Source organism: Bordetella sp. BOR01, assembly GCF_019218885.1.
Lineage (GTDB): Bacteria > Pseudomonadota > Gammaproteobacteria > Burkholderiales > Burkholderiaceae_B > Bordetella_A.
The window spans coordinates 1-113461 of sequence record NZ_JAHUWT010000003.1 but is presented as its reverse complement, the minus strand read 5'-3'; the positions used below and the strand labels follow the sequence as shown (position 1 = coordinate 113461).

The following is a 113461-nucleotide window of genomic DNA, read 5'->3' as shown; positions in this document are numbered from 1 at the left end:
CGCGCCCCGGGGCAGGATGCGCCGGATGGGGTCGAGCATGGGCGCGGTCAGGGTCTGCAGCAGCGCCATCAGCGGCGACATGGGGTTGATCCACGACAGCACCGCCTGCAGCAGTGTCAGCCACACGATCAGGTTCAGGGCCCATTTCACTACCATCAGCAGCGAAGAAGCCAGCGCCTTGGGCAGCATCGCGGCCGGAATCAGCGACCCCACGGCCAACAGCCAGATCAGCACCAGGTAGAGCAGCGCAACCAGCCAGGCGGCCAGCAGGCTGGTCCAGTCGACCGAGTGGCCGGCCGGCACCAGCTTGCGCAGCGGCAGCACCAGCCAGTTGGTGACTTGATAGATGCCGCGGGCCAGCGGGTTGAATGGATGCAGGCGCACCGCGTGGGTCCAGGCGCGCGCGATCAGGGCGGCCCCGAACAGCGTGAAGGTGATTTCGAGCAGGAAGCGGAGGATATCGCCGAACATAGGGACGGTCTGCCAAAAAATAACGGCTGTTATTGTCGCATGACCCTATGGCAATGCGTGGGGCAACGAACTACAAGCCCCCACGCTGCGCCTTCGGCTTGCCCGGCGGCAACATAAAAGCCGCCTGGCCGAAGCCAGGCGGCTGAGGGTACCGCTAAAGAACGGTTCCGTCCGTATTACGGACGGCCGCCCGTCGGGAAGGGCCACGACGCGGCAGGGTTCAGCGCGGTTTTTGCACCCGGGGCAGCAGCCGTGGACGGCGGCGTGGCGGGCTTCTTGGGCGCGGCCTTCTTGGCAGCAGGCTTTTTGGCGGCAGGCTTCTTGGCAGCGGCCTTCTTGGCAGCAGCCTTCTTCGCCGGCGCCTTCCTGGCCGCTTTCTTGGCAGGCGCTTTCTTAGCCGCCTTCTTGGCAGGCGCCTTCTTGGCCGCTTTCTTGACGGCCTTCTTGGCTACGGCCTTTTTGGCGGCTTTCTTGGCCGGGGCCTTTTTGACCGCTTTCTTCACGGCCTTCTTGGCAGCGACCTTCTTTACCGCCTTTTTGGCAACCGCTTTCTTCACCGCCTTCTTGGCAGCGGCTTTCTTCACGGTCTTCTTGGCGGCGGTCTTCTTCACTGCCGGTTTCTTGGCCGCCGTCTTCCTCACGGCGGGTTTCTTGGCCGCAACTTTCTTCACGGCGACTTTCTTCACGGCCTTCTTGGCCGGGGATTTCTTGGCCGCGGCCTTCTTGGCGGCGGGTTTCTTCACCGCTTTCTTGGCGGCTTTCTTGGCTGTTGCCATGGTTATGCTCCTTAGGTTCAGGGGTCCCAGAACTTAAACCCGTGCCACTATCCGTCGAAAAACGGATCGCGCCCGGGCTATTCATCGGCGCATGCCGCTGCCCCATGCGGGCGACAGCTACTACGGTTTGCGCTAATGAATTCGGCACAGCCATTTGATATGGCCCCCGCGTCTTGCGCGAGCCATCTCAAATGGCGCCGGCAGGTGCCCGACATCGGGCAACCTACCGCTTGGTACTGCGTATTCGAATACCCAGGCCGACGGAGCCGGCATCAGGTCGTCGCGCAAAGTCATTGCGCGCGGCGGCCGATGCACATCATTCCCAGCTCAGCGTCCCGCCAGTCTGGTATTCGATCACGCGTGTTTCGAAAAAGTTGCGTTCCTTCTTAAGATCGATCATTTCCGCCATCCACGGGAAGGGGTTTTCTTCCTGCGGATACAGCGGTTCTATCCCAATTTGCTGGCAACGGCGATTGGCGATGAAGCGCAGGTACGACTTGAACATGGGGGCGTTCAAGCCCAGCACGCCGCGCGGCATCGTGTCTTCGGCGTAAGCGTATTCGAGTTCTACCGCTTTCTGGAACAGCTCGCGGATTTCCTCGCGGAATTCCGGCGTCCACAGATGGGGGTTTTCCAGCTTGATGGTGTTGATCAGGTCGATGCCGAAATTGCAGTGCATGGATTCATCGCGCAGGATGTACATGTACTGCTCGGCGGCGCCGGTCATCTTGTTCTGGCGGCCCAGCGCCAGGATTTGCGTGAACCCCACGTAGAAGAACAGGCCTTCCATCAGGCATGCGAACACGATCAGCGACTTCAGCAGCGTCTGGTCGGCTTCGGGAGTGCCCGTATTGAAGTTGGGGTCGGCGATCGCGTCGATGAACGGGATCAGGAATTCGTCTTTGGCTCGAATGGACGGAACTTCGTTATAAGCGTTGAAGATCTCGGCTTCGTCCAGGTCGAGGCTTTCGACGATGTACTGATAAGCGTGCGTGTGAATGGCTTCTTCGAACGCCTGGCGCAGCAGGAACTGGCGGCATTCGGGCGCCGTGATGTGGCGGTAGGTGCCCAGCACGATGTTGTTCGCGGCCAGCGAGTCGGCCGTGACGAAGAAACCCAGGTTGCGCTTGACGATACGGCGCTCGTCTTCGGTGAGCCCGTTGGGGTTCTTCCAGAGGGAGATGTCGCGCGACATGTTGATTTCCTGCGGCATCCAGTGGTTGGCGCAGGTGGCCAGGTATTTTTCCCAGGCCCACTTGTATTTGAACGGAACCAGCTGATTGACGTCGGTCTTGCCGTTGATGATGCGCTTGTCGGCGACCCTGACGCGTTGCGCGGCGGCGTCATCGCCGCTTTGCAGGTTGGCTGAATGCTGGGGCGCGGCCGGGGTGGGCAGCGCCGAATCGCCGAACACGCCGGTGGCGGCGCGGGCTGGCTGGACCGCAGGCGCAGCCGGCTGCCCGCCCGCCGCGGGGGCGGGCGATTGCGCCGGTTTGACTGCGAGGTTGTCTTCTTCCCAATTAAGCATGAATGAATTCTCCGGGGGCGGTGGTGATTACTGGCAGGCTTCGCACTCTTCGAAGCCGGGATCGCCCGGCCGCATGGTGCAAACCGCCCCGAGAACTTCGGGTTCCGGCAAAGCAGGGGTGGCCGCCACGACCGCAGTGGCGGCGTGGCCGGCGGCGTTGACGGCGTTCAATTCGCCGCCGCGGCCCGTGGACTTTTCAGCGCTGGTGGCGCCCAGCGTACGCAGGTAGTAGGTGGTCTTCAGGCCACGCTGCCATGCCAGCTTGTAGGTGTCGTCGAGTTTCTTGCCCGAAGCGCCCGCCATGTAGATGTTGAGCGATTGAGCCTGGTCGATCCATTTTTGGCGGCGCGACGCGCACTCGACCAGCCAGCGCGGTTCGACTTCGAACGCAGTGGCGTAGAGTTCGCGAAGTTCGGAAGGTACGCGATCGATACGGGACAGGCTGCCGTCGAAGTACTTGAGGTCGGCGACCATGACTTCGTCCCAGAGACCGAGTTTCTTCAGGTCACGCACGAGATAATCGTTTACGACCGTGAACTCGCCGGAGAGATTCGATTTGACGTACAAGTTCTGGAAAGTAGGTTCGATGCACGCAGATACACCAATGATATTGGAAATTGTCGCAGTTGGGGCAATTGCGATGCAGTTCGAGTTGCGCATGCCATGTTCTTTGATGCGTGCACGCAACGCATTCCAATCAAGCGTGCTCGATTCATCGACTTCGACATGGCCACCGCGTTCTTCACGCAGCATCGCCAACGTGTCTTGCGGCAAGATGCCACGCGACCACAGCGAACCTTCGTACGACGGATAACGGCCGCGTTCTTGCGCCAGTTCGCTGGATGCCGAGTAAGCGTGATAGCACACGGCTTCCATTGAACGATCGGCGAATTCGACAGCCGCTTGCGAGGCATACGGCACGCGCATCATCTGCAGGCAGTCCTGGAAGCCCATGATACCCATGCCCACCGGGCGATGGCGCTCGTTGGAGTCTTTGGCCTTCTTGACTGCGTAGTAGTTGATGTCGATCACGTTATCGAGCATGCGCATGGCAATGCCGACCGTGTGCTCGAGCTTGTCGTGGTCGAGCTCGAAACCGCCGGCGGCAGCGGGCTTCATGTGCGCGACCAGGTTCACCGAACCCAGGTTGCACACCGCGATTTCCGACTCGTTGGTGTTCAGGGTGATCTCGGTGCACAGGTTCGAGCTGTGCACCACGCCCACGTGCTGCTGCGGCGAGCGGATGTTGCACGGGTCCTTGAACGTGATCCAGGGATGGCCGGTTTCGAACAGCATCGACAGCATCTTGCGCCACAGCGACAGCGCCGGCATTTTCTTGAACAGCTTCAGTTCGCCGCTGGCGACGCGGGCTTCGTAGCCCAGGTAGGCTTGTTCGAAGGCCTTGCCGTACTTGTCGTGCAGGTCGGGGCAATCGGACGGCGAGAACAGCGTCCATTCGCCGCCTTCCATGACACGCTTCATGAACAGGTCGGGGATCCAGTTGGCCGTGTTCATGTCGTGGGTGCGGCGGCGTTCGTCGCCCGTGTTCTTGCGCAGCTCGAGGAATTCCTCGATGTCCAGGTGCCACGTTTCCAGGTACGTGCACACCGCGCCCTTGCGCTTGCCGCCCTGGTTCACTGCCACGGCGGTGTCGTTGACGACCTTCAGGAACGGCACCACGCCCTGGCTTTCGCCATTGGTGCCCTTGATGTGGCTGCGCAGCGCGCGCACCGGGGTCCAGTCGTTGCCCAGGCCGCCGGCGTACTTGGCCAGCAGCGCGTTTTCCTTGATGGCGTCGTAGATGCCTTCCAGGTCGTCGGACACGGTGGTCAGGTAGCACGACGACAGTTGCGAGTGCAGCGTGCCCGAGTTGAACAGCGTGGGGGTCGAGCTCATGAAGTCGAACGACGACAGGATCTCGTAGAACTCGATGGCGCGCGCTTCGCGGTCGGCTTCGCGCAGCGCCAGGCCCATGGCCACACGCATGAAGAACACCTGCGGCAATTCGATGCGGGTGCCGCGGATGTGCAGGAAGTAGCGGTCGTACAGCGTTTGCAGGCCCAGGTAGCCGAACTGCAGGTCGCGGCGGGCGTCCAGCGCCGCGGCCACGCGCGCCAGGTCATAGCTGGCCAGCTTGGGATCGAGCAGGCCGCCTTCGATGCCACGCTGGATGAAGGTGGGGAAGTATTCGGCGTAGCGGGTAAGCATGCCGGATTGCGACACTTCTTCGCCCAGCACTTCCTTGCGGATCGTGTGCAGCAGCAGGCGCGCCGTGACCTGGCTGTAGGCTGGGTCTTTCTCGACCAGCGCGCGCGCCGACAGGATGGCGGACTTGAACACTTCGTCGACAGGGATGCCGTCGTACAGGTTCTTGACCGTTTCCTTCAGGATGGCTTCGGTGTCGATGAATTCGCTCAGGCCTTCGCCGGCGGCCTCGATGGTGGCGCGCAGTGCGGCCAGGTCGAGCGGGCGGCGCTCGCCGTTGTCCACCACGTTCAGGTGGCTTTCCTGGGTGGCGGCCGGTGCGGTTTTTTCCAGCACTTCGGCGGCGGCGGCGCGTTCCTGCGCGCGCTTTTCGCGATACAGCACGTAGGCGCGGGCCACATCGTGCTCGCCCGAGCGCATCAGGGCCAGTTCGACCTGGTCCTGGATGTCTTCAATATGGAAGGTACCGCCAGCCGGGCGGTTGCGCACCAGGGCGGTGACGGCTTGCGAGGCCAGTGTCTCGACCAGCTCGCGCACGCGCGCCGAGGCGGCGCCCTGGCCGCCGTTGACGGCCAGGAATGCCTTGGTCATGGCGATGGCGATCTTGCTGGGTTCGAAACCCACCACTGAGCCATTGCGCCGGATGACGTTGTAACTGGCCCATTGTCCGCCGTTGGCATCGGCGGGGGCATCTGTTTGGGAGGGCGGCACGGCGGAAGGCCGGGTCACAGAGGCGATCGTAGTCTGCATGGAAGCTCCTGTGGAATAGCGTAGATAAGGGCATGAGGCGTGCCCATGCCGGCTGCTGAATATCTGGGGAGGGGGTCGTGCTGCGCCGGAACGAACGCCCGGCTGCGCCAGGCGGAGTGAATCCGACAATTCTGACGACCACTACATATAGTGTAGCACCCCTCGCATGACACTAATTCTAGTGACGAGGGGGGGAGGGAACAAGAAGAACTATTACTCAGTTCCCCAATTAATTGTAACAAAATACGACGACCTCACGGGCAAGGCGCGTACGGCGTAGTGCTTGCTCTCAGGGCATCGCTTCATGCGCTCTTGCGCCAGGAAACGCCTGGAGAGGCAGGCGGGCCGTAGTGTTGCAGCATCTGCTGCAAAGCCTTGCGATAGTTTGCCACACTGGCCGCCTTGACATGCCCGAATCCGCGCACTTTATCGGGCAGGGCGGCAATACTCGCGGCCTGCGCCAGGTTGGTGGGCGACAGGTGATCCAGCAGGACTTGCACCGTATCCCGGTATTCATCGATCAGTTGGCGTTCCATACGCCGCTCGGCGCCATGGCCGAACGGGTCCAGCCAGGTGCCGCGCAGACCCTTGAACCGTGCCAGCACCCGCATGGCGCCCAGGGTGGCCGGCCCCAGCGCGATCTTGCGGGGAACCCCGGTATGCGGGTCTTTGCGGGCCAGCAGCGGCGGTGCCATGTGGAAGCGCAGCGTGTAGTCGCCCTCGAATTGCTCGCGCAATTGTTGCTGGAAGCCGCCATCGGTGTATAGCCGCGCGACTTCGTACTCGTCTTTGTAGGCCATCAGCTTGTACAGGCTGCGCGCCACCGCCATCGCCAGCCGGGGCGTTCGCGCAGAAGGCGCCAGTTCGCGTTCGCGTTGCGCCACGTGCTCGACCAGTTGCTGGTACCGGTGCGCATAGGCGGCGTTCTGGTAGGCGGCCAGGTCGCGCACGCGGCGTGCCACCACGTGCTCGAACGATTCCGGCACGTGCAGTTGCACGACCTGGGCCGCCGGGCGCAGTGCGCTGTCCAGCGCCTGGGGCCGGTACGCCGCCAGGCGGCCGGCCTCGAAGGCGTCGCGGTTGGCCTGCACCGCCACGCCATTGAGTTCGATGGCGCGCACCAGCGCGCCATGCGACAGTGGCACGGCGCCGCGCTGCCAGGCGTAGCCCAGCATGAACATGTTCGACAGGATGCTGTCGCCAAACAGTGCCAGTGCCGCCTGGTGCGCATCCAGCGCGGCCGTATTGGCCTCGCCCGCCGCATGGCGGATCTTGGCCAGCAGCGCCTCGGGCCGCAGGGCCGCGTCCGGATCGCGGGTGAAGTCCGACACCGGGGCCACATAGGTGTTGACCATGACCTGCGTGTGCCCGTGGCGCAGCGCGCCCAGCGAATCGGGCGCCACCGCCGCCACCGGGTCGCACAGGATGGCGGCATCGGCTTGCTGCCAATCGAGCCGCACCGGGCCGTTGGGCGCATGGGCCGGTGCCAGCCGTATGTGGCTGACCACGGTGCCGCCTTTCTGGGCCAGGCCGGTCAGGTCCAGCACCGAGGCCGACAGGCCTTGCAGGTGCGCGGCCATGGAGACGATGGCACCGATGGTGATCACGCCGGTGCCGCCCATGCCGGCCACCAGCATGCGATAAGGTTGCTCGGGGGCATGGGACGGCGGCAGGGGCAAGGCAGCCAGATGCTGCCGCCAGGCCGGTTCGCCGGATGATGGCGCGGCCTGCTTGCGCAGCTTGCCTCCCATTACGGACACGAAACTGGGGCAGAAGCCTTCGGCGCAGGAATAGTCTTTATTGCAGCTGGATTGGTCGATGGCGCGCTTGCGGCCGTAAGGGGTTTCCAGCGGCACGATGGACAGGCAGTTCGACTGCACGCCGCAATCGCCGCAGCCTTCGCACACCGCGCTGTTGATCAGCAGGCGGCGCGCCGGGTCGGGAAACTGCTGCTTCTTGCGGCGCCGCCGCTTTTCGGCCGCGCAGGTCTGGTCGTGGATCAATACCGTGACGCCTGCGGTTTCGCGCAGTTCGCGCTGCAGGGCATCCAGTTCGCGCCGATGGTGCACGGTGGTGCCGGCCGGCAGTTCGGTGCCATGGTATTTCTCGGGCTCGTCGGTGGTGACCACGATGCGCGCCACGTTTTCGCCACGCAATTGCTGGCAGATCTGGGGCACCGAGATCGGGCCGTCCACCGGCTGGCCGCCGGTCATGGCGACCGCGTCATTGAACAGGATCTTGTAGGTGATGTTGGCGCGCGCCGCCACCGCCTGCCGGATCGCCAGGTAGCCGGAATGGTAATACGTGCCTTCGCCCATGTTCTGGAACACGTGCGGCGTATCTATATAGCGAGACAGGCCGATCCAGTCGGCGCCTTCGCCGCCCATCTGGGTCAGGCCTCCGGTATCGCGGTCCATCCAGGCCGCCATGTAGTGGCAGCCCACGCCGGCCAGCGCCTGGCTGCCTTCAGGCACTTTGGTCGAGCTATTGTGCGGACAGCCCGAGCAGAAATAGGGGCGCCGGCGCATGCCGTCGGCATCGTTGGACAGCGGCGCGGGACAGGCGAACGCCGCCGGGTCGGCGCTGCTGCGCAGGCCGGCGTTGCGCGCCAGCCAGGCCGACAGCGGACCGGCCAGCAGCGATGGCCGCAACTGTCCGGCCGACGGCACCAGCGGCTCGCCGTCCAGGCCGGTCTTGCCGGCGACGCTGGGGCGTTCGGGGCGGTTGTACAGCAAGTCCTTGATCTGGCTTTCGACCACCGCGCCTTTCTCTTCGATCACCAGAATGTGCGACAGGCCGTGGGCGAACGCATGCAGGCGTTGGGCGTCCAGCGGCCAGGTCAGGCCGGGCTTGTAGATGCGCACCGGGGTATCGGCGGCGTGTGGGTCGATGCCCAGGCGGGACAGGGCTTCCAGCGTGTCCAGGTGGGCCTTGCCCACGGTCACCAGCCCCACGGTCGCGCCGGGCGCCGGGCAAACCAGCTTGTCGATCGAGTGGCGCCGCGCAAAGGCGCGTACGGCTTGCAGCCGCGTCTGCATGCGGGCTTCCACGGCCAGCGACAGGAAGTCGCGCGCCGTATATTCCAGGGCTTCGGGCGGCAGTTCCGGGTTGGCCGGCATGTCATAGCAGGCGGGGGGGGCCGGCGTGTACGCCTGGCCGCTTTCCACGGTTTCGGATATGGCCTTGAACGCCACCCAGGTGCCGCTGTGGCGCGACAGCGCCCAGCCCCAGAGCGCGAAGGTCTCGTATTCGTCGATCGAGGCCGGATGCACGATGGGCATCTGCCAACCGATCAGGGATGCCTCGCTGGCATGCGGGATCGACGACGATACGGCCGTGTGGTCGTCGCCCACCACGACCAGCACGCCGCCATGGCGCGAGGCGCCGGCGGCATTGCCATGATGCAGGGCATCGCCCGCGCGGTCCACGCCGGGGCCCTTGCCGTACCACAGGGCAAACACGCCATCGACCTTGCGGTCGTCGCGCACGCCCGCCTGCTGCGTGCCCATGACGGCGGTGGCGGCCATGTCTTCATTGATGCCGGGCAGGAACGTGACCTGGTGGGCATCGAGGATAGCCTTGGCCTTCCACATCGCCATGTCCACGCCAGCCAGCGGCGAACCGCGATAACCCGATACGAAGCCGGCGGTGTTCAAGCCGCGTTCGCGGTCCAGGCGGCGCTGCGCCAGCAGCAGGCGCACCATCATTTGCGTGCCGGTCAGAAAGACCCGGCCGCGCGTGCGGGTCAGGTTGTCTTGCAGCTGGTAGTCCAGGTCCAGAGCCGGTTCGGCCGCCGGGGTTCCATCCATGATGGGGCGCTCCTATTTGTTCTTACCATGATAGGTGCGCTCAACCAGCGATTTATTGCGTTATTGGATCGTGAAATCCCTATAATTTGAAATGAACATTTCGTTTTGGCTTGATAAGGGGGCAGTATGGACAAAACCGACATCGGCATTCTGCGGGCCCTGCAGGAAGACGGCCGCGCCTCGGCGCAGCAATTGTCCGACCAGGTGGGCCTGTCGACCGCCCCGGTGTGGCGGCGCGTGAAAGCCCTGGAGGCGGCCGGCGTCATCACGGGCTACACCGCGCAGGTGGATCGCTCGAAGGTCGGGCTGCAGGGCTGCATGTTCGCGCAGATCAGCCTGGAACGGCATTCGGCCAGCACGGTCGAGAACTTCGAGCGCTCGGTGCGCGATGCGCCCGAGATCCTCGAGTGCTATGCCGTGACGGGCGATTCGGACTTCCTGCTGAAAATACTGGTGGAAAGCCCGGAAGCCTACGACCGGTTCCTGCACCGGTTCCTGTTCAACTTGCCGGGTATCCGGCAGACCCGCACGATCGTGGCACTGCGCGAGATCAAGCACGAGGTGCGCTTGCCGCTCAGCGCGGCTTGATGCCCGCGATATCCACCCATTCTTTCCAGTGTGCGGTGTCTGCCTTGACGAAGGCATCGAAGGCCGCCACGTCCATCGATTCCGGCTGCAGGCCCAGGTCGCGGAATTTGCCCGCCGTCTGGGCATCGGCCAGGGCCTCGCGCATGTATTGATTCATTTTCTGCACGATCGGCGCGGGCGTGCCGGCCGGTGCCGACAGGCCCAGCCAGCCGGCCACGGCGTAGCCTGGGTAATACGTGGCCATGGTGGGCACATCGGGCCAGGCGGGGTTGGGTGTGGCCGCGCTGACGGCGATCGGGCGCAGCCCCTTGCCCTGGATCTGCCCCATGGCAGTCAGGTAGTCGACGAAGGCAAAGCCGATCTGCTTGCCGCGCAGGTCGGTGATGATTTGCGTGATGTTCTTGTAGGCCGCGCCGCTCACCTCGATCTTGGCTCGTGCCTTGAACAGCTCGGCCGGCACTTGCGACGACGAACTGTAGTAGCCGAAGAAGACTTCGCCAGGATGCTTGCGCGCATAGTCCACCAGCTCGGGCACCGTGCGATAGGGCGCGTCGGGCGCCACGATGCCCACCGAGCCGAACGTGCCGAACAGCCCCACCTGCGCGAAGTCCCGCTGCGCGTCGTAAGGCACCGACTTGTACAGGAACTGGTTGGCGCTGTGTGTCGAATTGGTTGACAGCAAATAGGTATAGCCATCGGCTGCGGCCTTGCTGGCGGCCTGCGTGCCCACGATGCCGCCGGCGCCGGGGCGGTCTTCGACCACCACGGTCTGGCCGGTGCGCTGGCCGAGGTACTGGGCGAAGGTGCGTGCCGTCAGGTCGGCCGCGCCGCCAGGGGCCGAGGGCACGATGATAGTGACGGTCTGCGCGGGCCACTTGGCGGCATCGGCGGCCAAGGCGGGGCCGGCGGCAATGGCCAGCGACAGGGCCAGCAATGCTGGCGCGGCGCGGAAGAAGGCGGGAGCGGGCATGGTGTCTCCTTGGGTGACTCGGGTCGTGGTTATAGGTGTAGTGTCCAGTCCAGGATGGCCTGGGCGCTTTGCTGCCAGCCGCGCGCATACATCATGCAGTGCGGCTGCCCGGGCAGCAGCAAGTAATCGAATCCGAACAGCGCGGCCACCGCGCGGTCCTGGCCGGGCGGATGGCGCTCGGGCGTGTCCTGCCCGGCTTCCAGGCACAACCCCGGCGCCTGGATACGGGCCGGATCCACCGGCACGCGCAGTCGATAGCGGTCGTTGATGACCTCGGGGCTTTCCGCGCACAGGCGGCGCGCCACCCGCGCGGCCTCATCCGGCATGCCGGGTTCGGCAAGGAAGCGCAGGCCGATTTCCAGCAGGTTGGGGGGCGCCACCGGAAGGCCGGCCGGTACCGCGGGCAATGCCCGCGCGCCAGCCAGGTTGGCGGGGGGCGATGGCGCCATCAGCACCACTCCGGCAACCGGCCGGCCGGCCGCGCACAGCAAGGCGGGCAGGGCGCCCATGCTATGTCCGGCCACGATCACTGGCCCGCAAAGGCGATCGCAGGCCGCCATCACGCAGGCCGCCAGGTCGGCCACCGTCGTGCGCGCGAAATCGGCCGTTTGCGGCAGGCCGCCATGGCCGGGCAGGTCCAGCGCGGCACAGGCAACGCCCCGCGCCGCGAAGAAACGCAGGTAATGCGCATAGCACCATGCACCATGAAAAGCGCCCGGCACCCACAGCAGCGTCGGGCGGCCCGGTGTGCCGGCCAGCCCGGTCACCATGCGGCCGCCGGCGACGGGTTGCGCGGACAGCGTATCGACGAAGTCAAAATCCAGGTGATGCAAGGCGTGGTCGGGCGACATGCGGATATCTTAGGCTGGCTTTTTTCATCAGAAAATTTTATTTTTCATATCAAAAAATAAGTTTGCCAAATCATCTGCCTGCCCCGATGCCCAACCTTCCCGACCTGTCCGTGCAGCACTACCGCCATTTCCTGCTGGTGGCTGAATTACGCAGTTTCCGCGCCGCCGCGGCGCGCGCGTGCCGCTCGCAGCCGGCCCTGTCGTTGTCGATCAAGGAAATGGAGCATCGCCTGGGCCAGCCGCTGTTCGAGCGCGGCAGCCGGGTGGTGTTGACGCGCTTCGGCCAGGAATGCCTGCCGCTGGCGCGCGAACTGGTCGAGCATCACAATCGCGTGGCCGGCGCGATGGGCGGGCTGGCCCGCAACGAGGCCGGCTTGCTGGCGCTGGCCTCGGTGGCAACGGTGGCCACGCATTGGCTGCCCGAATTGATGGCCACCTACCGCCAGCAATATCCCGGCGTGGCCTTGCGCATCTTCGACGACAACTCCGAGGGCGTCGAACGCATGGTGCTGGCCGGCGAAGTCGAACTGGGCGTATGCAGTCCCGTCACGCGCGATCGCCGGCTCGAGTTCGAACCGCTGCTGCGCGATGCGTTCGGCCTGGTTTGCCACAAAGGGCATCCCCTGGCGCAGCGCAAGTCCGTCACCTGGCGCGAGATTGCACCGCTGCCGCTGGTGGGCACGGTGGCGCACCGCCAACTGGCGGGCTATCCGCAGGCCGCATTCATGATGGACCGGCAGGTTTTCGTCTCGAACATGATGTCGCTGCTGGCCATGCTGGAACGCGGCGTCGGCGTCACGGTACTGGCCCGCCTGGGGGTGCCGCCGGACTCGCCGGGCCTGGTCTTCGTGCCGCTTGCCCGCCCGCGCATCGAACGGCAACTGGGCATCATGCGGCTGGCGGGGCGGGCCTTGTCGCCGGCCGCGGCCAGCATGCAGGCGCTGCTGCGCAAGAAAGCGGCGGGGTAGGCCGGCCCATTATCGGCGGACTTGCGCCCCTTGAGACTGTTGCGCTTACACACCACCTGCAAGCTGGCGTCATTGCATCTGCGGTCCACCCTCATTAGAGTCCCACCTGCAAGTGCGCGCGTCCAGGCCGGCTTATTGCCGCCCCGGTGACGCGCGTAGTTTCGAGGACGTCATGAAAAGTCTGTTGTGGTACCGCCATATCGGCGCCGTGGGCGCCGCGTTGATCCTGGCCGGCTGCGCGGCCCGCAAGACCGAGCAAGCCCCGGTGCCCGTGGCACCTGCCGCCCCGCCGCCGCCCGTGGCCTGCGCGCCCGCCGACCCGGGCAGCCGCCTGGTGGGCACCTGGCAGTCGAACACCCGGCCGCGCGGCGTGGCGGGCGACTTCCGCGCACTGATCGTGCTGTCCGCCGATGGCTCCATGCACTACGATACCCAGCTCAAGATCGGCAAGCGCATCCGTCCCGGCCTGCGTGAATCCGGTTGCTGGAAGCAGGCCGATGGCATTGTCGTGCTGCAGACCACCAAGTCCAATGGCGAACTCGTCGACACCGACGATCCCATCTACCAGAACCGCTATCGCATCGAGAAGGCCGACGCGGCGCGGCTGGCGCTGCGCGAACTGCGCTCGGGCGGGCAAGTGATCGCGGCCCGTCGCATGCCGACGGGCTATCGCCTGCCCGACTGACGTGCTGTCGATGCCGCCCGTCACTTCCCAGAACCGGGCCATCGCGTTGCTGGCGCTGGCCGCTTTCGTCAGCGCCTGTGCGTTCCGTATCTGCGATCCCATGCTGCCCCGGTTGGCGGCCGATTTCGGTGCGTCGACCGGGCAGGCCGCGGCCACTGTCACGGCCTTCGCGATTGCGTACGGACTGCTGCAGATGTTCTTCGGGCCAGTGGGCGACCGTTATGGCAAATACCGCGTCGTGGCCGTGGCCACCTTTGCCTGCGCGATTGGCAGCGCGGGTGCGGTGCTGGCAACGTCGCTCGACATGCTGGTGCTGTGCCGCGCCTTGTCCGGCGCGGCTGGGGCCGGCATCGTGCCGCTGTCGATGGCATGGATCGGCGACAACGTGCCCTACGAACGGCGCCAGGCCACCTTGGCGCGCTTTCTCACCGGCACCATCATGGGCATGGCCGCGGGCCAGTTGGCCGGCGGCTGGTTCGCCGATACGGTCGGCTGGCGCTGGGCATTTGGCGCGTTGGTGGCGGGCTACCTGATCGTGGGCATATTGCTGTGGCGCGAAGTCGCCAGGCAGGCGGCGGCGCCTGCCGCGGCCGTGCCGCCGCGCCAGGGCTTCGCCGCCCAGGTGCGGGTGGTGCTGGGCGTGCCCTGGGCGCGTATCGTGCTGGCCACGGTTTTCGTGGAAGGCCTGCTGGTGTTCGGTGCCCTGGCGTTCGCGCCGGCCTACTTGCACGCGCGCTTCGGGTTGTCGCTGACCGCGGCAGGGGCGGCGGTGGCGGTCTATGCCCTGGGCGGCCTGCTGTACACGCTGGTGGCCGGGCCGATATTGCGGCGCCTGGGCGAACGTGGCCTGGTGCGCATCGGCGGGCTGGTGCTATGCGTGGCGTTCCTGACGTATTTGCTGGGCCCGGCATGGGGCTGGGCCTTGGTGGCCAGCATGCTGGCCGGGTTCGGCTATTACCTGTTGCACGCCACCCTGCAAACCCACGCCACCCAGATGGTGCCCAGCGCACGCGGCACCGCGGTGGCCTGGTTTGCGTCGTGCCTGTTCCTGGGCCAGGCGGTAGGGGTGGCGCTGGCCGGACTGGTGGTCGACGCGGCCGGCGCCGCCGCGCTGTTCGGCACGGCGGCCGCCTTGCTGCCGCTGCTGGGCGGCGGCTTTGCGTGGGCGCTGCGCCGGCGCGTGGTGGCCGCAGCCTAGCGCAAGGCGGGCCTGGGCCCCGCTGGCATTACAGTGCGCCCAGGCGCTGCAACACGACGTCTTTGCCGATCAGGGCCAGCACGGCATCGACCGCCGGCGTCTGCGTCTGGCCCACCACGGCCACGCGCAGCGGAATCGCCAACTGCGGCATTTTCAGGCCACGGTCGGCCAGTACCGCCTTGATCAGCGCGGAAATCGCTTCGCGGGTCCAGTCGGTGCCGGCGGCGCGTTGCGAGAAATCGGCCAGCGCTTCGCGCGCGGCCGGCGTCAGGTGCTGCTCGGCCAGTTCGGCCGAGGCCGGCTGGAACGGCTTGCAGAACAGCAGCGCGGCCTCGGCCAGTTGTTCCAGGGTTTCGGCACGGTCTTTCAACAGGCCGATGGCCGCCACCAGGTCGACTGCGCCAGGGTTGCCGCCGCGCCGCTCGATGCGCGGCGCCACGCGCGCCGCCAGTTCGGCGTTGTCCATTTGCTTGATGTACTGCGCGTTCACCCAGTTCAGCTTCTTGGGGTCCCATTGCGAGGCCGATTTGGACAAATGCCGCGTGTCGAACCATTGCACCAATTGTTCGCGGGTGAACAGTTCGTCGTCGCCGTGGCTCCAGCCCAGCCGCGCCAGGTAATTGACCATGGCTTCGGGCAGGTAGCCTTGTGCGTCGTATTCCATGACATTGACGGCGCCATGGCGCTTGGACAGCTTTTCGCCATCGGGCCCCAGGATCATCGGCACGTGGCCGTATTCGGGCAGGGTGGCGCCCAGCGCGCGCAGGATGTTGATCTGGCGCGGCGTATTGTTGACGTGGTCGTCGCCCCGCAGCACGTGGGTAATGCCCATGTCCCAGTCATCGACCACCACGCAGAAGTTGTACGTGGGGGTGCCGTCCGGCCGGGCGATGATCAGGTCGTCGAGCTCGGTGTTGTCGAAGGCGATGGGCCCCTTGACCATGTCGTTCCAGCCGGTGGCGCCGTCTTGCGGATTCTTGAAGCGCACCACCGGCTTGCGCCCGGGGGGCACCGGCGGCAGCGTCTTGCCGGGCTCGGGGCGCCAGGTGCCGTCGTAGCGCGGCTTCAGGCCCTGGGCGCGCGCGGCCTCGCGCATGGCCTCGACCTCTTCGGGCGAGCTGTAGCAATGGTAGGCGGTGCCAGCCTGCAGCATCTGGGCCACCACTTCGCGGTAGCGATCCATGCGTTGCATCTGGTAGAACGGCCCTTCGTCAGGCTGCATGCCCAGCCAGTCCATGCTGTCCAGGATGGCTTGCACTGCTTCGGGGGTAGAGCGCTCCAGGTCGGTGTCTTCGATGCGCAGCACGAATACCCCCTGGTGGTGGCGCGCAAAGGCCCAGGAAAACAGCGCGGTTCGGGCACCGCCCAAGTGCAGGAAGCCGGTGGGCGAGGGCGCGAAGCGGGTACGGATGGTGGCAGGAGTCGATGTCATGGGAAGCAGGAAAAATCAGCGTGGCGGGCCCCGCGAGAATGCGGGAAAGCACGGCGCGCGATCATGGCGATCGCGTGCCTGTCTTGTTACGATGGCCGTATTTTAGAATAGCGCCCGCTTTGCTCATGCTGCGACACGCTCTTGCCCCGCTGTTCGAACCCGGATCGCTGCTCATTGTGGCCGACCGGCCCTTGCCGGTGGCCGACGCGCTGCCCGCCGCGCTGCGGGCGCGCACCACGCGGGTCGACGCCGTGCCGGGCCTGGCCCCCCTCTTGCCCGACACCTGCGCCGGCCTGGCTGCCGGGCAGCGGCCCGACCTGGCCCTGGTATGCGTATCGCCGGCCGTGTTGCCCGAAACCCTGCGCCGCCTGACTGCGCTGCGGCCGCGCGCGGCAATCGTGCTGCCGCACGAATTGCCCGACCCTTACCCCGGCGGCACGCTGGCGCTGTGCCGCGCCTGGGCCCAGGAAACTGGCTGCGCGCTGCTGGGCCCGCGCGCCTTCGGGGCACAACGTCCGCATGCCGGCCTCAACCTCAGCCAGCATCCCACCCTGGCGCGGGCCGGGCGCGTGGCACTGGTGGCACAGTCGCGTTCCATCACTGCCGCCGTCATGGACTGGGCCGAAGACGTGCACATCGGCTTTTCCACCGCAGTATCGCTGGGCGACGAAGCCGCGGTCGGGCTCGAGCAGGTGCTCGACTTCCTGGCCAGCGACCCGCGTACCGACAGCATCGTGCTGTACCTGGAAGATGCCGGCCCGGCACGCGAATTCATGAGCGCGCTGCGGTCCGCGGCCAGCGTCAAGCCCGTCATCGTGCTCAAGGCCGGCCGCGACGCCGCGCCCGGCAGCGACGCCGCGCTCGATGCCGCCCTGCGGCGCGCCGGCGCGGTGCGGGTGCGCTACTTCGTGCAGCTGTTTTCCGCCGTCAAGGTACTGGGCTATATGCGCCGGCCACGCGGTCGGCGCGTTGCGCTGCTGTCCAACGGTAGTGGGCCGCCCCAGCTGGCGCTCGACCTCATCGGGCCCGATGCGGCCGTGCTCAAGGCCGACCTGGCGCCCGCCACCCGGCGCGCGCTGGCCGCCTTGCTCGAGCCCGACGCCGCCATCGCCAACCCTGTCATTACTTTCGTGCCGCTCACGCCCGAGCGTATCCAGGCCGTGCTCGACTGCCTGATCGACGACAACGGTGTCGATGGTGTGCTGGTACTGCTGGCACCCGATGCGCTGGCCGACATTCCCGCCGTCGTGCGCCAGTTGGCGCAGATCGCGCCCAAGGCGTCCAAGCCCGTGGTCAGTTGCTTCATGGGCGATGCCGGCATGCGGCCGTTGCGCCGCATGCTCGACGATGCCGGCACGCCGGCGTTCCGCACCCCCGAATCGGCCGCCGATGCCTTCGGCGTGCTGGCCACGCACCACTACAACCAGCAACTGCTGCTGCAAACCCTGCCGCCCGAGCCGCCCAGCCGCCTGCCCGACATCGCCCGCGCCCGCGCGGTGCTCGACGAGGCCCGCGGGCAGGGCCGGCGCAGCTTGTCGGCGGCCGAGTGCCGCAGCGTGCTCGATGCCTTCTACGTGCCGCTGCGCGACGTGCCGGCAGGCGTGTTGCCAGGCGAACCCGAATCCCGGCCCATGGCGATCCGCATGTGGCGCGACCCGCGCTTCGGGCCCATGATCCAGTTCGGCGCCGGCGGCCCGGATGCCTTGCTGGCCAGCGGCACCGATCGCGGCATCGACCTGCCCCCTCTCAACGGCTTCTTGGCTCGCCAGCTCATCGAGCGCAGCCGCGCGTGGCGCCGCGTGCTGGCCGCGCAAGTCAGCGGCGCGGCGGCCGAGGCCCTGCAGCAGGCGCTGGTGCAGGTGTCCGAACTGATCTCCGAACTGCCCGACATCGAATCGCTCGATATCGACCCGCTCTACGCGGGCGAAGCGCAGTTGCGCGCCGCGGGGCTGCGCATCACCCTGTGCGCCGAACCGGCCTGTGCCACGCCGCAGGCCAGCGGCTATCCGCACATGGCCATCCACCCTTATCCGGCACGCCTGGTGCGCACGCGCCAATTCGACGACGGCACGGACTGGGTCATCCGTCCCATCCGGCCCGAAGACGGCCAGACCTTGCAAGAGTTCATCCGCGGCCTGTCCGAGCAGTCGCGCTACATGCGTTTCGTGTCCATGATGCGTGAGCTCACGCCGCGCATGGTGGCGCGCTACACGCAAATCGATTACCACCGCGAACTGGCGCTGGTGGCCACCACGCAGGTGCCCAACCCCGAAAACCGGGGCCATCCGCGCGAGGTCATCATCGGCTTCGCGCACTACCTGCGCAACGCCGACGGCCGTGGCGCCGAGTATGCCCTGGTCATCGGCGACGACTGGCAGCGCCGCAAGCTGGGCGGGCAACTGATGGAAGCCTTGATCGATGCCGCGCGCGGACAAGGGCTGGAATATATCGACGGCCTGGTGCTGGCCAGCAATCGCCCCATGCTGACGCTGATGACGCGCCTGGGCTTCACCAACGACCCCGACCCCGAAGACCCCTCCATGCGGAGGGTATGGCTGTCGCTTGGTTCGTGACGGGGGTGTGCGTAGCGGTACGTGGTTTGGTTCTTCTGGCGTCGGATCGAGGCGCCGCGGCGTTCACGCCATCCCGCTACGACGCCAGAAGAAGCGCAGCACCATACCCACTAAGCAGCCAGCACTTCCCGCAAGAATCCCGCAATGTCAGCGATTTCCGGCCCGCATACGGAATGGGGCATGGGGTAGGTGTGCCAGCGCACGTCGTAGCCCAGCGCCTGCAATTGCGCCAGCGATGCCTGGGCGCGCGGCAGGGCCACTACCGGGTCGAAGCTGCCGTGCGCCAGGAAGATGGGCGTGTCGGCGTTGGCGGCATGGCGTTCGGCGACCGCCGTATCCAGCAGCGGCAGGTAGCCCGACAGGCCGATCATTCCCGCCAGCTTTTCATCCAGCCGCAGGCCCGTGTGCAGCGTCATGGCGCAGCCTTGCGAAAAGCCCGCCAGCACAATGCGCGAAGTGGGAATGCCGCGCGCATTTTCGCGCGCGATCAGGGCGCGCACGGCGCTTTCCGATTGGCGGATGCCGGCGGCGTCTTCCTGGCGAACCAGGTCGGTGACCAGGATGTCGTACCAGGCACGCATGGCCATGCCGCCATTGATCGTCACCGGCTGCACCGGCGCATGCGGGAAGACGAAGCGCACGGCAGGACTGGCGCCCAGCTTCAGCTCGGGCACGATGGGGGCGAAATCGTTGCCGTCGGCTCCCAGGCCATGCAGCCAGATCACCGCATGGGTCGGATTGGGGGCGGTCTCGAGTTCGATGCTGTCGAGCAGGGCGGAGTTGGCGCTCATGGTCGGAAAAGAAAAGGGGGGATCAAGGCCACCGCTCAGGCGGCCAGCGATTTCAGGGCCTGGAACAGCGCCCGGTAGTGCTTGCGCTGGGGTTCCTGGCCTGGCTGCAAGGCCGCATTGAGCTGCGCTTCTTTGCGTGCCGCGCGGATGGTGGCGCGCAGTTGCTGCACGTCGGCACCCGGATGCGCGTCCAGCAGTTCGGTCAGGGCGTCGTCGTCGCTCAGCAGGCGCTCGCGCAAGGCTTCCAGGCGGTGCATGGCTGCGGTTTCTTCGCGCGAGCCGTTTTGCCAGATATCGAGCTGCGCGCGGATCTCGTCGGCTGGCGCATCGCGCATCAGCTTGCCCACGAAATGGGTCTGCCGGCGCCGGCCTTCGCGGCTATTGGTGCGCTGCGCCAGGCGGATGGCCTCGTACAGGCGTTCGGCCAGCGGCAATTGTTTCAGGCGGTCGTCGGGCAGGTCGATCAATTGCCTGCCCAGGTCCAGCAGGGCATGCATTTCTCGCTTGACCTGCGACTTGCTGGGTCGGTCGTAGCCGTTATCGTCAAAATCGGGCTCGGCCGCCGGATCGGTAGTAGGGGAAGTCATGGGAACAGCATCAACACAGACTTGGCTATGATAACCGTCTCTGTACATTGGACTGCAATGGTCAATACTCCCACTTCCTCTCTTCCCCTGGCCGCCAACCACGCGCGTTTCAGCGAACTCGTCGAGCAGGTGCTGGCGCATGCGCGCAGCATCGGCGCCAGTGACGCCGTCGCCGAGGTGTCCGAAAGCCTGGGCCTGTCGGTGTCCGCGCGCAAAAACGACATCGAAACCGTCGAACAGACCCGCGACCGCGCGCTGGACCTCACCGTCTATGCCGGCCAAAGCCGCGGCTCGGCCTCGACCTCCGACTTTTCCGACGAGGCGCTGCGCCAGACGGTGGAGGCCGCCTGGCACATTGCCCGCCATACGGCCTCCGACCCGGCCGCCGGCCTGCCCGATGCCGACCAACTGGCCACCGATATTCCCGACCTGGCGCTGCACTACGCCTGGCCGGTCACCACCGAACAGGCCGCCGAGCTGGCGCTGCGTGCCGAACGGGCCGCTCGTGCGGTCGATGCGCGCATCACCAATACCGACGGGGCCTCGGTGGGCACCTATGAAGGCCAGTTCGTCATGGGCAACACCCGCGGCTTCCTGGGCGGCTACCCCTATTCGCGCCACAGCCTGTCGGTGGCGCCCATTGCCGGGCGCGGCAACCACATGCAGCGCGACTACTGGTACACCTCGGAACGCGACCCGGCCCGCCTGGCCTCGCCCGAGGCCATCGGCCGCTACGCCGCCGAACGCACCCTGTCGCGCCTGTCGGCCCGGCGCATCCGCACTGGCAAGTTCCCGGTGCTGTTCGAGGCGCCCCTGGCCCTGGGCCTGCTGGGCGCCTTTACCCAGGCCACCAGCGGGGGGGCGCTGTACCGCAAGGCCAGTTTCCTGGTCGATTCGCTGGGCAAGCCCATTTTCCCTGGCCACATCGACATCGCCGAGAACCCGCACGTGCCTGGCGGCATGGGCAGTTCGCCGTTCGACGACGAAGGCGTGCGCACCCGCGCGCGCAGCGTGGTGTCCGGCGGCGTCCTGGAAGGCTATTTCCTGTCCAGCTACACCGCCCGCAAGCTGGGCCTGGCCACCACCGGCAATGCCGGCGGCTCGCACAACCTGACCCTGTCCTCGCGCCGTACCCGCGCCGGCGACGATTTCGAAGCCATGCTGCGCAAGCTGGGCACCGGTTTCCTGGTCACCGAGCTCATCGGGCAAGGGGTCAACTACCTTACCGGCGATTATTCGCGCGGCGCTTTCGGCTATTGGGTCGAAAACGGCCAGATCCAGCACGCCGTCCAGGAAATCACCATTGCCGGCAATCTGGCCGACATGTTCCGCCAGATCGTCGCCGTAGGCTCGGACACCATCGCGCGCGGCACGAAGCGCACGGGCTCCATCCTGATCGAGCAGATGGCCATCGCCGGCGTCTGAGCGGTCCTCGTCCAGGGTGTCAGGCACTGCCTGGGCGTCGACGGAACCCCGGTCGCGCTTCTGTGTCTGACACCTGCCTTACGCGCGCGGCGCCTGGCCGCAGGGGCCGGAAATCCCCATAGAGCGCATTTATAACAACGTGTAATATCCGCCAGATATCGCACGCGATATCCATACCGAGTTGCCATCGAGGAGCCAATCAAAATGCAACGTCGTTCCTTTCTGAAACAAGCCGGCCTGGGCGCCGTCGCGGGTAGCGCCGCGGTCGCCGCGCCGGTATTCGCGCAAGATGCGCCCACCCTGAACTGGCGCATGGCGTCCAGTTTCCCGCGCAGCCTCGATACGCTGTTCGGCACGGGCGACATTTTCTGCAAATTCGTCAACGAGGCCTCTGGCGGCAAGTTCACCATCCGCCATTTCCCCGGTGGCGAAATCGTTCCGGCGTTGCAGGTCATGGACTCGGTGTCCAACAACACCATCGAGTGCGGCCATACGGTTTCGTACTACTACTATGGCAAGAACCCGGCGTTCTGCTTCGACGCGGCCGTGCCGTTCGGCCTGAACGCCCGCCAGATGAACGCCTGGATGTTCGACGCCGACGGCATGAAGCTGACCCGCGAAATGTTCCAGCCGCAAAAGATCATCAACTTCCCCATGGGCAATACCGGGGTGCAGATGGGTGGCTGGTACCGCAAGGAAATCAAGTCGGTCGAAGACCTGAAGGGCCTGAAGATGCGCACCGCCGGCTTCGCCGGCGAAGTGCTGTCGCGCCTGGGCGTGGTGCCCCAGCAACTGGCGGGCGGCGACGTCTACCCCTCGCTCGAAAAGGGCACCCTCGACGCCGTGGAATTCGTCGGCCCGTACGATGACGAAAAGCTCGGCTTCAACAAGGTCGCCAAGTACTACTACTACCCGGGCTGGTGGGAAGGCGGCCCGCAAGTGTCGTTGTACCTGAACGAAGGCGCCTGGAACGGCCTGCCCAAGCCCTACCAGGCTATCGTCGAGGCCGCCAGCCGCGTTGCGCACGTGGCCATGACCTCGCGCTACGACGCAGTGAACCCCGGCGCGCTGCGCAAGCTGATCGCCGGCGGCGCCGAACTGCGCCCGTTCCCGCGCTCGGTCATGGACGCCTCGTACGACGCCGCCCAGACGGTCTACAAGGAATTCTCCGACAAAGACCCGAAGTTCAAGGCCCTGTACGAGAACTACATGGGCTTTCGCGACAGCGTGGTGCCCTGGTTCCGCCTGGCCGAAGGTTCGTACGACCAGTACCTGGGCGTGGCCATGGCAGCGAAGAAGTAGCCCCCGAAGCGCTGCGCGCTTCCCCAGTGGGCGCGCTCGCGGACCGGCGAAGCCGGCTCCGCGGTGTCCCTGCTTGAGTTACACCTGTGATATGCGGCGCGTGTACCCGGTTGTCAGGTATCTGGCTCCCTTTCGGGAGCCAGGGCGATACCGACCTTAAAACAAAAAACCTTTGATCCCCCTGCGGCAAGGCCAGGGCTCTGGCCTCCTGTGCCCGGGTTGCAAGACCGCGCTCATTGTTTTGAAATATTTATTTTCAAAATAAAGTATGCCTCTGGCTGGTTTAAACGCTTTTAAACGCAGCTTTAAACGTTTTTTAAATGTTCGAGGTGTTGACTGCCTTCGTCATTACATTAGCATCGCCAAAGTGAAAATGTTGTCGAGCAAAAAGTATTTGTTCGCTTGGCACGATTGTGGTCGTTTTCTTGGGGATGAATAATGGCTGACGAAGTTATATATATAAACGGGGAAAACCCCGTCGTGACTGTGGATCAGGGCCAATATACCGACGACACATTGCTTCATGTGGTGTATCAGGACTGGGATTCAGTTTTGAATGTCACCAACGAATCCGGTTCTTCGGATGTGCTGGGGATCGACGTAAATGTCCCCCTCAAGGTGGCAGGGGTTACTAATTTAAATGTAGGAGAAGGTGCCCACGTCAAGCTCGAGAGCCTGTTGGTTCAATATGTCCATGTTACCGGTGCTCCTCCCGCCGTATACAACTATAGTATTGCCGACGGCGGCACCCTCGAGATGGCGCCTCAGTTCGTTGGTCAAGTGATCGTGCATGACCTGCAAGTTCCTTATTCAAGCCAACTTAACATCGATTTTGGCGGCTCGGGCACATCGACTTTGATTTTTGATACCGGCGACCTTGGCCTAAGTCCATCAAGCAGCTATACCTATCCCGAGCTTATCGGCATGAGCGGCGGCGACCAACTGATTATTCCGGGCGCGACGAGTTTTACCTATGAGGATGGTACGCTGCGATTTCAGAATTCCGCAGGGGGCTATGTCGCTTTCTTCAATGCTTCAGGCCTGGACCCGGACGAAATCCACTTTGAAAATGGCGTGATGACCTACGCGTGCTACCTGAAGGGCACGCACATTGCCACGCCGGATGGTGAAACCAGGATCGAGGATCTCAAGGCTGGCGATCAGGTGCTGACCGCCAGCGGCGGTACCGCCACCGTCAAATGGCTGGGCCATCGCACACTGCGCAGGCAGCGCATCCCGGCAAAGGATGCGGTCCGCGCCTTTCCCATTCTGTTCAAGAAAGATTCGATTGCCCGGAACCGGCCCCATCGCGACCTGTTGCTGTCGCCCGGACATCACGTTTATTTCGACGGCGCGCTGATCCCGGCCATGTTGCTGGTGAACGGCCGGACGATCATCCAGCAATTCGATATGAAGGTCTTTGAGTATTTCCATATTGAACTGGAGCAGTTCGACATCGTGCTGGCCGAAGGGGTGCCGGCGGAATCGTATGTGGATACGGGCAACCGGGCGATGTTCCAGAATGCCTCGGCCGTCGCACTGCATCCGGATTTTGTGCCCGCCGAGGGGCGGCCACATATCGAAGGCATCACGGTGGAGCGTTCGGGGCCGGTGGTGGAGGCGGTGCGCAAGCGCCTGCTGCAGCGCGCCCAGGTCCTGACCCAGTCAGCGCGCGTCACGGATCCTGATCTGCGCGTCGAGGCCAACGGCCAGGAAATCCGCGCTCAAAACGGCAGCCCGCAGGAAGGAGTCATCCGCTTTGCGTTGCCGGCCGGCGCCGCCCGGGGCGATGTGCGCATCTGCTCCCGTTCGGCAGTGGTGCGTGAAACATCGGTCCGTGCCCGGCGCGACCTGCGGCAGGTGGGTGTGGGGCTGGCGCGCATCACCATCGAGGAGCAGGGTATCCGTCGCGATCTCGACCTGCTGGACGCGCAATTGGGTGGCCTGCATGCGCCGCAAGACGCCTACGGTGTTGCCATGCGCTGGACCAACGGCGAAGCGGTGATCCCGGCGGCGTTGCATGGCATCCGCGGCCCGGCGGTGCTGGAGCTGCATGTGCTGCGTACTTACTCGTACTGGGGCGATGCCCTGCAACGCGCGGCTTAGCGCTTGACGGCCAAGACGGTATCTGAAAGCGCATTGCCCATTATTTGCGCAATCGTGCTAGAATGATCAGCTTTCCCTTATTCCGGTTGGTAGCACGGGCGGGTAATAACGCTTAGGCCAGCTGCGGGTTTCCTAACGGGTTTCCCCAAAGCACAACGGAATAGGAAAAAATTCTTGCCAGGCTCTTCCGGCAAGAAAATTTACCTTTTAGGAACCAATCATGAAGACCTTTGTGGCTAAGCCGCATGAAGTCCAACGTGACTGGTTTGTGATCGACGCCAAGGGCAAAGTCCTCGGTCGTGTGGCCAGCGAAGTCGCACGTCGCCTGCGTGGCAAGCACAAACCTGAATTCACGCCGCACGTTGATACCGGCGATTACATCGTCATCATCAACGCCGCCGATATCGTCGTCACGGGTAACAAGGCGCAAGACAAGAAGTACTTCCGCCACACCACCTACCCGGGCGGTATCCGTGAAACGAACTTCGAGAAAATGCAGCAGCGTTTTCCCGGCCGCGCCATCCAGAAGGCCGTCAAGGGCATGCTGCCCAAGGGTCCGCTGGGCTACGCCATGATCAAGAAACTCAAGGTGTATGCCGGTGCCGAGCACCCGCACACCGCTCAGCAGCCCAAGCCGCTGGATCTCTAAGGAAACGCCATGATCGGTAACTGGAACTACGGAACCGGCCGTCGCAAAACCTCGGTGGCTCGTGTTTTCATCAAGAAAGGATCGGGCAAGATCGTCGTCAACGGCAAGCCCGTCGACGAGTTCTTCGCTCGCGAAACCGGCCGCATGATCGTGCGCCAGCCGCTCGAACTGACCGGCCTGCTGGAATCGTTCGACGTCAAGGTCAACGTGCACGGTGGCGGCGAAACCGGCCAAGCCGGCGCGGTGCGCCACGGCATCACGCGTGCCCTGATCGACTACGACGAGGCCCTCAAGCCCGCGCTGTCGCAAGCAGGCTTCGTCACCCGTGACGCCCGAGAAGTCGAACGTAAGAAAGTCGGCTTCCGCAAGGCACGTCGGCGCAAGCAGTTCAGCAAGCGCTAATGTTCCCCAAAAAGGCCGCGAAAGCGGCCTTTTTGCCACTGGGCCATCCAAGGCGCAAATCCGTCCCGAAATCCCGAACCGAAGGCGCAGCCTGGGGCCTCATTCGTTTCTGAGTGCTGCGCGCAAGCGATACAATCTTCTTTCGTCCTACGGAAGCTCCACACCATGGCCCACGCATCGAATTCCCGCATCAAGGTCGGCATTGTCGGCGGTACCGGCTATACCGGCGTCGAACTGCTGCGCTTGCTGTCGCAGCATCCCCATGTGGAGCTCACCGCCATCACGTCCCGCAAAGAAGACGGTCTGCCGGTGGCTGACATGTATCCCAACCTGCGCGGCCATGTGAAGCTGGCGTTCTCCACGCCCGAAAAGGCCAACCTGGCCGATTGCGATGTGGTGTTCTTCGCCACGCCGCATGGCGTGGCCATGGCCCAGGCGCAAGAACTGCTGGCCGCCGACACTCGCATCATCGACCTGGCCGCCGACTTTCGCCTGCAAGATACCGCCACGTTCGAGCGCTGGTACAAGATGCCGCACTCGTGTCCCGACATCCTGGCCGAATCCGTCTATGGCCTGGTCGAGCTCAACCGCGAAGCCGTGTCCAAGGCGCGCGTCATCGGCAATCCAGGCTGCTATCCCACGACAGTGCTGCTGGGTCTGGCCCCGTTGCTGGAAAACGGCGCCACCCTGGTCGATACCCAGACGCTCATCGCCGACTGCAAGTCCGGCGTGTCCGGCGCCGGCCGCAAGGCCGAAGTCAGCACGCTGTTCTCCGAAGCCAGCGACAACTTCAAGGCCTACGGAGTAGCTGGCCATCGCCATCATCCCGAAATTTCCGAACAGCTTGAAAAGCTGGCGGGCGGCAAGGTTGGCCTGACCTTCGTGCCGCACCTGGTGCCCATGATCCGCGGCATGTTCTCGACGCTGTATGCGCGTATCCGCCCCGACGCCCTGGGTACCGACTTCCAGGCCCTGTATGAAAAGCGCTACGCCGACGAGTCGTTCGTTGACGTCATGCCGGCCGGCAGCCTGCCCGAAACCCGCTCGGTGCGCGCCTCCAACAACCTGCGCATCGCCCTGCAACGCCCCAATGGCGGCGACCTGCTCATCGTGCTGGTCATCCAGGACAACCTGGTCAAGGGCGCGTCGGGCCAGGCCGTGCAGAACATGAACCTGATGTTCGGCCTGCCTGAATCGGCCGGCCTGGACCAGGTCGCCATCCTGCCGTAAACCGTTGCCGGGGCAGCCCTCGGGCCTGCCCGGCCGTCTTGATGCAACCTATTCCCGAACCCAAGGCCGCGCGCAGTTCCGGCTTGTTCTTACGATGGCTGATGCTGCTGTGCGTGCTGGCCGTCGGCCTGGCTGTCGGGGCGGCCGCGGGCTATCGCCATGCACGCCAATCGGCAGCCGCAACCGATACTGTGGTGGTCACGGCCGAACAGGTTGCCGCGCAAGATGCCGCCATACGGCAAAGCCAGGCCGAAAGCCGCTTCTTGCGCGCCCAGCTCGATACCGCCGATGGAGAGATCTCTGTCGAGCGTGCCGCTCGCCAGGAACTTGAGCTCCAGCTGCGCTCGGCCCAGGACGAGCTGGGCCGGGTGCGCGACCGCCTGGCGTTCTTCGAGCAACTGCTGCCGCCCGGGCCCGAAGGCGCGGTGGATATCCGCGGTGCCGAGATCCAGCGCGAAGGGCAGGGGCTGAAATATCGCGTGCTGCTGATGCGCAGCGGCCGCAGCGAGACGCCGTTCACCGGTATGCTGCGGTTCCAGGCGGCCGGGGTGCTCAAGGGCGAAACCGTGTCGGTCGACCTGGCGCCCATGCAGCTCAAGGCCGATACGCCGGCCGACCCCGGGGCAGTGCCGGCCGCCGGGGGCGGGCCGCTGGCCCTGCAATTCGATCAGTACCAGCGCAGCGAGGGCGTGCTCGAGCTGCCCCAGGGATTTGTCCCCGAAACCGTCACGATCAGCGTGCTCGAGGGCAGCACCGTACGCGCCTCCCGTAATATCAAGCTGGAATTTTGAACCCCGCCGCGTCTGCGCTACTATGGACGCATAGTGCGGCGTGGCCGCCTACCCGATATGGCCGTGCGCGGCCAGGAGCTCCACCATGAATGCAGTCACCGAAACCGTCGACCTCCAGGCGCCGCCGACGCCGTTGGTTTTTACCGATTCCGCTGCGGCCAAGGTCAAAGACCTGCTGGCCGAAGAAGGCAACCCTGAACTCAAGCTGCGCGTGTTCGTGCAGGGCGGCGGCTGTTCCGGCTTCCAGTATGGCTTCACCTTCGATGAGGCCGTCAACGAAGACGACACCGTGCTCGACAAGAATGGCGTGCAGTTGCTGGTCGACCCGATGAGCTTCCAGTACCTGGTCGGCGCCGAGATCGACTACAAAGAAGACCTTGAAGGCGCCCAGTTCGTGATCCGCAACCCGAACGCCAGCACCACCTGCGGCTGCGGCTCGTCGTTCTCGGTGTAGGTTCTTACCCACTGGCGGCGGGCCACGCCCGGCCGCCACGGGTACCAACGGCCTCCTGCCTGCGCAGGGGGCCGTTGTTTGTGCGGCGCCTGGTTTTTGCGGGCATTTGCACTGCAAGCGGCTTGGGCTTCAGGCCGGATACAGCGCGCCCAGCACGCGTGGGCCGTGCGCGCCCGTTACTTGCGGCACGCCCGCGGGAGTACGGTCCAGGAAGGCTTGCGCCAGCCAGGCGAACGCCATGGCCTCGACCCATTGGGCCGGCACGCCGGCGGCATCGGTGGCTTGCACCGGGCGTTGCAGGCAGGCGGCCAGTTCGCGCATCAAGCCAGGGTTGCGCGCGCCGCCACCGCATACCAGCACGTCGCGCGTGGCCGGCGCGGCCGCTTCCAGGGCATCGGCCACGGTGCGTGCGGTGAACCGCTGCAGGGTGGCCTGCACGTCTTGCGCCGTGGGGCAAGAGGCGTCGTAATCTTGCAGGCGCTGGTCCAGCCAGGCGGCATCGAACAGGTCGCGGCCCGTGGACTTGGGCGGGGGCAGGGCCAGCCAGGGTTCGCCGGCCAGCAGGTGTTCAAGCAGCGTCGCCTGCACCTGGCCGGTGGCAGCCCAGCGGCCGCCATCGTCGTACGGCTGGCCGGTATGGCGCTGGCACCAGGTATCCAGCAGCACATTGGCTGGGCCCGTGTCGAAGCCCCGTGGCGGCAGGCCCGGCGCCAGTAGCGTCAGGTTGGCAATGCCGCCCAGGTTCAGCACGGCACGTTCATGCGGGGCCTGGAACATGGCTGCATGAAAAGGGGGCACCAGCGGCGCGCCCTGGCCCCCGGCCGCCACATCGCGGCTGCGGAAATCGGCCACGACATCGATGCCGGCAAGTTCGGCCAGCAGGGCGGGGGCGTTAAGTTGCAGCGTGTAGCCCAGTTCGGGCCGATGCCGCACGGTCTGGCCATGCGCGCCGATGGCGCTGACCGCCCGGGCCGGCTGGCTGGCTTGCCGCAGCAGGGCTTGCACGGTATCGGCATATAGCCGGGCCAGCGCCTGCGCGGCCAGTGCCGCACGATGCAGCTCATCGGCGCCGCTGCGGTTAAGGGCCAGCAATTCGGCGCGCAGGCCGGCCGGCATGGGCAGGGCGGCCGTGGCCAATACTTGCGGCGCCTGCGTGGCGGCCAGGCGTACCAGCACGCCATCGGCGCCGTCCAGGCTGGTGCCCGACATCAGCCCGATGAAAAGGCGGCCGGTCGTTTCGAAGCGCGGGCCGCCGGATCGGGTCATGGCAGGGAAAGGTGGTGGCTGCCGCGCTAGCGGCTGGCCAGGTTGGTGCTGGATTCGGGCAGGGTCCGCTGAAATTCGGTCAGCAGCGCGATCTGCTGCTTGTACGGCAAGACCGCGGCCTTGAACTGACGAGCCTCGGCGGCATCCAGCGGACGCGATACCGGCAGATCGGCCGCCAGCGGGTTGACCGGCTGGTTGTCGATGCGGAATTCGTAGTGCAGGTGCGGGCCGGTGGCCCAGCCGGTAGAGCCCACATAGCCGATCAACTGGCCCTGCGATACCTTGCTGCCGCGCTTGATGCCGGCGGCGATGCGGCTCTGGTGCGCGTAGACGGTGGAATACTTGCCGAAGTGCTTGACGATGACCACGTTGCCGTAGCCGCGCTGCTGCCCGGCGAATTCGACCGTACCGTCGGCCGTGGAATGGATGGGCGTGCCGCTGGGAGCGGCGTAGTCGACACCCTTGTGCCCCGTCCAGGTCTTGTGGATGGGGTGCATGCGCATGCCGAACGTGGAGCTGATGCGCGAGAATTTCAGGGCGGTGCGCAGGAATGCGCCGCGCAGGCTGACGCCGTCGAAATCGTAGTAGCTGCCCGACTTGCCGTCGGGGCTGAACCAGACGGCGTTGTAGGTTTTGCCGTTATTGACGAATTCCAGCGCCAGCACGCGGCCGGCGCCGGCATAGCGGCCCTGGTGGGAACGCACTTCGTACACGACGCGGAACTGATCGCCGCGGCGGATATCGCGCAGGAAGTCGACCTTGGAATTCAGGATATCGGCCATCTGCATGGTGACCGAATCGGGAACACCGGCCGCATCGGTGGCGCCGAACAGCGACGAGCGGATGGTGCCCACGGCCACGCGCGTCTGGCGGTCGGTGCCGTCGCTGATCTCGCGGGCGGTGTACGAATCTTCGGACGGCGTCACCAGCAGCATCCTGGTGGTGACCTGGCCGTTGTCTTCGTCGCCGGGGGTGTGGATATAGCGCAGCCAGACCAGTTTGCCTTCGCTGTCGGTGGCCGCCTGCACCGAGCGCCCCGGGTACAGCTTGTAGATGCTGCGCGCGCTGGGGGCCTGGGTCAGGAAGCGCTGCAGGCCGGGGGCGTCGACGTCCAGGCGCTGCAGTATGGCGGCCAGGGTGTCGCCGGAGCGGATGCGGGTTTCGCTGATGAACGGGGCGGCGCTGTCGTCGGTGCTGAGGCTGACCTGGCTGGCTTGCAGCGGCAGGATGCTTTGGACCTGGCGCGACGGGGGCAGTTCGGTGCGATCGGGCTGCTGCACCATGCCCAGCGCGGCGGCGCCGGCGAACAGGCCGATGGCGGTGACGAGAAGCGTGCGGCGGAAAAGGCCGGCGCGGCGGGATGTGGACTCTGAGCGGGAGGCGAACAGGGCGGCAATTTTGCTGCGGAACTTACCGACCGGGCTGTTTAAGCCACGATTCATCGTGCAGGACCTTTCAGGGTGGCGTGAGTCCCCAGGATGCTTTGCGCCGGATGCAGGCATACCCTGGCGCGCTTGATGGCACGCGGCAGGCTTGCGCCCTGCGACGCATCTTGTGAACAACGGGTGTTTAGCCAGGACTGCAACTGTAACGGTGACAGTTGCGTATGATTAGGGCCGTATCCTAGCTGATTCGGCTAGAATTTTCGACCGATTTTCGGCGCTTTCTGGCAGTTTTTACACCTTTATTGCGTTGTCCCGTCCCGTTTCACCCTGACATGTCCCAATCCGAAGCCCCCATCACCCCTGAAGTCGAAGCCGACCTGCGCGTCGCCAAACGCGGTTGCGATGAACTGCTGGTCGAATCCGAGTTCGCCCGCAAGCTGGCCAATAGCCGTGCCAGCGGCGTGCCGTTGCGCATCAAGCTGGGGCTGGATCCTACCGCGCCCGACATCCATCTGGGCCACACGGTAGTGCTGAACAAGATGCGGCAGTTGCAAGACCTGGGGCACAACGTCATCTTCCTGATCGGCGACTTCACGTCCATGATCGGCGACCCCAGCGGCCGCAATTCCACGCGCCCGCCCCTGACCCGCGAACAGATCGAGACCAACGCCAAGACCTATTACGCCCAGGCCAGCCTGGTGCTGGATCCGGCCCGTACCGAGATCCGCTACAACTCCGAATGGAGCGATCCGCTGGGCGCGCGGGGGCTGATCCAGCTTGCCTCGCGCTACACCGTGGCGCGCATGATGGAACGCGAAGACTTCACCAAGCGCTTCAAGGGCGGCGTGCCCATCGCCGTGCACGAGTTCCTGTATCCCCTGATGCAAGGCTACGATTCGGTGGCATTGAAGTCCGACCTGGAATTGGGCGGCACCGACCAGAAATTCAATCTGCTGGTCGGCCGCGAACTGCAGAAAGAATACGGCCAGGCGCCGCAGTGCGTGCTGACCATGCCGCTGCTCGAAGGTACCGACGGTGTCGAGAAAATGTCCAAGTCCAAGGGCAACTACATCGGCATTTCCGAAAGCCCGGACTCGATGTTCGGCAAGCTGATGTCGATCTCCGACACCCTGATGTGGCGCTACTTCGAATTGCTGTCGTTCCGTTCGCTCGACGACATCGCCGCCCTGAAAGCCGGCATCGAGGCCGGCGCCAATCCGCGAGATGCCAAGGTGGCGCTGGCGCAGGAAATCGTGGCGCGCTTCCATTCGCTTCAGGCCGCCGAGGCGGCGCTGGCCACCTTCCAGGCGCGGTTTCGCGATGGCGCCATTCCCGATGACATGCCCGAGATCAATATGGCGGGCGCGCCCCTGGGTATCCTGAAGGTGCTGCGCGAAGCCGGCCTGGTGGCATCCGGCGCCGAAGCGCAACGCAATGTCGAGCAAGGCGGGGTGCGCGTCAACGGCGACCGCGTCGAAGACAAATCGTTGCAATTACAGGCCGGGTCTTATGTGCTGCAGGTGGGCAAGCGCAAGTTCGCCCGTGTTAACTTGGCAGGGTAGGAAGCGCCTACGGCCTCGCAGGAGCACGACATGAAACTCTCGAGTCTGTCTTTTTCCGATAACGAATCGATTCCCGATCGCTACGCTTTCGGCAAGATCGACCCGCAGTCGCACGTCGCACTCGCGGATAACTTCAACCCGCAGTTTTCCTGGGACGACGTACCCGAGGGCACGCGCTCGTTCGCCCTCATCTGCCACGACCCCGATGTGCCGTCCAAGCCCGACGACGTCAACCAGGAAGGGCGCCTCGTGCCGGCCGACCTGCCGCGCGTCGATTTCTTCCACTGGGTGCTTATCGACCTGTCGGCCGACAAGCGCGAGATCGAAGAAGGCGATTTTTCCAGCGGCATCACCCCGCGCGGCAAGGGCGGCCCGCTGGCCCCCGACGACGCGCGCCAGGGCATCAACGACTTCACCTCCTGGTTCGCCGCCGACCGCGACATGAATGGCGACTATTTCGGTTACGACGGCCCGTGCCCGCCCTGGAACGACGCGCTGCCGCACCGCTACGTTTTCACGCTGTACGCGCTGGACGTGCCCAAGCTGGACGTGCAGGGCAATTTCGGCGGCAACGAGGTGCTCAAGGCCATGCAGGGCCATGTGCTGGCGCAGTCCGGCGTTACCGGCAAGTACACCCTGAACCCCGAGCTGGCGCCCAAGCAGATCGGCGATACCTCGGCCTAGCCACCCACCAGCAGCAGGCGTGTCTTGGTGCGGGCCTGGGCCCAGGCCCGGCCCGCCGCGCCCGCCCCTGGTTTTGCCGCCTTGCGCAGCAGCAGCGCCACACCGAACGACACCCACACCATCCCCGCAGCCCGGTTCAGCCACAGCAAGGTGGCCAGGGCCTGGGTATCCATGAGCGCTCCTCAAGCTGAGTTGAGCCAATCTGCAGGTTGCGCGCCGTTGCGCGCCGTTGCGCGCTTTTCCGCGAAGGCACGTGCCATTTTGCGCGTTTTTTCGGGGCGCCGGGGCATGGCTGGGCGTGCCGGCGCGGTAAACTAGCGGCCATCCGTCATCCAGGCTTTCTCTCTTTTCACGCTCCAGGAACCCCCGTCATGTTCGACCGCAAACTTACCCTGTCCCAGGTAGACCCCGAAGTCTGGGCCGCCATCCAGAAAGAAGACGTCCGCCAGGAACAGCACATCGAGCTGATCGCCTCGGAAAACTACGCCAGCCCGGCCGTCATGCAGGCCCAGGGCACGCAGTTGACCAACAAGTACGCCGAAGGCTACCCGGGCAAGCGCTACTACGGCGGTTGCGAATATGTCGATGTGGTCGAACAGCTGGCCATCGACCGCCTGAAGCAACTGTTCGGCGCCGAAGCCGCCAACGTGCAACCCAATTCGGGTTCGCAGGCCAACCAGGGCGTGTACATGGCCGTGCTGAAGCCGGGCGACACCGTGCTGGGCATGAGCCTGGCCGAAGGGGGCCACCTGACCCACGGCGCATCGGTCAATGCCTCGGGCAAGCTGTACAACTTCATCTCGTATGGCCTGGATGCCGACGAAGTGCTCGACTACGCCCAGGTTGAAAGGCTGGCCAAGGAACACAAGCCCAAGCTGATCGTGGCGGGTGCCTCGGCCTACGCCCTGCACATCGATTTCGAGCGCATGGCGCGCATTGCCCACGATAACGGCGCATTGCTGATGGTCGACATCGCCCACTACGCGGGCCTGGTGGCTGGCGGTGCCTACCCCAACCCGGTGCCGCACGCCGACTTCGTCACGTCCACCACGCACAAGTCGCTGCGCGGCCCGCGCGGCGGGGTCATCATGATGAAGGCCGAATACGAGAAGATCGTCAATTCGGCCATCTTCCCCGGTATCCAGGGCGGCCCGCTGATGCACGTCATCGCCGCCAAGGCCGTGGCCTTCCAGGAAGCCCTGTCGCCCGAATTCAAGCAGTATGCCCAGCAAGTGGCCAGCAACGCCAAGGTACTGGCCGAAACCCTGGTCAAGCGCGGCTTGCGCATCGTGTCGGGCCGTACTGAAAGCCACGTGATGCTGGTCGACCTGCGTCCCAAGGGCATTACCGGCAAAGAGGCCGAGGCCGTGCTGGGACAGGCGCACATCACCGTCAACAAGAATGCCATTCCCAACGACCCGGAAAAACCGTTCGTGACCAGCGGCGTCCGCCTGGGCACGCCGGCCATGACGACCCGTGGTTTCAAGGAAGCCGAGGCCGAGCTCACCGCCAACCTGATCGCCGACGTACTGGACAACCCGCGCGATGAGGCCAACATCGCCGCGGTGCGCACCCGCGTCAACGAATTGACGGCCCGCCTGCCTGTCTACGGCGGCTGATCCCGCCTGGGCGGCGGCCCCGGGTTGCCGTTTGGCGTATTTTTTCCACGCCGGCGTCGCGTTGCGGACCGGCGTCATTACAATACGCCAAATTATTGCACTGGGGGCGGCAACATGAAATGCCCATTCTGCGGCAACGCCGACACACAGGTGGTGGATAGCCGGGTGTCCGAAGAAGGCGATACCATACGCCGGCGCCGCCGCTGCCTGTCCTGTGACAAGCGCTTCACTACCTACGAGCGCATCGAGCTGGCCATGCCCTCGGTGGTCAAGCGCAATGGCAGCCGCAGCGACTACGACACCGCCAAGCTGCGCGCCAGCCTGTCGCTGGCGCTGCGCAAGCGCCCGGTCAGCACCGACCAGGTCGACAGCGTGGTCGCTCGCATCGAAGAAACCCTGCTGGCCAGTGGCCTGCGCGAAGTTTCAACCGAACGCATCGGCGAACTGGTCATGGCCGAGCTCAAGAAGCTGGACAAGGTCGCGTACGTGCGCTTTGCCTCGGTGTACAAGAATTTCGAAGATATCGGCGAATTCGTCGAGGCCATCCGCGAAATGCAAGGCCCCATGCTGCCGGGCAAGCTGCGCCGCGAATAAGCCGCCGCGACCGGCCCGGGCCCGCATGGGGCAGCGGGCATACAATCGCAGGCGTGACTTCCATGACCGACGCCGACGACACCATCTGGATGCGCCGCGCCCTGGCGCTGGCCCGCACCGTTACGTATACCACCACGCCCAATCCGCGGGTCGGGTGCGTGATCGTGCGCGACGGCCGCGTGCTGGGCGAAGGCGCCACCCAACCGCCTGGCGGCCCGCACGCCGAAATCTGCGCCTTGCGCGACGCCGCCGCGCGCGGCGAGTCGGTGCGCGGCGCCACCCTGTATGTCACCCTGGAACCCTGCAGCCATCATGGCCGCACGCCGCCTTGCGCCGATGCCGTCGTGGCGGCGCAGCCGGCGCGGGTGGTGGTGGCCATGGGCGACCCCAACCCGCAAGTCGGCGGCCGCGGCCTGGCCCGCCTGCGTGCGGCCGGCATCGCGGTCACCGTTGATGTCTGCGCCGACGAGGCGCTGGAAATCAACGCCGGCTTCGTGGCCCGCATGAGCCGGGGCACGCCCTGGGCCTGGGTGAAAATGGCGGCCTCGCTGGATGGCCGCAGCGCCTTGCACAACGGCGTCTCGCAGTGGATTACCGGCGAAGAGGCGCGCGCCGACGGCCATGCCTGGCGCGCCCGCAGTTGCATCGTGCTGACCGGCATGGGCACCGTGCTGAAAGACAACCCGCTACTGAACGTGCGCAGCGTGGCCACCCCCCGCGCGCCGCGCAAGGCGGTGGTGGATGGGCGCTTCGATATCCCCGAAGATGCCCGCCTGTTCGACGGCACCGAGGTCATTGTCTTCACGGCGCGGCCCGATGCCGCCAAGGCGGCGCGCCTGGCGCAGCGCAATGCGCGCGTGGTGGCGCTGCCCGATGGCGATACCGAGCGGGTCGACCTGCCCGCCATGATGCGCTGGCTGGGCGAACACGAATTCAACGAAGTGCACATTGAAGCCGGCGCGGGCCTGGGCGGCGCGCTGATGTCGGCCGGCTGCGTCGACGAACTGCTTGTGTACCTGGCGCCGGTATTGCTGGGCGATGCCGCCGCCATGCTGCGCCTGCCGCTGATCGAGCATCTGGACGGCGCCCGGCGGTTCGAGTTCGCCGATACCACGCGCTTCGGCGCCGACCTGCGCCTGCGCCTGCGCGACCCGGCCCGTTGGCAGGCGTTGCAGGCGGTGGTTGGCTGCCGCTGAAGTCTCTTTACCGTACTGATTGGAGCCTCTTTCTTATGTTCACTGGTCTGGTCGCGGCGGTGGGCCGCATTGTTCACATAAAACCGCTAGCCGAAGCCGAGCAGGGGGGCGTACGCCTGGTCATCGACGCGGGCGAACTGGGCCTGGCCGATGTCGGCATCGGCGATTCCATCGCGGTGCAAGGTGCCTGCATGACAGTCATCGCGCTCGAAGGCCGGCGTTTTCAGGTGGACGTCTCGCGCGAAAGCCTGAGCCTGACGGCGGGGTTGGACCGCGAAGGCGAAGTCAACCTGGAAAAATCCCTGCGCGTGGGCGACCAGATCGGCGGGCACCTGGTCTCGGGCCATGTCGACGGCATGGGCGTGGTGCTGCGCTTCGATAGCGTGGGTGAATCGCGCGAGCTTGCCATTCGCGTGCCCGGCCATCTGGCGCGCTTCCTGGCCTACAAAGGGTCGATCACGGTCAACGGCATCAGTCTGACGGTCAATCGTGTCAACGATGTTGCCGAGGGCTGCGACATCAGCATCAACATCATTCCCCACACCCAGGCCGTGACCACGCTGCGCAACGTAAAGCCGGGCGATCGTGTCAATCTTGAAGTCGACACGATTGCGCGCTACGTCGAGCGCATGCTGGCCATGCCGCAGGCCGGTGACATGGAATAAGGCGTTCGCCGGCCGTTTCGGGCCGCGCCGCTTTCATGGTGCGCATCGCGTTGTTAGCGCTCGCGATGCACCGCTGCCAAAATTACTGCGATGGGCCTGCCGCTTGCTATGCAATGGGCAAGCGGGGCGGCGCCACGCATTGAAACGGTCGTGCATGAATCTTTGCGCGATTCAAGGAACTTGTTTCACTACCGGATAGCCTAACCGTAAATGAGTCACCAACCCCATTCTATGGTGTGTGGCGAAAGCAACATATCAAGATGATGTGCATGATCCCATTACCATAAAGTCTAGCGACAATGGTCAATGAGGAACACAATGGGATGACGGAACTCATTAACCGACCATGCGCTGTAGGAGGTTATCCGTGCAAAACATTGTCGAAGGCTTCAAGTCGCTGTACGCGAAAGACCAGGAAACCGAACTTTCCCTCGAGGAATTCCTGGCACTGGCCAAGAAAGATCCCATGGCCTATGCCAGCCCCGCAGAACGGATGTTGGCGGCGATAGGCGAGCCAGAACTGGTCGATTCCCGCAATGATCCCCGGTTGTCACGGCTGTTCTCCAACCGGGTGGTGCGGCGCTACCCTGCATTCAAGGAATTCTTCGGGCTGGAAGAGGTCATCGACCAGATCGTGGCTTTCTTCAAGCATGCCGCGCAAGGACTCGAGGAACGCAAGCAGATTCTGTATTTGCTGGGGCCGGTGGGCGGCGGCAAGTCTTCCATTGCGGAGCGCCTGAAAGCACTGATGGAGGCCTATCCCATCTATGCGCTGAAGGGTTCCCCTGTAAATGAATCGCCGCTGGGCCTGTTCCATCCGGACCGCTTCGGCGACACCCTTGAAAAAGAGTACGGCATCCCGCGGCGTTACCTGAGCGGGATCATGTCGCCTTGGGCGGTCAAGCGGCTGAAAGAGTTCGACGGCGATATCTCGCAATTTCGCGTGGTGCGGCTGAATCCGTCGGTGCTGCGCCAGGTGGCCATTGCCAAGACCGAGCCGGGCGACGAAAACAACCAGGATATTTCCTCGCTGGTGGGCAAGGTCGATATCCGCAAGCTCGACCGCCACTCGCAGGACGATCCCGATGCCTATAGCTATTCGGGCGGGCTGTGCCTGGCCAACCAGGGCCTGCTGGAATTCGTCGAGATGTTCAAGGCGCCCATCAAGATGCTGCACCCCCTGCTGACCGCCACGCAGGAAGGCAACTTCAAGGGCACCGAAGGTTTCTCGGCCATTCCGTTCAACGGCGTGATCCTGGCGCACTCGAACGAGTCCGAATGGCAGACCTTCCGCAACAACAAGCACAACGAGGCGTTCCTTGACCGTATCTACATCGTCAAGGTGCCGTATTGCCTGCAGGTGACCGAAGAGGTCGAGATCTACAACAAGCTGCTGCGCAACAGTTCGCTGGCCACCTCGCCGTGCGCGCCGGGCACGCTGGACATGATGGCGCAGTTCTCGGTGCTGACTCGCCTGAAAGAGCCCGAGAATTCCAGCATTTATTCCAAGCTGCGCGTGTACGACGGCGAAACGTTGAAAGATGTCGACCCGAAGGCCAAGGCACTGCAGGAATACAAAGACTACGCGGGCACCGATGAAGGCATGACGGGGGTATCCACCCGCTTTGCCTACAAGATCTTGTCCAGCGTGTTCAACCACGACCAGACCGAAGTGGCCGCCAACCCCGTGCACCTGATGTACGTGCTGGAACAGCGCATCGGCCGGGAAGACTATCCCGAGGAAATCCGCCGCCGCTACCTGGATTTCATCAAGGGCTACCTGGCGCCGCGCTATGCCGAATTCATCGGCAAGGAAATCCAGACCGCCTACCTGGAGTCGTATTCCGAGTATGGGCAGAACATCTTCGACCGCTACGTCACGTTTGCGGATTGCTGGATCCAGGACGAGGAATTCCGCGACCCCGAAACCGGCGAGAGCTTCGATCGCAGCGCCCTCAACGATGAACTGGAAAAGATCGAGAAGCCCGCGGGTATTGCCAATCCCAAGGACTTCCGCAACGAGATCGTCAATTTCGTGCTGCGCGCCCGCGCCAACAACGCCGGCCGCAACCCGAAATGGACCAGCTATGAAAAGCTGCGCGAAGTGATCGAGAAGAAAATGTTCTCGAACACCGAAGACCTGTTGCCGGTCATTTCCTTCAACGCCAAGGCCTCGGCCGAAGACAAGAGCAAACACCAGAGCTTTGTCGATCGCATGGTCGACAAGGGCTATACCGAAAAACAGGTCCGCCTGCTGTGCGAGTGGTATCTGAGAGTGAGGAAGTCATCCTGAGCGAGGTGAATCATGAATTCACTGATCGATCGGCGTCTGAACGGCCGCAATAAAAGCGCGGTCAACCGCGAGCGCTTTCTCAGGCGATATAAAGACCAGATCCGCAAGGCCGTGCAGGATCTGGTGCGCGAGCGGTCCATCGAAGACATGGACCAGGGCGGGGAAATCAACCTGCCCGCTCGCGATATCTCCGAGCCGCATTTCCGGCACGGCCAGGGCGGCGATCGCGAGCTGGTGCATCCCGGCAACCGCGAATTCGCCAAGGGCGACACGTTTCCGCGGCCCTCGGGCTCGGAAGGCGAGGGCGGTTCCGAACCCGGCGAGGGCGAATCGGTAGACCAGTTCACCTTCAGCCTGTCGCGGGCCGAGTTCCTGAACCTGTTCTTCGAAGACCTGGAACTGCCGCACCTGATCCGCACGCAACTGGGCGACGTCACCCAGAAGAAATGGCAACGCGCCGGCTACACTACCACGGGGTCGCCCAGCCTGCTGAGCGTCAGCCGCACGCTGAAGGCCTCGCTATCGCGCCGCGTGGCACTGGGCGTGGCGGCCCGCGCCGAACTCGAGGCGGCCCAGGCCAAGCTGGACGCCGCCATTGCCGCGGGCGCCCCGCAGGCCGAGATCGATGCGCTGCGCCAAGAGGTGGAAGACTGCACTAATCGCCTGGCCCGGCTGCCCTTCCTGGACGACCTGGACCTGCGCTACCGCAACCGCGTGTCCGTGGCCATGCCCATGGCGCGGGCGGTGATGTTCTGCCTGATGGACGTGTCGGGATCCATGGACGAAGGCAAGAAAGACCTGGCCAAGCGCTTTTTCACGCTGCTGTACCTGTTCTTGTCGCGCAAGTACGACCACGTGGATGTGGTGTTCATCCGCCATACCGACAATGCCGAGGAAGTCGACGAGCAAACCTTCTTCTACGACCCCAAGAGCGGCGGCACCATCGTGCTGTCGGCGCTGGAATTGATGCACGAGATCGTGCAAGAGCGCTATCCGCCCAGTGCCTGGAACGTGTACGCCGCCCAGGCCAGCGATGGCGATTCATTCGGTGCCGACGCGGGCAAGAGCGCGCGCTTCCTGGCCGAGAACCTGCTGCCGGCGACCCGCTATTTCGCCTACATCGAAGTCCCCGACTCGCAAGAGGCCCGCAAAAGCAGCCTGTGGGCCGAATACGAGCAGGAAACGGCGCCGCATTTCGCCATGCGCCGGATCTGCGAACGCGGCGAGATCTACCCCGTGTTCCATGATCTGTTCAAAAAGGAAACAGCATGAACGCCATCGTGGGCTCTCGTGCCGAGCTGGAGGCCCTTGGTCGGGCCCGGCCCATTTCCGAAGGTTCCGAGTGGACATTCGAACTCATCCAGCGCTATGACGAGGCCATCGCCGAGGTGGCCGAAGAATTCGGCCTTGACACGTATCCGAACCAGATCGAAGTCATTACATCGGAGCAGATGCTGGACGCTTATGCGTCGGCCGGCCTGCCCATCGGCTATCCGCACTGGTCGTACGGCAAGGAATTCATCCGCAACGAACAGTATTACCGGCGCGGGATGCAGGGCCTGGCCTACGAAATCGTGATCAATTCCAGCCCCTGCATCTCTTACTTGATGGAAGAGAATTCCATGCCCATGCAGGCGCTGGTGATTGCGCATGCCTGCTACGGCCACAACTCGTTCTTCAAGGGCAATTACCTGTTCCGCCAATGGACCGACGCGGACAGCATCCTGGACTATCTGGTGTTTGCCCGCAAATATGTCATGGACTGCGAAAGCCGCTATGGCATCGATGCGGTCGAGGCGCTGCTGGATTCCTGCCACGCCCTGACCCCGCATGGCGTAGACCGCTACAAGCGTCCGACGCCGGTGTCTTACAAGGAAGAAGCGCACCGCCAGGCCGAGCGCGAGGAACATGCCCGGCTGCAGTACAACGATTTGTGGCGTACCCTGCCGCGCGTCGAGAACGACCCGGCCGAAGAAAAGCGGCGCGTCGTCTTCCCGCCCGAACCCGAGGAAAACCTGCTGTACTTCCTTGAAAAGCACTCGCCCAAGCTCGAGCCGTGGCAGAAAGAACTGGTGCGCATCGTGCGCAAGATCGCCCAGTATTTCTACCCGCAAGGCCAGACCAAGGTCATGAACGAGGGCTGGGCCACCTTCTGGCACTACACGCTATTGAACCGCCTGCACCAGAAAGGCCTGGTGAACGACGGCTTCATGATGGAATTCCTGCAAAGCCATACCAACGTGGTCAGCCAGCGCGGCTTCGACGAGCGCGGCTATGGCGGCATCAATCCGTACGCGCTGGGCTTTGCCATGATGCAAGACATTCGCCGCATCTGCGAATCGCCCACCCCGGAAGACCGCAAGTGGTTTCCCGATATCGCGGGCAGCGACTGGGTGAAGACGCTGGACTTCGCCATGCGTAACTTCAAGGACGAGTCATTCATCTCGCAATACCTGTCGCCGCGCCTGATCCGCGAGTTCCGCTTCTTCGCCATCGCCGACCACCAGGCCAACCCGGTACTTGAAGTGGCCGCCATCCACGACGACGAAGGTTATCGGCAGATCCGCAAGCTGCTGGCCGAACAGCACAACCGCGACAACCAGGTGCCCGACATCCAGATCGTGCGCTACCGCCGCGAGTCCGACCGGTCGCTGGTGCTGCGCCACCTGCAAACCCGCGGCCGGCCGCTGGCCGGCGAAGACGCCGAGCAGGTCATGAAGCACCTGGGGCGGCTGTGGGGCTTCAAGGTGCGCCTGGAAGAAACCGAGGCCGATGGCACCGTCAACTCGTACCGCGAGGTCAACCCCACCAACACCTATCGGGACGGGAATTGACCGGCCCCGGTGCCTGACCGCTACCGTCTCATCATTCTGTTAGAATCGCGGATTCGCATTTGCCGTACGCCGGTTTGGCCGGTACCCGCAGCATCTGCGTTTCCAAATCAGGACAGGTGGCCGAGCGGTTGAAGGCGCACGCCTGGAAAGCGTGTATACGTGTAAACGTATCGGGGGTTCGAATCCCCCTCTGTCCGCCAGGAATACTGCCAGTCGTCGCCCAACGATGGCCCGAAGAACCCGCACCAGCCCAGGCTGTGCGGGTTTTTTTCTGGCAAGCCACCGTCTCTGAACCTTCTTTCGGCAACCCGAGGCCCGGACCCAGAATTTTCTATATAAAAGAAAATTCCGGTATAGTCGATCCATTCCGGCATAACCTCTGGCAGGCAAGCGACGATGGCATTCGACTCGGGCATCCAGGCATATGTGGACCGCGCACGCCGTGCATTGGGCGATATGGCGGGGTTGCGGGCGTTATCGCTGACACAGCGGCGCATACGGGCCGACCGCTACGCTGCACTGGTGCGCGAACCGTACCCCGACACGCTGCAGGTCAGCGATACCTATATCGTGCTGCCGGGCCACGAGATTCCGGTGCGGGTCTACCGCCCATGTACCGAGGGGCCGTTGCCCGCCATTGTTTACCTGCATGGCGGCAGCTTCGTGGCGGGCAGCCCTCAAGGCCATGATTTCATCACAGCCAGCCTGGCCTGCAACACGGGCGCGCAGGTATTCAGCGTGCATTACCGCCGCGCACCGGAAAATCCCTATCCGGCGCCCACCGACGACGCTTACGAGGCCCTGTGTTGGGCGCTGCGCGAGGCCGAACTGCTGGGTGTGGACCCGGAACGCATTGCTGTCGCCGGCGACAGCGCGGGCGGCAATCTGGCCGCAGCCTGCGCATTGCTGGCGCGCGACCGGGGCGGCCCACGCCTGCGCATGCAGGCGCTGATCTACCCCACGCTGGATGCCGACCTGGATACGCCCAGCTACCTGAACAATACCGAAGACGCATTCCTGACCCGCGAGGCCATGGCGTTCGCCCTGAATGCCTTCCTGCCCTCGGGGCTGGATACGCGCGACGGCTACGCGCTGCCCATGCGCGCGCCAGATCACGCCGGCCTGCCGCCCGCCTATTTGCTGCTGGCCGACCACGACCCGCTGCTCGACGACGGGCGGCATTATGCGGAAAAGCTGCACGCCGCGGGCAACGCGGTGCAGTTGCGCATCGGGGCGGGAATGATCCACGGTTTTCTGCGGGCGCGCCGGCTAAGCGCCACGGCCGATGCCGAATTCCATCTGCTGTGCGCGGCGCTGCGGCAGGCGCTGGACCTGCCGCAACCGGCGGCGCGCTGGTAGGCTGGGTGGGATAGGGGCGTGGCGGCCTAGAAGTGCCGCTGCGAGGCCGGCTCGTGCGCGATGATCCACAGGATGCTGGCCGGTTCGTCGAAGGGGTTGCGGAACACGTGCGGCACGGCGCCGTCGAACTGGAAGCTGTCGCCGCGCTGCAGTTGCAGCGTGCGGCCGTCGAGTTCCAGCTCGAAGGCGCCTTGCAGGACCATGCCGCCTTTTTCCGCGGCGTAGCTCAGGGGCGGCGCGCCCGAGGTGCCGCCGGGCAGGATATTCAGCACCATGAATTGCAGGCGCTGCCCGGCCGGCGGCGAGAGCATTTCCTTGGTCATGAGCGGGGTGCCGAATTGCATGACCCGCCGTGTGTCCTGGCGCCGCACATGGGCGGCCAGGTCGTCGCCATCGGATGCGTCCGCGGCCGTAGCGTCATCGCCCTCGAACAGGGCGCTCAGGGGCACATCCAGCGCCTGGCGGATACGGGCCAGCGTTCTCAGCGAAGGGTTGCCCAGGTCGCGCTCTATCTGGCTGAGCATGCCGGTGGCCACGCCCGAGCGGGCCGCCAGCGTTTGCAGCGAGATTTTCTTACCCTTGCGTATACGGCGGATGGCCTGTCCAACGAGCCGGGTATCGTCTGGTTCCATGAATGGGAGGGCGGGCTGGGTCTCAGCGCTGGGTCTTCAGGCCCATGCGGTCAAGAATGGGAATCCACTTGGCATAGTCTACTTCGAACAGTTGTTTGGCATCGGCCCGCGAGCCGCTCATGGGAATCAGGCCCATCTGCGCCAGGCGCTGCTGTAGCGCGGGGTCGGCCAGGGCGCGGTTGAGCGCGTCGTGGATCGTGGCTTCGACCTCGGGCGGCGTGCCCGCGGGTGCGAAGATGGCTTGCCAGGGCTGCAGCTTTTCCTTGACCACGTCGCCCAGGCCGGCCTCGCCCACGGTGGGCACATCGGGCAGGTCGGCCAGCCTCTCGTCGCTGAAGACGGCCAGCGCGCGGATCTTGCCGCTCTTGACCAGTTCTTTGATGACGGGCGGGGTATCCACCAGGTACGCGTTGCGGCTTTCCACCAGGTCGACCAGGGCTGGCGAGCTGCCGCGATAGGGCACATGCACGACTTCGGCGCCGATGGCATCGGCGAAGTACTGGGCGGTAATGTGGCCCGAGGTGCCGGCGCCAGCCGAGCTGTAGTTATACGCGCCGGGCGAATGCTTCAGGTATTGCGCAAAGCTTTTCAGGTCTTGCGCCGGCGAGGTCGCCGGCACCACCAGCACCAGGGGCACCTTGGAGATGAGCGCCACGGCCGAGAAATCTTTGACCGGATCGTAAGGCAACTGCGGCGCCGTGCCTGCCAGCAGGATCTGCGTGGACATACCGCCCAGCAGCAGTGTGTAGCCGTCGGGCCGGGCCCGGGCCACGGCCTGGTTGCCTACCAGCCCGCCCGCGCCGGTGCGGTTCTCGACGATGACTGGCTGGCCCAATGCCTGGCCCATGCGCTCGGCGATCTGGCGGGCCACGATATCCGAGTTGCCGCCGGTGGGAAAGGGCACGACCAGCGTGACGGGGCGGTCGGGGTAGGCGGCCTGCGCGGCAGCGGCGCCAGCGACCAGTGCGACGCCGGCGGTGCGGCGGGCCAGTCTGGCCAGGCGGGAAAGTAGGGGTATGGACACGTGGCACCTCGACGCAAGAAGAACGGCGGTTGAGGAATTATTTTTTATAGAAAATTATAGCCAGTGTTTTCGATTTTTTTCTATATAAAAGAAAATTATGGGGAAAACCCCTGCTCGGGGTGCCGGCGGCGCGGCGCAGGGCCGGTGCCGCCATTCATCAATGTATGGCTTCCAACGTAGCCCGCAGGCGCTTGGCCTGCTGCGCGATCTGCCCGGGCAACTGGTCGAGTTTTTGTTTTTGATCGCCTGCCTGGGTGACCGGGTGCGTGCTCTTCAGTTGTACGGCGAACAGGGTGGGGCCGCCCACGCCGAACGTGGCTTCGGTCTGGTAGCCCAGGCGGTCGACCAGTGCGGGACTGATGCCCTCGGCCGCCCTGATCGCCCGCACGGCCAGGCCCACCGGCAGGTAGCCCAGTAGCCGCGTGTGCGGCTCGGTCAGCATGACATCGATAAGGGCGATGCGTACCACCATGGTGTCGGGCCCGGGCTTGTCCACCACGGGGTAGCGGCGGGATGGATCTTTCAGGAATTCTTGCCGGAACGAGACCGTCAAAGCGGCGACATCGGTGGCGGTCAGCCCTTTGTAGGGTGAATCGGGCGCCAGCCACACCTCGATGGGCGCCAGGTAGATGCCGGTGATGCGCTCCCTTTGTTTGGCGAACTGGGGGCTGATGTAGCGCGACAAGCCGGGTGTGCCTGGAACCGGGTGCAGCCGCTTTGCATCGGTGAAGAAGACGGCATTATCGACTCTGAAAGCCTGGTCGGAGACGGGCGCAGCGCACCCGGCGATCAATCCACATGACAGCGCAATGGCCGCAGCACGCATGACGAGATTCCTGTCAGAAGAAGGGGGGCGCCACCAGGCTAGCCGGCCCGTGGCAGTGAGTCCGTCGGTACCGAGGCGTGCGCTCCGGGGCGCACGTATTGAATGGATGCGAGCGCGGACGGTATCGCGCGGCGACAGTATGTCACGGTTCCTTGCAGTGTCGGGACTAAGGGAAAGCCCGCACTTATCAGGCGGCTTAGTCTCACTATAATTTGTCCATAACATAAACATATTGTCCATATTATGGTCAAAAAGGACCAGGCATGCCAGTCGACGCGCCCGATACGGATCCCATGACGCCGTATCAGTACCCGAATCCTTCCGAGGCCTTGCCCGAGATCGTGATCCCCCACGCCATCCCCACCGACGAGCGGTTGTGGGTGCCGCAGGCAGAAAACGTGTGGTTCCGGCCGCTCTGTCTGAACGCCAGCCAGGGCTATTGGATGAACTTGCTGCGGGTGCGCAAATCGGGCGTGCTGAGCCGCCACCGCCACCCCCAGGCCGTGCATGGCCTGGTATTGAAGGGCCGGTGGCGCTATCTGGAACACGACTGGGAAGCGACCGAAGGCAGCTATGTGTTCGAGCCGCCCGGCGAAACGCACACCCTGTATGTGCCGCCCGATGTCGAGGAAATGATCACGTACTTCCAGGTCAACGGCGTCATGTACTACACCGACCCGTGGGGCAAGGGTATGGGCTACGAAGACGTCTTCACCAAGATCGATATGTGCCGCAAGCACTTCACCCAGGCCGGCCTGGGTGAAGACTATGTGCGGCAATTCATACGCTAAGCCATGCAGCCGGCCAAGGCCAGGTATGACTACACCGGCCGCGTCGCGGTGGTCACCGGCGGCGCCAACGGTATCGGTGCCGAGATCGTGCGGCAATTGCGCGCCCATGGCGCCCGGGTGGCGGTATGGGACCTGCGCCCGGCCGCGCCGGATCCCCACGCCTGCGTGGTCGATGTCACCGATCGCGCCAGTGTGGCGCGCGCCCGCGCCGATACGCTGGCGCGGTTGGGCGGCGTGCACATGCTGGTCAACAGCGCGGGCTACGCCGGCCCGACGGCGCCCGTGGATCGCTACGATCCACAGGCCTGGGACGCCATCGTGCAGGTCAACCTGACCGGCACGTTCAACGTGTGCCGCGAAGTGGTGCCGCACATGCGCGCGGCCGGCGCCGGCCGCATCGTCAATATTGCCTCGCTGGCGGGCCAAGAGGGCACGCCCGACGCGGCGGCCTACAGCGCCGCCAAGGCCGGGGTGCTGGCGCTGACCAAGTCGCTGGGCAAGGAACTGGCCCTGACCGGCGTTCGCGTCAACGCCGTGGCGCCGGCCGCCGTGCGGACCGAGCTGCTGGCGCAGATGTCGCCTGGACACGTGCAGACCATGATCGCCAAAAGCCCGATGCAACGGCTCGGGGAACCTGGCGAGGTCGCCGAACTGGTGGCCTGGCTGTGTTCGGATTCCTGCACTTTCAATACCGGCGCGGTATTCGATCTTTCCGGGGGGCGCGCCACCTACTGAAGCTTATCCCCCAAGCCGGCATCACCCATATCAATAAGACCCAATTGGAGAGACTCATGAAACGTAGTGCGTTCAATCGCGGTATTGCCGCGCTGTTGCTGGGCGGTGCCGCCGCGCTGGCCGCGGCGCCTGCGGCGCAGGCCCAGGATTTTCCCGGCCATCCCATCGAGCTGGTCGTGACATTTGCGGCAGGCGGCGGCACCGATGCCCTGGCGCGCGCGATGGCCGACGCCTCGCGCACGCACCTGTCCCAGCCCATCGTGGTGCTGAACAAGCCCGGCGCCGCTGGCGGCATTGGCCTGACCGATGTGGCCAACAGCAAGCCCGATGGCTACAAGCTGGCGCTGGTGACGGCGGATATGGTGATCATTCCGCACCTGGGCCTGACCAAGACGACCTACGAGAAATTCACGCCCATCATCCAGCTCAATGCCGATCCGTCGGCGATCACGGTTGCGGCCGATTCGCCCTACAACACCATCGAGGAATTCCTGGACGCGGCGCGCGCCAAGCCGGAAATGATGCAGGTGGGCAACGCCGGGGTCGGTTCGATCTGGCATCTTGCGGCGGCCGCGCTGGAAGACAAGAGCGGCGCCAAGTTCAACCACATTCCGTTCAACGGCGGCAATCCGGCCGTGCTGGCGCTGCTGGGCGGCCATATCGATGCGGTGGCGGTCAGCCCCGCGGAAGTCATCCAGTACGTGAAGGCGGGCAAGCTGAAGACGCTGGCGGTGATGGCCGACCAGCGCGTGCCGGGTTTCGAGAATGTGCCCACGCTGAAAGAACGCAATATCGACTTGTCGATCGGCACGTGGCGCGGCATCGCCGCGCCCAAAGACACGCCCCAGCCGGTGCTGGACAAGCTGGGTGCGGCGTTCCGGCAGGCGGCCGCGGAAGACAGCCTGAAGCGCTTCATGGCAGAACAGAACCTGGGCTATGTGTTGGCCGACCAGCAGGCTTTTACGGCGCTGATGGCGCGCGACAACGCTACATTCAGGGGCTTGATCGAGAAGTTCGACATGCGCCAGTAGGCTTGGCCACGTGCAACAAGGAGCAGACGATGGATTTGGGTATTTCCGGCAAGACCGCGTTGGTGGGGGGCGCCAGCAAGGGCCTGGGCTATGGCTGCGCGCTGGCCCTGGTGCGCGAAGGGGCGAATGTGGTGATCGTGGCCCGCGGCGCCGACGCCCTGGCTGCCGCCGAGCAGGCGCTGCTGCGGGCACGTTCGCGCAGCGACAGCTTCGTGCGGGCGGTGGCCGCCGACATTACCACGCCGCAGGGGCGCGAGGCGGCCTTCGCGGCGCATCGCGACTACGACATCGTGGTCACCAACGCGGGCGGCCCGCCGCCCGGGGATTTTCGCGATTGGCAGCGCGAGCAGTGGCTGAGCGCGGTCGAGGCGAATATGCTCACTCCCATCGAGTTGATCAAGGCCACGGTCGACGGCATGGCCGAACGCGGGTTCGGCCGCATCGTCAACATCACGTCCAGCGCGGTGAAGGCGCCCATCGATGTGCTGGGCCTGTCCAACGGTGCCCGTAGCGGGCTGACTGGTTTCGTGGCGGGGGTGGCGCGCAGCCGTATCGCGGCCCGGGGCGTCACGATCAACAACTTGCTGCCCGGTGCATTCGCCACCGACCGGCTGGCAGCCGGCCTGGCGGCGGCGGCAGCCCAGGCGGGCCAGGACGTGGATGCCGTACGGGCGGCCCGTCAGGCAGGCATTCCGGCCCGGCGCTTCGGCAATGCCGAAGAATTCGGCGCCATCTGCGCCTTCCTGTGCAGTGCGCAAGCCGGCTACATCACCGGCCAGAATGTGCTGGCCGATGGCGGTGCCTACCCCGGCACTTTCTAAGCAGGCAGACATGACATTTCAAGCGGATTTATTCGCCGGCAAGACGGCGCTGGTGACCGGGGCCACGCAAGGCATAGGCGCGGCGGTGGCCAACCGTCTGGCATCGTTGGGGGCGCGTACCATCGCGGCCGGCCTGCGTTCGGATGCCGACGAACTGGACGCTGGCATCGAGGTGCGCATCGGCGATGTCAGCCGGGCGGGCGATGTCGAGCAGCTTCTGCAGGGCGTCGACGCGCTGGATATCGTCGTCAACTGCGCCGGGATCATCCGGCGCGGCGCGGAGCACGATCCGGCCGTGTTCGAGCAGGTGCTGGCCATCAACCTGACCGGCACCATGCGCGTGTGCAGTGCCGCGCGCGCGCGCCTGGCGCGGCGTGGCGGTTGCATTGTCAATACCGCCTCGATGCTGAGCTTCTTTGGCGGATCGCTGGTGCCGGCTTATGCGGCCAGCAAGGGCGGTGTGGCGCAACTGACCAAATCGCTGGCGCTGGCCTATGCCGCCGATGGCATCCGGGTCAATGCCGTGGCGCCCGGCTGGATCGCCACGCCGCTGACCCGGGCATTGCAGAACGATCCCGCGCGTTCCGGCCCCATCCTGGCACGCACGCCGCTGGGACGCTGGGGCAAGCCGCAGGATGTGGCCGATGGGGTGGCGTTCTTGTGTGCGCCGGCGGCGGCATTCATGACCGGCGTGATCCTGCCTGTCGACGGCGGCTATCTGGTGGCGTGATGGGCGGCGCCAGGGCGGCGTGTGCGCGAGGCGGGCGTTTGCGGAGATAATGGCAGGTGCGCGCCCGCGGCGCCATGCGCTTTTGCCTTTCGCTCATCACCTTCCACGCGTTCCGCCATGCCCGAATTGCCGCCCGTTGCCACACCGCCCACCGCCCAGGTAGCGGGAACCGCCGCATTCTCGAAGTTCATGCATGTGCTGCAACTGGTGGCCGATACGCCGCAAGCCATGACCGTGGCCGAACTCGGCAAGCTCAGCGGCTATCCGCGCCCCACGGTGTACCGCATGGTGGGCGCGCTGGTCGCCGAAGGCTTGCTGGCAGAACACCCCGCCACCGGCAAGCTGACGCTGGGGCCGCGCCTGATCCAGCTTGCCAGCCGTAGCTGGGGGCGATCCGAACTGCGGCTGGCCGCGGTGGAACACCTGAAGCACTTGCGCGACGTCACCGGCGAAACGGTCCACCTGGCCGTGCCCAGCGGCCAGCACATGGTGTATATCGAGAAACTGGAAAGCCCCAGCGCGGTGCAGATGAACTCGCGCATCGGCACCAGCGTGTCCCTGTATTCGACCGCGGTGGGCAAGGCTTATCTGTCCATGCTGGACGACGCCGCCCGGCAGGCCGCGCTGGATACCTTGCCACAGCCCTTCGCGCGCCATACGCCCAACACGGTGCAAGACCTTGCGGCCCTGGGCCATCAGCTCGAGCAAGCCCGCCAACGCGGATGGGCGGTGGACGATGAAGAGAACGAGCTCGGCATCTATTGCTTTGGCGCGCCGATTTTCGGCCAGAACGGGATGCCGGTGGCGGCCATCAGCGTCAGCACCCTGCGGTTTCGCCAAAAGGCCGACCCTCAGTCGGCCTATGTGGCACCGCTGCTCGAGGCTTGCCGGGCCATTACCCAGCGTATCGCCGAGACGCCCGCGTTGTCGGCGACAGATGTGCTGTAGCAGCACGCCATTTCCCAATCTGCTGGCCGCCGGCCTGCCCGGCGCGGCTTTTCCGGCCCCGCGGTTTCGACGACAATGGCTCGTTCGCGACCGGCACCGCATCCGAGCCGATGTTCCGGCCAATGCCCCGCAAGCGACGCACCCGCATCGATGCCCGCTACGGGCGGCTGTTTTGGGGAAGACCGCATTGGATTCACACTCGCAGGTAGCGTTTCCCAGATGGCCGCCGGGGGCAGCACCATGATGCGCATCGTCATCGTCGACGACGAGGCGCCGGCGCGCCGCTACTTGCGCCGCTTGATCGAATCGCTGGATGGCCCGCAGGTGGTCGCCGAGGCGGCCTGCATGCAGAGCGCGATCGACTTGATCAATCTGCACCGGCCCGACGCCATCTTCCTGGATATCGAGTTGACGCTGGGCACGTCGTTCGACGTACTGAGCGCACTGCAATACCAGCCGTGCATTGTTTTCGTCACTGCCCACGCGCCGTACGCCACCCGCGCATTCGATGTCGATGCCGTGGACTACCTGTTGAAACCGGTCGGGATCGAACGCCTGCGCCAGGCGGTGCAGCGCCTGTATGCGCGCTTGAACCGCCCCTGGGGCGATGCGCCGTTTCTTACCGTGCGCAACCACGGGCAGAGCCAGCTCATCCGGGCGCATGCCTTGGCGGCGCTGGTGGCCCAGCGCGATTATGTGAAGCTGCATGCCGAGCACGCAGAAACTCACCTGGTCTATGCCACCCTGAAGGGCTTGCTGCCGCAACTGGGCACCTTGCCCTTCGCGCAAGTGTCGCGGTCTATCGTCGTGAACCTGGATCAGGTCGGCAAGGTGGTGGCCGACGGCGGCTTGTCGGCCAGGGTGGAGTTCCTGAATGACGCGCTGCCGCTGCAGTTGGGGCGTACGGCGTTCCTGCGCTTGCGCGGCGCGCTCGACGAACGCCGTCGCGGCGATCCTGGCTGACTGTTCCGCAGGCGCCGCCAGGCCGTGCACCCCAGCTGGCCCGGGGAAGAATCAAGCGGCAATCAATGCCGCGTGAGGCACATGAATTAACCCGTTTATGTGAATCAACTTTCCAAATCTGCCGTCGATTGTTCCATTAATACGTTCTACATCGGCTGGCAATAAAGGTGTCGGCCTGATGTTTGATCTAGCGCAAATGGAAGGTTGAACCTCGCCCGTATTCTCTGCTCGAACTTTGCCGGATGCGATATTTGAAGCGAAATTTTCGCGCTTCTGAATCCAGAAGAATAATCCGGTCCTCTCCTTACCCAGTCGTTCTTAATTTCATTACCCGGAGAGGGTTCAACTTGGCTCTACAGGAGAGTAACCATGACGTTCCCCAAGCACATCATCCCGGTAACCGCCATCGCGGCCATGGCAGTCTCGTCTGCGGCGTTTGCCATCGACGGCACCATTAATTTCGAAGGCCTGATTTCCGACGTTACCTGCGAAATCTCGGTAAACGGCGCCACCAACAATGCCACCGTGACCATGCCCAGCGCCTCGATCGCCGCACTGGCTACTGCGGGCAGCACGGCCGGTGTCACGCCGTTCAATATCAATTTGACGGGCTGCGCCGGCCCGACCCTGAACACCGCCCATACGCATTTCGAGATGGGCCCCAGCGTCGACGCCATCACGGGTCACCTGAACAACGTTACCGGCACGGCCGGCAATGTGCAGGTGCAATTGCTCAACGCGCTCTCGGCGCCTATCGCGGTGGGCCGGTTGAACCAGGGCGACACCGCGGTCGATATTTCCAGCGGTGCCGGCACCATGTCTTATTTCGCGCGCTACTACGCCACCGGCCCGGCCACTGCCGGCACCGTCGGGACGCGGGTGGATTACACCATCCAGTACGAGTAGGTGCGCGTCAGCGGGCTGCAGGCAGCATTCTGATCCGGCAGGGGCGGCGTCAAACCCGCCTGCTTGCGCAAACGATCCGTGCGGCAGATTGCTTGCATGAAGCTGGCCAATCTGGAAATTCGAAGGTGGATTGTTTCATCGATCGCATCTCTGCCGAGGTGCGCCCGTACTCCTCAGGTGAAAAACTTGCGCGTATCATCGTTCAGGCGATTTTGTCGTTCTCATCCAAGGAGAGCAGCGATGCAATTTCGCCGGCCCGTCAGGGCCACCGCCGATGGCATGCAGATCGAATTGCTCAACGCTTTGCAGCGCTCGCTGCGCGTAGGGGCGGCAAGTCCGCGGGTCTCCAGGGTCGACTACACCATTCAATACCAGTAAGAGGGCCGCGCCGGATGGGCAGCACGGCGGCTACCTTGCGCGCCCGCGCGGCTTCGATCAACAGGCCATAGGCGTCTTCGTCCAAATGATCTCACTAATCAAATACTCGATGGCTTTGGCCCTGTGCGGCTGGGCGGGAATGTCGGCCGCTGCCATTGTGATCCACGGCACGCGCGTGGTGATCGACGGGGCGGCTGGCGAAGTGACCGTGCAGGTGCAAAACAACGGCAAGCAGCCCGTGCTGATGCAGGCCTGGATCGACGACGGCGATTTCGCCGCCACGCCCCAAAAGGCGAAGTCGCCTTTCGTACTGACGCCGCCCGTTGCGCGGATCGAGGCACAGAAAGGACAGGCGCTGCGCGTCATTCGCATGGGCGATGTTGCCGAGCGCCGACAGGAAAGCCTGTTCTGGTTGAACGTCGTCGAGATACCGCCGAAGCCTGCCGAGAATCTGGCCGCGGGAGACAACCTTCTGATGTTCTCGTTCCGGACGCGCATCAAGGTGTTTTATCGGCCTGCCGGGCTGGCCGGTACCGCAGCCCGGGCGCACGAACAGTTATGTTTCAGCTACGATGCCGCCGCCAGGAAATTGCGCGTCAGCAACCCCACGCCCTACCACATTACGTTTCGTTCGCTGCTATTGCGCCGCGCCGACGGCAGCATGGCCGGCGAGCTGCCCAGCCGGCAAGACCGCATGATCGCCCCCGCCAGCGAGCGGGCCTTCGACTTGCAGCTCAAGGGCGCGCCCTCGGCGGGCCTGGCGGTGCATTACAGCGTGATCAACGACTTTGGGGGGGATACGTCCGGGCAGAGCAAGAGCGCAGCATCATGCCAGCAAAAACTCGCCAGTTAACCCGATCATGGCGGCGGGCAATCATGGCGGGAATCACCTTGGCTTGCGCGCCGCCGGCGTACACCGCAGAGGTCGAGTTCGACGATTCGTTCTTGCGCTCGCCGGTGGATATCCGCATGTTTTCGAAAGGCACTGCCATGCCCGCAGGGGTACACCGGGTCGACGTGACGCTCAATGACGCATGGAAAGGCCGCTACCGGGTCGATTTTCGCCTTCCTGCCATGGGTGCCGACGGGGCGCAGCCTTGTTTCGATATCCAGTTGCTCGACAGCGTCGGCTTCGATCTCGACACGGTGGGTGCCGATGTGCGTGCCGCCCTGCAGGATGGCCCGGTATGCCAGCCGCTGGGCGAAATCGTCGAGGGTGCGCAGGCCGTCTTCGACAGCGCGGAACTGCGTTTGGACATGACAGCACCGCAGACGCTGCTGCGGCGGCACGCCCGCGGCTATGTCAGCCCCGAACTCTGGGACGACGGCATCACGGCAGGCATGCTGCAGTACGACTACCTGGCCTATCACACCGATAGTTCTGCATCGTCGCTGGGCAGCAATACCAGCCATTACCTGGGCCTGCGGGCCGGCTTGAACGTGGGGAAATGGCGGCTTCGCTATCGAAGCGCGCTGAATGCGGGCAGCGGGCGCGGCACGTCGTACCAGGGCATTGCCGCCTATGCCGAGCGGGGTATCGTGCCGTGGCGCAGCCGACTGACGGTGGGGGATGCGATTACCGATGGACAGGTCTTCGATAGCCTCAGCTTCCGGGGCCTGCAGCTTTCGTCCGAAGACCGCATGTATGCCGATTCGCAGCGCGGCTTCGCGCCGGTAGTGCAGGGCATCGCCAACAGCAACGCCCGGGTGCGTATCACGCAGCAGGGCAACCTGATTTACGAAACCACCGTGCCGCCGGGGCCGTTCATTATCGATGACCTGTACCCCACTGGTTTCGGCGGCGACCTGCGGGTCACGATTACCGAGGCCGATGGCAGCGAACACACGTTTACCGTGGCATTCGCGTCCATGCCCGAATTGCTGCGTCCGGGCGTAACGCGCTACAGCCTGACGGCAGGCCAGTTCCGCAATAACTTGGTGGACGATACGCCCTCGCTCTTCATGGGCACCCTGCGGCATGGGTTTTCCAACGTGGTCACCGGCTACACCGGCATCACGGCCGCCGATGGGTACAACGCCATCGCGGGCGGCGTCGGGCTCAATACCCGGCTGGGCGCATTTTCGTCGGATCTTATCTACGCCCGTACCGAGCTGGACGACGACGATCACAACGGCCATCGCATACGGTTGGCCTATTCGAACATACTGCCCGTGGTCGGCACCAACGTGGCGCTGGCGGCTTACCGGTATTCCAGCTCGGGCTATTACGAAGCCACGGATGCATTCGTGTTGCGCGGGCTTTCCGGCGGCGATCCCGATTGGCCGTACCGGTCGCTGGAAGACCGGCGCCACCGTTTCCAGTTGAGCCTGACACAAACACTGCCCGAAGGCTGGGGAGCCCTCAGCCTGAACGCCTCGCGGCAAGATTACTGGGGCCGAAGCGGGGCCGACACTCAGTTCCAGGCCCAATACAACAACCGGTTCAGGAAAGTGAACTACGGCATCAGTGCCGGACGGACGCGCAACCTTGCTTCGGGAGAATGGAACAACCAGGTCATGCTGACCCTGTCAGTGCCGCTAGGGGCTGGACTGGGGGCGCCGAACCTCAGCGCCAGCTATAGCCGGGACCAGCATTCCCAGGGGGTGCAGGCCTCGGTCTCGGGCGTGGCGGGCAGCGACAACCAGTTCGGCTACAGCGCCTTCGCCAGCACGGTCGATGGCCGGCCGGGCCCGCGCGAGACCACGGGCGGCGCCTCGGGATCGTGGTCGGCGCCGTTTGCCAATATCGGGGCGAGTGCCTCCGGCGCAAGCGGCTACAAGCAATACAGCGCCAGCATCTCGGGTGGCATCGTGGCGTATTCGGGCGGCGTGGTGCTGGGCCCGATGCTGGGCGACACTGCCGCCCTGGTCGAGGCCAGGGATGCCCGGGGCGCGCGCGTCACCAATTACAGCGGCGTACGGCTCGATCGCCGGGGGCGGGCCATTGTTCCCTACCTGAGTCCATACCGCCAGAATACGGTTGAAATCGACCCCAAAGGGCTTTCCACCGATGTAGAGGTCAAAGAGACCAGCCGGCGCCTGGCACCCACCGCCGGGGCCATTGCCCTGGTCCAGTTCGAAACGGAAAGCGGGTATTCGGTGCTGATGACGCTTACCGACCTGCAGGGAAACACCTTGCCGTTCGGCGCTGCCGTCCTGGACCCGCAAGGCAACAACATCGGCTTCGTGGCGCAGGCGGGCCAGGCGCTGGTGCGCTTGCCTGCCCGGAAGGGGACGATATCGGTCAGATGGGGCGACGAGGCGGAAAAAAACTGTGTCGTGCCCTATGACGTGACCCGGATTGCCGCGCCGCGGGGGGCGGGCTTTCGCGAGCTGGACGCCACGTGCGGCCCGGCCCCAGGAGCAGAACATGATCCAGACTGACAAGCGCCGGCACGCCGGGGCCCGCTTCGGGCTGGCCGCGCTGGCATTGTCAGCCTGCGCCGCGCATGCCGACGGCTTCTGGGCCGACTGCCTTCGCGATGCCAGTTCGTCGGGCCACATCTATTACCAGTACTTCAGTCCGGCCACGATATTCGTGGGCCGCGATACGCAGGTCGGCGATCCGATCGGGCCCTGGCTGAGCGCACCGAACCCCACTGCGTGGCGATGCACGCCGCTGCCCTTGCTGCAGTCCGCGGGCACGGCGCAATTGACCGTGCAGGGATACCCGCCGTACGTGCGGGAAGGCTCTGTGAATGTCGATGGCCAGGCCTACGCCCTGTACATGACCAACGACCCTGCCTTGAGCTACGTGGCACGCTGGCGTTTCACCGTCAACGGCCAGGCTTCCGACTGGCAGCCCCTGACGATCGCGACGGGCGGGCAGCAGACGCCGCCCGTGTCTTTTCCCATTTCGTACAACAACGGCCAACCCTTTTCCGTGGGGGCGGACGTCCAGATTCGCTTGTATCGGCGCCAGAACGCGGTATTGCCCGCGATGGTCACGATTTTCGATCCCATGTACTTGCGGCACCTTCAGGCCGACGGCAACCTGAGCTCGGTAGGAGGACTGACTTACCGGATCGCCCAGGCGCGGCCCAACACCATTGCCCTGGTTGCGGGCGGCACGTGCACGACGCCGAACGTGAATGTGGTGTTCTCAACCGTTTCCCTGACTGCGTTCAACGGTATAGGCAGCACGGCGGCAACCCGGCCATTCAATCTGGCATTCAACAATTGCCCCGCGGGGTACCAGAGTATTGGGTACAGCTTTGCGCCCACCACCAGCATATTGAACGCCGCGCAAGGCGTCGTGGCGCTTGCCCCGTCTTCCACGGCAAGCGGAATCGGTATCCAGTTGGCAAGGGGCGACGGCACGCCGGTGACTTTCGGCACGGTGTATCCCCTGACTGAATACGACCCCGCCCAGGCCGGCAATTACACCGTGCCGCTGCAGGCCTCGCTGTACCAAACCGAACCGGCCATCACCCCCGGCACGGTACGTTCGTCGGTGACGTTCACGCTGGACTACAAATAGCCCATATGCGATATCGAACCCTACACCGGACTATCCGGGCGCTGCTGCGCCAGGCTTGCGTGGCGATCGCGATATTGGCTTTGGCCGTGCCCGTGGCACAGGGCGGGGTATCGCTCAGCCATACCCGATTGATCATTTCGGCAAAACAGCCGGAAGCCACGCCGCGGGTGACCAATGAGGCAAGCCAGCCGGTGTTGCTGCAGGTGTGGATCGATACCGGAGACCGGGCGGCCGATCCGCAGAACATCGCGGTGCCGTTCCTGGTGGTGCCGCCCATACTGCGCCTGGAACCAGCCGCCACGCAACGCCTGCGCATCATGTACACCGGCCGCGCCGGCCCACCCGCTGACCGGGAATCGGTGTATTGGCTGAATATCCTGGAAATTCCTCCCAAGGCGGGAAGCCCGCAGACCGATCTTTTGCAGATTTCCTTTCGCACCCGCGTGAAGCTGTTTTTCCGCCCCGCGGGGATGCCGGCGGCCGGACTCAATGCGCACGAAGCGCTGCGTTTCGAATCCCGCCGGCAGGGGCAGGGCAGCGTATTGCGCATCACCAATCCCACGCCGGTTCACCAGACCCTGCTTGACCTGGCCATTGGCACAGGCAGCCGGAAAGACCCTGCCGCCAAGGCGCTGGCGCCGCCGGATATGCTGAAACCGTGGGCGAGCGTGGACCTGCCGATGGGGCGGGGCCGGCCGGGACAGGGCGCCGGCACCCGCGTGTTTTATTCGGTCATCAATGACCTGGGCGTGGTGGTCGAAGGGGTTGGCACCCTGACCGAGGCGGCCGGCTCGAAATAGCCGGGTGTCAACGACCCTGCCGATGCAGGCGCGAAGTGTCCAGTACGTCGTCTTCGGGCGTGATCACGCCCGGGTCGCCCGGTTCGGCAATGGCGCGGCCGCGCCGGGCGCGGCCGGCCACGTCGGGGGCGTCATCGGGCATGGGCATGGTGCCGGTGCCCTTGCTGGCGTGCGTGGGCGCTTTCGGCCAGCGGTCGTCGGCATGCTCGGAAGGAACATTCTGTCGGGCAGTCTTGTTCATGATGACCTCCTGTTGCGCAGCGTTGCGGCTCGGTGCCGCTGCCTGCGTGACTTGCCTTTCATGTTAGGCCCCGCAGGGCCCGAAGGGGTTGACGGCATGTGTCGTTTGCAAGGGGCTGTTGCAGCGCACCGGCTCTTATAATCCAGGCTTCGCCACCGTTGCCGCGCGCCCCCCGCCTTGACCGATCCCATCGAACGCTCTGTTTCCGCCGAACTCGTCGCCGTGCTGGTGGCCGTCACGCAGGGCCAGCCGCGCGTGCTGACCACCGAAGACGCCAGCGCGTTGCCGGCAGGGCCGTTCGAGTTGGAACATCGATCCTTGCAGGCCGGCCTGCGGGCCTGGGTGGAAACCCAGACGCATCACCCGCTGGGGTACATCGAACAGCTCTACACCTTTGCCGACCGCGATCGTTCCGACGACGGCGGGCGGCGCACCATCTCGGTCAGCTATCTGGGCTTGACGCGCGAAGCGGGCGAAACCGGCGTGGCGCAGGTCGGCTGGCAGGACTGGTACCGCTACTTCCCCTGGGAAGACCACCGCGACGGGCCGCCCGTGCTGGTCAACGACCTGATCGCGCCACGCCTGAAGGCCTGGGCGCGGGCCGCGGGCGATCGCACGGCACAGGCATTGCGCCGCCAGCGTGCGGCGCTGACGTTCGGGCTGGACGGCGCCGCCTGGAACGAAGACATGGTGCTGCAGCGCTACGAATTGTTGTTCGAGGCCGGATTGGTGCCCGAAGCCACCCGCGAGGCGCCGCCCGCCGACGGCGCCGCACTGCCGGGGCAGGCCATGCGCCATGACCATCGCCGCATCCTGGCCACCGGCATTGCGCGGCTGCGCGCCAAGATCAAATATCGGCCCGTCGTGTTCGAACTGATGCCGCCGGCCTTTACGCTGCTGCAATTGCAGACGGCCGTTGAAGCCTTGGCCGGGCGCGGCCTGCACAAGCAGAACTTTCGGCGCCTGATCGAACAACAAACCCTGGTCGAGGAAACCGGTGGCATGGCGACCGGCACCGCCGGCCGGCCGGCCAAACTGTTTCGCTTCCGGCGCGACGTGCTGCTCGAGCGCGCCATTGCGGGCAGCAAGCTGCCATTGGCGCGCCAGCCCGAATAAACGCCGGCTGTGTTGGCAGAAACCGTTATGCCCACGGGTGTTGGGGCGCTCTTGCAGGCAGCCGGGCCTTGCGCCAGGGCAATCCCCTCTTGACACCACTTATACTCAGTCATAGCATAAGTATTGCGGCAGATCTGCCGATTTTTTTATCCCATAAATACTCATCGTGAGCATAAATATGGACTCTGCCCCCGATCTGGCGATGCCCGTCGCGCCGCTGCCAACCATCATGCTCGAGCCGCTGGTGCGGGCGGCCTTGCTGGAAGACCTGGGCCGCGCGGGCGACCTGACCACCGACGCCATCGTGCCGGTCGATGCCCAGGCGCGTACGCGCCTGGTGGCCCGCCAGGAAGGCGTGCTGGCCGGGTTGGACCTGGCGCGCCTGGCATTCCGGCTGATGGATGCGAGCCTGGACTTCCGGCCGGTGCTGGCCGATGGGGCACGGCTGCAGGCCGGTTCCGAAATCGCCGTCATCACCGGCCCGGCGCGCGCCATGCTGACGGCCGAGCGTACCGCGCTGAATTTCCTGTGCCACCTGAGCGGCGTGGCCACCGGCACGGCTTCCATCGCCGATGCCATCCGGTCCTATGGCGCCAAAGTGACCTGCACCCGCAAGACCCTGCCCGGCCTGCGCTTCGTCCAGAAGTACGCGGTACGCGTGGGCGGCGGCAGCAACCACCGCCATGGCCTGGACGATGCCGTGCTGATCAAGGACAACCATGTGGCGGTGGCCGGCGGCGTACGCCAGGCAGTGCAGCGGGCACGCGCCGGCGTTGGCCATATGGTGAAGATCGAACTCGAAGTGGATACGCTGGAGCAGCTGGACGAAGCGCTGGAAATCGGCGTGGACGTCGTGCTGCTCGACAACATGGACCTGCCCACGCTGCGGGCCGCCGTCAGCCGCGTGAATGGCCGTGCCGTCACCGAGGCCTCGGGCCGCATCACGCCGGACACGGCCCCCGAGGTAGCTGCCACCGGCGTCGACCTGATCGCGGTGGGGTGGCTGACGCACAGCGCCCGGGTGCTGGATATCGGGTTGGATAGCTGATGCTGCCCAGCTCGCTGCGCGCCGCGAACGGTGGGTGTCAGGCCGGCGTCTTGACCTGCGCTTCCAATTGGGTCTTCAGGTCGGGCGCCAGTTTCAGCTGGCGCGCCAGTTCGTCCAGGTAGGCGCGTTCCATGTAGCTTTCTTCGTCCACTACCAGCAAGCTGGCCAGATACATTTCGGCAGCCATTTCGGGAGTCTGGGCGGCCGTTGCGATGGCGGCCGGGTCCAGCGGACGGGCCAGTTCGGCTTCGAGCCAGCGTTGGTCGGTGGCGTCGGCGGACAGCTTGCCCAGTTCGGTTTCCAGCAAGTGGCGTTCTTCGGGGCCGATATGGCCGTCGGCCTTGGCGGCGCCGATCATGGCGGTCAGGATGGCGCTGCTGTGTTGTTCTGCCTGGGCAGGCGGCAGCCGGTCGAGCGTTTGCGGGGCCGGGGCGCCCGCCTGGGCGGACTGGTTGCGCTGCCAGTCGCCATAGGCGCGATAGGCCAGGGCGCCCAGCGCGGCCATGCCGCCGTACATGGCGACCTTGCCGCCGATCTTGCGGGCTTTCTTGCCGCCCATCAGCAGGCCCAGGGCGCCGGCCCCCAGTGCGCCGCCGCCCAGGCCGGCCAGGAACGACGGGGCATTGCCGCCCGCGGTGGCCGATTGCACGCGCGTGGAGGCGTCGCGGGCCAGGCCTTGTCCGGATTGCAGTAATTGATCGAGTAGCTGGCGGGCGCTCATGGCGGCCTCCTGTCAAGAATTCGGAACCTCGTCTGACCGTCCGGGTCCCCAAGAGTTCAGTTTGTTGTCAGTAACCGATCGTGTGCGGGAAATGCTACAAAGGACGGACGGCCCGCCGGGCCGCTTTGCCGGAGACCGCCGATGACCATACGCGTACGCCAGAACGCTCCCCAAGCCCTGCAGTTCACCGCCACGGCCGAAGGCCACGAGCTGCCGCTGGACATGCCGCAGCCGCAAGGCGCCGGGCCTGATCCGCACGATTATTTCGATACTTCGCTGGGCGGCTGCAAGGCCATGACGGTCATGCTGTACGCACAGCGCAAGGAAATACCGCTGGAATCGGTCGATGTGGACGTGGTGCGCGATGCCGGCGAAGAGCGCAAGGGCGTCTACCGGCTGACGGCCAAGCTGACGCTGCACGGCGCGCTGAGCGACGCGCAGATCGACGAACTATTCGCGGTGGCCGAGAAGTGCCCGCTGCACAAGTTGATGACCGCGGTCGATGTGCAGGTGTCGACGCTGGTGGTGCGCCCGGCCTAAAGGTGGGCGGGCCCGCCAGCGGCGGGCCAGGCAGGCTATTCCATGCCCGCCGTCACGGTCGAGAAGCCTGAATCGACGTGCGTGATTTCGCCGGTGACGCCCGCGGCCAGGTCCGACAGCAGGAAGGCCGCCACGTTGCCGACTTCTTCGATGGTGACGTTGCGGCGCAGCGGGGCGTGGGCCTCGACGAACTTCAGGATCGCCGAAAAATCTTTGATGCCGCTGGCCGCCAGGGTCTTGATGGGGCCGGCCGAAATGCCGTTGGCCCGGATGCCGCGCGGGCCCAGCGCCGAGGCCAGGTAGCGCACGCTGGCTTCCAGCGAGGCCTTGGCCAGGCCCATGGTGTTGTAGTTGGGCACCACGCGTTCGGCGCCCAGGTAGGTCAGGGTCAGCACCGACGACTTGCGGCCTTCCATCAGGGGCAGCGCCGCCTTGGCCATGGCCGGGAAGCTGTAGGCCGAGATGTCGTGGGCGATGCGGAAGTTCTCGCGCGACAGGCCGTCGAGGAAGTTGCCGGCAATGGCTTCGCGCGGCGCAAAACCGATGGAATGCACCAGGCCGTCCAGGCCGTCCCAGCGCTTGCCCAGCTCGGCGAACGCGGCTTCGATCTGGGTGTCTTCGGCCACGTCACAGGGCAGCACGATATCGCTGCCGAATTCGGCAGCGAACTCGCCGACACGGTCTTTGAAGCGGTCGCCCACATAGGTGAAGGCCAGTTCGGCGCCCTGTTGGTGGCAGGCTTGGGCGATGCCGTAGGCGATGGAACGGTTGGAAAGCACCCCGGTAACCAGGATGCGCTTGCCGGCGAGAAAACCCATGTGTCGTGTCCTTAGAATTCCGTACGGAAGACCAGTATTTTAGAGTGTATCCGGACCCGCGCCGGGCGCCGCCCGATGCCCAGGGCGGTCAGCCGCGTGTGCCGGTGCCCGGAACGCGCAATTGCGAGCCGATTTTCAGGTTGCTGCTCTTCAGATTATTGAGCGCGCGCAGCGCATCGACTGAGGTGCCGTAGCGCCTGGCCAGGCCGAACAGGGTGTCGCCGGACTGTACCTTGTGGGTGCGCACGTTGGCACGGCGGCTGTTGCGCGTGGCGGGCGCCGTGCGCGAGGGTGCCGACTCGAGCGCGCCCGGGGGCGTTTCCAGCGACGCGAGCTGCACGCCGCCCTGGCCGCTGCCGGGCACCAGCAGGGTGCTGCCGCTGGCTACCTTGCGGCGGCCGGATATGTCGTTGGCGCGGCGCAGTTCGGCTTCCGACACGCCGAAGCGCTTGGCAATCGAGGCATACGATTCGCCGCGCCGGGGCTTGTAGACTTTCCAGGAACTCAGGTCGCCCTTGTAGGCCAGCAGGTTGGCGTTGAACGTGTCGACCCGGTCGGTGGGCAGCAGCAGGGTCGGCTGGTGTTCGCCGCGGATCATGGGCCGGTTGAACGAAGGGTTCAGGGCCTTGAAATCTTCCAGCGGCATCTCGGCCAGCCGGGCGGCGACTTCCAGGTCGATATCGCGGTCCTTGCGCACCATGGCGAAGTACGGCGAATTCTCGACGGGTGGCAGCACCACCGCATATTTGCGCGGGTTGGCAATGATGTTCTTGATGGCCTGCAGCTTGGGAACGTAATTGCGCGTTTCCTCGGGCATGTCCAGCGACAGGTAGTCGGAAGACAGGTTGGCCGCTTCGTTCCTGGCCATGGCGCGCTGCACCGAGCCTTCGCCCCAGTTGTACGAGGCCAGGGCCAGGTACCAGTCGCCCTGCATTTCGAACAGCTTTTCCAGGTAGTCGAGCGCGGCGTAGGTCGAGGCGATGGGGTCGCGGCGCTCGTCGCGCCACCAGTCTTGCTTCAGGTTGAAGTATTGCCCGGTGGTCGGCACGAACTGCCACAGGCCCGAGGCTTGCGAGCGCGACAGCGCGGTGGGGTTGTAGGCGCTTTCAACGAAGGGCAGCAGGGCCAGTTCGGTGGGCAGGCCGCGCCGGTTGATTTCATCGACGATGAAGTACAGGTACTTGCCGGCGCGTTCGGCCATGCGTTGCACCGACTCGGGGTGGGCCGCATAGTAGTCGGTCCATTCCTGGGCCAGTTCGGTATTCAGGTTGGGAATCGCAAAGCCGCGCCGAATGCGGTCCCAGGCATCTACGGGCGGATTGGTGAGATCGACGGTGCGGGAAGTGTCTTTGGCAAGGTCCGAAGACTGCTGCTTGGTGGTGGCGACGGCCTGTACCGGTTGGTGCGTGGTGCCGGCGCAGCCGGCGAGCATGGCGAGAACAAGGGGTAGCAGGAGTCGTAGCAGGGTCATCGGCGGGTCGTCACTTGAAATCGTTCTTCCATTCACGCAAGGCTGCAAAAATGGCCACGGGCGTGTCGAGAGCACGTCCGGACTGGACCGCAGCAGCCTGGGCAACATCGGCTTGCCGTGTACGCAAGAATGGATTGGTGTCTTGCTCCAGCCGCAGGGTGGACGGCAGGGTGGGACGGCCTTGCTCGCGTAACTGCTGGGCCCGCTGATACCACTGATGCAGGGTGCGGTTGGCGGGTTCAACCGCCATGGCCCAGCGCAAGTTGGCTAGAGTGTACTCGTGTGCGCAGCAAACCTGTGTATCGGCCGGTAAAGCGGCGAATTTTTCCAGCGATGCGTGCATTTGCGCCGGGGTACCCTCGAACAGCCGGCCACAGCCGCCGGCGAACAGGGTATCGCCGCAGAAGAGCAGCGGCGCCTGGCCCGCGGCGTGGCCATGGTAGGCGATATGGCCGGCGGTGTGGCCGGGCACGTCCAGCACCGACAGGTCCAGGTCGAGCTCGGGCAGGGATACGCGGTCGCCTTCGGCCAGGGGTATGTCGCAGTGCGGCAGGCGCTCATGTGCCGGGCCATACACGGTGGCCGGCGCGTGCTGCAGCAATTCCAGCACACCGCCCACATGGTCGCCGTGATGATGGGTGAGTAGAATGGCGCGCAACTGCAGCCCGCGCTGCGCCAGCAGCTCGAGCACCGGGCCGGCTTGGCCGGGGTCGACCACGGCGGCCAGGCCACCGCGCACAATGGCCCATATATAGTTGTCCGAAAAGGCCGGTAGCGGCACAACGGCGCCGTCGCCGTCAGGGGCAGGCATGGCTTGCATCATTTCAGGAATGTCGACTTGACCGAAGAAACTCCGCCGATTGTAGAACTGGCCGAATGGTTCCAGACACCCCCGGGCGAATATGTCCTGGCCTGGGAGCGCGCGCAGTTCGACGCCATGGTAGCGGATGTCTTCGGATATTACGCCTGGCAGGTCGGTTTGGCCGAGATCAATTTTCTGCAGGCCAACCGCATGCCGTTCAAGGGCTGGGTCGGCTCGCAGATGCCCACACCCGAGCAGGCCGCGCACTGGCAGGGCTGCGTGGTGGCACGCCCGGACGCCCTGCCGTTCGAATCGCAAAGCCTCGACCTGCTGGTGCTACCGCACGCTTTCGAATGCACCGACGCCCCGCACGAAGTCCTGCGCGAGGCCGAGCGCGTGCTGGTGCCCGAGGGCCGACTGGTGATCTCCGGCTTCAACCCCTGGAGCCTCTGGGGCGCGCGCAACCGCATGCCCGCCATGGAGCAGTGGCTGCCGCATCCGCCGTCGGCCCAGGTATCCTTGCCGCGCCTGAAAGACTGGCTGAAGCTGCTGTCGTTCAATGTCGGACCCGGCCGCTTCGGCTGCTACACGCCCGCCTGTCGCACTGAAAAGTGGCTGCAGCGCTGGCATTTCATGGAAAACTACGGCCGGCGCTGGTGGCCGCTGGGCGGCGCAGTCTATGTCGTGTCGGCCGTCAAGCGGGTGGCGGGCATGCGGCTGATCGGGCCGGCCTGGAAGAAATCGCGGCGCAAACGCGCCCGCGCGGCATCGGTGGCGGTCAACCGCCAGGCCGGGCCGGGCAAACCCTGAAGGCGGCCGGCACCCTGCCGGCATGCCAGTTTCACACCAAGAAAGATGCAAATAGACAGCAACCAAGATGACCAGCAGGTCGAAATGTGGACCGACGGCGCCTGCAAGGGCAATCCGGGGCCCGGCGGCTGGGGCGTACTGATGCGCGCCGGCGCCCATGAAAAAACCCTGCACGGCGGCGAGGCCGGCACCACCAATAACCGCATGGAACTGTTGGCGGTCATCGAGGGCCTGCGTACGCTGAAGCGTCCATGCAAGGTGCTCATCCATACCGACTCCCAATATGTGATGAAAGGCATGACCGAATGGCTGGCCAACTGGAAGCGTCGTGGCTGGCTGACGGCTGACAAGAAGCCCGTGAAAAACGCCGAGCTATGGCAAGCGCTGGATGAGCAGGTGGCACGCCACCAGGTGGCCTGGCGCTGGGTACGCGGCCATGCCGGCGATCCAGGCAACGAACGCGCCGACGCCTTGGCGAACCAGGGCGTCGACAGCCTGCGCAAGCGCTAGGGCGGGCGGCCTTACCGGAAGCCGCGGCACGCAGGCCGGGCTGGGTACTGGGGAATACCCCATAACTGCCCCGCCCGACATACCGGCTGGCGCGTATTTGTGCCAGTATGTAAGAGCTGGTGCTACAGTGCCATGCCGCTTCCTTGTTTCCATAGCGCCCGGGGCATATGCCACGGCCGGGCGTTCCACTGCACCGCCATCATTTCGCATGAAAAAAGCCGTTCTGCTGGCCGCCGTTGCGGCCGGGCTCGCCGCGGGCGCGGCCCTGGGGTTTTGGGCACCGCGCTGGCTGGGGGCGCCCGCCGCCCCGTCCGCCGATACGACTGCGCCGGCGGCGAAAACGCCCGACGCGATCCGGGTGGAAGTCGCCAAGGTGCAGCAACTGACGTTCACGCGCGGCATTTCCGCGGTGGGCAGCCTGCGTTCCGATGAATCGGTGGTGCTGCGGCCCGAAGTGGCCGGCCGCATCCAGCACATCGATTTCCAGGAAGGCCAGCCGGTCAAGCTTGGGCAAGTGCTGATCCAACTGGACGACTCCGTGCCGCGCGCCGAACTCGACCAGGCGCGCGCCAACCTGGCGCTGGCCCAAAGCCACTACCGGCGGGCCGTCGACCTGCAGGGCCGCGGTTTCGTCAGCCAGCAGGCGCGCGACGAGGCCGCCAGCAACCTCAAGGTGCAGCAGGCGGCCGCCGCCCTGGCCCAGGCGCGGCTCGACAAAATGACCATACGTGCGCCGTTTGCCGGCATCGTCGGCCTGCGCAGCATGTCAGTGGGCGACTACGTCGACCAGGGGCAAGACCTGGCCCCGCTCGAGGCCATCGATCCCTTGAAGGTGGATTTCCGCGTGCCCGAAATGTATTTCGGCAAGGTCAAGATGGGCCAGTCCCTGACTGTGCGGCTCGATGCCTTGCCGGGCGAAGAGCGCAAGGGCGAGGTCTATGCTGTCAGCCCGCTGGTGGATGCGGGCGGGCGTTCGATCCTGCTGCGCGCCACGGTGCCCAATCCCGATTCCCGCTTGCGGCCCGGCATGTTCGCCCGGGTGCAGCTGCTGTTTGGCGCCGACCAGGTGCTGGCGGTGCCCGAAGCGGCGCTGGCGCCATCGGGCCAGGCGCAGTACGTATTCAATGTGCGTGACGGGCGCGCGCACCGCGCCGAAGTCACGCTGGGCGAACGCCGCGACGGCAAGGTCGAGATCCTGACCGGAGTCGCCGCCGGCGACCAGGTCGTGGTGGCGGGTTTCCAGCGCCTGACCGACGGCGCACCGGTCGACATCGTGCCGGCAGCCGCCGGCACGCCGGTCCAGGCGGAACGATCATGATCCTGTCCGAGATCTGCATCAAGCGCCCGGTGTTCGCATCGGTGCTGTCGCTGATCATCGTGCTGGTGGGGTTGATCTCGTATTCGCGCCTGACCGTGCGCGAATATCCCAACATCGACGAGCCCATCGTCTCGGTCAATACCACCTACAAGGGCGCCTCGCCCGAGGTGATCGAATCGCAGGTCACCAAGCCGCTCGAAGACCAGTTGGCCGGCATCGAGGGCGTCAACGTCATGACCTCGCGAAGTCGTACCGAGCGCAGCCAGATCAACATCAAGTTCGACCTGTCGCGCGATCCCGACGCGGCCGCGGCCGAAGTGCGCGACAAGGTCTCGCGGGCGCGCCGCTATCTGCCGGACGAAATCGACGAGCCCATCATCGGCAAGGTCGAGGCTGATGCGATTCCCATCATCAACATCGCGGTCGAGTCCGGTTCGCTGTCGACGATCCAGACTTCGGACTATATCAATCGCTATATCAAGACGCGCCTGTCGGTGCTGCCTGGCGCGGCCGAAGTGCGCGTGTATGGCGAGCGCCTGCCGTCCATGCGTATCTACGTCGACCGCGACAAACTGGCGGCCTACAATCTGACCGTGCAGGACGTCGAGACGGCGCTGGCCGGCCAGAACGTCGAGATCCCGGCTGGGCGCATCGAGTCGCGCGATCGCGAGTTCACCGTCGTGTCGTCCACCGATCTGCAGACGGTCGCGCAATTCAGCGACATCGTGGTGGCCAACGTCAAGGGCTATCCGGTGCGCATGCGCGACGTGGCCAAGGTCGAGATCGGCGCAGCCGACGATCGCATCCTGTCGCGATTCAACGGAAGGCCGGCCATCAATATCGGCTTGACGCGCCAGTCCACTGCCAATCCGCTGGATTTGTCCAAGGCGGTGCGCGAAGAGGTCGAGCGCCTGAACGAGACGCTGCCGCCCGGCATGAAGCTGAATATTGCCTACGACACGTCGGCCTTCATCGAGCGCTCCATTGCCTCGGTCTTCCGCACGATCGGCGAAGCCATCGTGCTGGTGGTGCTGGTCATTTTCTTCTTCCTGCGCAATCTGCGCGCCAGCATCATCCCTATCGTCACTATCCCGGTATCGCTGATCGGCGCCTGCGCGCTGATGTACCTGTTCGGCTTCTCGATCAACACGCTGACGCTGCTGGCCATGGTGCTGGCCATCGGGTTGGTGGTCGATGACGCCATCGTGGTACTTGAAAATATCTTTCGCCACATCGAAGAAGGCATGCCGCGCCGGCAGGCGGCGTTCCAGGGGGCCAAGGAAATCGGCTTCGCGGTGGTGGCGATGACGCTGACGCTGGTCACCGTGTATGCCCCGCTGGTGTTCGCCACTGGTCGCACCGGCCGCCTGTTCATCGAGTTTGCGCTGACCCTGGCCGGCGCGGTGCTGGTATCGGGCTTTGTGGCACTGACTTTGACGCCCATGATGTGTTCGGTACTGCTGCGCCACGAGCCGCGCCACAACCGCTGGTACAACCTGGTCGAAGGCTGGTTGAATGCGCTGGCGCGCGGCTACCGGCGCATGCTGGGGGTGGCGCTGCGACACCGCGCGGTGGTGGTGGTATTGGGGCTGGCGGTGGCTGCGGCCAGTGGTGTGCTGTTTTCGGTGGTGAAAAGTGAACTGGCGCCTATCGAAGACCGTGGCGTGATTTTCGGCACCGTCACCTCACCCGAGGGCGCAACACTGAACTACACGCTGGAGAGCATGCTCGAGATCGAGCGGTTCTACGCCGACATCCCCGAAGGCGCCGCAAACCAGGTGTCGGTCGGCTTTCCCACGGTCAGCGACGGGACTGCCATCCTGCGGCTCAAGCCCTGGGAACAGCGCACCCGTACCCAGCAGGAGATCGCCCGCGAGCTGCAGCCCAAGTTCGCCGCGCTGCCAGGCATCAAGGCGTTTCCGACCAATCCTCCATCGCTGGGGCAGTCGGCCCGGACCAAGCCGGTGGAGTTCATCATCATGAGCCAGGCTTCGTATCCCGAACTGGCCAAGCTGGTTGAGGTCTTCCTGGACCAGTTGCGCAAGTACCCAGGCTTGCAGAACCTGGAAACCGATCTACGCCTGAATACGCCCGAACTGCGCGTACAGGTAGACCGCGACAAGATGGCCGACGTGGGCGCCGGGGTCGATGTGGTCGGCCGCACCTTGGAATCGATGCTGGGCGGACGCCAGGTCACCCGCTTCAAGGACGACGGCGAGCAGTACGACGTGATCGTGCAGGTGCTGCCCCGCGATCGCGTCAACCCTACCGATATCTCCGGCATCTACGTGCGCACCCGCGACGGCAGCATGGTGCAACTGGACAACTTGTTGTCCGTGCACGAAAGCGTATCGCCTCAATCGCTCAACCACTTCAACCGCCTGCGCGCCGTGAAGGTCGAGGCGGCGGTGGCGCCCGGCTACGCGCTGGGCGAAGTGCTCGACCACATGCACGAGGTGGCGCGCCAAGTGCTGCCGCATACCGTGGTCACCGACCTGGACGGCCAGGCGCGCGAGTTCCGCGATTCGTCGGGCAGCATCTACCTGGTGTTTGCCATGGCACTGGCCTTCATCTACCTGGTCATGGCGGCGCAGTTCGAAAGCTGGCGCAACCCGCTGATCATCATGCTGTCGGTGCCGCTGTCCATGACCGGCGCGCTGCTTGCCTTGTGGCTCAGCGGCGGCACCTTGTCCATCTACAGCCAGATCGGGCTGATCACCCTGGTGGGGCTGATTACCAAGCACGGCATCCTGATCGTGGAATTCGCCAACCAGTTGCGCGACCAGGGCCATGACCTGGTCGACGCGGTGGTCGAGGCCAGTGTGCTGCGGCTGCGCCCCATCTTGATGACCACCGGCGCCATGGTGCTGGGCACCCTGCCGCTGGCGGTGTCCCAGGGCGCCGGCGCCGAATCGCGCCAGCAGATCGGCTGGGTGCTGGTGGGCGGGCTGATGCTGGGTACACTACTGACTTTATTCGTGGTGCCGGTGGCCTACACGCTGATCGCAGCGGTGCGCCGCAAGCCGGGCCACGCTGCCCAGGACGCCGGCCATGCCGCGCCCCACGGCACGCCACCCACTACCGAATAGCCTGCCATGCGCCAAATCATTTTCGATACTGAAACCACCGGTCTGGACCCTGTGCAGGGCCACCGCATTGTCGAAATAGGCTGCGTTGAGCTCATCAACCGTTCAGCCACCGGCAACAACCTGCACATCTATCTGAATCCCGACCGCGACAGCGACCCCGAAGCGCTGGCGGTACATGGGCTGACCACCGAGTTCCTGGCCGACAAGCCGCGCTTTGCCGACGTGGCGGCGCAGTTTCTCGAGTTCATCCGGGATGCCGAGCTCATCGCCCATAACGCTTCGTTCGACGTGAAGTTCTTCAACGCCGAACTGGCGCGCGCCGGCCACGGCGAGATCGCCCAGTATTGCACCCAGATCACCGATTCGCTGTTGCACGCGCGTACGCTGTATCCCGGCAAGCGCAACTCGTTGGATGCGCTGTGCGATCGGCACGGTATTTCCAATGCGCACCGTACCCTGCACGGCGCCTTGCTCGACTCGCAATTGCTGGCAGAAGTCTGGTTGGCCATGACGCGCGGCCAGGATGCGCTGCTGATCGACGTGGATGACGCGGGGCAGGGCGGCGCCGCCGGTATCGCGCTGGGATCGTTCGACGGATCGGTATTGCAGGTGCAGGCCGCGGATGCCGACGAATTGGCCGAGCACGAACAGTACCTGGCCAGCCTGGACAAATCCGTGGGCGGGGCCTGTGTATGGCGGGCGCTGGACGCCCCGGCCTTGGCCAACACCTGAGCCCGTCGAGCCCAAGCAGGCCGGCTGCGCGCGTTTGCGCGGCCCCAAATTGGTATGCTAGAATTTCGCCTCTTTGGGTGGTTAGCTCAGTGGTAGAGCACTGCCTTCACACGGCAGGGGTCACAAGTTCGAAACTTGTACCACCCACCAGATTGGAAGGGCCGGCAACGTCAGTTGCCGGCCCTTCGCCATTTTGCGGCGTCCTTTTCGTTGAGTTTGGGCGGGCTGGCCGTTACTAGCCGCGCACGCCCTTCCAGAACATGTAGATCGCCAGGATGTACAGCAGGCAGGCGAATATCCTTTTCAACGTGGCCACGGGCAGGTTGTGGGCCAGGCGTGCCCCCCAGGGCGCAGTTATCACGCTGGCTGCCGCGATGCAGCCTAGCGCGGGCAGCCACAGGTAGCCGAAGGCACCGGGCGGCAGGTTGGGCAGGTTATGGCCCGCGATCACAAACCCCAGCACGTTGGTGATGGCGATGGGAAAGCCCAGTGCGGCGCTGGTGGCAACGGCTGTATGGATAGCCACGTTGCACCAGGCCAGGTATGGCACGCTGATGAATCCGCCGCCGGCGCCCACCAGGCCCGAGATCAGGCCGATCACGCTGCCCGCGGCAACCTGGCCCGCGGTGCCGGGCAGGTCACGGCTGGACGTGGGCCGGGCGCCCACCAGCATCTGGGTCGCCGACACCAGGACGAATACACCGAAGACAATGGCCAGGTACGAGCCCTTGAGCACGGCGAACAGGCCCAGGCTGCCGACCAGGCTGCCCAACACGATGCCCGGGGCCAGCCGCATGACGATGTCCCAGCGCACCGCGCCACGTTTGTGGTGGGCGCGCACACTGGAAATCGATGTGAACACAATTACCGCCATCGAGGTGGCGATCGCCATTTTCACTGCCAGTCCGGCTTCGACGCCCCGAGCCGACAGCAGGAATGTCAGGATAGGTACCATGACCATGCCGCCGCCAATGCCCAGCAAGCCCGCCAGCACGCCGCTGCCGGCACCGATCAATACCAGTTCAATAAAGAGAGTGTCTGTCACGGGAAAATTGGTTAACCTAAGTAGGTGTTGGTTTATAATGTAACTGTTACAAATTAGCGTCCAATTCCGCCACCCCACCATGACCAGCCAAGCTGTAAAAGCCCCACAGCCCGAAAGTACGCGCGCCGCCTTGGCGCAGACTCTGGACGAAGCGCTGAACCGCCTGATCGACGGGCCGGAATACAGTCCTGGCGCGCGCCTTCCCACTGAGCGCGAACTGGCCGAGCGCTTCGAGGTCTCGCGCGGCGCCATCCGCGCGGCGCTGGCACGGGTCGAGGGTAGAGGGCGCATCGTGCGGGTCATGGGCAGCGGCACCTATATTGCCGACGTGCCCGCAGATGCCGTCGGGCCAGCCATTGCGCCCGTCGCGCGCGATGCCAGCCCGCAAGAAATCCTTGAAGCCCGCATGATGATCGAGCCGCACCTGGCCGCGCTGGTGGTGTTGCATGCCAATAGCGCGGACATGGACCGCATCAGGTCGGCCATGCGCAGCGCCGAGGCGGCCAGTTCTCTCGACGCGTTCGAGCACTGGGATGGAAAATTCCACCAGGCTATCGCGGAAGCCACCCACAACCGGTTGCTCATCGATATCTGTCAGACGCTGAATTCGGCGCGCGACCTGGCCGAATGGGGCGAACTGAAACGCCGCAGTGTCACGCCCGACCGCCGAGCCGCACGCGAAGCCGAGCACCGTGAGATCGTCAGCGCGCTGCAATCGCGCGATGCCGGGCGGGCCCGGACGGCGTGCGTCAATCACCTGCGCAAGATCAGCGGCGAACTGATCGGCCACCAAGGCTGAGCACGGGCCTGGTGCACGGATGCCGCGGGCCGCCATCAGTCGATGTTCAGGTTGATGTCGCGAATGACATCGCCCCACAGTTTTTCTTCCTGCACCATATAGTCGGCCAGCTCTTTCGGCGAACTCAGCCGCACGTCCACGCCTGCGGCCGCTAGCGCCTTGCGCGCCTCGGGCTTGCTCAAACCGGCTTGTGCGGCGCGATTCAGTTGGTCGACCACTGCCGGATCCATGCCGGCCGGCCCCACCAGAGCCAGCCAGACCACCGCGTCGTAGCCGGTTACGCCCGCTTCGTCCAGGCTCGGCACATCGGGCAAGTAGGGGCTGCGCTGCTTGCTGGTCACCCCCAGCGCCTTGATTTTGCCGGCCTGCAGATTAGCCAGGCTGTTCGAGATGGCCGCGAAGCTGGTCTCGACAAAGCCGGCAGCCAGATCCTGCATGGCTTGCGCGCTACCCCGGTACGGTACATGGCTGAGCTTGATGCCAGTCTTGCTCATGAACAGCGCGCCCATCAGGTGCTGCGTGCTGCCGTTGCCCGAGCTGCCCAGGTTCAAAGTCTTGGTCTTGGCCAACTGCACCAACTCGCTGACATTGTTGACCGGCAGGTTGGCGTTGATCAGCAGTACATAAGGGCTGTCGGCCACTTTGGCGATGGGTGTGAAGCTCTTGAGCGGATCGTAAGACAAGTTCTTGTACAAGTAGTGGCTGGTCACGTGATTGGAAGAAATCAGCGCCAGGGTATAGCCGTCGGGGTCTGACTTGGCCACATAGTCGGTTCCCAGCGTCGAGCCGGCACCGGCGCGGTTCTCCACCACGAACGGCTGTTTCAGCTGATTCGACAGCTCCTGGGCCAGGACGCGCGCCGCGATGTCGGTGAAGCCGCCGGCCGCAAAGGGCACGATCAGGTGCACCGGCCGTTCGGGATAGGCCGCCATGGCCGCTTGGCCCGCACACCCCATTGCCAGCCCGGCAAGCGAACACGCCAGCCAGCGCCGCAGGCTGGCTGCCATGGCGCGGCAGGGTGGCAGTGCGACGATGCCGAATCGTTGATCTGTCTGCATGATGTCTCCTTGGTATATGAGGGACTGCGGAACCCCGCGGCCTGGTGGCCGGGTCAACCTATCCTGGTTATTGGTCCAGAACTGGGCAACCAATATATCAAAGTGATTGACATTTTTCTATGTTTGGTTGATCATTTTGAGAAATTGGTTAATAAATGGAGGAGGGGAAAGTGAAAATCGGCGCAGTCGAGGTGCGCGGTGTCGTCACATATGGCGAGGTCTCGGAAGGGAAGCTGCGGCCGTTCGAGCTGGACGGCAAAGCGGTGAGTAGTTTGTGGTGCCTGATCGAGGCGGGCGGCAAGGTGGCGGTGTCGGCGGGGCCGGGCCTGGACCTGGCGCACCATCCGCTGCTGCCGCCGGTGGCGCCCCTGCGCAAGAATGTGTTTTGCGTGGGCAAGAATTACGTCGATCATTCCCGCGAGTTCGCCAAGAGCGGCTTTGACAACACCACCAAGCTCGATCTGCCCGACTTCCCCATCATCTTTACCAAGGCGCCCAGCACTCTCTCCGCGCCCGGCCAAGCCATCAACATCGATACGGACGAGACTGGTTCAGTCGATTACGAAGGAGAGCTGGGCGTGGTGATCGGGCGCCGCTGCAAAAGGGCCAGCCGCGCCGACGCAATGAGCTATGTGTATGGCTACACCATCGTCAACGACCTGACGTCGCGCGAACTGCAGCGGCGTCATGGCCAATGGTTCATCGGCAAGAATCTGGACGGCTTTTGCCCGGTAGGGCCGTGGGTCGTCACGGCCGACGAGTTCGGCGACCTCGCCGAGGTGCGCCTGACAACCCGGGTCAATGGCGAAGAACGTCAGTCGGCCCGGCTGAAGGACATGATTTTCGACGTTCCGGACTTGATCCGGACGATCAGCACCTATGTCACGCTGGAACCCGGCGACTTGATCGCCACCGGTACACCGGTGGGCGTGGGCATCGGCTTCACACCGCCGCGCTATCTGAAGCCGGGCGACACTGTCAGCGTGTCGATCGACCGGATCGGCGAACTGGTCAACGAGATTGCCTGAGCCGCCGTCGCTGCGGGAACTGCCATGACCATAAAACGATATAGCGTGGCGCGCTACGGATCGGGCAACATCGTGCATGCGCCCGTGATCCGGGCGGGCAACTGGGTGTTCTGCACAGGGTTGCGCGCGGTGGCTGCCGATGGCGCCATCGATGCCGGTGTGCTGAAGGCAGGGCGCCCGCTGGATACCCCGCCGAAAGCCGAGCGCGAGGCGCAATTCATTTTCAGCAAGATGGACGAGCAACTGCGCGCGGCCGGCAGCGTGTTGTCGTTGGTCGCCAGGCTGGATCAGTATTACCCCGATTGGCGCTCGGTCGACGCATACCACTGCGCCCGCAAGGCAGCCTTGCGCGGGCAGGTGGCGCCGAGCACCTCGGTGCTGGTCGACGGTCTGCTGAACGTCGACGCGGCGATGGATATCCAGGTGATGGCTGCCACGCTCGACAGCGGGCTGGAGGTGGGGCCTGTCGCCACGCCGAAGGTTGGCGCGCCGGCGGAGTCGGGCTATAGCCCCTGCCTGCGTGCCGGCGACCTGATCTTCGTGGCCGGGCAACTAGCCCGCGACCAGAGCGGCAATATTGCGCCAGAAGCCATGGTGCCGGCCACGCAATTATGGAAGGGCACGCGCATCAAGCTGGAAACCGATTATCTGGTCCACCAGCGGCTGGTGCCCGCGCTGCAAGCCAGCCAGAGCGGGCCCGACCTGATACTGAAGGCGCAGGTGTACCTCAGCCGCGAAGAAGACTTGCCCGCGTTCTGGCAGGCCTGGGCAGCCGCCTTTGACGGCGTCGTGCCGCCCACCACGATCGTGCCCGTTTCGCACCCCGCCTTCGGCACGCGCGACGCCACGATCGAAGTCAACGTGATCGCGGCCCACGAGAGTGCCCGCGGCCGCATCCGCGACATCGAGTGCGATGTCGAGCTGATCTGCCCGGACATGATGCCGGCCCGTCGCCTTGACGACCTGCTGTTCGTGGCAGGCCTGATGGCCATCGATCGCAACGGATTGGTCGCGCAGGCCGGCGTCAATGCCAGCGCGCCTTACTTCGACGATTCCAGCGGCGCCCAGGCCCGCGACATCCTCCAGAAAGCCGCCAGGATCTTCCAGGCGGGTGGTACCGACCTTGGCAATGTGGTCCGCGCACTGCATTTTCAGCGGCGCCTGGACAACATTCCGGCCATCTATGCCCCGTGGCGCGATGTGCTGGGCGATGCCGGGCTGCCGTTTTCGGCGGTCCAGGTCGCTCCGTCCCTGTTCGTGCCGGGTGCCGAACTCATACTCGATCTGATCGGCTATGTGCCATCAGCAAGCTAAGGAGGAATTGCAGTGACCAACTCAACGCAGGATCAAGCCGTCGAAAGCCATGACCATTGGTCGGAGCGTGACGGGGTCAAATTATTTCTGCGCCAGAAGTTCATGGGCGATCCGGGCCGCACGCGCGGCATCATCTTGTTCGTCCATGGTTCTTCCATGGCGTCCACGCCCACGTTCGACTTGCAGGTGCCGGGCCGGCCGTACTCGTCGGCCATGGACTGGTTCGCCCGCCAAGGGTTCGATACCTGGTGCGTCGACATGGAAGGCTATGGCCGGTCCAGCAAAGACCGCAGCCATAAGTCCAACATTGCCACCGGCGCGGCCAACTGCGCGCAGGCGGCCGACTACATCGCCAGCGTGCGCGGCAATGTGCCGCTGCATTTGTACGGAATCTCATCCGGTGCGCTGCGGGCGGCGCTGTTTGCCCAGAACCATCCTGAACGGGTAGGCCGGCTGGCGCTGGATGCCTTCGTGTACACGGGCGAGGGCAGTCCCACCCTGGCCGACCGGCGCAAGAAAATGCCGCAGTTCGAGGCCGCGGACACGCGGCCCATCGACCGTAAATTCGTGCATTCGATTTTCGAGCGCGATCACCCCGGCACGGCCGATGCGAAGGTGGTGGACTGCTTTGCCGATGCAATCCTGGCCCTCGATAGCGAGATGCCCAACGGCACTTACATCGACATGTGCGCGCACCTGCCTGTGGTCGATCCCGCCCGGATCACCGCGCCCACCATCATCATGCGCGGCGAGTACGATGGCATTGCCTCGCTGGAAGACCTGCTGGATTTCTATTGCAGGCTGCCCAATGCCGACAAGCAGTTCGCCATCATGCCGGGTATCGCGCATGCCAGTTTCCAGCAGAAGAACTACATGATGGTTTATCACATCCTGCATTCGTTTCTGACGCAGCCGGCGCCGGTTTACCGAGGCTAGCTGGCAGCGGCCTCGGCGGATGCCTGGCTCTCGCAAGGTGCCAGGCACCGAAGCGTGTCCCGGCCGTTTCGACACAACGATGGCGACCAACCCCGCAGGCCCGCCGGGGCGGTCACGGCCCGGTACCCCAAGCCTTTCCCAATAGCCCACGGCCGATTGCAGCGCCACCAGGCTGGTATGGCGCAGGCCGTCCAGCAGCGTTGCCGGGTACACGCTGGCCTGGATGTGCAGCACCGGGTCGATGTCGTGCGCCAGCATGGGCCGCACGCGATGGCGTTCGGTCATGGACTCCGTGGGTGACCGGGCATTGTATCGGCCGGGCATGCCGGCCGCTGCCGCATACGAAGCCATACAAGAAGCCGCACACTGACATGAAGCAGCAACGCCGCACGGCTATGGTTCCGCTGATGCCCAGTGGCGAAGACGAGTCGGCAATGACCAGCAAGCGATGCGACGAACTCCAGCAACCTGCCCGCCGCGTTGTCTGCGAGGATGGGCCGGCTCTTTTGTTCGACCAAGGGGCGCCTGGCCGGCCGGGCGAAGGCCGGTGCTGGAAACGCATCGTGGTGTGCGGCGACGATTTCGGCATGAATGCGGGCATCGACGCCGGCATGCTGCGCCTGGCAAGGCTGGGGCGGCTCAGCGCCATCAGCTGCCTGACCCAGGGCGCTACTTTCGCGGCTCACGCCGCCGGCCTGAAGGGCCCGGACCTGGACCTGGGCGTGCACTTGAATCTGACTGAAGCCCTGGGCCAGTCGGACCAGCCCGCCGTGATGCCCTTGCCCGCCTTGATCGGGCGTGCCTATGCGGGCCGCCTGGACGCGGCCTGGCTGGACGATCACCTGAAACGCCAATTCGATGCTTTTGAAACCGTCATGGGCCGCGCGCCCGATTATGTCGACGGATACCAGCACGTGCATCAATTGCCTGGCGTATTGCCGCGCCTGGTGCGCCTGCTGGAACATCGTTACGGTCGCCAGGCGCCGTGGTTGCGCCATACCGCGCCCGGTATGCAGGAAGGCATTCCCCTGCGCGAGTCAGCCAGGGCCCGCCTGGTGGGTGCCCTGGGGGCGCAAGCCGTGGCGCGCGCGTCCCGCCGCGATGGCTGGCGCACCAATCGCCGGCTGCTGGGCGTGTACGGCTTGAAGGGCGGCGCGCGCGGCTACGCCACGCTATTGCAGCATTGGCTGCATAACGCGCGCGACGGCGATCTGCTGGTCTGCCACCCGGCCTTGCCGGGCGCCGGCGATTCCCTGGCATGCCAGCGCTCGGCCGAGTTCCAGGTGCTGGCGCGCCCGGAACTGAGTGAATGGATGCGGTTGAACGGCGTGCAGGTGGCGCGGCCGCTGGCGGCCTAGCGCACACAGGCCCTAGAGCGGCGCGGCGGTGGCAAGATTGCCGGCCGTGGCGGGATGATAGGCCTGTCGGGCGTCGCGAACGAAATCGCGCACGGCAGTTTCGTAGGTCTGGCCGCTGCGGATGGCGCCCGAATGCGATGCACCGTCGATCTTGACCAGCCGCTTCAGGTCAGGGGGCACTTTCAGGGCGGCGGCGAATAGTTCGTCGCTCATGGTGTGGGGCACGACGCGGTCGGCAGTGCCATGCAAGAACAGCGTGGGCGTGGTCAGGGTGGCCAGTTTCTCGATCGAGGCGAACGGCTGGGTCACGAGCAGGCTGGCGCCTGGCAGCTTGCCCCATTTCAGGGTGCCGAGCATGGCGGCGATGCTGGTGAAGCTGGATTCGACGATCAGCCCGGCAAACGGCGACATGTCGTCGCGCGCCGCCAGGTCGATGGCAATGGCGCCGCCCAGGCTGTGGCCGTACACGAAGCGCCGCGCCGGGTCGGGCTGGCGCCGTTCCAGTTCGCGCAAGGCGGCCGCGGCGTCCTCGAAGGCGGTTTCTTCAGAGGGAAGCAGCGCGGTGGATTCGCCGAAGCCGCGATAGTCGATGGCCAGTACCGAATAGCCCATGCGGGTCCAGCCTTCCATGCGGAACGCGCTGCCATTCAGGTTCCAGCGCGCCCCGTGCAGGTACAGCACGGCGGGGGCGTTGGGGCGCGGGTGTTGCCAGTACCAGGCATGGACCTTGTCGCCGCCGGGCAGGGCCAGGTCGAAGACCTCGGTGCCGGCAGGTGGCTCGCGCCACCAGCGCTGCTGGTCGGCTTCGGGGGAAAAGATGGCCTGCCGCTGCCAGGCATCGAACTGGGTGCAGCCGACCACGCTGGCGGCGGCCAGCAGGCCGACGCCCAGCAGGCGGCGCAAGGAAGTACGAGGCAGCAGAGACATGAAAGATATGACTGCGCAGGCGCGCCTGGGTTCCATCTTGGGCTGTCTTGCCTTCCCCCGGGCGTGTCGCGGCGTGCTTCGGGGCTGGGCTTCACCCCTACGCCAACTCTTGTACCACTGGATATAGCGAGGCCACCAGCAACAATGCCATCGCTACGTTGAACAGCCGTATTGCCAACGGCCGATGCAGCCATTTCTGCAGGCCTGCCCCGAAGGCGGCCCAGATGCCGATGCTGGGCAGGTTGACCAGGCAGCATACGGCGGCCGCCAGTGCCAGGTTCCAGTAGAAGCCGGCTTGCGGGGTATAGGTGGCGATGACACCCACCGCCATTACCCAGGCCTTCGGGTTCACCCATTGGAACAAGGCGGCTTGCAGGAAAGTGAAGGGCCGGCCGCGCTGGCTGCCGGTGTCCATCGGCCCGGACAGGGCAATCTTCCAGGCCAGGTACAGCAGATACAGCGCGCCGGCGTACTTCAGCACCGTGTACAACCACGGGAACTGCTGGAACATCGTGCCCAGGCCCAACCCCACCAGCACCAGCATCACGGTAAAGCCCAGGTTCACGCCCAGCATGTGCGGAATGGTGCGTCGAAAGCCGAAGGTCAGGCCCGATGATGCCAGCATGATGTTGTTCGGCCCGGGCGTGATCGAGCTGACCAGGGCGAACAGCGCCAGCGGGCCCAGCAGCAATAGCGTCGATTCATTGAGCGGCGTGACCATCATGATGCTTTCCTGACGATGGCCCGGCGTCCGCCGGCAATGATGGCGATGATCGTCAGCGCAAAGGCAAAGGTGAGGGGGTCGACGGCTTCATGGAACAGCAGCGCGGCCGCCAGTACGGTCAGGAAGGGCTGCAACAGTTGCACCTGGCCGACACGGGCAATGCCGCCCACGGCCAGGCCGCGATACCACGCGAAAAATCCCAGGAACATCGAACCGAATGCCAGGTAGGCAAAGGCAGCCGCCACGGCGGCACTGGGCCAGGGGGTCTGGGCGCCCAGCCACAGCACGGGCGCGGCGATTACCGGTGCGCTGACCACCAGCGCCCAGCAAATGGTGCGGGCGCCACCCAGCGTGCGCGACGCCCGCGCGCCCTCGGCGTAGCCCATGCCGCCCAGCAATACCGCCAGCAACAGCCACAGATCGCCGATTTGCAGGCTGCCATGGCCCTGGCGCAGCGCATATCCCATGACCAGTACGGCACCGGCCACCGCCCAACCCCAGAAGGCCGGAGACGGGCGCTCGCCACTACGCCAGGCGGCGAATGCCGCCGTGGACAGGGGCAGCAGGCCGTTGACCACCGCCCCGTGCGAAGCCGGCACAGTGGCCATGGCCAGTGTCGAGGCCAGGGGCCAGCCCACCACGATCCCCAGGGCTGCCAGCCCGACACCGGTCCATTCTTGGCGATTCGGACGGCGGCTGCGCGTCAGCCACAGCAGCAGCGCGGCCGGGCCGGCCGCCAGCAGGGCACGGCCCAGGCCGATCAGCAGGGGCGGCAGTTCGGCCACCGCCACGCGCGTCATGGGCAGGGTCAGCGAAAACACCAGTACGCCCAGCAGGCCGTAGCCGTAGCCCTCCCAGAGCGGCGCGGGGGCGGGGGCGGGGGATGCATAGGCGGTGGGGCGCGACATGGTTTCCAGGCGTCTGGGGCTTGCAGGCAAGCGGGATTCCTGCCACTCTACGCAAATCGGGCAGTACAGTACCGGTACACTTTTCCATATCACCTTGATTACTGGCCTGGTAGAACCACCATGACAGTTGCCGCCACTTCCGAATCCGCCGCCGGCTGGCGGCCCGTGCGCCAGGCCGACGCCACCTTGGTGGCCCAGTTGGCCGATGATGTGGCGCGCCGCATCGATGACCAGGGCCTGCGCCCGGGCACTCGCCTGCCTTCCATCCGCAAAATGGCCGAACAGGCCGGCGTCAGCCGCTTTACCGTGGTCGAAGCGTACGACCGCCTGGTCGCGCGCGGCCTGGTGCAATCGCGCCGCGGCGCGGGCTTTTTCGTGCGGGCGCGCCGTGGCCCGCTGGCGGCTGCCGCGCGCAGCGCCCCGGCCGGCGAAGGCCTGGCAACGCCCGCGCGTATCGACGTGGCCTGGCTGCTGCGCAGCATGTTCCGCGAGCCCGAGGCCTCGGCCATGCCGGGCGGCGCCGGCCTGCTGCCGGCCGACTGGCTCGACCCCGGCATGGTGTCGGCCGCCGTGCGAGCCGTGGGCCGTTCGGTGCGGGGCCACCTGGTGGCCTATGGTTCGCCGCTGGGTTACGCGCCCCTGCGCCAGCAGCTTGCCTCGCGCTTGCAGGCCGATGGCGTGCCCGCCCATCCCGACCACAATCTGCTCACGACCAATGGCGTCACGCACGGGCTCGACCTGGTGGCCCGCCACCTGATCCGGCCGGGCGATGCCGTGCTGGTCGAAGACCCGGCCTGGTTCGTGATCTTCGGCCGCCTGGCGGCTTTCGGCGCCCGGGTCATCGGCGTGCCGCGCGGGCCCGATGGCCCCGACCTGGAACAGCTCGACCGGCTGGCGGCGCTGCACAAGCCGCGCCTGTTCATCATCAACGGCGCCGTGCACAACCCTACCGGCCATACGCTGTCGGCCGGCTCGGCCTATGACATCCTGCGCCTGGCCGAGCGCCACGACTTCCTGATCATCGAAGACGACACCTATGGCGAACTGCACCCTGGCGGCGCCATGAAACTCGCCTCGCTCGATCGCCTGAACCGCGTCATCCTGGCCGGTGGCTTCTCCAAGATGCTGGCGGCCAGCCTGCGGGTCGGTTATCTGGCCGCCAACGCCGAACTGCTGCAGAAACTGGCCGACCTGAAAATGCTGGCCGGGCTAACCACCCCCGAGCTGGGCGAGCGCGTGGTGCACCGGGTGCTGGTCGAAGGCCAGTACCGCCGCCATGTCGACCGGGTGCGCACGCGCGTCAATACCGCGCGCCAGCAATGCCTGGCAGCCTTGACCGGGCTGGGGCTGGTAGTGCCGCACGAGCCGCACGCGGGCATGTTCGTGTGGGCCGATTGCGGCCGCGATGCCGAAGGCCTGGCGCGCACGGCGGCCGACCGGGGGTTGCTGCTGGCGCCCGGCAGCCTGTTCTCGCCCACCCAGGCGCCTTCCTCCATGATGCGTTTCTCGGTGGCCATGGTCGATACGCCCGGTATCTGGCAGGCCGTGGCCGGTGTCCTGGCCACCCCTGGCGGCTGACGCGCGTAGGCCTGGCGGAAGACATATACTGTTCTCCGTTCCAAGCTACATCACTCAAGGAATCGCCATGGCTGACGTCCCCATCAAGCCCCTGACCGAACACTTCGCCGTCGCGCCACAGTTGGGGCCCGAAGACATGGCCGGCGTGGCCGCCGCCGGCTACAAAAGCGTGATCATCAACCGGCCCGATTTCGAGGGCGGCCCCGACCAGCCCACTGCCGCCGATGTTACGCAGGCGGCGCGCGAAGCCGGCTTGCAGATCGAATACCAGCCCGTCATCGGCAGCGCCATGACGGCCGCCGACGTGGCCCGCTTCGCCGAATTGCTGCGCACCCTGCCGGGGCCCGTGCTGGCGTATTGCCGTACTGGCACGCGATGCACTAATCTGTTCGTGGCATCGCAGCAGATGCCTTGATGGCTCTCAATGCTGCGGGAAGACCGCAATGCGGCAAGCATGCGTTTCCGGTAGCATCGGCTTTCTTACCTAGCAGACAGGAGCAGGCAACATGTTCAAGAAAATCCTGATTCCCACCGACGGTTCGCCGCTTTCGGCGCAGGCTGCCAACGCGGGCATTTGCTTCGCGCGGTCGGTGGGCGCCGAAGTCGTCTCCCTGCATGTCACCCAGCCGTTCGCCGCCACCATAGGATTCGATGGCATGGCCGCCGCCTACGCCATTACCGACGAAGATTACGAAAAGGCGTCGGCCGAGCAGGCTGAAAAGTACCTGAAGCAAATCCTCGACCGCGCCGATACCGCCGGGGTCAAGGCACAGTCGCGCGCCGTGTCCAATTTCAACGTTGCCGACGGCATCGTGCAGGCCGCCTCTGAAAACGGCTGCGACATCATCTTCATCGGCAGCCATGGCCGCAGCGGTTTGTCACGGCTGTTGCTGGGCAGCGTCACGGCCAAGGTGCTGTCGCTGGCCACCATCGCGGTGCTGGTCTACCGCGTCAAAGAAGACAAAGAAAAGAAATAGCAGCCTGCAGGCAGCCTGGTTCAAGCCCGCCGCTACGGCGGCGGGCTGGCGTTGCTACGATGGCCATACCTGCGGTGCGGGCATGGCTATCTGGTGCTCAGTGGTTCGGCGCGCGTAATATCGTGCATGGCGCGGCCCGCCGGCCGCAAGCCAAGCCGGATTCACCTGACCAGGGGCCGCCATGACTCGCAAGACGCGCATCGACCAATACCGCAATATCGGCATCAGCGCCCATATCGACGCGGGCAAAACCACCACCACCGAGCGCATCCTTTTCTATACCGGCATCACCCACAAGCTGGGCGAAGTCCATGACGGCGCGGCCACCATGGACTGGATGGAACAAGAGCAAGAGCGCGGCATCACCATCACCTCGGCGGCCACCACGGCGTTCTGGCGCGGCATGGCGGGCAATTATCCCGAGCACCGCATCAACATCATCGACACCCCCGGCCACGTCGATTTCACCATCGAGGTCGAGCGCTCGATGCGCGTACTCGATGGCGCCTGCATGGTGTATGACGCAGTGGGCGGCGTGCAGCCGCAATCCGAGACGGTGTGGCGTCAGGCCAACAAATACGGGGTGCCGCGTATTGCCTTCGTCAACAAGATGGACCGCGTCGGCGCCGATTTTTTCCGGGTGCACAAGCAGATCGGCGATCGCCTGAAAGGCGATGCAGTGCCCATCCAGATTCCGGTTGGCGCCGAAGATCACTTCCAGGGTGTGGTCGATCTGGTCAAGATGAAAGCCATCATCTGGGACGATGCCAGCCAGGGGGTGCGCTTCGAATACCGCGACATCCCGCCCGAGTTGCTCGACCAGGCCCGGCAGTGGCATGACCGCATGGTCGAGAAGGCCGCCGAGGCCGACGAGGCCTTGCTGGAAAAATACCTGTCGGGCGAACCGCTGTCCGAAGACGACATCAAGCGTGGGCTGCGCATGCGCACCATCGCCAACGAGATCGTGCCCATGCTGTGCGGCAGCGCCTTCAAGAACAAGGGCGTGCAGGCCATGCTGGATGCGGTCATCGACTACCTGCCGTCGCCGATCGACGTGCCCGCCATCAAGGGCCACGACGAGAAAGACCGCGAAATCGAACGCCATCCGGCCGACAACGAGCCGTTCTCGGCGCTGGCCTTCAAGATCATGACCGACCCGTTCGTGGGCCAGTTGGTGTTCTTTCGCGTGTATTCGGGCGTGGTCAAGTCGGGCGATTCGGTGCTGAATCCGCTCAAGGACAAGAAAGAGCGCCTGGGTCGCCTGTTGCAGATGCATGCCAACGAGCGGCGCGAAATCAGCGAAGTCTATGCCGGCGACATCGCCGCCGCCGTGGGTATCAAGGATGTCACTACCGGCGACACACTGACCGATCCGGCCCACGTCATCATCCTTGAGCGCATGTCGTTCCCCGAGCCGGTCATTTCCCAGGCGGTCGAGCCCAAGACCAAGGCCGACCAGGAAAAAATGGGCCTGGCGCTGAACCGCCTGGCGCAGGAAGACCCGTCGTTCCGCGTGCGCACCGACGAAGAGTCCGGCCAGACCATCATTTCCGGCATGGGCGAATTGCACCTGGAGATCCTGGTCGACCGCATGAAGCGCGAGTTCCACGTCGAGGCCACGGTCGGCAAGCCGCAGGTGGCTTATCGCGAGACCATCCGCAAGACCTGTGACGACGTCGAGGGCAAGTTCATCAAGCAGTCGGGCGGGCGCGGGCAGTATGGCCACGTGGTGCTCAAGCTCGAGCCCCAGCCGGCCGGCGGCGGCTTCGCGTTCGTCGACGCCATCAAGGGCGGCGTGGTGCCGCGCGAATACATTCCCGCGGTCGAGCGCGGCGTGCGCGATAGCCTCAATGCCGGTGTGCTGGCTGGCTACCCGGTGGTCGATGTGAAAGTCACGCTGGTGTTCGGTTCGTACCACGACGTCGATTCCAACGAGAACGCCTTCCGCATGGCGGGCTCGATGGCCTTCAAAGAGGGCATGCGGCGCGCCAAGCCCGTCTTGCTGGAACCCATGATGCATGTCGAGGTCGAGACGCCCGAAGATTTCACCGGGCATGTCATGGGCGACCTGTCTTCGCGGCGCGGCATGGTGCAGGGCATGGAAGACATCGCGGGCGGGGGCGGCAAGCTGGTGCGCGCCGAAGTGCCGCTGGCCGAGATGTTCGGCTATTCCACGTCGCTGCGCTCGCTGACCCAGGGGCGTGCCACCTACACCATGGAATTCAAGCACTACGCCGAAGCCCCCAACCAGGTGGCCGAGCAGGTCATCGCCACCCACGGCTCGGGCCGCTAGGCTGTTACCGTGGCGCGATAGTCAGCGCCGGGGCATCCGGCTATGATCGGCAGACCATAGCCGGAGAGAGGCATCATGGACCAACTGATATCGCTTGCCCAGCAGCCTGCCGCCTGGGCGGCGCTGGCTACCCTCATCGCCATGGAAGTCGTGCTCGGCATCGACAACCTGATCTTCATCTCCATCCTTACCAATAAATTGCCGGCGCACCAGCAAGAGCGCGGGCGCCGCATCGGCATCGGCCTGGCCCTGGTCCTGCGGCTGGCCCTGCTTGGAACGGTGGCGATCATCGTGAAGCTTACCCAGCCGGTGTTCACGCTGTTCGGCCAGGGCTTTTCATGGCGCGATCTCATCCTGATCGCCGGCGGCCTGTTCCTGGTCTGGAAGGCCACCAAAGAAATCCATCACCATGTCGATCCCTCACCCGAAGGCGACATGTTCGACGGCAAGTCCGCCACCATAGGCTTCGGGGCCGCCATTGCGCAGATCCTGATGCTGGACCTGGTGTTCTCCATCGACAGCATCATCACCGCGGTGGGCATGACCGAACACATACCCATCATGTTCATTGCCGTCATCGTGGCGGTAACGGTCATGCTGCTGGCCGCCAACCCCCTGGCCAGGTTCATCCAGCGCAATCCCACGGTGGTCATGCTGGCCCTGGGCTTCCTGCTGATGATAGGCATGACGCTCATCGCCGAAGGTTTTGGCGCCCATGTGCCCAAGGGCTACATCTACGCGGCGATGGCGTTCTCGGCGCTGGTCGAAGGCTTGAACATGATGGCGCGGCGCGCCAGGAAGCGCGCCGGCTAGTTGCCACCGGACGCTAGGCCAGGAAGTTCTCGATGGCGGCGTTGAAGGCGCGCGGGTTGCCCAGGTTCATGCCGTGCGACGAGCCGGCGATCACTTCCTTGTGTGCCGCGGGCAGCCATTCGGCCAGCATGTCCAGCACAGCCGGGTAGGGCGCCGGGCTGAGCGCGCCGCCGATCAGCAGCGTGGGCAGGGCCAGCCGTTCGACCTGCTCGCGCGCCACGGGCGGCAGGTGCTCGGTGGCTTGCCCGCCCAGCGTCGAGGCATTGTCGCGCACCATGTCCTTGAACCATGGCACCATGCGGCGCCACGTATCCGCACCGGACACCGTGTCGACGAACAAGGCCAGCCCGGCGTCGACTTCGCCAGCCTCGATCAGCGCCAGTGCGCGCTGGCGAAAACCACCGCGCAGGTCGTCGCCGCGGTCGGGCAGCGGCAGCCCCGGATCGGCCAATGTCAGCGAGCGCACCCGCTGCGGCTCGCGCAGCGCCGTTTCCAGCGCCGCGCGGGCTCCGCGCGAATGGCCCACCACATGGGCCGAGCCTTCGCCCACGGTGTCGATGAAGGCCAGCAGGTCGTCCACATGCTGGCTCATCGAGAACATGACGCCGTCCCATTGCTGCGGCCAATAGTGGCGCAGGCTGGGTGCCAGCACGCGAAACGAACGGCCCAGCGGGCCCATTTGCGATTTCCAGTAGCGGCAATCGCACAGCGAGCCGTGTACCAGCACCAGAGGCGTGCCCTGGCCGTATTCGGTGTACGTCATGGCATAGCCATTGATGCTGGCGGTTTGCAGGGGCAGTTGGGGTTCTGAGCGCATGTCGGGCAATGCCGGAAGTCCAGCGCGTGATTCTAGCGCCCCGGGCGCCCCGCGCTGCTACACTCAGTGGCCTTAGCCTGCGGCACCGTCCGCGCCGCGTCCGATTGCACGGAACCGTCACGCATGTCTGCTGAATCTGTCACGCCCCTGCCCGAAGCCGCGCAGCGGGTGGCCCGCCTGTTGCAAGACCTGGGCCACGACCATCCCATCGTCATCCTGCCGCAAACCGGCAAGACCTCCGCCGAAGCCGCGCAAGGCCTGGGCTGCCAGGTAGCCCAGATCGCCAAATCGATCATCTTCCGCCGCCGCATCGACAACGTACCGGTGCTGGTCGTCGCCAGCGGCGTGAACCGCGTCGACGAAGCGAAGGTTGCCGGGCTGGTGGGCGAGCTGGCCAAGGCCGATGCCCGCTACGTGCGCGACATGACCGGCTATGCCATAGGCGGCGTGTGCCCCATCGGCCATGCCGTCAAGCCGGCCATGCTGATCGACCAGGACCTGTTCCAGTACGACTCGCTATGGGCGGCCGCCGGCCACCCGCACGCGGTGTTCCGGCTCAGCCCACAGCAATTGGCCGACATGACCGGTGCCCCGGTCGCCGACATCGCGCTGCGCGCATAACCCCGTAAAGAGAGCATCGCCATGGACTGGACCTGGGTCTGGATTCCCGCCACGCTGTTCGCCGCGGCGGCCCAGGCGGGCCGCAACGCGGTACAGCGCAGCCTGACTACCACGCTGGGCACCCTGGGTGCCACGCAAGTGCGTTTCCTGTTCGGATTTCCGTTCGCGCTGCTGTTCCTGGCGCTGGTACTGGCCATCGGCGGAGGGCCGGCGCCCCGTGCCGGAACCGGGTTCCTGCTGTTCGTGCTGGGCGGGGCCGTGGCCCAGGTCACCGCCACCGCCTTGATGCTGGCCGCCATGCGCGAGCGTTCGTTCGTCGTGGTCACCGCCTGGACCAAGACCGAGCCCATTCAGGTGGCCCTGTTCGGCTTCGCCGTCCTGGGCGACCCCTTGTCGCTGATGGGGGTGGCTGCCGTGCTGCTGGCCACGCTGGGGGTGGTGCTGATGTCGGGTAACCCGGCCTCGGCCACGGGTCGCGGCAGCCTGCGCCCGGCTTTGCTGGGCTTGGTTTCGGGCGCCTTCTTTGCGCTGTCTGCCATCGGCTTTCGCGGTGCCATCCTGGCGCTGGACAGCGGTAGCTTCTTTCTGCAAGCCACCTGGACCCTGGCCTGGTCGCTGGGTGTGCAGACGCTGTTGCTGGTGATCTGGATGGTGCTGTTCAACCGTGCCCTGCTGGCCGCTTGCCTGGCGGCATGGCGTGCCTCGATATGGGGCGGACTGCTGGGCGCGTCGGCCTCGCAAGGCTGGTTCCTGGGCTTTGCGCTGACGGCAGCCGCCAACGTGCGCACGCTGGGGCTGGTTGAAGTGCTATTTGCGCAACTGCTGTCGCGCCGCTTGTTTTCGCACGCCACCAGCCGGCGCGAACTGGCCGGCATCGCCCTGATCGTGCTGGGGGTGGGCCTGCTGCTGGTCTCGGCTCGCTAACCCGCCGCTATTGCAGCAGTTGCAGCCGGCTCTGGGCCGTTTCGGCGGCCGGCGTGTTGGGATAGTCTTTCACGATACGCTGCAGCGAGGCCTTGGCGCCGGCGCGGTTGTTCAACTCGATCTGGCTGCCGGCAATCACCAGCAGGGCGTCGGGCGCGCGCGCGTTGTCGGGCGACTGCTGCACCAACTGATTCAGTTCTTCGATGGCACCCTTGTAGTCCTTGGCGGCGTAGCGGCTGCTGCCCAGATAGAACTTGGCGGTGGGGGCAAGCTGGCTGGCGGGGTACAGGGCAATGAACGCAGCCAGCGATTCGGCGGCTTCCTTGTACTGCCCCTTGCGGAACTGGTCGATGGCGCCATCGTAGGCGGCTTGTTCGCGAGGGTCGCTGGCGGTGGCGCCCGGCGGGTTGTTCGCGCCTTGGCCCGGCTGCGTGTTGGGCTGCTGGCGCGACACCAGTTCCAGTTGCTCGCGCAACTGGGTAATTTCTTGCTGCAAAGACTGCAATTGATCAGCCAGTTGCAGGCGTGCGCGCTGGTTCTGCTCGTTCTGCTGCTGCACCTGTTGGCGCAGATCCAGGATAGCCCGGCGGGCCTCGTCGTCGGAAAAGGCATGGGCGGGGGCGGCCACGGCGGCTGCGGCCAGGGCGGCCGTCAGGACCAGGGTACGCAAGGGCAGGACTTGAGCGCGCATGAGAAATTCCAGAATTTAAAAACAAAAACGTCGGAACGGCCGCTTGACCGTCCCGACGCGCGGCAGTGCTGATGCGCGGAAATGCTTAGCGCTGATACTCGATATCGGCGCGGCGGTTTTCCGCGAAATCGGCTTCGGTGGTGCCGGTGGCGCGGGGCTTTTCCTTGCCGAAGCTGATGGTTTCGATCTGCGCATCGCTGACGCCCAGCAGGGTCATCATGCGGCGCACAGCGTCGGCACGGCGCTGGCCCAAGGCCAGATTGTATTCGGCGCCGCCGCGTTCGTCAGTGTTGCCTTGGATCTGGACGCGCTGTTGCTGATTCGACGCCAGGTAGCGGGCATGGGTTTCAACCAGGCCACGGTACTGGTCGGGCACGGTGTAGCTGTCGAAATCAAAGAAAACCGAGCGTTGTTGCGCCAGAATGCTCTGCGGGTTGAAGGGGTCCATGACCTGGCCCGAGGCAGTGCCTTGGCCAGAAGTGCCAGAGCCCGCCTGGCCAGCTTGGTCGTCAAGCGGGACCGAGCTGCAAGCGGCCAGGGTGGCGGCCAGGGCGGCAATAGTGAGGCTTTTGGCAATACGCATTTTCATGATTGTTCCTTTGCAAAGGGGGTCATACGTGTTTAGCGGGTAAAAGGTCCCCAGGTCGGTTCACGTATTTCTCCATTCAGTACCGAGAGCGTCTGCCGCACGCGACCATCGCTGGACACGCCTGCCAATACACTGCGGCCGTTCTGGACCGCTGCGTACAGGATCTGCATGCCATTGGGGGCGAAACTCGGTGCCTGGTCATCGCGACCGTCGGTCAACAGGGTTTCAGTGCCAGTGGCAAGTTGGAGTGAGGCGATGCGAAACGCGCCGTCGCGTCTTGAAACGTACAGCAGCGTGGAACCGTCGGGGGAAATTCGGGGTGAGATGTTGTAACTACCGTTAAATGTCAACCGACGGGCATCGCCTCCGTCGAGGCTGGTTTGATAGATTTGCGGTCCACCGCTGCGATCACTGGTAAAGATAATGGAACGGCCATCGGGCGTAAAGATCGGCTCGGTGTCAATGCCCGGGGAACGCGTAAGTCGACGCATATTCGAGCTTCCGTCGGCTCCGACGATGTAAATTTGCGACAAACCATCGCGCGTCAGGGCCACGGCCAGCTTGCTGCCGTCGGGTGACCAGGCGGGTGCGCTGTTGTTGCCCTTGAAGTTTGCGACCGGGATACGCGCGCTGGTGGCCAGCGTGTGCACATACACCACCGGCTTGCCCGATTCAAAGCTTACGTACGCCAGCTTGCTACCGTCGGGCGACCAGGCCGGCGAAATCACCGGCTCGCGCGAACGCAGGGCCACCTGGGGGTTTTGCCCATCGGCATCGGCGATTTGCAGCTCGTAGGTGTTGCCGCGCTTGAGCACGTATGCGATACGCGTCGAGAACACACCCCGTACGCCGGTGATCTTCTCGTAAATACGGTCGGCGATCTGGTGGGCCACGCGGCGCAATTCTTGCTCCGAGCCCGAGAACGCCACGCCGTCCAGCTGGCCTTTCTTGACAGTATCGGCCAAGCGGTAGCGAACGTCATAGCGGCCATCTGCACCTCGGGTGATGCTGCCGTAGGCCAGGAAATCGGCGCCCTTGGTGCGCCAGTCGTCGTAGGCCACCGGCGAATCGATATTCAGGCCCGAACCCGCGGCGCTGACCAGGCGGAACTGGCCGGTGCGGGTCAGGTCGGCGCGAATGACTTCGGCAATGGCACGGCCATGCACGTCATCCACGGCAAAATCGGCGATCGCCACGGGATACTGAGTGGCGCCAGTGCCCGAGATATCGACGCGCAGTTGCGCATGGGCGGGCTGCCAGACTAGCAGGGCGATTGCCGTCAGCAGGGTGAACAGCGCGCCATAGGCACGTGCGAGCTCCGCAGGATAGGGGCGGCTGGAGGCGGGAGTCATGGTCAGCAATCTCCTGTCAGTCATACATTCTGTACACGACGTCGATGACGGACTCATAGCGGCCCGTCGAGGGTTTGGGGAACGGATTGCAGCGCCGGATACCGGTTTCGACAGCGCGGTCAAAGCCGGTATTGCCCGACGAACTGGTCAGGTTTACGCCGGTGACCTTGCCGTCCGAACTCAACTGTACCCGGTATTGGGCGGTGGGGTTGGCCGAGCCACTGCGCGGCGGGGTCGGATAGGCCACCCCCGGACGGACGCAGGCGCGCACCTTGGCGCCATAGCCATCGTCGCGTCCGCCACCTTGCTGGTTGCGGTCGGCAGTGCCGCCAGGGATGCCGGCCGCGCCCATGGCGTCGTTGCGGAATGCATCGCGCAGGGCTTTGTCGGCGGCAGCTTTCTTGGCAGCCGCTGCTTTTTCGGCGGCCGCTTTCTTGGCGGTTTCTTCCTTGGCTTTTTTCTCGGCGGCAGCTTTCTCGGCGGCCTTCTTTTCGGCCGCGGCTTTTTCGGCGGCCGCCTTTTCCGTCGCCGCCTTCTGGGCAGCGGCCTTTTCAGCGGCAGCCTTCTCGGCGGCTTTTTTCTCGGCCGCGGCTTTTTCGGCTGCGGCCCTCTTCTCGGTGGCAGCCTTTTCGGCGGCCGCTTTCTCAGCCGCGGCCTTTTCGGCTTGTTTGCGTTCTTGCTCCAGGCGCTGCTTTTCTTTCAGCTCGGCCTGTTTGCGTTCTTCTTCCAGGCGAGCCTTTTCCTTGGCGGCTTCGGCCTCCTGGCGGGTTTTCTCTTCCTGTTCGCGTTTCTTGCGGGCCTCCTCCAGCGCAATCTCGGGGTCGGGCTGCGGGGGCTGTGGCTGCTCGACCGGCGGCGGTGGGGGCGGCTCGGGTTGTGGCTCGGGTTCCGGCTGCGGTTCCGGCGGCTCGGGCGTCGGTTCGGGTTCCGGCTGGGGCTGCGGAGGCTCGGGCTTGGGCTCGTCCGGCTGTTCTTGCGGCGGCGGGGAGTCGGGCGTATCGCCGTCGGCCCATAACTCCACTTGCACCGGGCCAGGGTTCTCCGAGTGCCAGTTGACGCCCAGGACCAAGGCAAGCACCAATAATATGTGCACCAGGATGGCCAGGAGCAGCGCCTTGCGGTTGTCTTGCGCGGCGGGAGTGATCGGCGCGGTACCGTCGTGTCGGAAGATAGGGGGGGTCATAGGCGTTGCAGTAGCGGCAGGCAGCGGCGCATCAGCGCTTTTGCGGTTCCTGCGCGGCCGCGCCCTGGTCGACCAGCAGGCCCAGCCGGGTGACGCCATTGCTGCGCAGTTCGTCCATGACCTTCACCACGGTTTCGTACGGTACCTTGCCGTCGGCGGCAATCACCACGGGCGTCTCGGCCGTGATGCGCTGGCGCACCTGGTCGACCAGTTGGTCGCGGGCGATGTCTTGCGGCGTGGCACCAGCCTCGCGCATGCGCAACGCCACCTGGCCGTCTTCGGAAATCTGCACTTCCAGCGGCGTGGCCGGCACTTCAGAGGCCTGGCCCACTGAGGGCAGGTTGATCAGGCCGGGGGTGATCAGCGGCGCGGTGACCATGAAGATCACCAATAGCACCAGCATCACGTCGATATACGGCACGACGTTGATGTCGGCCTTCATGCGTCGGCCCGCGCGGCCGTGCGACCGGACTGAGGGCATCAGCGCACCTGGCGTTGGAGGATGTTCAGGAACTCATCGACGAAGCTGTCGAACCGGATCGACAGGCGGTCGATGTCGTGGGTATACCGGTTGTAGGCGACCACGGCAGGAATCGCCGCGAACAGGCCGATGGCGGTGGCGATCAGTGCTTCGGCGATGCCGGGGGCCACCGAGGCCAGCGTGGCCTGCTGCATGTTCGACAGGCCGATGAATGCGTGCATGATGCCCCAAACGGTGCCCAGCAGGCCGATATAGGGGCTGACCGAGCCGGCCGAGGCCAGGAAGTTCAGGTGCGACTCGAGCGAATCCATTTCACGCTGGTAGGCCGCCCGCATGGCGCGGCGCGGGCCATCCAGCAATGTGTTGACGTCGCCGTTGGCATTGGTGCGGCGCGCCTTCAGGAACTCGGTCATGCCCGCATCGAAGATGCGCGCCAGTGCCCCCTGCTCGTCGCGGCGGCTGGCCACCGCCTGCTGCAACATGGACAGGTCGCCGCCGGACCAGAAGTCGTCTTCGAAGCGGCGCGTCTGGGCGTGGGCGCGCTTGATGGCAAGGCGCTTGGCGAAGATGTATGTCCAGGACAGGATGGAAATGCCCAGCAGCAGCAACATGATGAGCTGGACGGGGAGGCTGGCGTGCGTGAGCAGCGAAAGCAACGACATGTCGTTGGTGACTTGCATGGGTTATTCCTGAAGGGATTCCAGTTTGGTGCGAACGACGGCCGGCAGGGCCGCCGGGCGCAGATGCACCGTATCGACACAGCAGACTTGGATATTGCCTTGCGCGAGCAGTTCCCCGTCGCGTTCGGCACGCTGCACGAAGTTTATCGAAGCGCGGCCGACTCGTGTGACGCGGCTGCGTATGGTGATGAAGTCATCCAGCCGCGCCGGTTTGCGATAAGACATGTCCAGAGAGTGGACCACGAACAGCCGCCCTTCGCGCTCGGCCAGGGCCGATTGCTCGACTCCCAGGTCGCGCAGCCACTCGGTGCGGGCACGCTCCAGGAATCTTAGGTAGTTGGCGTAGAACACCACGCCGCCCGCGTCCGTGTCTTCATAGTAGACACGGACGTTCAGGACGGATTCGGTGGACTTCGGTTCAATCACAATGATATGGCAGCCTCTCGGTCGCCGGGCGGGCAGGGCCGGGCAGTCTACAGTGTTTCCAGCTTGGCCAGCACCTTTTCCAGGGCAGACTCGGCGGGGATCTTTGCGGCTTCGCTTTCGCGACGGGCCTGCAATTCCACCACACCGTCGTTAAGACCGCGTTCTCCAACTGTTACGCGCAGGGGCACCCCTATCAGTTCCCATTCAGCGAACATGACGCCCGGCCGGGCGTCACGGTCGTCCAGGATGACATCCACGCCACGAGCGCGCAGTTCGTCATACAATTTTACGGATTCGTTACGTACGGTTTCATTTTTGCCCCAGCCAACCGGGCAGATCACCACTTCAAACGGCGCGAGGGCGCGCGGCCAGATAATGCCGCGGGCATCGTGGTTCTGCTCGATGGCGGCGCCGGCGATCCGGGTAATGCCGATGCCGTAGCAGCCCATCTGCAAGGTGGCCGGCTTGCCGGTCTCGTCCAGGAAGGTGGCTTTCAGGGCATCGGAATACTTGGTGCCCAGGAAGAACACATGGCCGACCTCGATGCCGCGCTGGATGGCCAGCCGGCCGGTGCCGCCGGGGGCGGGATCGCCCTCGACCACGTTGCGCAGGTCGGCCACCAGTTCGGGTTCGGGCAGGTCGCGTCCCCAGTTGGCGCCCTGATAGTGGAAATCTTCGCGGTTTGCCCCGCAGACGAAGTCGGCCATGTTGGCCACCGTGCGGTCGGCCACCACGCGTACCGGCAGGGCGGTGCCGATGGGGCCCAGGTAGCCGGGCTTGCAGCCGAAATGGGCCACGATCTCGGCTTCGGTCGCAAAGCGGAAGCCGGCCAGGCCTGGCAGCTTGCCCGTCTTGACCTCATTGAGCTCGTGGTCGCCGCGCAGCAGCAGCAGCCACACCTGCACCTTGCCCGGTTCGGGCTCGGTGGCCAGCACAATGGATTTCAGCGTGCGGTCCAGCGGCAGGTCCAGCAGGCGAGCCACCTCTTCACACTTGGCGGCACCGGGCGTGGGTACGGCCTCCAGGGGCTGGGCGGCCGGTGCGCGTTCGGCCAGCAGGCCCGGTGCTTCGGCCAGTTCGATATTGGCGGCGTACTGCGAGTCGGGGTTGTAGACCAGCAGGTCTTCGCCGGTGTCGGCGATTACCTGGAACTCGTGGCTGCGCGTGCCGCCGATCGAGCCGGTATCGGCCGCCACGGCGCGGAACTGCAACCCCAGCCGACCGAAGATGCGCATGTAGGCGTCATACATCCTGTCGTAGCTTGCCTGAGAGGCGGCCTCGTCGCGGTCGAACGAGTACGCGTCCTTCATGGTGAATTCGCGGCCTCGCATCAGCCCGAAGCGCGGACGGCGCTCGTCGCGGAATTTGGTCTGGATGTGATAGAAATTCAGCGGCAGTTGCCGATAGCTGTGGATTTCATTGCGGGCGATGTCCGTGATCACCTCTTCCGAGGTCGGCTGCAGCACGAAATCGCGCTGGTGGCGATCTTTGATGCGCAGCAGCTCGGCGCCGTATTGTTCCCAGCGGCCCGACTCCTGCCACAGCTCGGCCGGCTGCACCACCGGCATCAGCAGCTCGATGGCGCCCGCGGCGTTCATCTCGGTGCGCACGATCGCCTCGATCTTGCGGATCACTTTCAGGCCCAGCGGCATGTAGGTATAGATCCCGCCGGCCAGCTTGCGGATCATGCCCGCGCGGGTCATCAGCCGGTGGCTGGCGACTTCGGCCTCGGCGGGGGCCTCTTTCAGGGTGTTCAGATGGTAGGTGGATGCGCGCATATTTAAAGGTGGCTTCAGATACGTATAATCGACTGTAATTGTATTGAATTCGGTGGGGGTGGCCCATGCTCGATCGTGAAGGCTACCGTCCCAATGTTGGCATTATTCTCGTAAACGGCAAAAACGAGGTCTTTTGGGGCAAGCGTATCCGGGAACACGCATGGCAGTTCCCGCAAGGCGGCATCAAGTATGGCGAAAGCCCGGTGCAAGCCATGTATCGCGAGCTCCATGAAGAAGTGGGCCTGAAGCCCGAACATGTCCGCATTTTGGGGCGCACACGCGACTGGCTGCGCTATAACGTACCTGATCATTTCGTCCGGCGCGAATGGCGCGGGCACTATAAGGGTCAAAAACAGATCTGGTTCCTGTTGCGCCTGGTTGGCCGCGACTGCGACGTATGCCTGCGTGCCACGCAGCATCCGGAGTTCGACGCCTGGCGCTGGAGCCAATATTGGGTGCCGTTGGATGCGGTCATCGAGTTCAAGCGCGAGGTCTACACCCTGGCGCTGAACGAGCTTTCCGCCATCCTGTTCCGGCGCCAGCACGAAACCCGCTACCTACGCCAACGTGTCCATGGCCAAGGCCGTGGAGCCGAAGGCCTGCCCGCCGAACCCGACGGTCATGCGCATATTGCTGGTTGAAGACGAGCTCGAAATGGCGTCGTGGCTGGTCCGGGCGCTGGCGCAAAGCGGCTTCACTCCCGACCACGCGCCCGACGCCCGCAGCGCCGAAAGCCTGATGGCCGCCAACGAGTATGACGCCATCGTCATGGACCTGCGCCTGCCCGACAAGCACGGGCTGGTGGTGTTGCGCGACATGCGTGGCCGCGATGACCGCACGCCAGTACTGTTGCTGACGGCCCAGGGCGCATTGCAGGATCGCGTGCGCGGCCTGAACCTGGGCGCCGACGATTTCCTGACCAAGCCTTTCGCGCTCGAAGAGCTCGAGGCACGTGTGGCGGCGCTGGTGCGGCGCAGCCGGGGCCGGCAGTTTCCGCGCCTGCAATGCGGGTCGCTGGCCTACGACGGCGAAAGCCGCGCGTTTACCCTGGACAGCAACCTGCTGTTCCTGACGCCGCGCGAACACGCCGCCCTGGTTGCCCTGCTGACGCGCAGCGGCTATCCGGTCGACAAGGCCCAATTGTTCGGCAAGGTCTTCACGCAAGACAGCGAAGCCAACCTGGATGCCATCGAGGTCGTGCTGCACCGCCTGCGCAAGAAACTGGCGGGCAGCGACGTGCGCATTGTCACGGTGCGCGGCCTGGGCTACATGCTGGAAAGCAGCGCCAGTGAACCCGCCGGAACCTGAGCGCTTTCGCTTCCCGCTGGTCGGCATTCGCACCCTGCTGATCACGCTGCTGCTGCCCGGCGTCATCCTGCTGCTGGTCATAGATAGCTGGAACGACTACCGCACCCTGGCGGCCATTACCAACGAAGCCTACGACAGCGCACTGCTCGAGCCTGCCCGGGTGCTGGAAAGCAGCATCGAATTCACGCCCGACGGCCATCTGGCGGTAGCCACGCCGGTATATGCCCAGGTCATCCTCGAATCCAAGGCGGGCCTGCGCAAGTATTTCCGCATCGAAGAAATCGATCCGCCCTTGCCCGAGGGTGCTGTGCAGGTGCCGCCGGCCGGCCGCACGGTGGCCGGCATGCCCGAATTGCCGCGGCCGCCCACGTGGCCCTCGACGCGCGGCGAACCCGTGTTTTTCAACAGCGTTTACCGTAACGACCCTGTACGGGTGGTGGCGGTCCTGCGCGACCTGCACTACCGCGGCCAGCATCGCCAGGTACTGGTCTTGGTAGCGGAAAGCATCGGGCGGCGCTTGCAGGCCGAGACCGCCGCCCGGCGCCAGGAACTGCTGCGCGACGCCCGCATGCTGGGGCTGGTGGCCATCCTGGTCTGGTGGGGCGTGGCCTGGTCGCTGCGGCCGCTGGCGCGGCTGCGCAACGACATTCGCGCGCGACGGCCCGACGATCTCACCCCGCTGGACGCTTCCCGCGTGCCCAGCGAAGTCATTCCGCTGGTCGAGGCGGTCAACTACCACGTTGCCCGGCATCGGCGCGTGCTCGACGAGCAGTCGCAATTCCTGGCCGACGCCTCGCATCAGCTACGCACGCCGCTGGCCATCATGCTGACCCAGGCCCAGTACGCCTTGCGCGAACCCGATCCGAAGCGGGCTCAGGAAGGGTTGCGTGCCATCGTCGACCAGCTTGGGCGCACGCGGCGCCTTACCGAACAATTGTTGTCGCTAGCCCATGCCAGCCAGGCCGACCCGACCCCGCGTCAATTGCTGGATCTGAACGAAGTCGCGCGCAATGTCGTGCTGCAGTACCTGCCCCTGTCTCACGAGAAGCAGCAAGACCTGGGTTGGGCGGCCGCCTGCCAGCACGGTACGGCCCAGGGCAATCCCGCGGTGCCAGTCGTAGGCAGCGACGTCGAGCTGCACGAGGCCTTGTCCAACCTGGTCCACAACGCCATTCACTACGCGCCCACCGGCGCGCGCATCACGGTATCCGTTGCGCGGCAAGGCGATCGAGCCGAGGTCTCCGTGTCCGACAATGGTCCGGGCATCGACGCCATGGCGCGAGCCCGCGCGTTCGCCCGCTTCGATCGCCTGGTGCCAGGCCGTTCCCCGGTGTCGCCGGGTTCGGGATTGGGGCTGTCTATCGCGCGCGCCTACGCTCGTCGCAATGACGGCGACATCGAACTGCGCGATGGCGAGCCCAATGCCCAGGGCGGGGTGGGTCTGGCGGCGGTATTGTGGTTACCGGTGGCCGACCCCGTGCTGGTTGCGCCGGACCCCGCCGCCAATCTGGCCTGAGGCGTCACCGCGCGACGGTTGCCCCTACGATGCGCCGTGTTGCATGCGTGCATACAGGCCGGGCAGCCGGTCCGAGATGAAGTCCAGCAGCGCCCGCACTGCCGGGGCCATGCCGCGGCGCGAGGGATAAATGCAGTGGACAATGCCCGTGGGCGATAGCCAGTCGGGCAGCACCTGCACCAGTTGGCCGCGACGCAGTTCTTCATAGGTGGCCACGGTCGGCAGCAGGGCAATGCCGCGGCCGCGCACGGCCGCTTCAGTCAGTACGATGAAATCGTTGCAACACAGCTGGGGATGCAGCGCTACCTGTATTTCCTCATCTTGCCGGTTGCGCAGCGGCCAGCGCACCTCGGGCTGGGGGTCGCTGAAACTGAGCGTGGTGTGCGCGACCAGGTCCTGGGGCGTCTCGGGCGTGCCGTGGCGCTGCAGATAAGCCGGGCTGGCCACGATACTGCTGCTGGCCATGCCCAGGTGCTTGACCACCAGCTCGGCGTCTGTGTCCAGCCGGGTCCGTACCCGTAGCGCCAGGTCCACGCCTTCCCGGATCAGGTCCACGCGGCGATTGGTGGCCAGCACTTGCACCGAAATGGACGGCCAGGCGTCCAGGAATTCGGGCAGCAAGGGCGCCAGCATCTGCTGGGCGATGGCGATGGGGCAGCTCACCACCACCGGCCCGCACGGTTGTTCCTGCAATTGGCGCATGGCGTCTTCGGCCGCTCGCGCCGAGGCCGTCATCTCGCGGCAATAGTGCAGGTATCGCTCGCCCGCCCGTGTCAGGCGCAGGCGGCGGGTAGTACGCTGCAGCAGCCGCACCCCCAGGGTTGCTTCCAACTGCGAAATCCGTCGCGACAGGCGCGACTTCGGGATGTCCAGGGCCCGCGACGCGGCGCTGAAACCGCCGTGCTCCACTACCTGTGAAAAATAGAACAAGTCATTCAGGTCTTGCATCGGAATCGCTCCGGCTATTGTCCCGTTTGTGGAACGAATAGTTCATCTTAACCGGGTTTATGGTTCCAATCAGCTTGTCTACAGTACAGGCATGTCCACAGCGCCTCGCACGGCGAACCGGAGAATGCTATGAAAACCTTGGTCATCCTTGCTTCTATCCTGGGCGATCGTTCCAGATCCAATCAATTGGCCGATCACCTCATCCAGCGCCTGCGCCAGCTCGAGCCCGCAGGCTCGATCCAGGTGCGCGACCTGGGTGCCGATCCCATCCCTTATTTCGACGGCGCAACCGCTGGCGCGCTGTTCACGCCGGCGGACCAGCGCACGGCCGCGCAATCGGCCATGGTTGCCCGTAGCGATGCCTTGATTGCCGAACTGTTCGATGCCGACCGCATCGTGTTCGCCGTTCCCGTCTATAACTTCAGCCTGCCGGCCCAGCTCAAGAGCTATATCGATTACATCGCGCGCGCCGGCGTGACGTTCCGCTATACCCCGGAAGGCGTGTCCGAAGGGCTGCTCAAGGGCAAGCAGGTGCTGGTGCTCAGTACGCGCGGCGGCAAGGCCCGGGGCACGCCCAGCGACACCCTGACCCCGTACCTGACGCAGATCCTGGCATTCGTGGGCCTGGCCGACCCTGTTTTCATCACTGCCGAGGGCATGGCACTGGGCGAACTGGCTGCCCAGGAAGGGCTGGCCCAGGCCCGGCAACACATCGATGCGCTGGTGCAGGCCCAGCCGCCGCAGCGACGGGCCGCCTGAACGCCGCCCGCGCGTGCGCGGGCCGGCGGCTGGCCTGGCGGTTCAATCCCGCAGGCGGGTGATCAGGCTGGACGTGTCCCAGCGCCCGCCGCCTGCCTTCTGCACATCGCCATAGAACTGGTCCACCAGCGCCGTCAGCGGCAGCCTGGCCCCATTGTGGCGGGCTTCGGACAGCACCAGGCCCAGGTCCTTGCGCATCCAGTCCACGGCGAAGCCGAAGTCGAACTTGTCGTCCACCATGGTGCCACCGCGGTTTTCCATCTGCCAGCTCTGGGCGGCGCCTTTGCTGATCACATCCAGCACCAGCTTCATGTCCAGGTCGGCAGCCTGCCCGAATGCGATGGCTTCCGACAGGCCTTGCACGATGCCGGCGATGCAGATCTGATTCACCATCTTGGCCAGTTGGCCCGCGCCGGGGGCGCCCACCCGTGTAACGGCACGGCCATAGGCCTGGGCCACCGGCTTGATTGCCTCGAAGACCTCGGCTTCGCCGCCGCACATGATGGTCAGAGCGCCGTTGACTGCGCCGGCCTGGCCGCCCGATACCGGCGCGTCCACGAATTGCAGGCGTTGTTCACGAGCCAGGGCATATAGCTCGCGCGCCACGTCGGCCGATGCCGTTGTGTGGTCTACAAAGATGGCGCCGGATGCCATGCCCGCGAATGCACCATCCTCGCCCAGCACCACGCTGCGCAGGTCGTCATCGTTACCCACGCAGGCGAACACGATCTGCGCACCGGCCACGGCTTCGCGCGGGGTGGCCACGCTTTGCCCGCCGAATTCCTTGCTCCAGGCCTGTGCCTTGGCCGGGGTGCGGTTGTAGACAGTGACCTCGTGGCCGGCTCGCGCCAAGTGGCCGGCCATGGGCAGGCCCATGACGCCCAGGCCAAGGAACGCGACTTTCTGGGATACGACCTTGTCGTAGTCCCTGGAACCGATGGATGCCATGCAGAGTCTCCGGGTTGGCTGTGTAGAAACCTGAACGTTACCGCAATCAGCCCGCGCCGCGGCGAAAAACCGATGCGCACAAAAAAAGGTGCCGGACGCCCTGGGGTGGGAGTCGGACACCTTGTCGCGCCACTTGCGGTGTCAGGCCCGCATGGGGGCCTGACACCGAACCAGCATGTCACTCTTCTTCTACAAAGGTCTCTTCGCGCTTCTTGCGGATCGACGGCAGGGCCACCAGCACGACCAGCGCCAGGGCCACGGCCAGTAGCGAAGCCGACAGCGGCCGGTCGACGAAGGTGAAGAAATCGCCGCGCGACAGCAGCAGGGCACGGCGGAAGTTTTCTTCCATCATGGGGCCCAGCACCAGGCCCAGCAGCAGCGGCGCGCCTTCGCATTTCAGCTTGGACCACACATAGCCGACCACGCCGAAGATGGCAGTGGTAAAGATGTCGAAGGTGTTGTAGTTCAGCGAATACACGCCGATCGTGCAGAACACCAGGATGGCCGGGAACAGGATGCGGTAGGGCACCTTCAGCAGCTTGACCCACAGGCCGATCAGCGGCAGGTTCAGCACCACCAGCATCAGGTTGCCGATCCACATCGAGGCGATCAGGCCCCAGAACAGTTCCGGGTGGCTGGTCATGACCTGCGGGCCGGGCTGGATGTTGTGGATGGTCATCGCGCCGACCATCAGCGCCATCACGGCGTTGCCCGGGATACCCAGCGTCAGGAGCGGAATGAACGAAGTCTGCGCGGCCGCGTTATTGGCCGATTCCGGTCCGCCCAGGCCGGCCGGGTGGCCCTTGCCAAAGCGTTCGGGGTTCTTCGAGATCTTCTTTTCCAGCGTGTATGACGCGAACGAGGACAACACCGCGCCGCCACCGGGCAGGATGCCCAGCATCGAGCCCAGGATCGTGCCGCGCACCACGGCCGGAGCCGCTTCGCGGAATTCCTGCTTGTTGGGGTACAGCGAGCCGATCTTGCCGGTGATGTCGACGCGATTCTCTTTCTGTTCCAGGTTGGTCATGATTTCGGCGAAGCCGAACACGCCCATGGCCACGATGGCGAAGTCGATGCCGTCTTGCAGTTCGGGAATGCCGAAGTCGAAACGGGCCACGCCCGAGTTGACGTCGGTACCCACCATGCCCAGCAGCAGGCCCAGGATGATCATCGCGATAGCCTTGGGCAGCGAGCCCGAAGCCAGCACCACGGCGCCCACCAGGCCCAGGGTCATCAGCGAGAAGTATTCGGCGGGGCCGAACTTGAAGGCGACTTCGGCCAGCGGGGGCGCAAACCCGGCCAGCAACAGCGTGGCCACGCAGCCGGCGAAGAACGAGCCCATGGCGGCAATGGCCAGCGCGGCACCCGCCCGGCCATTGCGCGCCATCTGGTGGCCGTCCAGCACCGTCACCACTGCGGATGTCTCGCCCGGCAGCGCCACCAGGATGGCGGTGGTCGAACCGCCGTACTGCGCACCGTAATAGATACCCGCCAGCATGATCAGGCCGGCCACCGGGGGCAGCACGTAGGTGATCGGCAGCAGCATCGCAATGGTGGGAACCGGACCGATCCCGGGCAGCACCCCGATCAGCGTCCCCAGAATACAACCCAGCAGGGCGTACAGCAGGTTCTCGGGCGTGAACGCCACCGAGAAACCCAGCATCAAGTGATCAAACAATTCCATGGCCGCTAACTCCTTAATTCATGCCTAGAAACGACGGCCACAGCGGGAAAATCAGCCCCAGCCCCTTGACGAACGCCAGGTACGAGAACACCACCAGGAACACGCCGTTGGCAGCGGCGACTTTGAAGTTGAATTCGTGGCTGGCCAGGCTGCTCACCACCACCAGGATGAATACCGATATATAGATACCCAGCAGCTTCAGGATCAGGCCATACAGGATGACCGAGCCAATCACCAGGAAAGCGATACGCCAGTCGAATTTCTCCACCTGGGTTTCGGTGGCGTTCTTGGCCAGCGAGCCGAGCAGCACGATGGCGCCCAATATCGCCAGAACCAATCCCAGCGCGAAAGGGAAATATCCCGGTCCCATCCGGGCGGCGGTACCCATCTGGTAATTTGCTGCTTTCCAGGCGAATCCCAGGCCCAGGGCGATGAACATCACCCCCGACCAGAAATCCTGCCGATTGCGTAGCTGCATGGTGTACTCCTATTTACAGCATGTGAATTAAAATCAGGCCGGTTGCGGGCCGGCACAAAAAGGCACTTGAAGATGCCGCTAGTTCTTATCGAGTCAAGGAGGCGCCTTTCAGGCAGCGCGCATGGTAGCGAAGGGGCCTGGGCCTGCAAACCCGCACCATCCACTGTGCGGATGGGGTTTTCCCTAGAACGGGCGCCCAAGTTGTAACCCCGGGCTCGAATCGGCTCGGAATGAAAGCAAAGTGAAAGTAAATAGAAAGACGGGCGAAAGCCGCCGCAAGCGCGCCGAACGATTTATCCTTCTGGTTGGCGGCTTCGTCCGGCTGCCGAAGTCCTACTGAATATTGCCGTGTTTCTCACGTTGCGTGCGGCCGCCCGGCCGGCACGCGGATGGTTTACGATAGCGCCCATGTTGCAAGACCTCGACCAACTCGCCGCCCGTATCGGGCAACTGGTGCAACGCACCCGGCAGCTCCATGCCGAGCGCGACGCGTTGCGTGTCCGCCTGAGCCAAAGCGAATCCAGCCAGCGCGCGCTCGAACAGCGCTGCGCCGATCGCCAGGCTGAAATCCAGGCCCTGCAGGCCAAGCTGCAAGAGCACGACGGCACGGTGACCACCATGCTCGCCGACGCCCGCCAGGCCGAATCCGACCTGCGCGAAGAGCTCGCCCGTGCCACGGCTGATCGCCAGACGCTGGAAACCCGTGCCAGTGCCCGCGAAGCCGAACTGCAGGGCAGCCTCAACGCGCGCGACACCGACCTGCAACGCCTGCGCGTCGCGGCCGCCGCCGCGCGCGAGCGCATCGACACTGTGCTGGCCAGGTTGCCCGGCGCACCCACCGGAGAGCAACCCTGATGGAACGCGTCGATGTCACCATCCTGGGGCGCGACTACTCGCTCGCCTGCTCCGCCGACGAAAAACCCGCCCTGATGGCTGCCGTGCGCCACGTCGACCAGCTCATGCTGCGCGTGCAGGGCTCGGGCAAGGTCTCCAGCAACGAACGCATCGCCGTCATGGCGGCGTTGCAAATCGCCAGCGAACTTCTGGCCATGAAGACACCCGACGGCCCGCTGGGCGGGTTGGCGGTCGGCGACTTCAAGCGTAGAATCGAAGACATGAACTCCTTGCTCGACGACGCCTTGTCTGGCCAGGAAAAATTGTTGTAGGGCGCAAGCCCCCGGCGTGTCGGTATCACGCGATGTTTTTCAGTTTGTCCCTGCCGTGCTCGTGACTTGGCCATACATTCTCTGAACCTATGTCTTATGGCATATTGGTTGCGCGAATGGTGAGCTGGAGTGATTGTCTCTCGTAGATGAACCCGACGCTCAACGGACCGCGACCACCTTGAACCTCATGGTTCGAGATGCCGGCCTAGACGGCACAGGTGGGGCATCTTTTCCGGCGGGCCTGCTTCTCCATGCAGGTCCGCACCGGATGTCTCCTCCTTCCCCTCCCTATACAGGTTTGCCATGATGCACTCCCATTCCGTGCTTTCATTGAACCGGATCGCGGCCGCTTGCTGCGCCGCCTTGGCCCTGGCCGCCGTGCAGCCGGCCCTCGCGCAGCAGCCCTCGCCCCAGCAGCCCCAGCCGTCAGCGCCGCAGTCCGACGATGCAGGCAAGCGTGCACCCGAGCTCACCTTGCAAGCGTCCGCCTCGTCCGATGTGCAGCAAGATACCGTACGTATCACGCTGGCCACTGAACTCGAGGCCGCGTCGCAGGCTGCGGCCGGCAAGGCATTGAGCACCGCGCTCGATGACGCCGTCAAGCGCGCGCAAGGCACCAAGGATGTGCAAGTGCGTACCGGCGGCTATAACGTGTGGCCCAATGCCAACGAGAAAGGCAAGATCCAGAACTGGCGTGCCCGAGGCGAAATCACCCTCGAATCCAAGGATTTCGCCGCCGCTTCGGCGCTGGCCTCCAAGCTGTCCGACAAGACTGCCATCGCCCAGATCAGCTTCCTGCTTTCGCGCGAAGCGCGCGAGGCCGAAGAGCGCAAGTTGCTCAGCCAGGCCGCCGATGCCTTCCGCGATCGCGCCCTGGCGGCGGCCACCGCATTCGGCTTCAGCGGCTACCGCGTGCGCAGCCTGGAACTCAGCGGAGGCGGTTCACCGGTGCCGGTGCCGCGCCCCATGGGCGCCCAGATGATGGCCAAGAGCAGCGTGGCTGAATCCGCCGATGTGCCGCTCGAGGCCGGCAAGGTCACGGTCAGTATTGCCGTCAACGGGACTGTCGCTTTGCACTGAATACATACAGCGCAATCCCCAGCGCCACCATGGGCAGGGACAACCACTGTCCCATGCTCATGCCGCCGGCCAGCAAGCCCAGGAAATTATCCGGTTCGCGGGTGAATTCCACCAAGAAGCGGAAAGCGCCGTAGCCAATCAGGAACAACGCGCTCACCTGTCCGGTGGGACGCGGCTTGGCCGAAAACCACCACAACAGCGCAAACAGCACAAGGCCTTCCAGCCCCAGCTCATAGAGTTGCGACGGATGGCGGGGCAACCCGTCGCCCGATTGCGGAAACACCATGGCCCAGGGCACATCGGTGGGGCGGCCCCACAATTCACCGTTGATGAAGTTGCCCAGCCGGCCCGCGCCCAGGCCCAGCGGAATCAAGGGCGCGATGAAATCGCTGACGGTAAAGAACGACAGCCCCTTCTTGCGTGCGAACAGCACCATCACCAGGATCACACCAATCAGCCCGCCGTGAAACGACATGCCGCCTTCCCACAGATACAGTACTTCCAGCGGATGCGTCAGGTAGTAGGCCGGCTTGTAGAACAGCACATAACCCAGGCGCCCGCCCAGCACCACGCCCAGCACGCTATAGAAAATCAGGTCTTCCAGGTCGCGCGGCTGCAGCGCCGGCGTGTGGCCGCGCGCCAGGCGTACGCGGCCCAGCGCGTAGACCAGTGCGAATCCCACCAGGTACATCAAGCCGTACCAATGGATGGCCAGGGGGCCGATACGCAGGGCAATGGGGTCGAACTCGGGATAGTGCAGCATATTCCGCCACGCATAAAAAGATTGGGTCGATAATAACCGGCGAACGTGTCGCCACACAGCGACGGGTGCCCGACCGCCAGGCGGGCCGCGCAACATTCCGGAGACAGACCATGCCGAACAACGAACGTTCCCGCCACATTACCCATGGCGTCGCCCGCGCGCCCAACCGCGCCATGTATTACGCGCTGGGCTACCAGGAAGCTGATTTCGACAATCCCATGATCGGCGTGGCCAACGGCCATTCCACCATCACCCCCTGCAACAGCGGCTTGCAGCGCCTGGCCGACGCGGCCATCGAGGCGGTGCGCGTGGCGCGCGCCAACCCCCAGGTGTTTGGTACGCCCACCATTTCCGACGGCATGTCCATGGGTACCGAGGGCATGAAATACTCGCTGGTGTCGCGCGAAGTCATTGCCGACTGCATCGAGACCGCCGTGCAGGGCCAGTGGATGGATGGCGTGGTGGTCATCGGCGGCTGTGACAAGAACATGCCCGGCGGCATGATCGCCCTGGCCCGCATGAACGTGCCGGGCATCTATGTGTACGGCGGCACCATCAAGCCGGGCCGGTACAAGGGGCAAGACCTGACCATCGTGTCGGTATTCGAGGCGGTTGGCGAATTCACCATGGGCCGCATGCCCCAGGAAGACTTCAAGCAGATAGAAAAGTGCGCCATTCCGGGCTCGGGCTCGTGCGGTGGCATGTACACGGCCAACACCATGAGCTCGGCGTTCGAGGCCATGGGCATGAGCCTGCCCTATTCCAGCACCATGGCCAATGAAGACAGCGAGAAAGTCGCTTCGGCCGCCGAGTCCGCCCGCGTGCTGGTCGATGCCGTGCGGCGCGGAGTGCGCCCGCGCGACATCATCACCCGCGAATCCATCGAGAACGCCGTTTCGGTCATCATGGCCACGGGCGGCTCCACCAACGCGGTGCTGCATTTCCTGGCCATCGCCCATGCCGCAGAAGTCGAGTGGACGATCGACGATTTCGAGCGCATCCGTCGTCGCGTGCCGGTCATCTGCGATCTCAAGCCTTCCGGCCGCTATGTGGCCACCGACCTGCATGGCGCCGGCGGCATCCCGCAGGTGATGAAGCTGCTGCTCGATGCTGGCCTGCTGCACGGCCACTGCATCACCATCACGGGCAAGACCATCGCCGAAACGCTGGCCGATGTGCCTGCCCAGCCGCCCGCCGGGCAAGACATCATCCGCCCGATCGACCGCGCCCTGTACCCGCAGGGCCACTTGGCCATCCTCAAAGGCAATCTTTCGCCCGAAGGGTGCGTGGCCAAGATCACCGGGCTGAAGAATCCCGTCATCACGGGGCCGGCGCGCGTATTCGATTCCGAAGACGACGCCATGGCTGCCATCATGGACCGCCGCATCCGCGATGGCGATGTGGTGGTCATTCGCTATGAAGGGCCCAAGGGCGGCCCCGGCATGCGTGAAATGCTGGCACCCACCTCGGCCCTGGTCGGGCAGGGCCTGGGCGAAACCGTCGGGCTCATCACCGATGGTCGTTTCTCCGGCGGCACCTGGGGCATGGTGGTGGGCCATGTGGCGCCCGAGGCCTATGTCGGCGGCCCCATTGCCCTGATCCGCGAAGGCGATTCGGTTACCATCGACGCTCACCAATTATTGTTGCAGCTCAATATTTCTGACAAGGAAATGGCGGCGCGCCGTCAGGCCTGGATCCAGCCCAAGCCACGGTACACGCGCGGCGTGCTTGCCAAGTTCGGCAAGCTGGCCGGCACCGCCAGCCGTGGGGCAGTTACCGATGCATTTGAAGCGTAGTCTGGCGGCCATGGTCGCCTGTGGCCTGTGGGCCGGTCTTCCGGCAGCCGCCAGCGCCCAAGCCCAGGTCGATGGCCTGGCGCTGGCGCAGCGCAAGGCCTGCATGGCCTGTCACCAGGTCGACAGCAAGCGGGTCGGCCCTCCGCTGCGCAGCGTGGCCGAACGCTATGCGGGGCAGGGCGAGGCCATGGTCCAGTACCTGGCGGCCAAGATCCGCTCGGGCGGCCGTGGGGCGTGGGGCGCAGTGCCCATGCCGGCGCAATCGCAGGTCAGTGAAGACGAAGCGCATAAATTGGCGCAGTGGATCCTGTCGCTGTCGCCGCCCAAGCCTCAGTAGTAGTACCGTGGCCGCCCCGATTGGCGGTTGCCTTTGAACAAGGAACGGATATGTCGGAACAAGGTTCTACGGGCTCCACCCAGGTCGCCGTGCTGGGGGGTGGCTGCTTCTGGTGCGTCGAGGCCGTGCTGGTCGACTTGCGCGGCGTCATCAGTGTGGCGCCCGGCTACAGCGGGGGGCATGTCGACAACCCCACCTACGAACAGGTGTGCGGCAAGAACACCGGCCACATCGAAGTGGCCCGTGTCGAGTTCGATCCTGCCGTGCTTTCTTATAGCGATTTGCTGCGGGTGTTCTTTGCCACCCACGATCCCACCACACCGGGTCGTCAGGGCAACGACGTCGGCCCGCAATACGAATCCGCCATCTTCTGGCAAGACGAATCGCAGCGCCAGCAGGCCCGGGCCGTCATGGCCGAAATCGACGAGCAGCACATTTACGATGCGCCGCTGGTCACGCAACTGCGTGAGCCGGCCACCTTCTGGCCGGCCGAAGACTACCACCGCAACTATTTCGCTCTGCATCCCGAGCAGGGCTATTGCCAGTTTGTCATCGCGCCCAAGGTCGCCAAATTCCGCAAGCAATTCCGCGACCGCCTGGCACGATGATGCCGCGCTTGCAAAAGCCTGCTGGCGCGCGCGGCCAGCCTCATTCGACCGTCTTGACGACCCCGCGGCGCATCTGGTCCAGCTCGATGGATTCGAACAAGGCCTTGAAATTGCCTTCGCCGAAGCCGTCGTTGCCCTTGCGCTGAATGATCTCGAAAAAGATCGGGCCGATCTGGTTCTCGGTGAAGATCTGCAGTAACAGCCCGCCGCCGGGGGCGCCATCGAGCAAGATGCGGTTCTTCTGCAGGCTCGCCACGTCTTCTCCGTGGTTGGGCAGGCGGCGATCCAGCAGCTCGTAGTAGGTTTCAGGCGTATCCAGGAAAGCCACGCCATTGCGGCGCAGGGTTTCCACGGTGGCATAGATGTCATCAGTGGCCATGGCGATATGCTGGATGCCCTCGCCGCGATACAGGTCCAGGTATTCCTGGATCTGGCCTTTTTCCTCAGTGCCTTCCTCGTTGATCGGAATGCGGATATTTCCGCAGGGTGAGGTCATGGCCTTGGACTTCACGCCCGTCACCTTGCCCTCGATGTCGAAATAGCGAATCTCGCGGAAGTTGAACAGGCGCTCGTAGAATTCCGACCATTCGGCCATGCGTCCCTTGTGCACGTTATGAGTCAGGTGGTCCACCAGCGTCAGGCCCGCTCCGGCGTGCGTCAAGTCGCTTTCGGCGGTCGCGACGTCCAGGGGTTCGAAGTCCACGTCATAGATGCTGATGTCGCCGATGCCGCCGTGGCCGTTCTTGCCGCGCCAACGGTCCACCAGGTAGATCAGCGAATCGCCTATGCCCTTGATTGCCGGAATGTTCAGCTCCATCGGACCGCTGTGCGAATCAAAACCCCAGGCGCCCAGTTCCAGGGCGCGTTGGTAGGCCTGTGCGGCATCCTGCACGCGAAAGCCAATGGCACAGATCGACGGGCCATGCAGCCGGGCAAAGCGCTGCGCGAAAGAATCGGGCTCGGCATTGATCAGGAAGTTCACGCCACCCTGGCGGTACAGCGTCACATCCTTGTGACGGTGGCGAGCAATCGCCTTGAAGCCCAGCGTCTCGAATACCTTGCGCAGCGCGGCCGGGTCCGGGGCGGCGTATTCGATGAACTCGAAGCCAGCGGTTCCCATGGGGTTGTCCCAGGTTTGGAAAGTGGTGCTCATGGCGGCGCTCCTTGTCTCGTTCGCATGACTCGGAAACCCAAGTCTAGGACGAAGATTGTAGGCAGCATAGGCCAGCAGGTGATTGCAAACCTGCCCCAATAAAGCAGCAAGTGGGCAATAATATTGCTGTATTTAATTATATTGGGGATAAATATGGCTGAACTAGAGCTCGATCGAACAGATCGCAGAATCCTGGCCGAATTACAGCGCGACGGGCGGCTCAGCAACCAAGAGCTGGCCGATCGCGTGTCGTTGTCGCCCAGCCCCTGCCTGCGGCGTGTGCGCCGGCTTGAAGAGCGTGGCTATATCAAGCGCTATGTCGCCCTGGTCGACGCCGAAAAAGTGGGTTTGGGCCTGCTGGCTTATGTCTCTATTCGCCTGGACAAGCATGTGGGGGGCAGCCATGCCCCCATGGGTGAGTTCGCTCGCGACGTACAGCGCTGGCCCGAAGTGGTCGAGTGCTACGCCATGTCCGGCGACATGGACTACTTGCTGCGCGTGCAGGTGGCCGACCTGGCGCATTTCTCCAGTTTCGCCATGGACACGCTCATGCGCCATCCTGCCGTGGTCGACATGAAGTCTTTCTTCGCCCTGCAGCAAATCAAGGAAACAACCGAATTGCGCCTATAAGAAGGGAGAAGGGCAGGATACTGTTGCCGTCCCCATTTAATTCGGGCATTTCAAAAAAGAGTGTCGCAGCCAGCGTCATGCGGTTGTCATGTGTGCTATAGTCTCGCTCCTTCGCTGCTTGAACAGCATTTTTCAAGTGGCGGGGCCGAAGTCTTTGTTGCGACGGCTGGCACAATGTCTACTGACCTTGTTGCACAGGCTGAAAAAATCGTGCTAAGATGTTGGGCTTGGCAGTTGGTGATCAGCGGGGGTTAACCCTTACGAATCGCCGGTTGTTCAGGCGCTGCGGGTTTAGTCTGCAGGCAGCGACTCAGGCGCGGTTGATTTGACAGGTTGCAGGAAAGGCCTCATAATCTCGTTTCTGTGCTGCAAGAACAGCACCGCAGTAGGCAGTACCGCTCTTTAACAACGAAACAACCGATAAGTGTGGGCGCTTGATGGCGCGGCGCACGGCCACGGGGTTTGCCTTCGGGCGGGCTTGGTGGCCGGGTAAGCCAAAGAGAAATCAGGCGCTCACATAGAAGTGAAGTACCAAGAATGTCAAACATTCAAGGAACCTCATTTTCTTTGAGCGAAGTGCCGTCGTCTTTCGGGATGATGGTGCGCGAACATTACAGAGATTGAACTGAAGAGTTTGATCCTGGCTCAGATTGAACGCTAGCGGGATGCTTTACACATGCAAGTCGAACGGCAGCGCGGACTTCGGTC

108 protein-coding genes, 2 tRNA genes, 1 rRNA gene and 1 other RNA gene (1 of these 112 cut by a window edge) are annotated in these 113461 nt (G+C 64.8%); 71 read left to right on the top strand and 41 right to left on the bottom strand.

Annotated elements, in window-relative coordinates; translation table 11 throughout:
* From KW845_RS15345 to KW845_RS15325, 5 genes are all read right to left on the bottom strand, one after another.
* Window positions 1-471, bottom strand: partial view of a YggT family protein gene (locus KW845_RS15345; protein WP_218370153.1) — the 5' portion only. 93 nt of this gene lie to the left of the window's left edge; the window shows 471 of its 564 coding nt (coding positions 1-471); the start codon lies at window positions 469-471; its stop codon lies beyond the left edge, outside the window.
* Between the two features lie 176 nt (window positions 472-647).
* Window positions 648-1247, bottom strand: a complete 600-nt coding sequence (locus KW845_RS15340; protein WP_218370152.1) for a histone H1-like DNA-binding protein — start codon at window positions 1245-1247, stop codon at window positions 648-650.
* Window positions 1248-1563: 316 nt separating this feature from the next.
* Window positions 1564-2775, bottom strand: coding sequence for a ribonucleotide-diphosphate reductase subunit beta (locus KW845_RS15335; RefSeq protein ID WP_218370151.1), 1212 nt, complete (start codon window positions 2773-2775; stop codon window positions 1564-1566).
* A gap of 27 nt (window positions 2776-2802) precedes the next feature.
* Window positions 2803-5730, bottom strand: a complete 2928-nt coding sequence (locus KW845_RS15330; RefSeq protein ID WP_218370150.1) for a ribonucleoside-diphosphate reductase subunit alpha — start codon at window positions 5728-5730, stop codon at window positions 2803-2805.
* Window positions 5731-6032: 302 nt separating this feature from the next.
* Complete coding sequence (locus tag KW845_RS15325) at window positions 6033-9539, bottom strand: indolepyruvate ferredoxin oxidoreductase family protein (protein ID WP_218370149.1); 3507 nt, start codon at window positions 9537-9539, stop codon at window positions 6033-6035.
* Between the two features lie 126 nt (window positions 9540-9665).
* Between KW845_RS15325 and KW845_RS15320 the strand changes: the two genes are divergently transcribed.
* Window positions 9666-10127, top strand: coding sequence for an Lrp/AsnC family transcriptional regulator (locus KW845_RS15320; RefSeq protein WP_218370148.1), 462 nt, complete (start codon window positions 9666-9668; stop codon window positions 10125-10127).
* Here KW845_RS15320 and KW845_RS15315 read toward each other — a convergent pair.
* Window positions 10114-11097 carry a tripartite tricarboxylate transporter substrate binding protein gene (locus KW845_RS15315; RefSeq protein WP_218370147.1) on the bottom strand — a complete coding sequence of 328 codons (984 nt, stop codon included), beginning with the start codon at window positions 11095-11097 and terminating at the stop codon, window positions 10114-10116. The two genes, KW845_RS15320 and KW845_RS15315, sit on opposite strands and share 14 nt — an antisense overlap.
* Window positions 11098-11126: 29 nt before the next feature.
* Window positions 11127-11948, bottom strand: coding sequence for an alpha/beta hydrolase (locus KW845_RS15310; protein WP_218370146.1), 822 nt, complete (start codon window positions 11946-11948; stop codon window positions 11127-11129).
* 86 nt (window positions 11949-12034) lie between these two features.
* Here KW845_RS15310 and KW845_RS15305 point away from each other — a divergent pair, with 86 nt between their 5' ends.
* From KW845_RS15305 to KW845_RS15295, 3 genes are all read left to right on the top strand, one after another.
* Complete coding sequence (locus KW845_RS15305; RefSeq protein WP_218370145.1) at window positions 12035-12916, top strand: LysR family transcriptional regulator; 882 nt, start codon at window positions 12035-12037, stop codon at window positions 12914-12916.
* A 172-nt stretch (window positions 12917-13088) separates the two neighbouring features.
* A complete protein-coding gene (locus tag KW845_RS15300) occupies window positions 13089-13601 on the top strand; it encodes a hypothetical protein (protein ID WP_218370144.1) in 513 nt (170 codons plus the stop codon).
* A 10-nt stretch (window positions 13602-13611) separates the two neighbouring features.
* On the top strand, window positions 13612-14799 hold the full coding sequence (locus KW845_RS15295) for an MFS transporter (RefSeq protein ID WP_218370143.1): 1188 nt from the start codon (window positions 13612-13614) through the stop codon (window positions 14797-14799).
* 28 nt (window positions 14800-14827) lie between these two features.
* On the opposite strand, the gene gltX is transcribed toward KW845_RS15295, so the two are convergent.
* Window positions 14828-16231 (bottom strand): glutamate--tRNA ligase, encoded by a 1404-nt coding sequence (gltX, locus tag KW845_RS15290; protein WP_218370142.1) that lies wholly within the window; start codon window positions 16229-16231, stop codon window positions 14828-14830.
* A gap of 125 nt (window positions 16232-16356) precedes the next feature.
* Between gltX and KW845_RS15285 the strand changes: the two genes are divergently transcribed.
* Complete coding sequence (locus KW845_RS15285) at window positions 16357-18804, top strand: GNAT family N-acetyltransferase (RefSeq protein WP_218370141.1); 2448 nt, start codon at window positions 16357-16359, stop codon at window positions 18802-18804.
* 110 nt (window positions 18805-18914) lie between these two features.
* Here KW845_RS15285 and KW845_RS15280 read toward each other — a convergent pair whose 3' ends face one another.
* Window positions 18915-19595 (bottom strand): alpha/beta hydrolase, encoded by a 681-nt coding sequence (locus KW845_RS15280; protein ID WP_218370140.1) that lies wholly within the window; start codon window positions 19593-19595, stop codon window positions 18915-18917.
* 35 nt (window positions 19596-19630) lie between these two features.
* Window positions 19631-20182, bottom strand: coding sequence for a ribosome biogenesis factor YjgA (yjgA, locus tag KW845_RS15275; protein WP_218370139.1), 552 nt, complete (start codon window positions 20180-20182; stop codon window positions 19631-19633).
* Between the two features lie 57 nt (window positions 20183-20239).
* On the opposite strand from yjgA, the gene pmbA reads away from it, so the two are divergent.
* From pmbA to erpA, 8 genes are all read left to right on the top strand, one after another.
* Window positions 20240-21607, top strand: a complete 1368-nt coding sequence (gene pmbA, locus KW845_RS15270; RefSeq protein WP_218370138.1) for a metalloprotease PmbA — start codon at window positions 20240-20242, stop codon at window positions 21605-21607.
* A 204-nt stretch (window positions 21608-21811) separates the two neighbouring features.
* Window positions 21812-22909: a TRAP transporter substrate-binding protein gene (locus KW845_RS15265; RefSeq protein WP_218370137.1), complete on the top strand. Its 1098-nt coding sequence runs from the start codon at window positions 21812-21814 to the stop codon at window positions 22907-22909.
* A 438-nt stretch (window positions 22910-23347) separates the two neighbouring features.
* Complete coding sequence (locus KW845_RS15260; protein WP_218370136.1) at window positions 23348-25015, top strand: Hint domain-containing protein; 1668 nt, start codon at window positions 23348-23350, stop codon at window positions 25013-25015.
* A gap of 220 nt (window positions 25016-25235) precedes the next feature.
* A complete protein-coding gene (rplM, locus tag KW845_RS15255; protein ID WP_218370135.1) occupies window positions 25236-25664 on the top strand; it encodes a 50S ribosomal protein L13 in 429 nt (142 codons plus the stop codon).
* A 9-nt stretch (window positions 25665-25673) separates the two neighbouring features.
* Window positions 25674-26066 carry a 30S ribosomal protein S9 gene (gene rpsI / locus KW845_RS15250; RefSeq protein WP_218370134.1) on the top strand — a complete coding sequence of 131 codons (393 nt, stop codon included), beginning with the start codon at window positions 25674-25676 and terminating at the stop codon, window positions 26064-26066.
* 165 nt (window positions 26067-26231) lie between these two features.
* Window positions 26232-27296 (top strand): N-acetyl-gamma-glutamyl-phosphate reductase, encoded by a 1065-nt coding sequence (gene argC / locus KW845_RS15245; RefSeq protein WP_218370133.1) that lies wholly within the window; start codon window positions 26232-26234, stop codon window positions 27294-27296.
* Window positions 27297-27337: 41 nt separating this feature from the next.
* Window positions 27338-28087 carry a DUF6776 family protein gene (locus KW845_RS15240; protein WP_218370131.1) on the top strand — a complete coding sequence of 250 codons (750 nt, stop codon included), beginning with the start codon at window positions 27338-27340 and terminating at the stop codon, window positions 28085-28087.
* 85 nt (window positions 28088-28172) lie between these two features.
* Window positions 28173-28541: an iron-sulfur cluster insertion protein ErpA gene (gene erpA / locus KW845_RS15235; protein WP_218370130.1), complete on the top strand. Its 369-nt coding sequence runs from the start codon at window positions 28173-28175 to the stop codon at window positions 28539-28541.
* Window positions 28542-28670: 129 nt separating this feature from the next.
* On the opposite strand, the gene KW845_RS15230 is transcribed toward erpA, so the two are convergent.
* Together KW845_RS15230 and KW845_RS15225 are read right to left on the bottom strand one after the other, a co-directional pair.
* Entirely contained in the window at window positions 28671-29807 is a 1137-nt protein-coding gene (locus KW845_RS15230) for an anhydro-N-acetylmuramic acid kinase (protein WP_218370129.1), read from the bottom strand.
* Between the two features lie 26 nt (window positions 29808-29833).
* A complete protein-coding gene (locus KW845_RS15225; RefSeq protein ID WP_218370128.1) occupies window positions 29834-31249 on the bottom strand; it encodes a M23 family metallopeptidase in 1416 nt (471 codons plus the stop codon).
* Window positions 31250-31524: 275 nt separating this feature from the next.
* On the opposite strand from KW845_RS15225, the gene tyrS reads away from it, so the two are divergent.
* Together tyrS and KW845_RS15215 are read left to right on the top strand one after the other, a co-directional pair.
* Window positions 31525-32754: a tyrosine--tRNA ligase gene (tyrS, locus tag KW845_RS15220; RefSeq protein WP_218370127.1), complete on the top strand. Its 1230-nt coding sequence runs from the start codon at window positions 31525-31527 to the stop codon at window positions 32752-32754.
* A gap of 30 nt (window positions 32755-32784) precedes the next feature.
* Window positions 32785-33438, top strand: coding sequence for a YbhB/YbcL family Raf kinase inhibitor-like protein (locus tag KW845_RS15215; protein WP_218370126.1), 654 nt, complete (start codon window positions 32785-32787; stop codon window positions 33436-33438).
* Here KW845_RS15215 and KW845_RS15210 read toward each other — a convergent pair.
* Window positions 33435-33611, bottom strand: a complete 177-nt coding sequence (locus KW845_RS15210; RefSeq protein ID WP_218370125.1) for a hypothetical protein — start codon at window positions 33609-33611, stop codon at window positions 33435-33437. The two genes, KW845_RS15215 and KW845_RS15210, sit on opposite strands and share 4 nt — an antisense overlap.
* Before the next feature lie 198 nt (window positions 33612-33809).
* On the opposite strand from KW845_RS15210, the gene glyA reads away from it, so the two are divergent.
* The 9 genes from glyA (at window position 33810) to KW845_RS15165 (ending at window position 43998) form a co-directional block, all read left to right on the top strand.
* The gene (gene glyA, locus KW845_RS15205) at window positions 33810-35057 is read left to right on the top strand and encodes a serine hydroxymethyltransferase (protein ID WP_218370124.1); all 1248 of its coding nucleotides are present in this window, start codon (window positions 33810-33812) and stop codon (window positions 35055-35057) included.
* A gap of 114 nt (window positions 35058-35171) precedes the next feature.
* Entirely contained in the window at window positions 35172-35651 is a 480-nt protein-coding gene (gene nrdR, locus KW845_RS15200) for a transcriptional regulator NrdR (RefSeq protein ID WP_218370123.1), read from the top strand.
* A 62-nt stretch (window positions 35652-35713) separates the two neighbouring features.
* Window positions 35714-36847: a bifunctional diaminohydroxyphosphoribosylaminopyrimidine deaminase/5-amino-6-(5-phosphoribosylamino)uracil reductase RibD gene (ribD, locus tag KW845_RS15195; protein WP_255592691.1), complete on the top strand. Its 1134-nt coding sequence runs from the start codon at window positions 35714-35716 to the stop codon at window positions 36845-36847.
* Window positions 36848-36882: 35 nt separating this feature from the next.
* The gene (locus KW845_RS15190) at window positions 36883-37512 is read left to right on the top strand and encodes a riboflavin synthase (protein WP_218370121.1); all 630 of its coding nucleotides are present in this window, start codon (window positions 36883-36885) and stop codon (window positions 37510-37512) included.
* Between the two features lie 376 nt (window positions 37513-37888).
* Complete coding sequence (locus tag KW845_RS15185) at window positions 37889-39805, top strand: PrkA family serine protein kinase (RefSeq protein WP_370628266.1); 1917 nt, start codon at window positions 37889-37891, stop codon at window positions 39803-39805.
* A 12-nt stretch (window positions 39806-39817) separates the two neighbouring features.
* On the top strand, window positions 39818-41077 hold the full coding sequence (locus KW845_RS15180) for a YeaH/YhbH family protein (RefSeq protein WP_218370119.1): 1260 nt from the start codon (window positions 39818-39820) through the stop codon (window positions 41075-41077).
* Window positions 41074-42639 carry a SpoVR family protein gene (locus tag KW845_RS15175; RefSeq protein WP_218370118.1) on the top strand — a complete coding sequence of 522 codons (1566 nt, stop codon included), beginning with the start codon at window positions 41074-41076 and terminating at the stop codon, window positions 42637-42639. The genes KW845_RS15180 and KW845_RS15175 overlap by 4 nt, the downstream gene beginning before the upstream one ends.
* A gap of 110 nt (window positions 42640-42749) precedes the next feature.
* Window positions 42750-42839: transfer RNA gene (locus tag KW845_RS15170), tRNA-Ser, on the top strand.
* Window positions 42840-43035: 196 nt separating this feature from the next.
* Complete coding sequence (locus KW845_RS15165) at window positions 43036-43998, top strand: alpha/beta hydrolase (RefSeq protein ID WP_218370117.1); 963 nt, start codon at window positions 43036-43038, stop codon at window positions 43996-43998.
* 26 nt (window positions 43999-44024) lie between these two features.
* Here KW845_RS15165 and KW845_RS15160 read toward each other — a convergent pair whose 3' ends face one another.
* The 3 genes from KW845_RS15160 to KW845_RS15150 form a co-directional block, all read right to left on the bottom strand.
* The gene (locus KW845_RS15160) at window positions 44025-44630 is read right to left on the bottom strand and encodes a helix-turn-helix domain-containing protein (RefSeq protein WP_218370116.1); all 606 of its coding nucleotides are present in this window, start codon (window positions 44628-44630) and stop codon (window positions 44025-44027) included.
* 22 nt (window positions 44631-44652) lie between these two features.
* Complete coding sequence (locus KW845_RS15155; protein ID WP_218370115.1) at window positions 44653-45654, bottom strand: tripartite tricarboxylate transporter substrate binding protein BugE; 1002 nt, start codon at window positions 45652-45654, stop codon at window positions 44653-44655.
* Window positions 45655-45811: 157 nt separating this feature from the next.
* Window positions 45812-46480 (bottom strand): DUF3313 family protein, encoded by a 669-nt coding sequence (locus tag KW845_RS15150; protein ID WP_218370114.1) that lies wholly within the window; start codon window positions 46478-46480, stop codon window positions 45812-45814.
* A gap of 263 nt (window positions 46481-46743) precedes the next feature.
* On the opposite strand from KW845_RS15150, the gene KW845_RS15145 reads away from it, so the two are divergent.
* The 13 genes from KW845_RS15145 to KW845_RS15085 all read left to right on the top strand — a co-directional run bounded on the left by KW845_RS15145 (window position 46744) and on the right by KW845_RS15085 (window position 59063).
* On the top strand, window positions 46744-47271 hold the full coding sequence (locus KW845_RS15145; protein WP_218370113.1) for a 2,4'-dihydroxyacetophenone dioxygenase family protein: 528 nt from the start codon (window positions 46744-46746) through the stop codon (window positions 47269-47271).
* A gap of 3 nt (window positions 47272-47274) precedes the next feature.
* Window positions 47275-48006, top strand: coding sequence for an SDR family NAD(P)-dependent oxidoreductase (locus tag KW845_RS15140; protein WP_218370111.1), 732 nt, complete (start codon window positions 47275-47277; stop codon window positions 48004-48006).
* Between the two features lie 56 nt (window positions 48007-48062).
* The gene (locus KW845_RS15135; protein WP_218370110.1) at window positions 48063-49037 is read left to right on the top strand and encodes a tripartite tricarboxylate transporter substrate binding protein; all 975 of its coding nucleotides are present in this window, start codon (window positions 48063-48065) and stop codon (window positions 49035-49037) included.
* 29 nt (window positions 49038-49066) lie between these two features.
* Window positions 49067-49858: an SDR family oxidoreductase gene (locus tag KW845_RS15130; RefSeq protein ID WP_218370109.1), complete on the top strand. Its 792-nt coding sequence runs from the start codon at window positions 49067-49069 to the stop codon at window positions 49856-49858.
* Window positions 49859-49868: 10 nt separating this feature from the next.
* The gene (locus KW845_RS15125; protein ID WP_218370108.1) at window positions 49869-50588 is read left to right on the top strand and encodes an SDR family NAD(P)-dependent oxidoreductase; all 720 of its coding nucleotides are present in this window, start codon (window positions 49869-49871) and stop codon (window positions 50586-50588) included.
* A 117-nt stretch (window positions 50589-50705) separates the two neighbouring features.
* Window positions 50706-51536, top strand: coding sequence for an IclR family transcriptional regulator (locus KW845_RS15120; RefSeq protein WP_218370107.1), 831 nt, complete (start codon window positions 50706-50708; stop codon window positions 51534-51536).
* Window positions 51537-51776: 240 nt separating this feature from the next.
* Window positions 51777-52499, top strand: a complete 723-nt coding sequence (locus KW845_RS15115) for a LytTR family DNA-binding domain-containing protein (RefSeq protein ID WP_218370106.1) — start codon at window positions 51777-51779, stop codon at window positions 52497-52499.
* 369 nt (window positions 52500-52868) lie between these two features.
* The gene (locus KW845_RS15110; protein ID WP_218370105.1) at window positions 52869-53405 is read left to right on the top strand and encodes a fimbrial protein; all 537 of its coding nucleotides are present in this window, start codon (window positions 52869-52871) and stop codon (window positions 53403-53405) included.
* 240 nt (window positions 53406-53645) lie between these two features.
* Window positions 53646-53783, top strand: a complete 138-nt coding sequence (locus tag KW845_RS15105; protein ID WP_218370104.1) for a hypothetical protein — start codon at window positions 53646-53648, stop codon at window positions 53781-53783.
* Between the two features lie 85 nt (window positions 53784-53868).
* The gene (locus tag KW845_RS15100) at window positions 53869-54636 is read left to right on the top strand and encodes a molecular chaperone (protein ID WP_218370103.1); all 768 of its coding nucleotides are present in this window, start codon (window positions 53869-53871) and stop codon (window positions 54634-54636) included.
* A 23-nt stretch (window positions 54637-54659) separates the two neighbouring features.
* Window positions 54660-57167 (top strand): fimbria/pilus outer membrane usher protein, encoded by a 2508-nt coding sequence (locus tag KW845_RS15095; protein ID WP_218370102.1) that lies wholly within the window; start codon window positions 54660-54662, stop codon window positions 57165-57167.
* On the top strand, window positions 57154-58263 hold the full coding sequence (locus tag KW845_RS15090; protein WP_218370101.1) for a fimbrial protein: 1110 nt from the start codon (window positions 57154-57156) through the stop codon (window positions 58261-58263). Before KW845_RS15095 ends, KW845_RS15090 begins: the two co-directional genes overlap by 14 nt.
* Window positions 58264-58268: 5 nt before the next feature.
* Window positions 58269-59063 carry a molecular chaperone gene (locus tag KW845_RS15085; protein ID WP_218370100.1) on the top strand — a complete coding sequence of 265 codons (795 nt, stop codon included), beginning with the start codon at window positions 58269-58271 and terminating at the stop codon, window positions 59061-59063.
* A gap of 7 nt (window positions 59064-59070) precedes the next feature.
* On the opposite strand, the gene KW845_RS15080 is transcribed toward KW845_RS15085, so the two are convergent.
* On the bottom strand, window positions 59071-59304 hold the full coding sequence (locus KW845_RS15080; RefSeq protein ID WP_218370099.1) for a hypothetical protein: 234 nt from the start codon (window positions 59302-59304) through the stop codon (window positions 59071-59073).
* Between the two features lie 177 nt (window positions 59305-59481).
* On the opposite strand from KW845_RS15080, the gene KW845_RS15075 reads away from it, so the two are divergent.
* Together KW845_RS15075 and nadC are read left to right on the top strand one after the other, a co-directional pair.
* Window positions 59482-60420 (top strand): hypothetical protein, encoded by a 939-nt coding sequence (locus tag KW845_RS15075; RefSeq protein ID WP_218370097.1) that lies wholly within the window; start codon window positions 59482-59484, stop codon window positions 60418-60420.
* Between the two features lie 178 nt (window positions 60421-60598).
* Window positions 60599-61468, top strand: coding sequence for a carboxylating nicotinate-nucleotide diphosphorylase (nadC, locus tag KW845_RS15070; protein WP_218370096.1), 870 nt, complete (start codon window positions 60599-60601; stop codon window positions 61466-61468).
* Window positions 61469-61505: 37 nt separating this feature from the next.
* Here the strand turns inward: nadC and KW845_RS15065 are convergent, their stop codons facing one another.
* Window positions 61506-62189: a tellurite resistance TerB family protein gene (locus KW845_RS15065; RefSeq protein ID WP_218370095.1), complete on the bottom strand. Its 684-nt coding sequence runs from the start codon at window positions 62187-62189 to the stop codon at window positions 61506-61508.
* 141 nt (window positions 62190-62330) lie between these two features.
* Between KW845_RS15065 and KW845_RS15060 the strand changes: the two genes are divergently transcribed.
* Entirely contained in the window at window positions 62331-62729 is a 399-nt protein-coding gene (locus tag KW845_RS15060) for an OsmC family protein (protein ID WP_218370094.1), read from the top strand.
* 35 nt (window positions 62730-62764) lie between these two features.
* Here KW845_RS15060 and fabI read toward each other — a convergent pair whose 3' ends face one another.
* The 3 genes from fabI to gloB form a co-directional block, all read right to left on the bottom strand.
* A complete protein-coding gene (fabI, locus tag KW845_RS15055; RefSeq protein WP_218370093.1) occupies window positions 62765-63547 on the bottom strand; it encodes an enoyl-ACP reductase FabI in 783 nt (260 codons plus the stop codon).
* A gap of 88 nt (window positions 63548-63635) precedes the next feature.
* Window positions 63636-65018, bottom strand: a complete 1383-nt coding sequence (locus KW845_RS15050) for a LysM peptidoglycan-binding domain-containing protein (RefSeq protein WP_218370092.1) — start codon at window positions 65016-65018, stop codon at window positions 63636-63638.
* Window positions 65019-65028: 10 nt separating this feature from the next.
* Window positions 65029-65838 carry a hydroxyacylglutathione hydrolase gene (gene gloB / locus KW845_RS15045; RefSeq protein WP_218371385.1) on the bottom strand — a complete coding sequence of 270 codons (810 nt, stop codon included), beginning with the start codon at window positions 65836-65838 and terminating at the stop codon, window positions 65029-65031.
* Between the two features lie 18 nt (window positions 65839-65856).
* Between gloB and KW845_RS15040 the strand changes: the two genes are divergently transcribed.
* From KW845_RS15040 to KW845_RS15015, 6 genes are all read left to right on the top strand, one after another.
* Window positions 65857-66630 carry a class I SAM-dependent methyltransferase gene (locus KW845_RS15040; RefSeq protein WP_218370091.1) on the top strand — a complete coding sequence of 258 codons (774 nt, stop codon included), beginning with the start codon at window positions 65857-65859 and terminating at the stop codon, window positions 66628-66630.
* Between the two features lie 45 nt (window positions 66631-66675).
* On the top strand, window positions 66676-67140 hold the full coding sequence (gene rnhA / locus KW845_RS15035; protein ID WP_218370089.1) for a ribonuclease HI: 465 nt from the start codon (window positions 66676-66678) through the stop codon (window positions 67138-67140).
* A 208-nt stretch (window positions 67141-67348) separates the two neighbouring features.
* Window positions 67349-68458, top strand: a complete 1110-nt coding sequence (locus KW845_RS15030) for an efflux RND transporter periplasmic adaptor subunit (protein WP_218370087.1) — start codon at window positions 67349-67351, stop codon at window positions 68456-68458.
* The gene (locus KW845_RS15025; protein WP_218370086.1) at window positions 68455-71547 is read left to right on the top strand and encodes an efflux RND transporter permease subunit; all 3093 of its coding nucleotides are present in this window, start codon (window positions 68455-68457) and stop codon (window positions 71545-71547) included. Before KW845_RS15030 ends, KW845_RS15025 begins: the two co-directional genes overlap by 4 nt.
* A 6-nt stretch (window positions 71548-71553) precedes the next feature.
* The gene (gene dnaQ, locus KW845_RS15020) at window positions 71554-72279 is read left to right on the top strand and encodes a DNA polymerase III subunit epsilon (RefSeq protein ID WP_218370085.1); all 726 of its coding nucleotides are present in this window, start codon (window positions 71554-71556) and stop codon (window positions 72277-72279) included.
* Between the two features lie 75 nt (window positions 72280-72354).
* Window positions 72355-72429, top strand: a tRNA-Val gene (locus KW845_RS15015).
* An 85-nt stretch (window positions 72430-72514) separates the two neighbouring features.
* Here KW845_RS15015 and KW845_RS15010 read toward each other — a convergent pair.
* Window positions 72515-73324 carry a sulfite exporter TauE/SafE family protein gene (locus KW845_RS15010; RefSeq protein ID WP_370628233.1) on the bottom strand — a complete coding sequence of 270 codons (810 nt, stop codon included), beginning with the start codon at window positions 73322-73324 and terminating at the stop codon, window positions 72515-72517.
* A gap of 79 nt (window positions 73325-73403) precedes the next feature.
* On the opposite strand from KW845_RS15010, the gene KW845_RS15005 reads away from it, so the two are divergent.
* Complete coding sequence (locus tag KW845_RS15005) at window positions 73404-74123, top strand: FadR/GntR family transcriptional regulator (RefSeq protein ID WP_218370083.1); 720 nt, start codon at window positions 73404-73406, stop codon at window positions 74121-74123.
* Window positions 74124-74158: 35 nt separating this feature from the next.
* On the opposite strand, the gene KW845_RS15000 is transcribed toward KW845_RS15005, so the two are convergent.
* Window positions 74159-75181: a tripartite tricarboxylate transporter substrate binding protein gene (locus KW845_RS15000; protein WP_218370082.1), complete on the bottom strand. Its 1023-nt coding sequence runs from the start codon at window positions 75179-75181 to the stop codon at window positions 74159-74161.
* A 170-nt stretch (window positions 75182-75351) separates the two neighbouring features.
* Here KW845_RS15000 and KW845_RS14995 point away from each other — a divergent pair, with 170 nt between their 5' ends.
* The 4 genes from KW845_RS14995 (at window position 75352) to KW845_RS14980 (ending at window position 79817) form a co-directional block, all read left to right on the top strand.
* Complete coding sequence (locus tag KW845_RS14995; RefSeq protein WP_370628232.1) at window positions 75352-76209, top strand: fumarylacetoacetate hydrolase family protein; 858 nt, start codon at window positions 75352-75354, stop codon at window positions 76207-76209.
* A 24-nt stretch (window positions 76210-76233) separates the two neighbouring features.
* Entirely contained in the window at window positions 76234-77523 is a 1290-nt protein-coding gene (locus KW845_RS14990; protein WP_218370080.1) for a RidA family protein, read from the top strand.
* A 12-nt stretch (window positions 77524-77535) separates the two neighbouring features.
* Window positions 77536-78459 carry an alpha/beta hydrolase gene (locus KW845_RS14985; protein ID WP_370628231.1) on the top strand — a complete coding sequence of 308 codons (924 nt, stop codon included), beginning with the start codon at window positions 77536-77538 and terminating at the stop codon, window positions 78457-78459.
* Window positions 78460-78830: 371 nt separating this feature from the next.
* Complete coding sequence (locus KW845_RS14980; RefSeq protein WP_255592689.1) at window positions 78831-79817, top strand: ChbG/HpnK family deacetylase; 987 nt, start codon at window positions 78831-78833, stop codon at window positions 79815-79817.
* Between the two features lie 12 nt (window positions 79818-79829).
* Here the strand turns inward: KW845_RS14980 and KW845_RS14975 are convergent, their stop codons facing one another.
* The 3 genes from KW845_RS14975 to KW845_RS14965 all read right to left on the bottom strand — a co-directional run bounded on the left by KW845_RS14975 (window position 79830) and on the right by KW845_RS14965 (window position 82376).
* A complete protein-coding gene (locus KW845_RS14975) occupies window positions 79830-80744 on the bottom strand; it encodes an alpha/beta hydrolase (protein WP_218370079.1) in 915 nt (304 codons plus the stop codon).
* Window positions 80745-80841: 97 nt separating this feature from the next.
* Complete coding sequence (locus KW845_RS14970) at window positions 80842-81468, bottom strand: LysE family translocator (RefSeq protein ID WP_218370078.1); 627 nt, start codon at window positions 81466-81468, stop codon at window positions 80842-80844.
* Complete coding sequence (locus tag KW845_RS14965) at window positions 81465-82376, bottom strand: DMT family transporter (RefSeq protein WP_218371382.1); 912 nt, start codon at window positions 82374-82376, stop codon at window positions 81465-81467. Before KW845_RS14965 ends, KW845_RS14970 begins: the two co-directional genes overlap by 4 nt.
* A 165-nt stretch (window positions 82377-82541) precedes the next feature.
* On the opposite strand from KW845_RS14965, the gene KW845_RS14960 reads away from it, so the two are divergent.
* The 5 genes from KW845_RS14960 (at window position 82542) to KW845_RS14940 (ending at window position 88037) form a co-directional block, all read left to right on the top strand.
* Complete coding sequence (locus tag KW845_RS14960; protein ID WP_218371381.1) at window positions 82542-83954, top strand: PLP-dependent aminotransferase family protein; 1413 nt, start codon at window positions 82542-82544, stop codon at window positions 83952-83954.
* 67 nt (window positions 83955-84021) lie between these two features.
* Window positions 84022-84369 carry a TIGR01244 family sulfur transferase gene (locus tag KW845_RS14955; protein ID WP_218370077.1) on the top strand — a complete coding sequence of 116 codons (348 nt, stop codon included), beginning with the start codon at window positions 84022-84024 and terminating at the stop codon, window positions 84367-84369.
* Window positions 84370-84460: 91 nt separating this feature from the next.
* Entirely contained in the window at window positions 84461-84931 is a 471-nt protein-coding gene (locus tag KW845_RS14950; RefSeq protein WP_218370076.1) for a universal stress protein, read from the top strand.
* A 181-nt stretch (window positions 84932-85112) separates the two neighbouring features.
* Window positions 85113-87224 carry an elongation factor G gene (gene fusA, locus KW845_RS14945; RefSeq protein WP_218370075.1) on the top strand — a complete coding sequence of 704 codons (2112 nt, stop codon included), beginning with the start codon at window positions 85113-85115 and terminating at the stop codon, window positions 87222-87224.
* A gap of 75 nt (window positions 87225-87299) precedes the next feature.
* A complete protein-coding gene (locus tag KW845_RS14940; protein ID WP_218370074.1) occupies window positions 87300-88037 on the top strand; it encodes a TerC family protein in 738 nt (245 codons plus the stop codon).
* A 13-nt stretch (window positions 88038-88050) separates the two neighbouring features.
* On the opposite strand, the gene KW845_RS14935 is transcribed toward KW845_RS14940, so the two are convergent.
* Window positions 88051-88854, bottom strand: coding sequence for an alpha/beta fold hydrolase (locus KW845_RS14935; protein WP_218370073.1), 804 nt, complete (start codon window positions 88852-88854; stop codon window positions 88051-88053).
* A gap of 123 nt (window positions 88855-88977) precedes the next feature.
* Between KW845_RS14935 and KW845_RS14930 the strand changes: the two genes are divergently transcribed.
* Both KW845_RS14930 and KW845_RS14925 read left to right on the top strand, forming a co-directional pair.
* Window positions 88978-89475, top strand: a complete 498-nt coding sequence (locus KW845_RS14930; protein ID WP_218370072.1) for a YbaK/EbsC family protein — start codon at window positions 88978-88980, stop codon at window positions 89473-89475.
* A 21-nt stretch (window positions 89476-89496) separates the two neighbouring features.
* Window positions 89497-90399 carry an EamA family transporter gene (locus KW845_RS14925; protein ID WP_218370071.1) on the top strand — a complete coding sequence of 301 codons (903 nt, stop codon included), beginning with the start codon at window positions 89497-89499 and terminating at the stop codon, window positions 90397-90399.
* Between the two features lie 7 nt (window positions 90400-90406).
* Here KW845_RS14925 and ybgF read toward each other — a convergent pair whose 3' ends face one another.
* The 8 genes from ybgF to KW845_RS14885 form a co-directional block, all read right to left on the bottom strand.
* The gene (gene ybgF, locus KW845_RS14920; protein WP_218370070.1) at window positions 90407-91090 is read right to left on the bottom strand and encodes a tol-pal system protein YbgF; all 684 of its coding nucleotides are present in this window, start codon (window positions 91088-91090) and stop codon (window positions 90407-90409) included.
* A gap of 85 nt (window positions 91091-91175) precedes the next feature.
* Entirely contained in the window at window positions 91176-91679 is a 504-nt protein-coding gene (gene pal / locus KW845_RS14915) for a peptidoglycan-associated lipoprotein Pal (protein WP_218370069.1), read from the bottom strand.
* Window positions 91680-91711: 32 nt separating this feature from the next.
* Window positions 91712-93031 (bottom strand): Tol-Pal system beta propeller repeat protein TolB, encoded by a 1320-nt coding sequence (tolB, locus tag KW845_RS14910; RefSeq protein ID WP_218370068.1) that lies wholly within the window; start codon window positions 93029-93031, stop codon window positions 91712-91714.
* Window positions 93032-93047: 16 nt separating this feature from the next.
* The gene (tolA, locus tag KW845_RS14905) at window positions 93048-94214 is read right to left on the bottom strand and encodes a cell envelope integrity protein TolA (protein ID WP_218370067.1); all 1167 of its coding nucleotides are present in this window, start codon (window positions 94212-94214) and stop codon (window positions 93048-93050) included.
* Between the two features lie 31 nt (window positions 94215-94245).
* A complete protein-coding gene (gene tolR / locus KW845_RS14900; protein ID WP_218370066.1) occupies window positions 94246-94695 on the bottom strand; it encodes a protein TolR in 450 nt (149 codons plus the stop codon).
* Window positions 94695-95375, bottom strand: a complete 681-nt coding sequence (gene tolQ / locus KW845_RS14895; protein ID WP_218370065.1) for a protein TolQ — start codon at window positions 95373-95375, stop codon at window positions 94695-94697. Before tolQ ends, tolR begins: the two co-directional genes overlap by 1 nt.
* Before the next feature lie 3 nt (window positions 95376-95378).
* The gene (ybgC, locus tag KW845_RS14890; RefSeq protein WP_218370064.1) at window positions 95379-95801 is read right to left on the bottom strand and encodes a tol-pal system-associated acyl-CoA thioesterase; all 423 of its coding nucleotides are present in this window, start codon (window positions 95799-95801) and stop codon (window positions 95379-95381) included.
* A 47-nt stretch (window positions 95802-95848) separates the two neighbouring features.
* The gene (locus KW845_RS14885) at window positions 95849-97579 is read right to left on the bottom strand and encodes a proline--tRNA ligase (RefSeq protein WP_218370063.1); all 1731 of its coding nucleotides are present in this window, start codon (window positions 97577-97579) and stop codon (window positions 95849-95851) included.
* Window positions 97580-97644: 65 nt separating this feature from the next.
* Between KW845_RS14885 and KW845_RS14880 the strand changes: the two genes are divergently transcribed.
* From KW845_RS14880 to KW845_RS14870, 3 genes are read left to right on the top strand one after another with little or no spacing between them, the layout of a single operon-like run.
* A complete protein-coding gene (locus KW845_RS14880; RefSeq protein WP_218370062.1) occupies window positions 97645-98220 on the top strand; it encodes an RNA pyrophosphohydrolase in 576 nt (191 codons plus the stop codon).
* Complete coding sequence (locus KW845_RS14875; protein WP_218370061.1) at window positions 98201-98887, top strand: response regulator; 687 nt, start codon at window positions 98201-98203, stop codon at window positions 98885-98887. The genes KW845_RS14880 and KW845_RS14875 overlap by 20 nt, the downstream gene beginning before the upstream one ends.
* Complete coding sequence (locus KW845_RS14870) at window positions 98868-100403, top strand: sensor histidine kinase (RefSeq protein WP_370628230.1); 1536 nt, start codon at window positions 98868-98870, stop codon at window positions 100401-100403. Before KW845_RS14875 ends, KW845_RS14870 begins: the two co-directional genes overlap by 20 nt.
* A gap of 24 nt (window positions 100404-100427) precedes the next feature.
* Here KW845_RS14870 and KW845_RS14865 read toward each other — a convergent pair whose 3' ends face one another.
* On the bottom strand, window positions 100428-101351 hold the full coding sequence (locus KW845_RS14865; RefSeq protein WP_218370060.1) for a LysR family transcriptional regulator: 924 nt from the start codon (window positions 101349-101351) through the stop codon (window positions 100428-100430).
* A gap of 129 nt (window positions 101352-101480) precedes the next feature.
* Here KW845_RS14865 and KW845_RS14860 point away from each other — a divergent pair, with 129 nt between their 5' ends.
* Window positions 101481-102110 carry an FMN-dependent NADH-azoreductase gene (locus tag KW845_RS14860; protein ID WP_218370059.1) on the top strand — a complete coding sequence of 210 codons (630 nt, stop codon included), beginning with the start codon at window positions 101481-101483 and terminating at the stop codon, window positions 102108-102110.
* Between the two features lie 42 nt (window positions 102111-102152).
* Here the strand turns inward: KW845_RS14860 and KW845_RS14855 are convergent, their stop codons facing one another.
* The 3 genes from KW845_RS14855 to KW845_RS14845 form a co-directional block, all read right to left on the bottom strand.
* Window positions 102153-103058 carry an NAD(P)-dependent oxidoreductase gene (locus KW845_RS14855; RefSeq protein ID WP_218370058.1) on the bottom strand — a complete coding sequence of 302 codons (906 nt, stop codon included), beginning with the start codon at window positions 103056-103058 and terminating at the stop codon, window positions 102153-102155.
* Between the two features lie 178 nt (window positions 103059-103236).
* On the bottom strand, window positions 103237-104742 hold the full coding sequence (locus KW845_RS14850; protein ID WP_218370057.1) for a tripartite tricarboxylate transporter permease: 1506 nt from the start codon (window positions 104740-104742) through the stop codon (window positions 103237-103239).
* A 13-nt stretch (window positions 104743-104755) separates the two neighbouring features.
* A complete protein-coding gene (locus KW845_RS14845) occupies window positions 104756-105220 on the bottom strand; it encodes a tripartite tricarboxylate transporter TctB family protein (protein WP_218370056.1) in 465 nt (154 codons plus the stop codon).
* 408 nt (window positions 105221-105628) lie between these two features.
* Here KW845_RS14845 and KW845_RS14840 point away from each other — a divergent pair, with 408 nt between their 5' ends.
* The 4 genes from KW845_RS14840 (at window position 105629) to KW845_RS14825 (ending at window position 107466) form a co-directional block, all read left to right on the top strand.
* Entirely contained in the window at window positions 105629-106075 is a 447-nt protein-coding gene (locus KW845_RS14840; RefSeq protein WP_218370055.1) for a hypothetical protein, read from the top strand.
* The gene (locus KW845_RS14835) at window positions 106075-106386 is read left to right on the top strand and encodes a cell division protein ZapA (RefSeq protein WP_218370054.1); all 312 of its coding nucleotides are present in this window, start codon (window positions 106075-106077) and stop codon (window positions 106384-106386) included. Before KW845_RS14840 ends, KW845_RS14835 begins: the two co-directional genes overlap by 1 nt.
* A 44-nt stretch (window positions 106387-106430) precedes the next feature.
* Window positions 106431-106615: non-coding RNA, 6S RNA (ssrS, locus tag KW845_RS14830), on the top strand.
* 77 nt (window positions 106616-106692) lie between these two features.
* Window positions 106693-107466: an SIMPL domain-containing protein gene (locus KW845_RS14825; RefSeq protein WP_218371379.1), complete on the top strand. Its 774-nt coding sequence runs from the start codon at window positions 106693-106695 to the stop codon at window positions 107464-107466.
* Here KW845_RS14825 and lgt read toward each other — a convergent pair.
* Window positions 107441-108229 (bottom strand): prolipoprotein diacylglyceryl transferase, encoded by a 789-nt coding sequence (lgt, locus tag KW845_RS14820; protein WP_218370053.1) that lies wholly within the window; start codon window positions 108227-108229, stop codon window positions 107441-107443. The genes KW845_RS14825 and lgt overlap by 26 nt on opposite strands.
* A gap of 110 nt (window positions 108230-108339) precedes the next feature.
* Here lgt and ilvD point away from each other — a divergent pair, with 110 nt between their 5' ends.
* Genes ilvD through msrA form a run of 3 tightly spaced genes read left to right on the top strand, consistent with a single transcriptional unit; the run spans window position 108340 to window position 110970 of the window.
* Window positions 108340-110025: a dihydroxy-acid dehydratase gene (gene ilvD / locus KW845_RS14815; RefSeq protein ID WP_218370052.1), complete on the top strand. Its 1686-nt coding sequence runs from the start codon at window positions 108340-108342 to the stop codon at window positions 110023-110025.
* Window positions 110009-110362 (top strand): c-type cytochrome, encoded by a 354-nt coding sequence (locus KW845_RS14810; protein ID WP_218370051.1) that lies wholly within the window; start codon window positions 110009-110011, stop codon window positions 110360-110362. Before ilvD ends, KW845_RS14810 begins: the two co-directional genes overlap by 17 nt.
* Window positions 110363-110412: 50 nt before the next feature.
* Complete coding sequence (gene msrA, locus KW845_RS14805; protein WP_218370050.1) at window positions 110413-110970, top strand: peptide-methionine (S)-S-oxide reductase MsrA; 558 nt, start codon at window positions 110413-110415, stop codon at window positions 110968-110970.
* Between the two features lie 40 nt (window positions 110971-111010).
* Here the strand turns inward: msrA and hppD are convergent, their stop codons facing one another.
* Window positions 111011-112123, bottom strand: a complete 1113-nt coding sequence (gene hppD, locus KW845_RS14800; protein ID WP_218370049.1) for a 4-hydroxyphenylpyruvate dioxygenase — start codon at window positions 112121-112123, stop codon at window positions 111011-111013.
* Between the two features lie 153 nt (window positions 112124-112276).
* Here hppD and KW845_RS14795 point away from each other — a divergent pair, with 153 nt between their 5' ends.
* The gene (locus KW845_RS14795; protein ID WP_218370048.1) at window positions 112277-112753 is read left to right on the top strand and encodes an Lrp/AsnC family transcriptional regulator; all 477 of its coding nucleotides are present in this window, start codon (window positions 112277-112279) and stop codon (window positions 112751-112753) included.
* A 622-nt stretch (window positions 112754-113375) separates the two neighbouring features.
* Window positions 113376-113461, top strand: a 16S ribosomal RNA gene (locus KW845_RS14790); the annotation flags it as partial.

Bases quoted from the DNA above. Each gene is read 5' to 3' on its own strand.
- KW845_RS15340 (WP_218370152.1), bottom strand. From the start codon at position 1,247: ATGGCAACAGCCAAGAAAGCCGCCAAGAAAGCGGTGAAGAAACCCGCC.
- KW845_RS15335 (WP_218370151.1), bottom strand. From the start codon at position 2,775: ATGCTTAATTGGGAAGAAGACAACCTCGCAGTCAAACCGGCGCAATCG.
- KW845_RS15330 (WP_218370150.1), bottom strand. From the start codon at position 5,730: ATGCAGACTACGATCGCCTCTGTGACCCGGCCTTCCGCCGTGCCGCCC.
- KW845_RS15325 (WP_218370149.1), bottom strand. From the start codon at position 9,539: ATGGATGGAACCCCGGCGGCCGAACCGGCTCTGGACCTGGACTACCAG.
- KW845_RS15320 (WP_218370148.1), top strand. From the start codon at position 9,666: ATGGACAAAACCGACATCGGCATTCTGCGGGCCCTGCAGGAAGACGGC.
- KW845_RS15315 (WP_218370147.1), bottom strand. From the start codon at position 11,097: ATGCCCGCTCCCGCCTTCTTCCGCGCCGCGCCAGCATTGCTGGCCCTG.
- KW845_RS15310 (WP_218370146.1), bottom strand. From the start codon at position 11,948: ATGTCGCCCGACCACGCCTTGCATCACCTGGATTTTGACTTCGTCGAT.
- KW845_RS15305 (WP_218370145.1), top strand. From the start codon at position 12,035: ATGCCCAACCTTCCCGACCTGTCCGTGCAGCACTACCGCCATTTCCTG.
- KW845_RS15300 (WP_218370144.1), top strand. From the start codon at position 13,089: ATGAAAAGTCTGTTGTGGTACCGCCATATCGGCGCCGTGGGCGCCGCG.
- KW845_RS15295 (WP_218370143.1), top strand. From the start codon at position 13,612: ATGCCGCCCGTCACTTCCCAGAACCGGGCCATCGCGTTGCTGGCGCTG.
- gltX (WP_218370142.1), bottom strand. From the start codon at position 16,231: ATGACATCGACTCCTGCCACCATCCGTACCCGCTTCGCGCCCTCGCCC.
- KW845_RS15285 (WP_218370141.1), top strand. From the start codon at position 16,357: ATGCTGCGACACGCTCTTGCCCCGCTGTTCGAACCCGGATCGCTGCTC.
- KW845_RS15280 (WP_218370140.1), bottom strand. From the start codon at position 19,595: ATGAGCGCCAACTCCGCCCTGCTCGACAGCATCGAACTCGAGACCGCC.
- yjgA (WP_218370139.1), bottom strand. From the start codon at position 20,182: ATGACTTCCCCTACTACCGATCCGGCGGCCGAGCCCGATTTTGACGAT.
- pmbA (WP_218370138.1), top strand. From the start codon at position 20,240: ATGGTCAATACTCCCACTTCCTCTCTTCCCCTGGCCGCCAACCACGCG.
- KW845_RS15265 (WP_218370137.1), top strand. From the start codon at position 21,812: ATGCAACGTCGTTCCTTTCTGAAACAAGCCGGCCTGGGCGCCGTCGCG.
- KW845_RS15260 (WP_218370136.1), top strand. From the start codon at position 23,348: ATGGCTGACGAAGTTATATATATAAACGGGGAAAACCCCGTCGTGACT.
- rplM (WP_218370135.1), top strand. From the start codon at position 25,236: ATGAAGACCTTTGTGGCTAAGCCGCATGAAGTCCAACGTGACTGGTTT.
- rpsI (WP_218370134.1), top strand. From the start codon at position 25,674: ATGATCGGTAACTGGAACTACGGAACCGGCCGTCGCAAAACCTCGGTG.
- argC (WP_218370133.1), top strand. From the start codon at position 26,232: ATGGCCCACGCATCGAATTCCCGCATCAAGGTCGGCATTGTCGGCGGT.
- KW845_RS15240 (WP_218370131.1), top strand. From the start codon at position 27,338: ATGCAACCTATTCCCGAACCCAAGGCCGCGCGCAGTTCCGGCTTGTTC.
- erpA (WP_218370130.1), top strand. From the start codon at position 28,173: ATGAATGCAGTCACCGAAACCGTCGACCTCCAGGCGCCGCCGACGCCG.
- KW845_RS15230 (WP_218370129.1), bottom strand. From the start codon at position 29,807: ATGACCCGATCCGGCGGCCCGCGCTTCGAAACGACCGGCCGCCTTTTC.
- KW845_RS15225 (WP_218370128.1), bottom strand. From the start codon at position 31,249: ATGAATCGTGGCTTAAACAGCCCGGTCGGTAAGTTCCGCAGCAAAATT.
- tyrS (WP_218370127.1), top strand. From the start codon at position 31,525: ATGTCCCAATCCGAAGCCCCCATCACCCCTGAAGTCGAAGCCGACCTG.
- KW845_RS15215 (WP_218370126.1), top strand. From the start codon at position 32,785: ATGAAACTCTCGAGTCTGTCTTTTTCCGATAACGAATCGATTCCCGAT.
- KW845_RS15210 (WP_218370125.1), bottom strand. From the start codon at position 33,611: ATGGATACCCAGGCCCTGGCCACCTTGCTGTGGCTGAACCGGGCTGCG.
- glyA (WP_218370124.1), top strand. From the start codon at position 33,810: ATGTTCGACCGCAAACTTACCCTGTCCCAGGTAGACCCCGAAGTCTGG.
- nrdR (WP_218370123.1), top strand. From the start codon at position 35,172: ATGAAATGCCCATTCTGCGGCAACGCCGACACACAGGTGGTGGATAGC.
- ribD (WP_255592691.1), top strand. From the start codon at position 35,714: ATGACCGACGCCGACGACACCATCTGGATGCGCCGCGCCCTGGCGCTG.
- KW845_RS15190 (WP_218370121.1), top strand. From the start codon at position 36,883: ATGTTCACTGGTCTGGTCGCGGCGGTGGGCCGCATTGTTCACATAAAA.
- KW845_RS15180 (WP_218370119.1), top strand. From the start codon at position 39,818: ATGAATTCACTGATCGATCGGCGTCTGAACGGCCGCAATAAAAGCGCG.
- KW845_RS15175 (WP_218370118.1), top strand. From the start codon at position 41,074: ATGAACGCCATCGTGGGCTCTCGTGCCGAGCTGGAGGCCCTTGGTCGG.
- KW845_RS15165 (WP_218370117.1), top strand. From the start codon at position 43,036: ATGGCATTCGACTCGGGCATCCAGGCATATGTGGACCGCGCACGCCGT.
- KW845_RS15160 (WP_218370116.1), bottom strand. From the start codon at position 44,630: ATGGAACCAGACGATACCCGGCTCGTTGGACAGGCCATCCGCCGTATA.
- KW845_RS15150 (WP_218370114.1), bottom strand. From the start codon at position 46,480: ATGCGTGCTGCGGCCATTGCGCTGTCATGTGGATTGATCGCCGGGTGC.
- KW845_RS15145 (WP_218370113.1), top strand. From the start codon at position 46,744: ATGCCAGTCGACGCGCCCGATACGGATCCCATGACGCCGTATCAGTAC.
- KW845_RS15140 (WP_218370111.1), top strand. From the start codon at position 47,275: ATGCAGCCGGCCAAGGCCAGGTATGACTACACCGGCCGCGTCGCGGTG.
- KW845_RS15135 (WP_218370110.1), top strand. From the start codon at position 48,063: ATGAAACGTAGTGCGTTCAATCGCGGTATTGCCGCGCTGTTGCTGGGC.
- KW845_RS15130 (WP_218370109.1), top strand. From the start codon at position 49,067: ATGGATTTGGGTATTTCCGGCAAGACCGCGTTGGTGGGGGGCGCCAGC.
- KW845_RS15125 (WP_218370108.1), top strand. From the start codon at position 49,869: ATGACATTTCAAGCGGATTTATTCGCCGGCAAGACGGCGCTGGTGACC.
- KW845_RS15120 (WP_218370107.1), top strand. From the start codon at position 50,706: ATGCCCGAATTGCCGCCCGTTGCCACACCGCCCACCGCCCAGGTAGCG.
- KW845_RS15115 (WP_218370106.1), top strand. From the start codon at position 51,777: ATGATGCGCATCGTCATCGTCGACGACGAGGCGCCGGCGCGCCGCTAC.
- KW845_RS15110 (WP_218370105.1), top strand. From the start codon at position 52,869: ATGACGTTCCCCAAGCACATCATCCCGGTAACCGCCATCGCGGCCATG.
- KW845_RS15105 (WP_218370104.1), top strand. From the start codon at position 53,646: ATGCAATTTCGCCGGCCCGTCAGGGCCACCGCCGATGGCATGCAGATC.
- KW845_RS15100 (WP_218370103.1), top strand. From the start codon at position 53,869: ATGATCTCACTAATCAAATACTCGATGGCTTTGGCCCTGTGCGGCTGG.
- KW845_RS15095 (WP_218370102.1), top strand. From the start codon at position 54,660: ATGGCGGGAATCACCTTGGCTTGCGCGCCGCCGGCGTACACCGCAGAG.
- KW845_RS15090 (WP_218370101.1), top strand. From the start codon at position 57,154: ATGATCCAGACTGACAAGCGCCGGCACGCCGGGGCCCGCTTCGGGCTG.
- KW845_RS15085 (WP_218370100.1), top strand. From the start codon at position 58,269: ATGCGATATCGAACCCTACACCGGACTATCCGGGCGCTGCTGCGCCAG.
- KW845_RS15080 (WP_218370099.1), bottom strand. From the start codon at position 59,304: ATGAACAAGACTGCCCGACAGAATGTTCCTTCCGAGCATGCCGACGAC.
- nadC (WP_218370096.1), top strand. From the start codon at position 60,599: ATGGACTCTGCCCCCGATCTGGCGATGCCCGTCGCGCCGCTGCCAACC.
- KW845_RS15065 (WP_218370095.1), bottom strand. From the start codon at position 62,189: ATGAGCGCCCGCCAGCTACTCGATCAATTACTGCAATCCGGACAAGGC.
- KW845_RS15060 (WP_218370094.1), top strand. From the start codon at position 62,331: ATGACCATACGCGTACGCCAGAACGCTCCCCAAGCCCTGCAGTTCACC.
- fabI (WP_218370093.1), bottom strand. From the start codon at position 63,547: ATGGGTTTTCTCGCCGGCAAGCGCATCCTGGTTACCGGGGTGCTTTCC.
- KW845_RS15050 (WP_218370092.1), bottom strand. From the start codon at position 65,018: ATGACCCTGCTACGACTCCTGCTACCCCTTGTTCTCGCCATGCTCGCC.
- gloB (WP_218371385.1), bottom strand. From the start codon at position 65,838: ATGCAAGCCATGCCTGCCCCTGACGGCGACGGCGCCGTTGTGCCGCTA.
- rnhA (WP_218370089.1), top strand. From the start codon at position 66,676: ATGCAAATAGACAGCAACCAAGATGACCAGCAGGTCGAAATGTGGACC.
- KW845_RS15030 (WP_218370087.1), top strand. From the start codon at position 67,349: ATGAAAAAAGCCGTTCTGCTGGCCGCCGTTGCGGCCGGGCTCGCCGCG.
- KW845_RS15025 (WP_218370086.1), top strand. From the start codon at position 68,455: ATGATCCTGTCCGAGATCTGCATCAAGCGCCCGGTGTTCGCATCGGTG.
- dnaQ (WP_218370085.1), top strand. From the start codon at position 71,554: ATGCGCCAAATCATTTTCGATACTGAAACCACCGGTCTGGACCCTGTG.
- KW845_RS15005 (WP_218370083.1), top strand. From the start codon at position 73,404: ATGACCAGCCAAGCTGTAAAAGCCCCACAGCCCGAAAGTACGCGCGCC.
- KW845_RS15000 (WP_218370082.1), bottom strand. From the start codon at position 75,181: ATGCAGACAGATCAACGATTCGGCATCGTCGCACTGCCACCCTGCCGC.
- KW845_RS14990 (WP_218370080.1), top strand. From the start codon at position 76,234: ATGACCATAAAACGATATAGCGTGGCGCGCTACGGATCGGGCAACATC.
- KW845_RS14980 (WP_255592689.1), top strand. From the start codon at position 78,831: ATGAAGCAGCAACGCCGCACGGCTATGGTTCCGCTGATGCCCAGTGGC.
- KW845_RS14975 (WP_218370079.1), bottom strand. From the start codon at position 80,744: ATGTCTCTGCTGCCTCGTACTTCCTTGCGCCGCCTGCTGGGCGTCGGC.
- KW845_RS14970 (WP_218370078.1), bottom strand. From the start codon at position 81,468: ATGATGGTCACGCCGCTCAATGAATCGACGCTATTGCTGCTGGGCCCG.
- KW845_RS14965 (WP_218371382.1), bottom strand. From the start codon at position 82,376: ATGTCGCGCCCCACCGCCTATGCATCCCCCGCCCCCGCCCCCGCGCCG.
- KW845_RS14955 (WP_218370077.1), top strand. From the start codon at position 84,022: ATGGCTGACGTCCCCATCAAGCCCCTGACCGAACACTTCGCCGTCGCG.
- KW845_RS14950 (WP_218370076.1), top strand. From the start codon at position 84,461: ATGTTCAAGAAAATCCTGATTCCCACCGACGGTTCGCCGCTTTCGGCG.
- fusA (WP_218370075.1), top strand. From the start codon at position 85,113: ATGACTCGCAAGACGCGCATCGACCAATACCGCAATATCGGCATCAGC.
- KW845_RS14940 (WP_218370074.1), top strand. From the start codon at position 87,300: ATGGACCAACTGATATCGCTTGCCCAGCAGCCTGCCGCCTGGGCGGCG.
- KW845_RS14935 (WP_218370073.1), bottom strand. From the start codon at position 88,854: ATGCGCTCAGAACCCCAACTGCCCCTGCAAACCGCCAGCATCAATGGC.
- KW845_RS14930 (WP_218370072.1), top strand. From the start codon at position 88,978: ATGTCTGCTGAATCTGTCACGCCCCTGCCCGAAGCCGCGCAGCGGGTG.
- KW845_RS14925 (WP_218370071.1), top strand. From the start codon at position 89,497: ATGGACTGGACCTGGGTCTGGATTCCCGCCACGCTGTTCGCCGCGGCG.
- ybgF (WP_218370070.1), bottom strand. From the start codon at position 91,090: ATGCGCGCTCAAGTCCTGCCCTTGCGTACCCTGGTCCTGACGGCCGCC.
- pal (WP_218370069.1), bottom strand. From the start codon at position 91,679: ATGAAAATGCGTATTGCCAAAAGCCTCACTATTGCCGCCCTGGCCGCC.
- tolB (WP_218370068.1), bottom strand. From the start codon at position 93,031: ATGACTCCCGCCTCCAGCCGCCCCTATCCTGCGGAGCTCGCACGTGCC.
- tolA (WP_218370067.1), bottom strand. From the start codon at position 94,214: ATGACCCCCCCTATCTTCCGACACGACGGTACCGCGCCGATCACTCCC.
- tolR (WP_218370066.1), bottom strand. From the start codon at position 94,695: ATGCCCTCAGTCCGGTCGCACGGCCGCGCGGGCCGACGCATGAAGGCC.
- tolQ (WP_218370065.1), bottom strand. From the start codon at position 95,375: ATGCAAGTCACCAACGACATGTCGTTGCTTTCGCTGCTCACGCACGCC.
- KW845_RS14885 (WP_218370063.1), bottom strand. From the start codon at position 97,579: ATGCGCGCATCCACCTACCATCTGAACACCCTGAAAGAGGCCCCCGCC.
- KW845_RS14880 (WP_218370062.1), top strand. From the start codon at position 97,645: ATGCTCGATCGTGAAGGCTACCGTCCCAATGTTGGCATTATTCTCGTA.
- KW845_RS14875 (WP_218370061.1), top strand. From the start codon at position 98,201: ATGCGCATATTGCTGGTTGAAGACGAGCTCGAAATGGCGTCGTGGCTG.
- KW845_RS14865 (WP_218370060.1), bottom strand. From the start codon at position 101,351: ATGCAAGACCTGAATGACTTGTTCTATTTTTCACAGGTAGTGGAGCAC.
- KW845_RS14860 (WP_218370059.1), top strand. From the start codon at position 101,481: ATGAAAACCTTGGTCATCCTTGCTTCTATCCTGGGCGATCGTTCCAGA.
- KW845_RS14855 (WP_218370058.1), bottom strand. From the start codon at position 103,058: ATGGCATCCATCGGTTCCAGGGACTACGACAAGGTCGTATCCCAGAAA.
- KW845_RS14850 (WP_218370057.1), bottom strand. From the start codon at position 104,742: ATGGAATTGTTTGATCACTTGATGCTGGGTTTCTCGGTGGCGTTCACG.
- KW845_RS14845 (WP_218370056.1), bottom strand. From the start codon at position 105,220: ATGCAGCTACGCAATCGGCAGGATTTCTGGTCGGGGGTGATGTTCATC.
- KW845_RS14840 (WP_218370055.1), top strand. From the start codon at position 105,629: ATGTTGCAAGACCTCGACCAACTCGCCGCCCGTATCGGGCAACTGGTG.
- KW845_RS14835 (WP_218370054.1), top strand. From the start codon at position 106,075: ATGGAACGCGTCGATGTCACCATCCTGGGGCGCGACTACTCGCTCGCC.
- KW845_RS14825 (WP_218371379.1), top strand. From the start codon at position 106,693: ATGCACTCCCATTCCGTGCTTTCATTGAACCGGATCGCGGCCGCTTGC.
- lgt (WP_218370053.1), bottom strand. From the start codon at position 108,229: ATGCTGCACTATCCCGAGTTCGACCCCATTGCCCTGCGTATCGGCCCC.
- ilvD (WP_218370052.1), top strand. From the start codon at position 108,340: ATGCCGAACAACGAACGTTCCCGCCACATTACCCATGGCGTCGCCCGC.
- KW845_RS14810 (WP_218370051.1), top strand. From the start codon at position 110,009: ATGCATTTGAAGCGTAGTCTGGCGGCCATGGTCGCCTGTGGCCTGTGG.
- msrA (WP_218370050.1), top strand. From the start codon at position 110,413: ATGTCGGAACAAGGTTCTACGGGCTCCACCCAGGTCGCCGTGCTGGGG.
- hppD (WP_218370049.1), bottom strand. From the start codon at position 112,123: ATGAGCACCACTTTCCAAACCTGGGACAACCCCATGGGAACCGCTGGC.
- KW845_RS14795 (WP_218370048.1), top strand. From the start codon at position 112,277: ATGGCTGAACTAGAGCTCGATCGAACAGATCGCAGAATCCTGGCCGAA.